Annotated in this window: 91 protein-coding genes, 2 tRNA genes, 6 pseudogenes and 1 other annotated feature (2 of these 100 cut by a window edge); of the genes and pseudogenes, 54 read left to right on the top strand and 45 right to left on the bottom strand. The window is 41.7% G+C overall.

The annotated features are described in order from the left end of the window. From QUD05_RS32630 to QUD05_RS32615, 4 genes and pseudogenes are all read right to left on the bottom strand, one after another. A protein-coding gene (locus tag QUD05_RS32630; RefSeq protein WP_289799665.1) for a tetratricopeptide repeat protein crosses the window boundary here: on the bottom strand, nt 1–892 show its 5' end (the start). Its footprint begins 2201 nt before the window's first position; the window shows 892 of its 3093 coding nt (coding positions 1–892); the start codon lies at nt 890–892; its stop codon lies beyond the left edge, outside the window. A gap of 1238 nt (nt 893–2130) precedes the next feature. Next, nucleotides 2131–2919 carry a peptidylprolyl isomerase gene (locus QUD05_RS32625; protein WP_289799664.1) on the bottom strand — a complete coding sequence of 263 codons (789 nt, stop codon included), beginning with the start codon at nt 2917–2919 and terminating at the stop codon, nt 2131–2133. A gap of 114 nt (nt 2920–3033) precedes the next feature. Then, nucleotides 3034–4581 (bottom strand): beta-barrel domain-containing protein, encoded by a 1548-nt coding sequence (locus QUD05_RS32620; protein ID WP_289799663.1) that lies wholly within the window; start codon nt 4579–4581, stop codon nt 3034–3036. Nucleotides 4582–4790: 209 nt separating this feature from the next. After that, nucleotides 4791–7869 (bottom strand): annotated as a pseudogene (locus tag QUD05_RS32615) (peptidase domain-containing ABC transporter). Nucleotides 7870–10127: 2258 nt separating this feature from the next. Here QUD05_RS32615 and QUD05_RS32610 point away from each other — a divergent pair. Beyond that, nucleotides 10128–11327, top strand: a complete 1200-nt coding sequence (locus tag QUD05_RS32610) for an acyl-CoA dehydrogenase family protein (protein ID WP_289799662.1) — start codon at nt 10128–10130, stop codon at nt 11325–11327. 118 nt (nt 11328–11445) lie between these two features. On the opposite strand, the gene QUD05_RS32605 is transcribed toward QUD05_RS32610, so the two are convergent. The 6 genes from QUD05_RS32605 to ssuD all read right to left on the bottom strand — a co-directional run bounded on the left by QUD05_RS32605 (nt 11446) and on the right by ssuD (nt 16695). Further along, nucleotides 11446–12396 (bottom strand): D-2-hydroxyacid dehydrogenase, encoded by a 951-nt coding sequence (locus QUD05_RS32605; RefSeq protein ID WP_289799661.1) that lies wholly within the window; start codon nt 12394–12396, stop codon nt 11446–11448. Nucleotides 12397–12399: 3 nt separating this feature from the next. After that, a complete protein-coding gene (locus tag QUD05_RS32600) occupies nt 12400–12543 on the bottom strand; it encodes a hypothetical protein (protein ID WP_289799660.1) in 144 nt (47 codons plus the stop codon). Nucleotides 12544–12939: 396 nt separating this feature from the next. Continuing rightward, nucleotides 12940–13443, bottom strand: coding sequence for a GNAT family N-acetyltransferase (locus QUD05_RS32595; protein WP_289799659.1), 504 nt, complete (start codon nt 13441–13443; stop codon nt 12940–12942). Between the two features lie 257 nt (nt 13444–13700). Beyond that, entirely contained in the window at nt 13701–14471 is a 771-nt protein-coding gene (locus QUD05_RS32590; RefSeq protein WP_289799658.1) for an ATP-binding cassette domain-containing protein, read from the bottom strand. Nucleotides 14472–14617: 146 nt separating this feature from the next. Beyond that, entirely contained in the window at nt 14618–15448 is an 831-nt protein-coding gene (gene ssuC, locus QUD05_RS32585) for an aliphatic sulfonate ABC transporter permease SsuC (RefSeq protein WP_289799657.1), read from the bottom strand. Between the two features lie 98 nt (nt 15449–15546). Further along, the gene (ssuD, locus tag QUD05_RS32580; protein WP_289799656.1) at nt 15547–16695 is read right to left on the bottom strand and encodes an FMNH2-dependent alkanesulfonate monooxygenase; all 1149 of its coding nucleotides are present in this window, start codon (nt 16693–16695) and stop codon (nt 15547–15549) included. A 966-nt stretch (nt 16696–17661) separates the two neighbouring features. Here ssuD and QUD05_RS32575 point away from each other — a divergent pair. Both QUD05_RS32575 and QUD05_RS32570 read left to right on the top strand, forming a co-directional pair. Then, nucleotides 17662–18420: a hypothetical protein gene (locus QUD05_RS32575; RefSeq protein WP_289799655.1), complete on the top strand. Its 759-nt coding sequence runs from the start codon at nt 17662–17664 to the stop codon at nt 18418–18420. 281 nt (nt 18421–18701) lie between these two features. Continuing rightward, nucleotides 18702–21752 carry a TIM-barrel domain-containing protein gene (locus QUD05_RS32570; RefSeq protein WP_289799654.1) on the top strand — a complete coding sequence of 1017 codons (3051 nt, stop codon included), beginning with the start codon at nt 18702–18704 and terminating at the stop codon, nt 21750–21752. Between the two features lie 117 nt (nt 21753–21869). Here QUD05_RS32570 and QUD05_RS32565 read toward each other — a convergent pair whose 3' ends face one another. Further along, nucleotides 21870–22028, bottom strand: coding sequence for a hypothetical protein (locus QUD05_RS32565; protein ID WP_289799653.1), 159 nt, complete (start codon nt 22026–22028; stop codon nt 21870–21872). Between the two features lie 1066 nt (nt 22029–23094). Between QUD05_RS32565 and QUD05_RS34575 the strand changes: the two are divergent. The 10 genes and pseudogenes from QUD05_RS34575 to QUD05_RS32520 form a co-directional block, all read left to right on the top strand. After that, a pseudogene (locus tag QUD05_RS34575) lies at nt 23095–23832 on the top strand (iron uptake porin); the annotation flags it as partial. After that, the gene (locus QUD05_RS34570; protein ID WP_502911444.1) at nt 23819–24613 is read left to right on the top strand and encodes an iron uptake porin; all 795 of its coding nucleotides are present in this window, start codon (nt 23819–23821) and stop codon (nt 24611–24613) included. The pseudogene QUD05_RS34575 and the gene QUD05_RS34570, both read left to right, overlap by 14 nt. Nucleotides 24614–25205: 592 nt before the next feature. After that, nucleotides 25206–26840: an FAD-dependent oxidoreductase gene (locus QUD05_RS32555; protein ID WP_289799652.1), complete on the top strand. Its 1635-nt coding sequence runs from the start codon at nt 25206–25208 to the stop codon at nt 26838–26840. After that, on the top strand, nt 26837–27166 hold the full coding sequence (locus QUD05_RS32550; protein ID WP_289799651.1) for a 4Fe-4S dicluster domain-containing protein: 330 nt from the start codon (nt 26837–26839) through the stop codon (nt 27164–27166). The genes QUD05_RS32555 and QUD05_RS32550 overlap by 4 nt, the downstream gene beginning before the upstream one ends. A 162-nt stretch (nt 27167–27328) precedes the next feature. Beyond that, nucleotides 27329–28387, top strand: a complete 1059-nt coding sequence (locus tag QUD05_RS32545) for an ABC transporter substrate-binding protein (RefSeq protein ID WP_289799650.1) — start codon at nt 27329–27331, stop codon at nt 28385–28387. Nucleotides 28388–28636: 249 nt separating this feature from the next. Continuing rightward, a complete protein-coding gene (locus QUD05_RS32540; protein WP_289799649.1) occupies nt 28637–30124 on the top strand; it encodes an amidohydrolase family protein in 1488 nt (495 codons plus the stop codon). Nucleotides 30125–30203: 79 nt separating this feature from the next. After that, nucleotides 30204–31682 carry an amidohydrolase family protein gene (locus QUD05_RS32535; RefSeq protein WP_289799648.1) on the top strand — a complete coding sequence of 493 codons (1479 nt, stop codon included), beginning with the start codon at nt 30204–30206 and terminating at the stop codon, nt 31680–31682. A 313-nt stretch (nt 31683–31995) separates the two neighbouring features. Beyond that, the gene (locus tag QUD05_RS32530; RefSeq protein ID WP_289799647.1) at nt 31996–32817 is read left to right on the top strand and encodes a class I SAM-dependent methyltransferase; all 822 of its coding nucleotides are present in this window, start codon (nt 31996–31998) and stop codon (nt 32815–32817) included. Between the two features lie 487 nt (nt 32818–33304). Beyond that, complete coding sequence (locus QUD05_RS32525) at nt 33305–34411, top strand: aliphatic sulfonate ABC transporter substrate-binding protein (protein ID WP_289799646.1); 1107 nt, start codon at nt 33305–33307, stop codon at nt 34409–34411. A gap of 38 nt (nt 34412–34449) precedes the next feature. Beyond that, nucleotides 34450–35340, top strand: a complete 891-nt coding sequence (locus QUD05_RS32520) for a TauD/TfdA dioxygenase family protein (protein WP_289799645.1) — start codon at nt 34450–34452, stop codon at nt 35338–35340. 50 nt (nt 35341–35390) lie between these two features. Here QUD05_RS32520 and QUD05_RS32515 read toward each other — a convergent pair whose 3' ends face one another. Beyond that, the gene (locus QUD05_RS32515; RefSeq protein ID WP_289799644.1) at nt 35391–36368 is read right to left on the bottom strand and encodes a threo-3-hydroxy-L-aspartate ammonia-lyase; all 978 of its coding nucleotides are present in this window, start codon (nt 36366–36368) and stop codon (nt 35391–35393) included. A 482-nt stretch (nt 36369–36850) separates the two neighbouring features. On the opposite strand from QUD05_RS32515, the gene QUD05_RS32510 reads away from it, so the two are divergent. Together QUD05_RS32510 and QUD05_RS32505 are read left to right on the top strand one after the other, a co-directional pair. Beyond that, nucleotides 36851–37663 carry an SDR family NAD(P)-dependent oxidoreductase gene (locus QUD05_RS32510; protein ID WP_289799643.1) on the top strand — a complete coding sequence of 271 codons (813 nt, stop codon included), beginning with the start codon at nt 36851–36853 and terminating at the stop codon, nt 37661–37663. A 755-nt stretch (nt 37664–38418) separates the two neighbouring features. Then, entirely contained in the window at nt 38419–38949 is a 531-nt protein-coding gene (locus QUD05_RS32505; RefSeq protein WP_289799642.1) for a calcium-binding protein, read from the top strand. A 414-nt stretch (nt 38950–39363) separates the two neighbouring features. On the opposite strand, the gene aroF is transcribed toward QUD05_RS32505, so the two are convergent. The 11 genes from aroF to scyF all read right to left on the bottom strand — a co-directional run bounded on the left by aroF (nt 39364) and on the right by scyF (nt 53361). Then, on the bottom strand, nt 39364–40467 hold the full coding sequence (gene aroF / locus QUD05_RS32500) for a 3-deoxy-7-phosphoheptulonate synthase (protein WP_289799641.1): 1104 nt from the start codon (nt 40465–40467) through the stop codon (nt 39364–39366). Between the two features lie 45 nt (nt 40468–40512). After that, nucleotides 40513–41622, bottom strand: coding sequence for an anthranilate phosphoribosyltransferase (gene trpD / locus QUD05_RS32495; protein ID WP_289799640.1), 1110 nt, complete (start codon nt 41620–41622; stop codon nt 40513–40515). A 59-nt stretch (nt 41623–41681) separates the two neighbouring features. Further along, the gene (gene trpB / locus QUD05_RS32490) at nt 41682–42911 is read right to left on the bottom strand and encodes a tryptophan synthase subunit beta (RefSeq protein WP_289799639.1); all 1230 of its coding nucleotides are present in this window, start codon (nt 42909–42911) and stop codon (nt 41682–41684) included. A gap of 94 nt (nt 42912–43005) precedes the next feature. Next, entirely contained in the window at nt 43006–44274 is a 1269-nt protein-coding gene (locus QUD05_RS32485; protein ID WP_289799638.1) for a tyrosinase family protein, read from the bottom strand. Between the two features lie 69 nt (nt 44275–44343). Then, nucleotides 44344–45177 carry a tryptophan synthase subunit alpha gene (gene trpA / locus QUD05_RS32480; protein ID WP_289799637.1) on the bottom strand — a complete coding sequence of 278 codons (834 nt, stop codon included), beginning with the start codon at nt 45175–45177 and terminating at the stop codon, nt 44344–44346. 165 nt (nt 45178–45342) lie between these two features. Further along, nucleotides 45343–46170, bottom strand: a complete 828-nt coding sequence (trpC, locus tag QUD05_RS32475) for an indole-3-glycerol phosphate synthase TrpC (protein ID WP_289799636.1) — start codon at nt 46168–46170, stop codon at nt 45343–45345. 248 nt (nt 46171–46418) lie between these two features. Continuing rightward, nucleotides 46419–48611: an anthranilate synthase gene (locus tag QUD05_RS32470; protein WP_289799635.1), complete on the bottom strand. Its 2193-nt coding sequence runs from the start codon at nt 48609–48611 to the stop codon at nt 46419–46421. A 472-nt stretch (nt 48612–49083) separates the two neighbouring features. Continuing rightward, nucleotides 49084–50280, bottom strand: coding sequence for a 3-dehydroquinate synthase (locus tag QUD05_RS32465; protein WP_289799634.1), 1197 nt, complete (start codon nt 50278–50280; stop codon nt 49084–49086). Beyond that, nucleotides 50277–50921, bottom strand: coding sequence for a DsbA family oxidoreductase (locus tag QUD05_RS32460; protein WP_289799633.1), 645 nt, complete (start codon nt 50919–50921; stop codon nt 50277–50279). Before QUD05_RS32460 ends, QUD05_RS32465 begins: the two co-directional genes overlap by 4 nt. Before the next feature lie 12 nt (nt 50922–50933). Next, nucleotides 50934–52025, bottom strand: a complete 1092-nt coding sequence (gene tyrA, locus QUD05_RS32455) for a bifunctional chorismate mutase/prephenate dehydrogenase (RefSeq protein WP_289799632.1) — start codon at nt 52023–52025, stop codon at nt 50934–50936. A gap of 154 nt (nt 52026–52179) precedes the next feature. After that, the gene (gene scyF / locus QUD05_RS32450; protein ID WP_289799631.1) at nt 52180–53361 is read right to left on the bottom strand and encodes a scytonemin biosynthesis PEP-CTERM protein ScyF; all 1182 of its coding nucleotides are present in this window, start codon (nt 53359–53361) and stop codon (nt 52180–52182) included. A gap of 248 nt (nt 53362–53609) precedes the next feature. Between scyF and QUD05_RS32445 the strand changes: the two genes are divergently transcribed. Then, a protein-coding gene (locus QUD05_RS32445; RefSeq protein WP_289794349.1) for an IS1 family transposase occupies nt 53610–54301 on the top strand; the annotation gives its coding sequence in 2 pieces (ribosomal slippage) (nt 53610–53934 and nt 53934–54301; 693 coding nt in all). 1 nt (nt 54302) lies between these two features. Here QUD05_RS32445 and QUD05_RS32440 read toward each other — a convergent pair. The 5 genes from QUD05_RS32440 to scyA all read right to left on the bottom strand — a co-directional run bounded on the left by QUD05_RS32440 (nt 54303) and on the right by scyA (nt 61562). Continuing rightward, nucleotides 54303–55679: a ScyD/ScyE family protein gene (locus QUD05_RS32440; RefSeq protein WP_289799630.1), complete on the bottom strand. Its 1377-nt coding sequence runs from the start codon at nt 55677–55679 to the stop codon at nt 54303–54305. 129 nt (nt 55680–55808) lie between these two features. Continuing rightward, on the bottom strand, nt 55809–57113 hold the full coding sequence (locus QUD05_RS32435; protein WP_289799629.1) for a ScyD/ScyE family protein: 1305 nt from the start codon (nt 57111–57113) through the stop codon (nt 55809–55811). Nucleotides 57114–57202: 89 nt separating this feature from the next. Beyond that, nucleotides 57203–58171, bottom strand: coding sequence for a scytonemin biosynthesis cyclase/decarboxylase ScyC (gene scyC / locus QUD05_RS32430; RefSeq protein WP_289799628.1), 969 nt, complete (start codon nt 58169–58171; stop codon nt 57203–57205). A gap of 25 nt (nt 58172–58196) precedes the next feature. After that, nucleotides 58197–59258 (bottom strand): tryptophan dehydrogenase ScyB, encoded by a 1062-nt coding sequence (gene scyB, locus QUD05_RS32425; RefSeq protein ID WP_289799627.1) that lies wholly within the window; start codon nt 59256–59258, stop codon nt 58197–58199. Between the two features lie 423 nt (nt 59259–59681). Continuing rightward, on the bottom strand, nt 59682–61562 hold the full coding sequence (gene scyA, locus QUD05_RS32420; protein ID WP_289799626.1) for a scytonemin biosynthesis protein ScyA: 1881 nt from the start codon (nt 61560–61562) through the stop codon (nt 59682–59684). 1799 nt (nt 61563–63361) lie between these two features. On the opposite strand from scyA, the gene QUD05_RS32415 reads away from it, so the two are divergent. The 3 genes from QUD05_RS32415 (at nt 63362) to QUD05_RS32405 (ending at nt 66359) form a co-directional block, all read left to right on the top strand. Next, nucleotides 63362–64615, top strand: coding sequence for a PAS domain S-box protein (locus tag QUD05_RS32415; protein WP_289799625.1), 1254 nt, complete (start codon nt 63362–63364; stop codon nt 64613–64615). Continuing rightward, the gene (locus QUD05_RS32410) at nt 64530–65345 is read left to right on the top strand and encodes a sensor histidine kinase (RefSeq protein ID WP_289799624.1); all 816 of its coding nucleotides are present in this window, start codon (nt 64530–64532) and stop codon (nt 65343–65345) included. Before QUD05_RS32415 ends, QUD05_RS32410 begins: the two co-directional genes overlap by 86 nt. Before the next feature lie 141 nt (nt 65346–65486). Beyond that, complete coding sequence (locus QUD05_RS32405; protein WP_289799623.1) at nt 65487–66359, top strand: response regulator transcription factor; 873 nt, start codon at nt 65487–65489, stop codon at nt 66357–66359. 184 nt (nt 66360–66543) lie between these two features. Here the strand turns inward: QUD05_RS32405 and QUD05_RS32400 are convergent, their stop codons facing one another. After that, a complete protein-coding gene (locus QUD05_RS32400) occupies nt 66544–67746 on the bottom strand; it encodes an AAA family ATPase (RefSeq protein ID WP_289799622.1) in 1203 nt (400 codons plus the stop codon). Between the two features lie 726 nt (nt 67747–68472). On the opposite strand from QUD05_RS32400, the gene QUD05_RS32395 reads away from it, so the two are divergent. From QUD05_RS32395 to QUD05_RS32370, 6 genes are all read left to right on the top strand, one after another. Continuing rightward, nucleotides 68473–69261, top strand: coding sequence for a GDSL-type esterase/lipase family protein (locus tag QUD05_RS32395; RefSeq protein WP_289799621.1), 789 nt, complete (start codon nt 68473–68475; stop codon nt 69259–69261). Between the two features lie 193 nt (nt 69262–69454). Beyond that, nucleotides 69455–69889, top strand: a complete 435-nt coding sequence (locus QUD05_RS32390; protein ID WP_289799620.1) for a hypothetical protein — start codon at nt 69455–69457, stop codon at nt 69887–69889. Between the two features lie 565 nt (nt 69890–70454). Further along, the gene (locus tag QUD05_RS32385) at nt 70455–71741 is read left to right on the top strand and encodes a cation:proton antiporter (RefSeq protein ID WP_289799619.1); all 1287 of its coding nucleotides are present in this window, start codon (nt 70455–70457) and stop codon (nt 71739–71741) included. A gap of 320 nt (nt 71742–72061) precedes the next feature. After that, nucleotides 72062–74251: a cation:proton antiporter gene (locus tag QUD05_RS32380; RefSeq protein ID WP_289799618.1), complete on the top strand. Its 2190-nt coding sequence runs from the start codon at nt 72062–72064 to the stop codon at nt 74249–74251. A gap of 4 nt (nt 74252–74255) precedes the next feature. Then, nucleotides 74256–74738 carry a hypothetical protein gene (locus tag QUD05_RS32375; RefSeq protein ID WP_289799617.1) on the top strand — a complete coding sequence of 161 codons (483 nt, stop codon included), beginning with the start codon at nt 74256–74258 and terminating at the stop codon, nt 74736–74738. Nucleotides 74739–74845: 107 nt separating this feature from the next. Continuing rightward, nucleotides 74846–75676, top strand: coding sequence for an AMIN domain-containing protein (locus tag QUD05_RS32370; RefSeq protein ID WP_289799616.1), 831 nt, complete (start codon nt 74846–74848; stop codon nt 75674–75676). Between the two features lie 330 nt (nt 75677–76006). Here QUD05_RS32370 and QUD05_RS32365 read toward each other — a convergent pair whose 3' ends face one another. Then, nucleotides 76007–77926 (bottom strand): thiamine pyrophosphate-binding protein, encoded by a 1920-nt coding sequence (locus tag QUD05_RS32365; protein WP_289799615.1) that lies wholly within the window; start codon nt 77924–77926, stop codon nt 76007–76009. A gap of 445 nt (nt 77927–78371) precedes the next feature. Between QUD05_RS32365 and QUD05_RS32360 the strand changes: the two genes are divergently transcribed. After that, entirely contained in the window at nt 78372–79136 is a 765-nt protein-coding gene (locus tag QUD05_RS32360) for a DeoR/GlpR family DNA-binding transcription regulator (protein WP_289799614.1), read from the top strand. Nucleotides 79137–79247: 111 nt separating this feature from the next. On the opposite strand, the gene QUD05_RS32355 is transcribed toward QUD05_RS32360, so the two are convergent. Further along, entirely contained in the window at nt 79248–79787 is a 540-nt protein-coding gene (locus QUD05_RS32355) for a DUF3172 domain-containing protein (protein WP_289799613.1), read from the bottom strand. Nucleotides 79788–80143: 356 nt separating this feature from the next. Here QUD05_RS32355 and QUD05_RS32350 point away from each other — a divergent pair, with 356 nt between their 5' ends. Next, complete coding sequence (locus tag QUD05_RS32350; protein ID WP_289799612.1) at nt 80144–80971, top strand: ABC transporter permease; 828 nt, start codon at nt 80144–80146, stop codon at nt 80969–80971. 346 nt (nt 80972–81317) lie between these two features. Next, the gene (locus QUD05_RS32345; RefSeq protein ID WP_289799611.1) at nt 81318–81977 is read left to right on the top strand and encodes a hypothetical protein; all 660 of its coding nucleotides are present in this window, start codon (nt 81318–81320) and stop codon (nt 81975–81977) included. A 122-nt stretch (nt 81978–82099) separates the two neighbouring features. On the opposite strand, the pseudogene QUD05_RS32340 reads toward QUD05_RS32345, so the two are convergent. Beyond that, nucleotides 82100–83159 (bottom strand): annotated as a pseudogene (locus QUD05_RS32340) (glycosyltransferase family 4 protein). 659 nt (nt 83160–83818) lie between these two features. Continuing rightward, nucleotides 83819–84877 carry a glycosyltransferase family 2 protein gene (locus QUD05_RS32335; protein WP_289799610.1) on the bottom strand — a complete coding sequence of 353 codons (1059 nt, stop codon included), beginning with the start codon at nt 84875–84877 and terminating at the stop codon, nt 83819–83821. A 153-nt stretch (nt 84878–85030) separates the two neighbouring features. Between QUD05_RS32335 and rplS the strand changes: the two genes are divergently transcribed. The 8 genes from rplS (at nt 85031) to rplL (ending at nt 89360) form a co-directional block, all read left to right on the top strand. Next, a complete protein-coding gene (gene rplS / locus QUD05_RS32330) occupies nt 85031–85393 on the top strand; it encodes a 50S ribosomal protein L19 (protein WP_094348921.1) in 363 nt (120 codons plus the stop codon). A 153-nt stretch (nt 85394–85546) separates the two neighbouring features. Beyond that, nucleotides 85547–85619, top strand: a tRNA-Trp gene (locus QUD05_RS32325). A 198-nt stretch (nt 85620–85817) separates the two neighbouring features. Then, nucleotides 85818–86039 carry a preprotein translocase subunit SecE gene (secE, locus tag QUD05_RS32320; protein ID WP_099102704.1) on the top strand — a complete coding sequence of 74 codons (222 nt, stop codon included), beginning with the start codon at nt 85818–85820 and terminating at the stop codon, nt 86037–86039. Continuing rightward, nucleotides 86039–86689: a transcription termination/antitermination protein NusG gene (nusG, locus tag QUD05_RS32315; protein ID WP_094348919.1), complete on the top strand. Its 651-nt coding sequence runs from the start codon at nt 86039–86041 to the stop codon at nt 86687–86689. The genes secE and nusG overlap by 1 nt, the downstream gene beginning before the upstream one ends. Nucleotides 86690–86695: 6 nt before the next feature. After that, entirely contained in the window at nt 86696–87121 is a 426-nt protein-coding gene (gene rplK, locus QUD05_RS32310) for a 50S ribosomal protein L11 (protein ID WP_099102703.1), read from the top strand. A 123-nt stretch (nt 87122–87244) separates the two neighbouring features. Further along, nucleotides 87245–87958 (top strand): 50S ribosomal protein L1, encoded by a 714-nt coding sequence (gene rplA / locus QUD05_RS32305; protein ID WP_289799609.1) that lies wholly within the window; start codon nt 87245–87247, stop codon nt 87956–87958. A 70-nt stretch (nt 87959–88028) separates the two neighbouring features. Further along, nucleotides 88029–88196 (top strand) — a sequence feature (ribosomal protein L10 leader region). A gap of 63 nt (nt 88197–88259) precedes the next feature. Then, nucleotides 88260–88874 carry a 50S ribosomal protein L10 gene (gene rplJ, locus QUD05_RS32300; RefSeq protein WP_289799608.1) on the top strand — a complete coding sequence of 205 codons (615 nt, stop codon included), beginning with the start codon at nt 88260–88262 and terminating at the stop codon, nt 88872–88874. A 93-nt stretch (nt 88875–88967) separates the two neighbouring features. Then, nucleotides 88968–89360, top strand: coding sequence for a 50S ribosomal protein L7/L12 (rplL, locus tag QUD05_RS32295; RefSeq protein ID WP_289799607.1), 393 nt, complete (start codon nt 88968–88970; stop codon nt 89358–89360). A 273-nt stretch (nt 89361–89633) separates the two neighbouring features. Here rplL and QUD05_RS32290 read toward each other — a convergent pair whose 3' ends face one another. Continuing rightward, nucleotides 89634–91397 (bottom strand): Rieske (2Fe-2S) protein, encoded by a 1764-nt coding sequence (locus QUD05_RS32290; protein ID WP_289799606.1) that lies wholly within the window; start codon nt 91395–91397, stop codon nt 89634–89636. A 481-nt stretch (nt 91398–91878) separates the two neighbouring features. Here QUD05_RS32290 and QUD05_RS32285 point away from each other — a divergent pair, with 481 nt between their 5' ends. Next, nucleotides 91879–93519: a purple acid phosphatase family protein gene (locus QUD05_RS32285; RefSeq protein WP_289799605.1), complete on the top strand. Its 1641-nt coding sequence runs from the start codon at nt 91879–91881 to the stop codon at nt 93517–93519. Between the two features lie 269 nt (nt 93520–93788). On the opposite strand, the gene QUD05_RS32280 is transcribed toward QUD05_RS32285, so the two are convergent. After that, nucleotides 93789–94721: a serine hydrolase gene (locus QUD05_RS32280; protein WP_289799604.1), complete on the bottom strand. Its 933-nt coding sequence runs from the start codon at nt 94719–94721 to the stop codon at nt 93789–93791. A gap of 9 nt (nt 94722–94730) precedes the next feature. Here QUD05_RS32280 and QUD05_RS32275 point away from each other — a divergent pair, with 9 nt between their 5' ends. Both QUD05_RS32275 and QUD05_RS32270 read left to right on the top strand, forming a co-directional pair. Beyond that, the gene (locus QUD05_RS32275) at nt 94731–95459 is read left to right on the top strand and encodes a C40 family peptidase (RefSeq protein ID WP_289799603.1); all 729 of its coding nucleotides are present in this window, start codon (nt 94731–94733) and stop codon (nt 95457–95459) included. Nucleotides 95460–95473: 14 nt separating this feature from the next. Then, complete coding sequence (locus QUD05_RS32270) at nt 95474–96487, top strand: glycosyltransferase family 2 protein (RefSeq protein ID WP_289799602.1); 1014 nt, start codon at nt 95474–95476, stop codon at nt 96485–96487. 28 nt (nt 96488–96515) lie between these two features. Here QUD05_RS32270 and QUD05_RS32265 read toward each other — a convergent pair whose 3' ends face one another. Further along, nucleotides 96516–96644 carry a hypothetical protein gene (locus QUD05_RS32265; protein ID WP_289799601.1) on the bottom strand — a complete coding sequence of 43 codons (129 nt, stop codon included), beginning with the start codon at nt 96642–96644 and terminating at the stop codon, nt 96516–96518. Nucleotides 96645–96780: 136 nt separating this feature from the next. Here QUD05_RS32265 and QUD05_RS32260 point away from each other — a divergent pair, with 136 nt between their 5' ends. The 3 genes and pseudogenes from QUD05_RS32260 to QUD05_RS32250 form a co-directional block, all read left to right on the top strand. Next, a complete protein-coding gene (locus QUD05_RS32260) occupies nt 96781–96996 on the top strand; it encodes a hypothetical protein (RefSeq protein WP_289799600.1) in 216 nt (71 codons plus the stop codon). Between the two features lie 368 nt (nt 96997–97364). After that, the gene (locus QUD05_RS32255; RefSeq protein WP_289799599.1) at nt 97365–97610 is read left to right on the top strand and encodes a hypothetical protein; all 246 of its coding nucleotides are present in this window, start codon (nt 97365–97367) and stop codon (nt 97608–97610) included. Between the two features lie 487 nt (nt 97611–98097). Next, nucleotides 98098–98370, top strand: a pseudogene (locus QUD05_RS32250) (MFS transporter); the annotation flags it as partial. Between the two features lie 17 nt (nt 98371–98387). Here QUD05_RS32250 and QUD05_RS32245 read toward each other — a convergent pair. Next, nucleotides 98388–99728 carry a transposase gene (locus tag QUD05_RS32245; protein ID WP_289794346.1) on the bottom strand — a complete coding sequence of 447 codons (1341 nt, stop codon included), beginning with the start codon at nt 99726–99728 and terminating at the stop codon, nt 98388–98390. A 91-nt stretch (nt 99729–99819) separates the two neighbouring features. Between QUD05_RS32245 and QUD05_RS32240 the strand changes: the two are divergent. Next, nucleotides 99820–100788: pseudogene (locus QUD05_RS32240) on the top strand (MFS transporter); the annotation flags it as partial. Between the two features lie 38 nt (nt 100789–100826). Here QUD05_RS32240 and QUD05_RS32235 read toward each other — a convergent pair. After that, nucleotides 100827–100900, bottom strand: a tRNA-Arg gene (locus QUD05_RS32235). Between the two features lie 34 nt (nt 100901–100934). On the opposite strand from QUD05_RS32235, the gene moaC reads away from it, so the two are divergent. Further along, nucleotides 100935–101444, top strand: a complete 510-nt coding sequence (gene moaC / locus QUD05_RS32230) for a cyclic pyranopterin monophosphate synthase MoaC (protein WP_289799598.1) — start codon at nt 100935–100937, stop codon at nt 101442–101444. A gap of 404 nt (nt 101445–101848) precedes the next feature. Here the strand turns inward: moaC and QUD05_RS32225 are convergent, their stop codons facing one another. Continuing rightward, entirely contained in the window at nt 101849–102520 is a 672-nt protein-coding gene (locus tag QUD05_RS32225) for a Uma2 family endonuclease (protein ID WP_289799597.1), read from the bottom strand. A 124-nt stretch (nt 102521–102644) separates the two neighbouring features. On the opposite strand from QUD05_RS32225, the gene QUD05_RS32220 reads away from it, so the two are divergent. The 3 genes from QUD05_RS32220 (at nt 102645) to QUD05_RS32210 (ending at nt 103825) form a co-directional block, all read left to right on the top strand. Then, the gene (locus QUD05_RS32220) at nt 102645–102902 is read left to right on the top strand and encodes a hypothetical protein (RefSeq protein WP_289799596.1); all 258 of its coding nucleotides are present in this window, start codon (nt 102645–102647) and stop codon (nt 102900–102902) included. 119 nt (nt 102903–103021) lie between these two features. Further along, the gene (locus QUD05_RS32215; RefSeq protein WP_289799595.1) at nt 103022–103330 is read left to right on the top strand and encodes a DUF3181 family protein; all 309 of its coding nucleotides are present in this window, start codon (nt 103022–103024) and stop codon (nt 103328–103330) included. A 279-nt stretch (nt 103331–103609) separates the two neighbouring features. Next, a complete protein-coding gene (locus QUD05_RS32210) occupies nt 103610–103825 on the top strand; it encodes an acetyltransferase (protein ID WP_289799594.1) in 216 nt (71 codons plus the stop codon). 67 nt (nt 103826–103892) lie between these two features. Here the strand turns inward: QUD05_RS32210 and QUD05_RS32205 are convergent, their stop codons facing one another. Further along, a complete protein-coding gene (locus QUD05_RS32205; protein ID WP_289799593.1) occupies nt 103893–104363 on the bottom strand; it encodes an ABA4-like family protein in 471 nt (156 codons plus the stop codon). 110 nt (nt 104364–104473) lie between these two features. After that, a complete protein-coding gene (gene cobW, locus QUD05_RS32200; RefSeq protein WP_289799592.1) occupies nt 104474–105535 on the bottom strand; it encodes a cobalamin biosynthesis protein CobW in 1062 nt (353 codons plus the stop codon). A 107-nt stretch (nt 105536–105642) separates the two neighbouring features. Between cobW and QUD05_RS32195 the strand changes: the two genes are divergently transcribed. Together QUD05_RS32195 and QUD05_RS32190 are read left to right on the top strand one after the other, a co-directional pair. Further along, nucleotides 105643–105927, top strand: a complete 285-nt coding sequence (locus tag QUD05_RS32195) for a tetratricopeptide repeat protein (RefSeq protein WP_289799591.1) — start codon at nt 105643–105645, stop codon at nt 105925–105927. A 29-nt stretch (nt 105928–105956) separates the two neighbouring features. Beyond that, nucleotides 105957–106553, top strand: coding sequence for a hypothetical protein (locus tag QUD05_RS32190; RefSeq protein WP_289799590.1), 597 nt, complete (start codon nt 105957–105959; stop codon nt 106551–106553). A 307-nt stretch (nt 106554–106860) separates the two neighbouring features. Here QUD05_RS32190 and QUD05_RS32185 read toward each other — a convergent pair whose 3' ends face one another. Further along, complete coding sequence (locus QUD05_RS32185) at nt 106861–107577, bottom strand: biliverdin-producing heme oxygenase (RefSeq protein WP_289799589.1); 717 nt, start codon at nt 107575–107577, stop codon at nt 106861–106863. 573 nt (nt 107578–108150) lie between these two features. Between QUD05_RS32185 and glmM the strand changes: the two genes are divergently transcribed. The 3 genes from glmM to pnuC all read left to right on the top strand — a co-directional run bounded on the left by glmM (nt 108151) and on the right by pnuC (nt 111616). Next, the gene (glmM, locus tag QUD05_RS32180; protein ID WP_289799588.1) at nt 108151–109623 is read left to right on the top strand and encodes a phosphoglucosamine mutase; all 1473 of its coding nucleotides are present in this window, start codon (nt 108151–108153) and stop codon (nt 109621–109623) included. A 305-nt stretch (nt 109624–109928) separates the two neighbouring features. After that, nucleotides 109929–110957 (top strand): AAA family ATPase, encoded by a 1029-nt coding sequence (locus tag QUD05_RS32175; RefSeq protein ID WP_289799587.1) that lies wholly within the window; start codon nt 109929–109931, stop codon nt 110955–110957. Nucleotides 110958–110968: 11 nt separating this feature from the next. Next, entirely contained in the window at nt 110969–111616 is a 648-nt protein-coding gene (gene pnuC, locus QUD05_RS32170) for a nicotinamide riboside transporter PnuC (protein ID WP_289799586.1), read from the top strand. Nucleotides 111617–111837: 221 nt separating this feature from the next. On the opposite strand, the gene fdhD is transcribed toward pnuC, so the two are convergent. After that, complete coding sequence (gene fdhD, locus QUD05_RS32165; protein WP_289799585.1) at nt 111838–112677, bottom strand: formate dehydrogenase accessory sulfurtransferase FdhD; 840 nt, start codon at nt 112675–112677, stop codon at nt 111838–111840. Between the two features lie 142 nt (nt 112678–112819). On the opposite strand from fdhD, the gene QUD05_RS32160 reads away from it, so the two are divergent. Both QUD05_RS32160 and QUD05_RS32155 read left to right on the top strand, forming a co-directional pair. Further along, on the top strand, nt 112820–113176 hold the full coding sequence (locus QUD05_RS32160; RefSeq protein WP_289799584.1) for a hypothetical protein: 357 nt from the start codon (nt 112820–112822) through the stop codon (nt 113174–113176). Continuing rightward, on the top strand, nt 113085–113555 hold the full coding sequence (locus tag QUD05_RS32155) for a serine hydrolase domain-containing protein (protein ID WP_289799583.1): 471 nt from the start codon (nt 113085–113087) through the stop codon (nt 113553–113555). Before QUD05_RS32160 ends, QUD05_RS32155 begins: the two co-directional genes overlap by 92 nt. Before the next feature lie 194 nt (nt 113556–113749). Here the strand turns inward: QUD05_RS32155 and QUD05_RS32150 are convergent, their stop codons facing one another. Together QUD05_RS32150 and QUD05_RS32145 are read right to left on the bottom strand one after the other, a co-directional pair. After that, on the bottom strand, nt 113750–114418 hold the full coding sequence (locus QUD05_RS32150; RefSeq protein WP_289799582.1) for a Uma2 family endonuclease: 669 nt from the start codon (nt 114416–114418) through the stop codon (nt 113750–113752). A 46-nt stretch (nt 114419–114464) separates the two neighbouring features. Next, nucleotides 114465–115343: pseudogene (locus tag QUD05_RS32145) on the bottom strand (FdhF/YdeP family oxidoreductase); it runs 1348 nt beyond the window's last position.

The raw sequence follows: 115343 nt of genomic DNA, 5'->3' as shown, positions 1-115343 counted from the left end.
GTGTTAGTTTGACTGCTTGCTCAAATGCCTGGATTGCCGCTTCTATTTGGTTATCATCTCTTAATGCTGTTCCCAAGTTGCAATATATGTAATCAATATCAGGTCGAATTTTAATCGCTTTTTGATAGGATTCTATGGCAGCATCAAATTTATTTTGCGCCCTGAGAATATTTCCCAAGTTGTTATAGGTGATTGCAAAATCAGGTTGAATGCTTAAAGTTTTTTCGTAAGCTTCTATTGCTTCTGCAAATTTTCCTTTTTCCTGGAAAAGATACCCTAAGTTGTGATAGGCGTAATGATAGTCTGGTTTAATTTTTAGTGCTTGTTGGTAAGAATCGATGGCATCATTGAATCGCCCTTGTTTTTGGAGTACTTCTCCTAAATTAGTATGAGATGATACCAAATCTGGCTGCAATGCAATAGCTTGGCGATAATATAATTCTGCGATCTTGAAATCACCTGCCTGTTGCCTAGCTAAAGCAAACTGCTCATTCAACTCTGCGTAGCGGATTTGTTCTTCTGGTGACAGCTTACCTTGAATGTGAAGAATATTTTTGATATTAATTTGTACTTCTATACTGTCAGGAAGAATTAAGAGTGCTTTTTCATAACAGGCGATCGCTTCTTCTAGTTTACCCTGTTGTTGCAGAGCAAACCCCAAACTGTTATGTATTGCCCCTACTTCTGGCTGTAATTGCAAGGCTGCTTGAAAAAATTGTTCTGCATTTTGATATTGTTCACGTTGCTGCACCAGCAGACCTAATCCATATAACGCCTCTGACTGCTGGGGATCTAAATCTATAATTTGACGATAAATCTCTTCGGCTTGGGTGAAACGCTTGGCTTGGTGATATTGACTTGCGAGTTGGAGAGCATCAGGAATTGTGGTCACGTCGCTTTGCTCCAAATTCAAAATTAACAATCCCCATAAATAAATTTAGGAGCTTGTATCCTTTTATTTATGAGCTATGATTTATACAATCTTTATTTATTTAATATGTCTGTTGTTCCTATATCTGCAAGGAACTCAAGTTTTTGAAACTTATAAATGATATCAATTGATATCATGTCTGCTTGATTACTTCTTAAATTTGATTAACAGGAATTTTACTCTTCTCTACCTTTGGGGGGTCTACGAGAAGCTTAAGGCTACGGTAAAGTGTTCCTCTTATGACTATTAGCCCAGAGTTTTAATTCAGGGCGGGCAAACAACATAGACTGCAAACTGGGTTGAGGATTAAATGTTGTCAGTTGTAAAATTTTATTGCGGAAACAGCTATTTTAGACCAAAAGATGTATTTTTGGTAAAAGCCGAAGGCTCAAATGAGCAAAGAGCCTTCGGCATTTATCAATATACTAAGCTTTCGAGCCTAACTCTACTTGCAGAAGTTAATACTTTTTGTAAGTAGAGTTTAATTATTACTACTTGTTACTACTTGTAAGAAGTAGAAGCATAGCTGGATGAGGAAGCAGTAGCACTATTAGGAGTGACGGTAGCGTTAGTAAAGGTTACAGCGATGTTGTTGACGCCATGCGTATTGCTGAAGCATCTGCATCTGCTTGTGCAATGCTTGTGTATTTTGGAGTGGGCTTGGGCTTGNGGCTTAACTATGATGATGATTGGCTTCTTATAGGTACCACCAATAATTTCTTCAGTGGTATTTTCCAAGTAGTTAAGATCAGAAATGATCATTTGAGTTCTCCTAAAATTTGTAACTGTTGTTGGGAATGTTTTGTCTAACCAACTTATTTCGTTTGGCTATATATCTAATATACTTTATTCCTCAAAAAAGTCAACACTTTTTTGAGGAATTTATGATTAAAAAAACTAATGTATTTATGTTTGAAATTCATTATATTTAGTCCTAATTGAAGTTATAAAAAACTGCATGGTAAATTTAAGCAGAAATTAAATTAATTGCTGCCCAGCAAGAGTTATAACGATTTAAATTAATTTTTAACCAACGCAGTAATAGCACTTTGTAGATATATTCACAAAACACTAAAAAAGAAAAGCTATTAAGTTTTAAAGCAAATAAAACCTGTATCTGCAACATTTTTGAAGGCTAGAGAAATATATCCTAAATTAGGGTAGATACTTAGCAACAAAAACATTTGAAAATTCATAAATTATTTAGTCTTGGTGAATAACATATCTATTAATTCCTCTTGTGAACCGTCTGAGTCTATTTGAGTAACTATTTTCATCGTGGTGATTTGTTGCTTTAACCAATCAGCAAAGGATTCTGTAATGATTTTTTGGCGCAACTGTTCATCTAATTGGGGTTGAATGACTTCTTCCACCCAAATTAAATACACTCCCTTGGGAGTTGTTATCGGTTTGAGAGCTTCTGGTGGTGCAGCAGCAAAGACAGCGGCTGCAATCTCTGGACGAAAATCTTTGCGGTACCGGAGTCCTTTGTATCCATAAGCACGACGGGCTTCTGGTTCTGAGATATATAGACGAGCAATATCTGGAAAATTGATTTCGCCTTCTTCTAGGGCATAAAAAAGCTCTAAAGCCAAGTCTCGATCCTCGAAGACAACTTCGTAGGTAACGGCAGCGATATAATCTAGCTGATGTTCGTAAAAATGCTTTTCCAGTTGATTGGAAAATAGATGATTTGCTAACTTCCGCGAAAGGATGTTGTTGTAGGCTAATTCTTCAAACTGATCCACAGAGAGGTGGTGTTTTTCTAGCCATGACCAGGTGTCTTTAGCTTTGACAAGCTTCTTGGCGAACCTTAAGTTATCTCCTTCTTGCTGTAGTTCTTCTGGCGTGACTGTAATTCCTGCCGCTTGAGCTGCTTCGGTAATAATACTTTGCGATGCGATCGCTTCCACAACAGCAGGTATCTGACAGGAGAGTTTCAGACTGTGAATGATATCTGAGGTGGAAATAGTCAGATTGTGGGGCATAACATGATATCTCCAATAATTAAGCGGATTAGGGATTGGGTATGGGGCACAGCATGGGGCATTAATTATTCCTCCAGTCTCCCTTGTCCTATTTCCTGATTCCTATACCTTTAACTACATCTCCAAACCGCCCTTTTTCAGTTTCTTGAACGGATCTAGAACAAAGTCAATTACTCGTCGTTGACGAATGATGACTTCAGCATTTGCTGTCTGACCAGCACCTAATGGAATACGTTTGTTCCCACTTTGGACATACTGCTGGTCTAAGGTGATTTCTAATTCATAGGTTTCGATGTTGCCTTGGGGTGTTTGGTTAACTTTCGAGTCAGGCGAGATCCAAGTAACTTTCCCTTGCACGATGCCATACTCTTGGAAGGGATAGGCATCAAACTTGACTTTTACTGGCATTCCTAACTTCAAGAAACCGCTATCCTGATTAGGCATATTTGCTCTGAGTACGAAGTCTGTTTTCGTGGGTGCAATTTGGGCAATCCTTTGACCGACTTGCACCACCGCTCCTGCCTTAGTGGTGGGTAATTCAAAAATCACCCCATTAATCGGCGATCGCACCACGCGCTGCTGAATTTGTACTCTTATAGATGTAAGCTGGCTTTTAGTCTGAGCGATTTCTGATTGCGTTGCTGTTATTTGTGACTGTATGTCTTTTAGCTGTTCCTGATTTTTCATTACAGCTAGTTGTCCGGCTTGCGTGGCACTTTTATAACTACTTTGTTCTTCTTGCAGTCGGAGTTTTGCTTGTTTGATATCAGACTCCAACGTTTTGATAGTTACTTGATAACTATTTAGCTCTTGGGCTAAACGCAATTCGGCTTGTTTAATATCTGATAGAGACTTGTTATAAAGTCGTTTGCTTTCTTCCTCTTGTTTTTTGATTTCATCAAATACGTTTGGAGCAACTATCTTGTCGTCAACGAGTTTGCTATAACGTTCAACGTTCCTAGAATCTATACGGAAACGAACTTCAGCCGATTTTCGGTCATCTTGATTGGTTGAAATTTGCTCCTCTGCTTGCTTAACTAATGATTGTTTTTCTAACTTTTGCAGGTTATAGCTACTCAGTTTGGCATCCAGGTTTTGCCGCACCTGGTTGAGTTGAGCCAATTTTTCTAATTCTTGAGATTTATTTTGTTGTTCTAAAAGACTTGTTGACATTAAGAGTTGATTTTTCAGCAGTTCCAGTTGGGATTGCCGATTTTGTAGCCCTTGCAATTTGCTCTGAACTTGTTGGAGTTCTGTTTGCAGTAAATCAGCATCCAGTTCCAGTAAAACCTGGCCGGCTCTAACTGTATCTCCTTCTTTGACTGTAACTGCTTTGACACTTCCAGCAGCTTGAGCGTCTAATTTTTGAGTTGCGCCTTTAGGTTCCATACGCCCTCTAGCGCTACCAGTTTCATCGACTTTCGAGAGAGTTGCCCAAGGCAAGAATAGCCCAGCAAAGGCAATGAGCGTATACAACAAACCACGAGTCCAAATTCGAGGTAAGGCATTGAGTAGTTTTTCTGTACCGTAGTACAAATCTTGACTTTCATTTTCTGCCTCTGTCTGCTCGTCAAACTCTACCGATTCCTCTTGCTGTTTGTAACCTTGATATTTATCTTGCTCATCTGGGGGAAGTGGGGAGGATCTATTGGGATGTGGCATGGTTTTTTTTCCGATAACAGTAGATGGGGAGTGGGGGAGAAATCAATTCAAAATTCAAAACTTGTACTGAGCTTGTCGTAAAGCCTGCGGCATAGCTACGCTTCGGGCGTAGCCTCTCCGCCAGGAGAAGTATTCAAAATTTTACCCTTACAGGGAAGCAAGCTACGCGCAGAGTCTCGTCAAGAAGAAAAAGACTGCCCAATACCCCATCAACTAACTTGAGACAGTTGTTGTTGATTCAGGTAGTAATAATGACCTTTTTTAGCGATTAATTCGTCGTGGGTACCGCTTTCTACCAAAATACCTTGATCTAAAACCAGGATTAAGTCCGCGTTACGGACTGTAGAGAGGCGATGGGCAATAATTACACTTGTGCGTCCTTGAAGAATTGTTTTGAGATTGTTTTGAATAATCCGTTCTGATTCTGAATCTAGGTGACTAGTGGCTTCATCAAACAGTAATAACCGAGGATTTCCGAGCAAAGCACGAGCAATTGCTAGGCGTTGGCGCTGTCCACCAGAGAGCATTCCGCCGCTTTCACCAATTTCGGATTCGTAAGCCATCGGTAATTTTTGAATAAATTCATCGGCTCCAGCATATTTTGCTGCTTGGATAATTTCTTCTGAAGAAGCATTTGGATAAGCGATCGCAATGTTTTCGCGAACAGTCCCACCAAACAAAAAAGTATCTTGGTCTACAACGCCGACTTGGGAACGGAGCGATCGCATAGATACACTGGTGATATCGTTACCATCAATGAGGATTTTGCCATCTGTCGGTGGGTATAGACCCAAAATCAATTTGCTGAGAGTTGTTTTTCCAGAACCGCTGCGTCCTACGACTGCAACCATCTGTTCCGGCTTAATTTCAAAGTTGAGATTTTCTAATACGTTAGTGTCACTTTCTGGGTGATAACGAAAGGTAACATTCTGAAAACAAATGTTGCCGCGGAGTTTACCCAACGACTTGCGGGGTTTAGTTTCTAAGTCTTCTTCTGGTTCCGCCTCCAACACATCATTAATACGTTCAGTGGAAATCACGATTTCCTGTAATTCATTCCACAGCAAAGCCAGTCGCTGGAAAGGACTCAAGACGTTACCCACCAACATATTGAAAGCAACTAATTGTCCAATAGTTAGTTCGCCATTAATTACCTGGGTCGCTCCATACCACAGCAATGAAGTATTTACAAAGGTGTGGATGACGCCACTGATAATTTGCAAGCGATTGTCAATTATTTGAGCATTAAAGTCTTTTTTGATTAAATCATTCAGCAGTTCCTCCCAACGCCAACGCACTGTCTGTTCAATTGCTAATGAGCGGACGGTACGAATTCCGCTTAGGGATTCTATGAGATAGCTTTGTTCTTTGGTAGCTGCATTAAAAATATCTCTGGAGATGCGGCGCAAAATACTTGTGCTGGCCAGCGCCAAGATAAAAAATGGCGGTACAGTACACAGCACGAATAATGCCATCCGCCAGCTATAGGAAAACATCAAAGCCAGATAAACCACTAATGTCAGCATATCCAACACAATGGAGAGTGTCTGACCAGTCAGGAAGTGCTGAATTTTCTGGTTTTCTTGGATGCGCGAGATTATATCTCCAACGAAACGCGACTCGAAATAAGCAAGGGGTAAACGGAAGGTATGTTTGATGAAGCCTACGAGTAAGGCGATGCTAATGCGGTTAGCAGTGTGAAATAACAGATATTGCCGTACACCGTTGACAGCAACACCAAACAACCCAAAAACAATCATTCCTAAACCAATGGCGTTTAAGGTTGGAACGCTGCGTTGCACAAGTACTCTATCGAGCAACAATTGGGTAAATACTGGCGTTACTAACCCAAATAATTGAATGACTATCGAAGCGATGAAAATTTCTAGCAGTGTTCGATAGTGAGGTTTGACTAACTCAAAAAATTTCCAGAAGCTTCTACTTTCGTCCTTAGCACTTTTTAGTAGAGCCTGTAGGTTGCAGTAACAATGCATAACCACTCCAACCCGCTTGAAATTCAGCTTTTGTCAGACTGCGTTGACCAAGGGCTGGGTCGCATACAATCACCCGCTTTTTGGTGATTTCATAGACAACAATAAAGTGTTTACCTTCCCAGTGAGCAATTGCAGGTAAAGGTTGTTCTGCTAATTTATCAAGAGTAGCTTTCACCGGACGGGTGGCAAAACCCAGGTATTCTGCTGTTGTTGCCATAGCCTTGAGGGATGCACCGTTGCGAGTGACATTGGTCATATCCCGTAGGCGATTGATACTAAAATGTTTGCCCCAATAGTTACCAATCATCACCAAACAAGCAGAGCCACAATCAGCTGCACTTTGTTGGGCATAGAAGGGATAGCTTTTGGTAATCCGCTTCCACCAATGCCCCATTTGTACTTTCGGGCTGGGAAAGTAAAAACGTGATTTTTTTGTTGGCTGTTGTTGTGACTGCTTCTCTCTTTGGGGAAAAGGAATAATTTTAGATTTTGGAGATTGAATTTTTTCTCTAGCACCCAGTCCCCAGTCCTCCAATCCCGTTCCGCTGACGCTCATGGCAAAAGCCCACTCCCCTAATTCTGGGAAGTATTCTCGTGCTGTTTGCATCTGGTCGTTTTTCAGAATGTAAGCAATCGTTGGTTGCGTTGTTTGCCAATCTCCTTGTTTTGGTTGAGCAAAGATTGTACCTGGTGTCAAAGAATCGCCTTCAGAATGCCCCAACTGACCTTTATACAATAGCCACAACTGTGAATCTTGGGATATTTGTGGACTTACAGAGCCAGTTTCTAACTGGTGTCGCTCAAACAAAGATAAGGCTTTGAGCATTCCTGAAACTTGTGATGTATGGCGTGGGAATTGTGATACTTGGCGACATAACAACAACAAATCCCAAAGTTCTGCACGGGCAAATAGGCGATCGCGAATGCTAGGATACTTGTCTATCAACCTTTGCAATGCTTCTTGCCTAAAATAGCCAAGTTTTAAGCTGGTCGAAGCTCTAGCTACATAAGGACTAAAGTTAGCTTCAGGAAACAAGGTCAATTCACCAAAAACAGACCATGCACCAAAGGTAGTAATTAAATTCTCAGAGCTATCTAATAGTCTGACTTTACCTGTAAGAATAATGTATATACCAGGATTCGTCTGTGCAGATTCCCAGAATTGCTTTGCTGATGGTGGCTCCACAATCTCCATTTCTGCCAAGAAGTTCTCTAATTCTTTTTCTGAAAGTTTTGTACCCAAGGTATACAAAATTCTTTCACCCACATGTTGCTCAGAAAGCACTGGTGGCATTTTTTAATCTCCACAAAAAAAATTTAGTTATCTATCAGTCGGAATCCAATTCAAAACTTCATTAAAAATATTATTTAATCCGGTATTTTCACCGAGGAAACTCTAAGCTTTACTAGAGTAGATTTTAGAGAGAAATAGTATGGCAGCAAAGCAGCTCTCTTTTACATACAAAGTATTTTTATTGAGTGGCCAATCTACTTGTTGCAGCCAGTTATTGATGTGGCAATAACTAGTGTAAATGCCAGAATATCTAGCTAGAGCTTTGTTTACCGACATTTAGCTTCAAGAGCAACTAACTGCATTGACAGACTCCACACAAATCAGGATTGCTCATTTTTGCAATCAGCAGTGGTTGGAAGTGATGATGAAGAGAAATTCTTTTTGGAGCATAATTTGCTATATCCAGCAATAGCTATGCAAAATATTTCATTTCTCAATCACAAACTCTCAAAGTTTTTTCTAGTTCGGAATAATGTTATGGCTGAAAGTTAGCTTTCATCCTCTTGAACAAGACCTGAATCGGAAGAATTCTTAAAAGAATGTTTTCAGACATTCCTAACTTGTTAACAGCCTTGTCTTGACTTAAATGGTGTGACATAATTGTAGTTAGAAATTGCATTGAGTCGTAAATTATGTGGAAACGTAATTCATTGCAGTTGTGTGATCAAAGCCTGACAGCAAAAAAACCACAACTACAAATCTGACTAACGCTGTAGTGTTAATCAGAAATTTACACAATGTGCAATTAGGTCCCGGCATATTCCCTAGTGCTTTGGCGAGTCTAGGGGATAGTCTCCGGGATAGCTTCATCCTTATCATGCAACCTGGAACAAAAGAGGATTTTGAGTAGGCTACAGGAAACAGAAGACTATAAAAACTATAAAGCTATAAAAGCACATCGTAATTTTTGTTTAAGTAGTATTTTACCAATTAAGCAAAACTCCACTTAAACAAATATTGCTTAAGTTTGCTTGGAGATTCCAGAGTGGATCTTTTTCCAGCACTGCTTAGTATTTTTAAGGAGCATCTAGCAAGTTATTTAACGTTTGTATTATACCTCCTATAGTGTAACAAATGCAAGTGACTAAAATAGACTTGCGAACATCATCATATTTACATACAAACATGATATTTACATAATTAGCTTACACTCCTTAGCACTTAAATTTAGATATTTTAGTAGTTTCTTAATGTAAATTTTCTGACAAGTCACCTAATAGATGATTTTTAACAAAAAAAATATATTTCACAACCATTTATACATTAAATCTTTAAATAGCTAGGCTGCATAACATGATGGTAGCCATAACGGCGACTATTGTTTGCTTAAAGGTGACAATTAAGTTGTTTAAATTAGCTGTGAGGTAAAACACATTAATGTTGTGATCCGGCACACACACTAGTTAACTACGGCAATCTTAGCATTTTTCCTATCAAGGGCATAGCAGCAATACATATTGCAGCTTGATAGAAGTTGAGAAATAAGCATAATTTTAAATGAGCCTATAGTTCAAAAAATGACAATAAATCGCAAATTCGTCTTTTAAAACCTAAGATTGCGATGCGATCAAGTCAAGTAGTAAATGGATAAATTGAATGGTGGTTATAAAGCTAGTGCTCTGATGAAATTGTGACACCATAGATTTGGTTAAATATAGGAAATCATCCATAGCGGTTCTCACTCAGATCGGGTACATCTTCAAAGTTAAAAAATTTATATATGAAGTCTAGTTATACCTCAGTAGCAGAGAAACCGCTATAAAAGCAACCAATATCACCTTGCTTGCGATCGCCAATGTTGTTGCTGTATATTTATCCATTAGAAAATCTACTTGATGAGAAAATTATCCCTGCATTATCTAGGGATCTTTATATTACTCTCAACAGAGAATATTTAAACGCTTGTTTCTCCGTGCTTCGTTCCAAATGCGGAGATTTAATTTGAATAATGATTAGCTTAAAAGACCAGTAGGGAATTCAGTTCCTAAGTTGTGGGGCGATCGCTGAATTTTCTACTTGGCTTGCTCTATGAAAGGAGTTTGTGTCATACTTAACTGAGATAATTAATTACTAAATCTCGGTCGATTTTAAGTAGTATTTCACAAGCGCTAGAAGTATACAGTCTGGGTAATGAGGATTGCAGATTGAGGGGAGACTGCCGTCATGGGAAAAATTTTGATGTTCCTGCAAACTTGAGATGCTTCCATATTGAAAAACATCTCTGATTTAGTAGTACAGTGAATTACGAAGGAGTATTTATGTCACAGTTGGAGCAAGCAGTGCCAGACACCTTTGTAGCCCAAGGCTTAGAAACTCTCTCCAATATTTTCGACCGAGTTGAGGCTCTGTCCAAAGATTTTGCCACCCGTGCAGGGGTACACGATAGAGATGCTTCCTTTCCCTTCGAGAATTTTACAGCTTTGCATGAGGCAGGATTGCTCAACCTCACCATTCCCCGTGAATTCGGTGGACAGGATTTGGGGTTGGCAACTATCTGCCGGGTGATTGAAGGGATAGCGCGTGGTGATGCTTCGACCGCATTAGTACTGACAATGCACTATCTTCAACATGCTCATGCAGCCCGTAGCCGTCGCTGGCATCCAGAAGTATATAGGCGGCTGTGTCGTGAATCAATTGAAGGTATTGCCCTGCTGAATGCTGCCCGTGTTGAACCAGAGTTAGGAACGCCAGCGAGAGGCGGATTACCTGCAACAATTGCCGAACGAACAGCAGATGGCTGGCGTTTAACAGGACATAAGCAATACACCACGGGCAGTCCTATCCTCAGCTATTTTGTTGTTTGGGCACGGACAACTGAAGATGAACCACAAGTTGGGAATTTTCTAGTTCCGCGCGATCTGCCAGGTTTGCGAATTGTCGAAACCTGGGATCACTTGGGAATGAGAGCTACAGGCAGCCACGATCTCATTTTAAAGAATGTATTAATTCCCTCAGAGTATGCTCTCAATATCAACCCCATATCTGCTGCGCCATCTTTTGATCCACTGATTTCCACTTGGGGCAGTTTGACAGTGAGTGCCTTATATCTCGGTGTTGCTAGTAGTGCGCGAGACTGGCTTGTTAAATATCTTTGGGAGCGATCGCCTTCTAATCTCCAAGAGCCACTGGCAACTCTGCCACGCTTCCAAACTGCCGTGGGTGAGATGGAAGCACTGCTGTTTGCTAATAATAGATTGATTTATAGTTTGGCTCAAGATATTGACAAGGGCAAATATGAGCCTAACCTAGGATTACAGGCACAGGCTGTTAAATACCTCACCACAACCAACTCAATTCGTGCTGTAGAAATTGCCTTAGAACTAACTGGTAATCCTGGTTTATTAAAAAGAAATCCTTTAGAGCGTCACTACCGTGACGTTTTGTGCAGCCGTATACATACGCCGCAGAATGATGTTATTTGCCAGTCATTAGGGAAGTCAGTGCTGAAAATTAAGTGATTGTGAGCAGGGGAGACAGGGAAGCAGAGGAGAAGTTACAGTAAATTTTATCCCCTCTGCCCCTCTGCTCCTCTGCCCCTCTGCTTCTTTCTTGTACCCCATGCCCAATACCCAATATTTAGTATCCTGCTTGCTTATCTACAACATTCCGCAAGGGCTGACCAGTTTGGTAGCGTTGAAGATTGTCGATAAATAGTTGTGCTATGCGTTCTCTGAGGCGTGGCGACAAGGCTGAACAATGGGGAGTGATAAAGGCATTCGGTAGCGACCATAAGGGACTTTCTGGCGGCAGAGGTTCGGTTGCAACAGTGTCTAATCCAGCACCCGCAATCCATCCCTCACGTAGTGCGGTAAGCAATGCAGCTTCATCTACGATCGCACCACGAGCAATATTAATTAGGTAAGCAGACTGACGCATAGAGCGCAATGCAGTTTCATCGATCAAGCCTTTAGTTTCTGGGGTTAGTGGTGTAGCAACAACTACATAGTCTACGTGTGGGAGGAGCGATCGCCACTCATCAGCACCCACAACTTTGTCAAAATTCGGTAGGGGTTCAGGATGGCGGCGACTACCCCACACTGTAACTCCAAAGGCTTTGGCACGAGAAGCGATCGCTTGACCGATATTTCCTGTGCCGAGAATTAATAAAGTCGCGTCTGCCAACTCTTCGAGAAACACTCCTCTTACCCAAGTGTGTTCATTCTGCAAAGTTTGCAATTTCCGCAGATTCTTGGCGTGATAGAGCATAAATGCGAGTACAAATTCCGAAATTGGAATTGCATGAACCCCTGCACCATTAGTGAGGATAATGTCCTTTTGCAAAAAAGTTGGTGTGAGGATGTGATTCACGCCAGCACTTGGTGACTGTTGCCAACGCAGCGCGGGTGCTGCTGTCAGTACTTTGTCAAGGGTAGAGGTTCTCAGGTAAAATCCATTGACATAAATCTCTGCATCACTGGCATCACCATCGAGATTACCTTCACTATCCACCTCTACTACATCTATATTAGATGGTAGGTATGGCTTTATATCTGCAATGAGATGATCGGGTAAAATTAGTTTCACCATTAGCTACTCCCTAATTCCATTTTTAGTTTTGGATTTTGGATTGTGCAACTCAATCGGCAGCACCTCATCTACTCGTACAATCTGTGTATTGGATGGTAGATGTGGCTCAATGTCAGTAACCAGATCGAGCGGCAAAATGAGCTTCATTGTAGATTACCTCTTCTTTATTGACAAGGCTATAGGAATCCGGTTTGATTCCTGAATTTGGTTGCGTAGACAGGGCACAGGGAATAGAGGACAGCGAACAGGAAAGAATGGATAGATCCGTACTGAGTCTTGTTCACAAATCAAATAGGAATTCTATATCTCTGGAAATTGCCTATGTTTGACAAAACTGAGTGCCATTTTTTATTGGCACAAATTATGATGATATTTAGTAATATTTCAAGGCTGATTATTTGTAAGAATTCAGGAGTCAGGTGGTCGCCGAGCGACTTGCCTTGAGCGTATCGCTAAAGCGAAAGCTCCGCTAACGCGTAGCGTCTCGTAGAGAAGTCGAAAGGAGTCGAGGTGAGTCAGAATTCAGAATGGAATTAGGAACGATTATTTAATCTGTAAATACATAAACTCTAGATCAAAATATTGGTTATTATATTGATACGCTCTTTTCTCTGTTCCATATATTTGAAAGCCCAATGATAAATAAAGTGGTTTTGCTAAAAAGTTGCTTTTAACAATATCAATTAATAAAATTTCCACCTCATTAATAGCTTTTGCTCTTTCAATTAATTCATTTAATAATAATTTACCTACACCCTTTCCCCGATATTCTTGTTGAACATACATGCTACTAATATATGCTTTATGCCTGAGTTTTATTCTTGATTCTTGATGAAATGCGACTATCCCAATTAAATTTTTATCCTCAAAATATCCCAAAATAAAATTATTGTTATCTGCTGGAATTCTATCCCGAAATTGTTCTATCGTCTTAATTACTTCTTCTTGATATGTTGTGCCAAATGAATCTGGATTTTTATCTAAAGCTTCTAGTCTGATCTGTCTATAATCTTCTGCATCATACTTTGTTAATTTTTTGACGATCATTAGATTCAATATAAATGATAGATATTTGTGTATTATTTATTTTCAATAAAGCAATATAGATTAAGATTATTATATTTTAGTTTGTCTAGATCGTGAATATATAAAAAATCCCCCAGACTGGCAGAGAGTAGAGTTAAGAGGTATTTTGAGTATTCATAAATATTCTTTATTGGTATAGGCAAGTTTTAATCTCGAAGTAGCATATTTACCGCAGCTACCTCAAGTTTAATATTGATTGACTACAAAAAGCTTAAATTTCAACTACTCAGCTGTAATAACTGGTTGTTTAGCCGAGTACTTTCATTGCTCATTACTTGCTCTAAAACTGCTTCTCTGATATTGATAAACACTTCGCTACTTCTATCTCGTGGGCGTGAAAGTCTCACAGGCAAATCCATAGAAATCTTTCCTTCATCAATCACTATCACTCGGTCTGCTAACGCCACAGCCTCTTCTACATCATGAGTAACCAAAAATGCAGTAAATCTTCGTTCTTGCCATAAGTTTTCAATCAAACCCTGCATCTCTAACCGAGTTAGAGCATCCAATGCTCCCAAAGGTTCATCTAGCAACAACAAACGGGGCTGACTAACTAACGCTCTGGCCAATGATACCCGTTGCCGTTGTCCTCCAGACAAAATATAAGGCCACTCATCAGCCCTATCTTTGAGTCCGACTTTATTGAGTGCCCACAAAGCTTTTTCACGCCAATTACCTTCTAAGCCCAACCCCACGTTCTGAACAACGCGCTTCCACGGCAGCAAGCGGGGATCTTGAAACATCACTGTTACGGAGCGGCTGAGTCTACGCAGTGGTTCTCCATCCAATAGTATTCCGCCTGAAGTTGCTCTATCTAATCCTGACACCAGACGCAATAAGGTACTCTTGCCACAACCACTTCGTCCAACAATAGCGACAAACTCACCTGCTTCAACTTCTAAATTCAGCGAGTTTAAAACAGTTTTATTACCAAAAGCTTTCGTCAAATCCAAAATACTTAATTGTGTACCCTGTACATTTGAACTCACTTGCAAAACCTCCTTTTCGAGAACAACTGGAATTATTATTTATTTGATTGATCAGACGTTGAAGAAAGCAAATCACAGTCAAAATTAATAGAATTCAAAAGTTAAAATCAGGAATTTTCAACCTTTGAGTCTGGTGAGTTTAGCTTTTATGACTTTTGGTAATTGGGGTTCCAAGCCAAGAATTTTGTTTCTAATCCTCTGGCGACAGCATCTGCTAATTTACCCAGCAGTGCATAGATTACAATACTTAAAACCACAACATCGGTTTGCATAAACTCACGGGCATTCATTGCCATATAACCAAGACCAGAATCTGCCGCGATCGTTTCTGCCACAATTAGTGTCAACCACATAATCCCCAAGGAAAAACGGACACCAACGAGAATCGAAGACAAAGCTCCTGGAAAAATTATTTGCCAGAGAAGTTGTGGTGTTTTTAATCCATAGACTTTTCCCATTTCAATCAGTCCAGGGTCAACACTGCGGATGCCATGAAATGTATTGAGATATAATGGGAAAAATACCCCCATAGACACTAGAAATAATCTAGCTTGATCGCCAATACCAAACCAGAGAATCACTAGCGGAATTAATGCCAAATTAGGGATAGTACGAAGCATTTGTAAGGAACTATCCAATAACTTTTCTGCTACACGGGAAAAGCCATTGAGCAATCCTAAACTAAAGCCAATACTGCCACCAACTATAAAACCAGATATCGCCCGCCCAGCACTAATTCCTATATGTTGGAACAGTTCTCCAGTCGATCCTAGTTTAATCGCTGTAGCAATTACACCACTTGGTGCTGGTAAAATCCTGCTGGAAAGTAGGCCAGTTCTGGAAGCAAATTCCCAAAGAACTAGTACGGTAACAGGTACAATCCAAGGAACTAATTTCTGGAATTGTTGGTTTTCCCACAAGCCGTTCAGAAATATTATATTGTTGTTGCTTTTGGTCTGTTTAAGAGAAATAGTCATGGGATTTGGGATTTTAGATTGTCCACAAGGATTAATCTAGAAGCATCGTTGGCATAATTCGCAACTTGCTCTTTAATTACGAATTACGAATTATTAAGTCATGAAGCACTTGTTAATTGTTTCGCAATTTTTTCATTGGCGAAATCTTTGCCAATAGGACTTAAGACTGGTGGCGTTAAAGGTGCAGGTTCATTCTGCAAAGGTAGACGTGGAAATAATAATTCAGCGGTGCGATACGCTTCTTCTAAATGGGGATACCCAGAGAAAACGAATGTTTCTATCCCCAAATTGCGATATTCCAGCATCCTAGCAGCAACGGTGTCGGGATCTCCAACTAAGGCTGTACCAGCACCACCCCGCACTAATCCAATTCCTGTCCAGAGGTTGGGGCTAATCTCTAAGGCTGCTCGACTACCACTATGTAGTTGACTCATGCGCCGCTGTCCTTCAGAATCAGATTGAGCTAAGTCTTTCTGAGCTTTAGCGATCGCATCCTCATCGACATACTTAATTAGCTCATTGGCTGCATCCCAAGCAGCTGACTCGGTTTCTCGCACAATTACATGCAAGCGAATCCCAAAACGGACTGTTCTGCCTTGTTCAGCCGCCAATTTCTTAACTTCGGCAATCTTTTGGCCCACTTGTTGTGGAGGTTCACCCCAAGTCAGGTAAACATCTATATGTTTAGCAGCAACCCGCTTGGCGGCAGCAGATGAGCCACCAAACCACAAGGGCGGATAGGGTTTTTGAACTGGTGGAAATAAGAGTTTACCGCCTTTAATATCCAGGTAGTTTCCTTTAAAATCGACTGTTTCTCCACTGACGATACCCCGCCAAACTCTGAGAAATTCATCGGTTAAATCATAGCGATCGTCATGACTAAGATGCAAGCCATCCCCAGCCAACTGCACCGGATCTCCACCTGTCACTACATTAATTAACAATCTTCCTTGAGAAATTCGGTCAAATGTTGCTGCCATCCGTGCAGCAACACTTGGGGAAGTAATTCCTGGACGAATTGCCACCAGAAATTTCATCTGCTTGGTGACAGAGATGAAAGCAGCGGCGGTTATCCAAGCGTCTTCGCAAGAACTTCCTGTGGGTAACAATGCGCCAGTGTAGCCTAAACTATCCACAGCTTGGGCAATTTGTTGTAAATAATCAGGTGTGACAACACGAGAACCAATATCTGTGCCTAAATAGCGTCCGTCATGAGATCCAGTAGGAATAAACCAAAGAATTTGCATTTGTGTCAGACAGGGTACAAGTACATGTGCTACGATAAATCGATCGATTTACCGGAGTTTATAGTCAGCATTTTACAGGAAATTATTTAAAATGCCAGTGATAGATTAACGATTCATAAAGAATAACTGCCCACAAGATTGACGTTCTCACGCACAATCCCGATAATCATTACACTTTTGTTGCAACAATAGCTGTCGTGAAGAATACAAGTTTTGTGTCAATTACCCACATTTTTGCGCCTTGTAAGTGTTTACTTCTGGTTTCATCGAGAGAAACCTTAATTTTACTTATTGGCAAAATTACCTGCGAAAACCAAATTTTTGAGTATGCTTATTGTTTCAGAATGTGAAATACATCATTCTATAGATAGATAATGTGTTCAAGATTACTGATTTTTTACGTTTTTTCTATAACAAAAAATCATTCAAAAATCATTGTATCAACATGCAATTAACTGTATTGTTGAATGTTAGATAAGATGTTGGCTAATAATAAATAAGTTCCACAATTTATGCAGGTACTTTCAGAGTCTTGATGTAGTGGTGAATTAAATAATTTGTAAAATTTTTTTACGAAACAAAATGGAAAGTCCGCACCTATGAGACGGATAAACACTGAAAAAAGCGCAAGTTGCACTAAGGATAAAAGCCAGAGTCAACGCAAAATAAAAGCTTGTTGTCTGCTCATATTTTCGGGCAAGTTTGAAAATACACGCTAATACATAGCAACTATACAGTTATTAAGAATTTATTAAATGTTTATTAACTGTCTTAACTGTCCTTGTATTTGCATTCAACTTTTAATAAAGTGTTGAAGAGAATTTTAAGTAATGCCCGCTGGGGCACGTGTCAATTAGCTTAGGTGGAGCAAGTGCCACCGACAGTTTGTATTCAAACAGTAAGTGAATGCTCTCAACTGCTTTGTTTGCTGTGAGTAGATTTTGTCGAGCAGAGGAAAAGTAAATTATGACAAGCACGCTGATACATAACGTGGAAAAGCAGTTAAACTTTTCCGGTTCGCACATAGATGCGAAATACGTTGTTGATGTAACCAATTATTACATCAACAACGAAACGATTGTAGTTAACCCACATATGTGGGATGTTTCAGTTGGTCAGCCCGTTAGAAATATCATTCCTGCTTTCTCCTCAACTATCCTCAAAGACATAACCATCGAGAAGGCTCAAGCACTGATATTGATCGAGGTAAAAGACACCACCAATATCGGAAATATTATTTTGGAAGAGGGTTGGGTTCTATTAGGCGATACTATGGCAGACTCTCCCAATGGTGGCGACACTAGCGAACTCCCCTATCCTAAGAATACACCTCTATGGAAATCGCCACAAGATGACGCGGGTATTGTAGAGATCGACCCGTATTACATGACGAGGCAAGCAAAGACGCCGAGTGAAAAGCAAAGCTTTGTCGTAAAACTCAACTTATGGTTTGCCCCCTCACACACCAATTGTTTCATACACAACAAGCATGACTTCATAGAAATCCATACAGAGATATTTGGTACTGGCAGAATGCAGAAGTTCAAAGCTCAAGATTATGGCACTCTCTATGAAGACATGTTAATGAGTCCAGGTTTTACAACTGCTGTGCCATTTTGTCAAGTTGAAGAAAACAGCAAATACATTTATCCGTGGCATCAATATTACGCAGATACAGATTGTATTTGGATGGCAATAGAATATCATCCGTTGGCTAAAGCTTAAACTAAGCAACTTTATTGAGGGAGATTGCCAACTAAATTATGACATGGCGATCGCTAATTACCAGTCACATCCTTTGTCCTTGGCTCCAACAGATTGCACTACTTAATCTTGAGAGTCTGGGGTAGGAAGTTAAGGTAGCTCTACCTCAGTCAGTCTCTCACACAATTTCCTTCAATAATAACAAGAATAGAATTTATTCGCTTTAGATTCAGATAAATCTGATGGTGAATGATTTTAATCACTGAGCGATTGAGACAATTTTGTACTACCAGAGCATAATCATGTCGAATATAATTTTTTCTGAAAAAAGAGCCTACAAATTTCTCAAAGTAGAAGAGTATTTTGGTAGGTATAAAGAATGGGAGAAGCTTCTAGAAGTCAAAAGTCATGCCTTCGATGCAGACTCAAAAACTTTGACGCTGAATTTTAGCAAGAGTGATGGCAATCCATGCAGTATACTCATACAGTTCCCGCAAAAAGATACTTTCCGGTTGCGCTTCAATCCTAAAAAAACTGCCAAGGACTATTCTTCAAAAAATAGTCCTTCAGTACTTTTGAACAACTTTGAAGATTTGACGAGACTGACCGAGAATCACGAACATTTTGACATTGAAGTAGTAAAAGATGTCAGCAACGGCATTGAACTGGTGACGAAGAATGTAGATAATAATCCAGAAATGAAAGTGGTTGTCAATCATCAGCCATTTTCAATTACGGTCTATATGTTTGCTCCCCATGAAGAGTATATTGTTTGGCAGACGGCAGATACTCCGATTTACTATACCCCTAACGGAAATAATGATTACGCCATTATCCAGGCAGTGAACAAGCCAGCCAATGCCAAATATGTTGGCTTTGGCGAACAAGGCGGGCAATCTCTAAGCAAAAATACCGCACAAGTCAACTATTTCAACTTCGATAATATGCGGTATCGGCAAGTTTACGATCGCGGTCCTTTAGATCCCCGAGAACCTCTTTACCACTCAGAACCGTTCTTTTACGAATTTCATGGCGTTCCCGAACACGATAGCGTCACTGGCGTTTTTATTGATAATACTGGTCAAGTCCTAGTGGATATCGGTTATATCAACTCCAGTCGCTATATGATTGGGACTCGCTTTGGGGATCTTGACTTTTATTTTTTTATCGGACATAACCCTGCCAACATCCTAGATAGTTATACCGAAATTGTGGGCAGACCGCGCTTGAAACCCCGCTACTGCTTGGGATATCAACAAGGTTGTTATGGCTACGAACGTCAAGATATCGTAGAATGGGCAGTCCGCAAGCATCGGGAATACCAAATTCCCCTTGATGGTATGCATGTCGATGTAGATATCCAGAAGAATTACCAAACCTTCACGATTGATACAGAGAAATTCCCCAACCCCTACGAAATGTTTCACAACTTGAAAGAACAGGGCGTGAAATGCAGCACCAATATCACCCCAGTGATTAGCCGCCTAGACCCCAATTATTCAACTTACGCTGAGGCTAAGGACAAAGGGTTTTTCGTCATAGACAGACGTTACGATCCCGGAAATCCTGATAGCAAAATTTACCAGCTTTACGGTAGCGGTCATCAATTCTCTCCCAATAATGGGTATGTTGAAGGTTTCAATAGTGGGGAACCCTATATTGGTGGGGTTTACTACGGCAACGATTCTAACGGTAATGAGCTAGGGGCTTCTGGTCATTACGCGGATTTAGGTCGGCAAGAGGTACGTGATTGGTGGGGAACCCAATATAAATACCTCTATTCGATGGGGCTAGAAATGGTTTGGCAGGATATGACAACACCTGCTATCCGCGATTATCGTGGGGATATGAAGGGCTTTCCTTTCCGTTTATTAGTGACGGATAATTCCCACTCTGATGCCGAGCCGACATTAACTCCAGCGATTAAGGTGTGGAATTTGTACTCTTACAATCTTCACAAAGCCACGTATCAGGGATTAAACCGTCTGCACGAAATCAAAGATTCCAGATACCCGAACTTAAGCGAAAGAAAAAACAAGCGGAACTTTATCATTGGACGCGGTAGCTTCAGCGGTGTCCATCGCTATGCAGGATTGTGGAATGGTGACAACTCTTCCGACTGGGATTTTCTGAAGATGAATGTCTCTCAAGTGCTGTCTCTTGGTTTGTGCGGATTAGCTATCAATGGGCAGGACATTGGCGGTTTTGAAGCTTCAGCGGTGGATGAAGGCAAATGGGCTAGTCCAGAATTGCTGATTCGCTGGACGGCGGCGGGTGCTTTCTTGCCCTGGTTTCGGAATCATTATGTCCGCAAAGGGCGTAAAGAGTTTCAAGAACCATTCATGTATGTAGAATGGTTTAACCAATATCAGGGTGGCAAGCTGCCCGAACCGCAAAATCTGTACCGGATGGTACTGCCGATTTGCAAGCATTACATTGAATTGCGCTATCGGCTGATGCAGTTGTTCTACGATGGGATGTTTGAAAACTCCCTGAGTGGACTACCGATATCCAGACCCCTGTTTATTAACGATCCCGGCGATCAATCCCTCTACAATGACAAAGAAGCTTTCCTAGACAATGAATTCTTTGTGGGCAAGGATCTGTTGATTGCTCCGGTTTTAGATCCCCAGGAACCTCAATCAATTGAGAAAAACTACGGCAAGCGGGATGTTTATGTTCCCTACGGCAGCGATTGGTACTGTTTTATGAACAATACTATGCCCCTTGGGAGTGTTGTTGAGGGTGGAACAACTATCCGAGATTTTGATGCTAGTCTTAATCTGGAAGGCGATCATATTAACTTCATTGTGCCGATGTATGTGCGTGCGGGTGCTATCATTCCGACGATTGAATTGGAACAATATGTAGGACAGCTGAATAAGGAAGGTAAGCCTAATCCGATTACTCTGAATGTCTATCCGGGTGTGAGTGGTAAGTATACCATGTTCTTAGATGATGGTGTGAGCCGTTCTTCTGCTTTTAAGATGCCACCGAACTCTGGATGGGATGAGGAAGCGAACGATGAATATCGTCGGACTGAGATTACCCATCGTTACCCTGATAAAAAGACTCGCGAAATTAATGTAAAGCGGGTTCATGATGGTTACACGCCAAAGCTTGAAACCTATTTCTTTGTGGCAGTATTGCACGATCCATCTGAAACTAAAGGTGCTTCAGGTTGTTTGAAGAGTGTGAAGATCGCCGGACAAAGTATTCCACAGGTGCAAGGGAGTTCTAATCTCAACTCTTCGCCTCAGAATGCTTGGTATTACAACGAAAGCATCAATATCAGCTTTGTGAAGGTGTTTGATAATAGCCCAGACATCACCATCACAGCAGACTATTTCTAATGGCTGATCTTACAAAACTTCAAGATTGTGAGGAAAAGTCTTTGATAACAGTCCGTCGATCAAAATACAGGCAAAATACAATGCCTAAATTTGCATAAAAACTTGGTTTTTGAGTTTTTATAAAAGCCGTGCAACAGCCGACAAAAACGACTGTTGCACGGCTTTCGTCTGAAGAAACAGGATGCAGCTAAAAGCGATCGCAATTACAAACAGAAAAGTCATACCTACAGAAACGCCTAGCAGCGGCAGCATCAGAAATTGGCAAGAATTCAGCACCCAGGTGGTCGCCGAGCCTGTCCTGAGCGTAGCCGTAACCCTCCGGGGAAGCAAGCTACGCGCAGCGTCTCCGGCAGGAGAGGTGAGTCAGAAGTCAGAATTTACGATTCTTTAACTATTCTGACTCCTGAATTCTTACAGAAATTGACTTAACCAAGAAATTTGACATATTTTCGCCTCATAGAAAATTACTAGGTCTTGCATTGTACCAAGCTCTATGCAAAGATAATTCTACTAAAGTACGGTAAGTCGATAGAACTATCGTACTTGTGTAACGATTGATGCTGTCAAAATATAGCTGATTACAAAATAGTGTTTTCAACTAATGTTAATTGGCAAATAATCACTTGAATCGAAATCAAGCTTTCGTCAATGTCAGTAGCCATTGATGAACTTTGTACAGCATAACTAAAAAATGGACTTTAGGATGTTTCAGAAGTATCAGTTCATATAGTGTGTGGTTGAGTTTACCTTAAAAATAAAGAAGTCTTTGCTAAGTCATTTATTGTCTAATCTCAGAGGGTTTTAGGCTTATTTAAAGCGTCACAATTCCTAGCTCACTGCGAATTTGGGATTTTACATTCAACTACTTAGTACTGGGTTCGATATTTATCAGAATTTTGCGCTTTTTTCAGCAGCTAAAGCTTTGGTAAATCGATGTTCCAACCATTAGCTATAAACATTAGAACAATGATTTATCTTGTCTTTTATGTCCAATAAAGGGCTAATTTATTCATCTTTAAGGTTGAGGAGTTAAGGAGTCATGTCGAAATTTCGCTGGAATTATAGATCCATAGTGTTCCTGCTTTCGGTGCTAGATATTCTAGCTATCCTGGTTTTTCATCCAGCCAAAAGTCAGGCTGAATTACCTAAATCTAATGTATCTACTATTGAAGTAGAAGAGAACAAAGCTCCAGAAGCAGTTGTCAATCAAACAGTAGACACTTTAATTGCACCAGTCACTCTTAAAAAAGCTCCAAGCGATCTCCAAGATCGAGTCATACCTGTATCACAATTGTTGCAAGCTACACCGCCAACTAAGCAAAAAGCTCCAAACAATGCAGCAGGGCAAGTTACATCCGTCTCGCAACTATCAGATATTAAGCCGACAGATTGGGCATTTCAAGCATTACAGTCTCTAGTTGAGCGCTACGGTGTAATTGCAGGATATACAGATGGTACATTTAAAGGCGATCGCTCCCTAACGCGCTATGAATTTGCCGCTGGGTTGAATGCAGCTTTAGATCGCCTCAATGAACTAATAGCGACTTCGACAACAGATTTAGTCAAACGCGAAGACTTGGATACCATCAAAAAACTACAAGAACAATTTTCTCCAGAACTCGCCCAACTTCGGGGACGCGTAGATAGCCTGGAAGCACGAAATGCGAAGTTAGAAGCAACTCAATTTACAACCACAACCAAACTTATAGGTCGTGCCCAGATTGTTCTTGGTTCACTTCTGGCTGGCAATAACGTCGTTACCAAGAGACAAGCACCTCGCAATGTCACACTTCAAGGCTCAACTTCTTTACGGCTAAACACCAGTTTTAACGGTAAAGATTCACTAAGCTTGTCACTATCAGGTGGAAATATTGAATCGTTGGGACAAACAAGAGTTGAATCCACATTATTAGGAACTTATGAGGGGAGGACTGCTGATAACTCCAGTATTACTTTTGCACGTAACACTATTACTCTCGGTGGTGTTCGCTATCGGTTTCTACCTAATCCAGATACCCAAGTCAACATTTATGCCCTGTCTGATGGAGCTAGTGAGATAGGTCTTTCTGAGCCCCGTTAACCCATATTTTGAATCGTCTTCTGCAACTGGTGCTAATGGGATTTCACGATTTTCACGGCGGTCTTTGGTCTATAACTATGGAGATAGCGGCCCAGGAATTGCCATACTCCAGCGATTAGGCAAACAGGTTCAATTCGGGATAGCGTACAGCGCACCAAACGGTGGTAATCCCACACCTAATAATGGCTTATTTACAGGCAGGTATTTAGCTTTAGCACAGTTAATATACTACTCCTCTAATCGGAATTTTCGGGTGGCTGCAACTTATGTCAATACTTATAGCCCAGCGAATACACGAGGTCTAAGTGGAACAAACTTCGGCCCAGCAGTCGGGAGTAACCTGGTAAACAGCACCGTGGCTGGAACCGGAACTGTGGGTAATCTTTATGGTCTACAGGCGTTCTATCAAATTAGTCCCAAGTTGGCAATCAATGGGTGGATAAGTTATGCAGCACACCGCTATTTGGGACGCGGAGATGGTAATGCTATGGATTGGGCGGTAGGACTAGCATTCCCGGATCTTTTTAGTGAAGGTGCGCTAGGTGGGGTTTTAGTTGGTATGGAGCCGAAACTCACCAGGCTTAGTAAAAATGTAGATTTGGGAGCAGGTGTGGGACAAGCAGACAAAGATACTTCCCTGCACGTTGAGGCATTTTACCAATATAAAATCGGAGATCATATTGAGGTTACGCCGGGTTTGATCTGGATTACTGCACCAGACTCTGATTCCAGCAATCCTGATAGTTTATATGCTTGGGTTCGTACTGTCTTTAGGTTTTAACCTTTGACACTCCCCGGACTGAATAAAAATTTTTACATTCGTTTAATCAAAAGTCCGGGGATTCTTGAGTCGTGAAGTACCCCTTTTTGCTTCGCTGAAAAATTTGCTCTCCAATTTCAACTACAACAATGACGGTCTTATTCGTCTCGAACTTAAGTATTTTGTGAACCAAAATTGGACAACTACACAAAAGACGTTATACCAATTTAATGTGAAGTTGCACATATCTTGATCCCCCTAAATCCCCCTTAAAAAGGGGGACTTTGATAGATGTTTTTCCAGTTCCCCCCTTAATAAGGGGGGCTAGAGGGGATCGAATTCTATGCAGCTTCATAAAAAATTGGTATTACAGAGCAAGCTATCGAGAAAGATAACTCAGTTGATTTTACATAAAGTTACGTTTGAAGTTGTTTGGTAAAATACTTGCTTTTTGCCGAAAACTGTGAAAGACTTTATTATGCTACAAACTACGGTTTATCGATCAAGATAATGTATTTATGCGATGTCAGAGCTAGTGAGAACCTGTATTAAGGGATGACAATTTCTAGATTTTTAAATATTTATCTTGCAGTATGGATGGGGTAAAGACTTGATGCTTAAGACGTTAACAAACGATTTTGAACTCGACTTAGAAGCAGATGTGCTTGTGATTGGAGGTGGGCTAGCTGGAACTTGGGCGGCTTGGAGTGCTGCATCAAATGGAGCTAGAGTGATCCTCGTAGATAAAGGGTATTGCGGCACAACTGGATGTGCTGCTGCATCTGGGAATGGTGTGTGGTACGTGCCACCAGATCCAGAAGCACGGGAAACAGCGAAGGCAAGTCGGGAATCGTTGGGTGGGTTTTTAGCCGATCGCAATTGGATGGATCGGGTACTGAATCAGACTTATATCAACATTAATCAGTTAGCAGAGTGGGGTTATCCCTTCCCTACCGATGATGAAGGCAAACCCTCTCGGCGATCGCTGCAAGGGCCAGAATATATGCGGCTGATGCGGCGACAAATTCAACGCGCTGGAGTCAAGATTTTAGACAACAGCCCCGCCTTAGAATTACTAGTTGATGACGATGGTGCTGTTGCTGGTGCAACAGGTGTGAACCGTCAAACTGGTGAGAAATGGATAGTGCGATCGCAGTCCACAATTATCGCCACAGGTGGCTGTGCATTTCTCAGTAAAGCGTTAGGATGCAACGTCCTGACGGGGGATGGTTATCTGATGGCGGCAGAAGCAGGGGCCGAGATGTCGGGTATGGAATTTTCTAATGCTTATGGCATCTCTCCCGCCTTTTCTTCAGTTACCAAAACCCTGTTTTATAATTGGGCAACCTTCACCTACGAAGACGGTACTGTAATTCCGGGTGCGAGTTCTCATAGACGGTCAATAATTGCTCAGACATTACTGCAACAGCCAGTTTACGCCATCATAGACAAAGCGGCAGAATCAATGCGGGCATCTATGCGTTTAGCACAGCCCAACTTCTTTTTACCCTTTGACCGTGCAGGTATCGATCCATTTACTCAACGGTTCCCTGTGACTCTGCGCCTAGAAGGAACTGTGCGCGGTACAGGGGGGATTCGGATTGTAGATGAGAGTTGTGCCAGTTCTGTGCGGGGACTTTACGCGGCTGGAGATGCCGCTACACGGGAACTAATTTGTGGCGGATTTACTGGCGGTGGTAGTCATAATGCGGCTTGGGCAATATCTTCTGGCTATTGGTCAGGAAAATCGGCTGCTGAATATAGCCGCAGTTTGGGAGAACAAAAAACTCAACGACAAGTTAAGGGTGTTGGAGAGGTAATATTAGAGAGTGGGAGCGTAGCTTGCCGCCGAAGGCATCGCACCTTAGCGACTGATGAAATTATTCAGGCAGTCCAAGCTGAAGTATTCCCTTACGAAAAGAACTATTTCCGTACAGAACAAGGCTTAACCGAGTCTTTGGGTAAGCTAAATCATCTTTGGCAAGAACTCCGCAGTAGCCAGGTAACATCAGAGAAAGAGCTAATCCGGGCGCGAGAAGCTGCGGCAATGGTAGCCACAGCACGATGGATGTACAGCAGTGCCATTGAACGTAAAGAAACTCGTGGTATGCACAAACATCAAGACTATCCAGAACAAGATGCTAACCAGCAACATCACCTAATTAGTGGCGGATTAGATCAAGTCTGGGTGAAGAGTCAGCCGCTAAGTACAGAAAAGTCTTTATCTAAAATAGGAGCAGCAGTGTGATTGAGTTGGTCAGCGAATCGCGGTGCATAAAATGTAATATCTGCGTGAATATTTGTCCAACTAACGTGTTTGACAGAGTACCTAATGCGCCGCCAACCATTGCCCGACAAAGTGACTGCCAAACCTGTTATATGTGCGAGTTGTATTGTCCAGTTGATGCTCTTTATGTTGCACCAGAGAGCGATGTGACGACTTCAGTTAACGAAGCAGAATTGGCAGAAGTTGGGCTACTGGGTAGTTATCGAGAAAACATTGGTTGGGGACATAAACGCACTTCAACAGCAAAAGCCGATCAAACATTCCAAATTCTGAAGCAGATGAAATAGTAACGTGATGTGCAACTTAGTTTTAGAACCCCTCTCCCAACCTCTCCCTCACAGGGAGAGAGGCTTTGATTCTTGCTCCCCTTCCCTAGTAGGGAAGAGGGGCTGGGGGTTAGGTCTGAGAAAAAGTTACACACAGCGTATATATAGGCGGAGAAAATAGTCATGCTGTCGTTACCAGTAGGAACAAGTTATATCAGTAAAAATAAATTTACTTTCAGATTCTCAATTTCAGTGGCTTGTATCCTACTGTTAGTAACTACAGGATGTAGCCAAGGCGAAAATAAATCTGCTCAATCCATTGAGGCTGTTAATGTCAATAACAATGTTGCTGCATCCAATAATATTCCTACACTACGTATAGGTTATGTAGGTAGTTCAGAACCTACAGGGCCACTTGGTTGGGCAAAGAAAAAAGGAATTTTAGATCGGGAGTTGCAAAAAGCAGGATTTAAAAACATTACTTTTGCAAGATTTCCTAATGGGCCGGATCTAAATGAGGCGCTTGTCGCCGGACAATTAGATGTTGGCTCTTTAGGCGATACACCAGCCATAGTTTTGAGAGCAAGGGGTCAGGAAACGCGACTGCTGCGGATTACTCAATTTAATACAACCGCTTGGTTAGTGGCGAAAAAGAATGGTGCGCGATCGCTTGCTGAACTGAAAGATCAAAAAATAGCTACCCAAAAAGGTTCTTATATGCATCGATACCTGCTGGGTCTATTAGCTGAAGCTAAAATTGCCAAGGATGTAAAAGTTGTTCACTTGATGACTACTGAGGCAAAAGCGGCTTTAGAACGTGGTGATATAGCAGCTTATGCAACTTCTAGCGATATGGGGCCTTTTCTGAAATCACAAGGGTTTCCAGTGATTGATTCTTCGGCAAATCATCAGGGTTTGTCAGGGACATCATTAGTTGTCGCAACCGAAAGCTTTTTGGCGAAACAACCTGACTTTCCCAAAAAATTTAACGGAATTCTGACAGAAGCAGCCAAGGATTTAAAAGCTAATTCTGAAGAATATTATCAGTATCACGCACAAACTACTAAATATCCCCTCGATATCATCAAAATATCGTACCCACTGAAACAAATCTCAGAAGAACCATTACCAGCTGAGGGTGTAAAACTTTTAGAGGGAACAAAGAAATTTTTAGTCTCGCAGGGTTTAGCAAAGTCAGACTTTAAATTAACAGATTGGGTTGTTAATGAACAGCCGCGTTAATTTTATTTATCTTGTTGATTAAAGTTTTTTTAACGAACCACAGAGGCGCAGAGAACGCAGAGAGAATTTATGGAGAAGGAAGTTATCAGTGAAACTGATTTTGGAGATTTTGTCTTTACTAAGCACGCCACATGATGTAAAGGAAAATTCCAACTTCTTCAAAAGAATTGCTGTTGAGAAGAAAGTAAACAAACTTCTGAATCAGCATTGACTATCTACCCAATCTAATTGAAAAATCAGGTAGAACCTATGACTATTGCATTAGAACGTCCTCAAAAAACCAAGTCTGCTCAAATTCGGGAAAAACTGGGTTATCCCATCATTGATACTGATGTACATACCCAAGAATTTCCCCCAGCATTCTTGGATTATTTAGAGCAAGTTGCTGGAACTGCGATCGCACAGCGTTTCCAAGAACACTTACCCGGTGCATCTCGCTCTAAATGGTTTAAGCAATCTTGGGATGAACGCCGCACTTACCGCACCGCCCGCCCTCCTTTCTGGACTCGTCCCACTAACGATCCCTTAAATTTAGCTACTGTTAGTTTACCGAAGTTGTTGCACGAACGCTTACAAGAAGCTGGTACAGACTTTGCCGTTGTGTACCCCAACTTGGCAACGATGGCCCCACACATCGGCAATGAAGAAATGCGGCGGGCTGTTTGCCGTGCGGCTAACACTTACCACGCTGATATTTTTCGTCCTTATAGCGATCGCTTAACGCCCATTGCGGCAATTCCCATGCATACGCCCGAAGAGGCGATCGCAGAATTGGAATACGCGGTGAAAGTACTGGGACTCAAAGCCATTCAAATCCCCGGACATATCCGCCGCCCCATTCCCGCCTTCGAGAAGTATGGCGAAGAAGTAGCCAACGAAGCCATCTGGATTGATACCTTTGGCTTGGATAGTAAATATGATTACGATCCCTTCTGGGCGAAATGTGTAGAACTGAAAGTTGTACCCACCACCCACTCTTCCGGTATGGGGTGGATCAATCGGCGTTCCATTAGCAATTACCAATATAACCATATTGGTCACTTTGCATCGGCTGGAGAAGCACTGTGTAAATCTCTGTTCTTTGGTGGTGTAACTCACCGCTTCCCCACACTCAAGTTTGCCTTCTTAGAAGGAGGTGCAGCTTGGGGTGCTAGTTTGTACGCTGATTTGATTTGGCATTGGGATACTCGCAATAAAGACCATTTGGTGGAAAATAACAATCCCGCCAATATCGATCGCGAAGAACTGTTAGAACTATATACCCGTTACGGCGGCGAATTAGTACATGGTCGTTTGGATCAACTAGGTAGTGGTTTAGGTTTCCACGCTGAGTTATTATCTCCCCTAGAACCAGGTGATTTAGATGAATTCGCTGTTGCCGGAGTTACCAAGCCAGAAGATATCCGCGATCGCTTCTTGAATCACTTTTACTTCGGTACAGAATCAGATGATACCCGTGTAGCTCAAGCTTTTAACCGCAAAGCTAACCCTTATGGCGATCGCGTTAAAGCCTTCTTAGGTTCCGATTCTGGTCATTGGGATGTACCTGATATTACTGCGATCGCAGCTAATACCTATTCAATGGTAGAACGCAAGATTATCACCGAAGAAGATTTGCAATATTTCCTGTCAATTCATCCCTTGGAGTTGTACACCAGCCTGAATCGTGACTTCTTCAAAGGTACAGCTGTGGAGAAAACCGCAGATGAATTTTTGGCTGGGAAAGAGACGCGATAAATCGCCGTCTCTACAAAGGATTGATTCTGCTTCTTTGCCAATACCCATAAACAATTTGAATAATTTAGGGTAAATTATCATGACGATCGCTTTAGACCGCCCGCAAAAAACCAGGTCTGCTCAAATTCGGGAAAAACTTGGTTATCCAATCATTGACACCGATGTACATACCCAAGAATTTGAACCAGCAGTCTTGGATTATTTAGAGCAAGTTGGTGGCACTGAAATTGTCGAACGTTTCAAAGAAAATTTACCAGGATCTTCCCGCTTTAAGTGGTATAAGCAAAGTTGGGAAGAACGTTTTGCTTATCGTACCAATCGCCCTAACTGGTGGGGTCGTCCCACAAAAAATACTTTGAATCTGGCTACCATTAGCTTACCCAAGTTGCTACACGAACGCTTGCAAGAAGCAGGTACAGACTTTGCCGTTGTGTACCCCAACTTGGCAACAATGGCCCCGAATATCGGCAACGAAGAAATGCGGCGGGCTGTTTGTCGGGCAGTTAACACCTACCATGCTGATATTTTCCGCCCTTATAGCGATCGCTTAACACCCATCGCCGCCATTCCCCTGCATACTCCCGAAGAAGGGATTGAAGAGTTGGAATATGCGGTAAATGTTCTGGGACTCAAAGCAATTCAAATCCCAGGTTATGTTCGTCGTCCAATTCCTGCCTTTGAAAAATACGGCAAAGAAGTCGCTAACGAAGTAGTTTGGATTGATAACTTTGGCTTAGATAGCCAATATGATTACGATCCATTCTGGGCTAAGTGCCAAGAACTGAAAGTTGTACCCACAACTCACGCTTCTAGCCAAGGTTGGACAACTCAGCGTTCTGTCACCAACGCCCAGTACAATCACATTAATCACTTTGCCTTTGCAGCAGAAGCATTATGCAAATCGCTGTTCTTTGGTGGAGTTACCCGCCGCTTCCCGCAATTAAAGTTTGCCTTCTTAGAAGGTGGTTCAGCTTGGGGTGCTAGTCTATACGCCGATATTATTTGGCACTGGGAAACCCGCAATAAACAACATTTGTTGTCAAATAACAATCCTGCCATTATCGATAAGGAAGCATTAGTAAAGTTATATACTCGCTACGGTGGCGAACTCGTAGATGGACGCTTAGATAAAATTGGTGACGGTTTAGGATTCCACCATCAACTATTAGCTCCAGAAGATCCAGGCGAACTCGACGAATTTGAACTAGCAGGAATTGAGAAGCCAGAAGATGTGCGCGATCGCTTCTTGAATCATTTCTACTTCGGTACGGAATCAGATGATACCCGTGTAAGCCAAGCCTTTAATCGTGCAGCTAATCCCTTTGGCGATCGCGTTAAAGCCTTCTTGGGTTCAGATTCCGGTCACTGGGATGTGCCTGATATCACCGCCGTTACAGCCAACGCCTACTCAATGGCAGAACGCGAAATCATTACCGAAGAAGACCTCCGTTACTTCCTCTCAATCCATCCCTTGGAGTTGTACACCAGTCTCAATCAAGACTTCTTCAAAGGTACAGGTGTTGAGAAAGCCGCAAACGAATATTTGGCTGGGAAATAGGGAATAGGGAATGGGGAATAGGAAAAGAATTACTATGCCCCATGCCCAATGACCAATGCCCATCTTTACAACGTTCCATGTTCCATTTCCTCTGTTCACTTGTAGCGTGGGCCTTGCCCACTCTACATTTCTCTTAAATAACGAACCGCAGAGGCGCAGAGGACACGGAGAAATGGAGTTTAAAAAATATATCCTAAAACCGACGCAAAGATCCTATCTATGTTCTCCTCCCTCTGCGTTCTCTGCGCCTCTGTGGTTCGTTTATTTGGATAATTTATTTCTTGGAAATCCCTTACCAAAATCCAAAATTGATATGACTCAACTAAAAACACTTCCCACCTACGACCCAAGTTTATTTGAGGGAGCTGCTGAAGGCTACGCTCAACATAGAACCAAATACCCACCGATTGTATTTGATAAACTAGCCGAAATATTTAATCTCAATGGTCAAGGACGACTCCTTGATTTAGGTACTGGCTCAGGATTAATTTCAATTCCTCTACGAACCAAATTTGAGGAAGTTGTTGCGATCGATCCCGATCCAGAAATGATTGCAGAAGCTAAACGGCAAGCAGCAGCAGTTGGAGCAAATAATATTACTTGGTTAGAACAAGGAGCAGAGTTAATCGACTCTAGTTTAGGGAAATTTAAGTTAACCACTATTGGTAGAGCCTTCCACTGGATGGAACGCGAATTAGTGCTTGAGCGCCTTTATGAATTGCTTACTGATGATGGTGCATTAGCACTGCTTAACACTGGTGATAACCCTTGGGAAAGTAATTTACTTTGGAAACAAGCTGCTGTTGGAGTAGTGAAAAAATGGTTAGGTGAAGAACGCCGAACTGGACAACGAGGACAAGGCACTCGTAAGCCAGTCGATCCTCCCCATGAAGTCGTAATTGGTAATTCGGCTTTTGCTCGTCAAGAAACCTATGAAGTGCCATTTGAAAAATCTTGGACTGTCGATAGCTATCTCGGCTATTTATACACTACAGCCTTCTCTCTGAAAATTTTCTATGGTGATAACGCCCCAGCATTTGAAAAGGATCTTAGAGAAGCACTACTAGCAGTTGAGCCGTCTGGACATTTTACAGAAGAACTCAAAGCTACAATTTTAGTCGCTTGGAAGCACTAGAAAAATTGAACATGATTGAAGAATAATTCAGAATCAAAACGCCACAAATTTCAATCTTCCACTAGCACGACCCTGGAGTGGGCCCTTCTCACTCCACTTCCTAAATTTTTCCCTCTCAACTCTTAAATTCTCAGTTCCTCGAGTCGTTATAGGGTGGGTAATACCCACTCTCTTTTCTATTTTAGACATTCCCAGAAATTATTTTTATTTATTACAGGACTTACGCACGGGTAACAGAAAATCGAACCACAGAGGACGCAGAGTTCACGGAGGAATGAGAGTTTCAGAGGTTTCTTGCGTAAGTCCTATATTAAAAAAGAAGTGAGAGTGGGCTACGCCCCGCTGCGCTAACAGAATTTAGGAGTAACTAAGCTCCCCTCTCTTCTTTTGAGAGGTATGAGGGGAAAGGAAGAGTTATTTGGATTCTTTGATTCGCAATTCATCATAATCGTTTTAACCACCGATCGAGAAATAAAAATAACAACCCATGCCAGCTTTAAAAGGAAAGTTTGAATTCAGGAAAAGCCAGAGAACAACACGCCGTTCCTTGTTATTTGCTCTGGGCTACTGCTTAATGCTATCGACAGTCTTATCGAGTTGTGGTGAAGCCAAAAATAACACTCAGCAGTCAACAACTTCCCCTGAGTCTACTGCTTCATCTGGCACTACAGAAAAGTCAACTGATAAGCAAGTAGTACGGATTGTACGTTCAAAACAACTTTCTGCTTTAGCAGTTTTAGAAAAGCAGGGTGCTTTGGAAAAGCGATTAGAGCCTCTGGGTTTTAAAGTACAGTGGGCTGAGTTTGCCGCTGGGCCACAACAGCTAGAAGCCTTGAATGCAAATGGACTAGATATTGCATCTACAGCCGAATCGCCTCCTGTATTTTCACAAGCAGCAGGAGCGCCTCTTGTTTATCTAGCTACTACACGCCCTAGTGGTAAAGCAATTTCACTTTTAGTTCCCGTAAACTCTCCGATTAAAAGTGTTACTGATTTGAAGGGAAAAAAAGTGGCTTTTCAGAAAGCCTCTATCGGTCACTATTTATTAGTTAAGGCTTTAGAAGACGCAGGACTAAAACTGAGCGATGTCCAATCAGTTTTTCTAGCGCCGCCAGATGCAAATGCGGCATTCAGTCAAAACAAGGTGGATGCTTGGTATATCTGGGAGCCATTCGCTACTAGAAATGTACAAAATAAAATCGCTCGTGTTTTAGCAGATGGTGGTAAGTTGCGGGATACTGGTAATTTTTACTCAACTTCGCGCCAATTTTATCAGGCTCATCCTGATGTAATCAAAGTGTTTTTAGAGGAACTAGAAAAGGCAGAAATATGGACGAAGGATCATCCCAAAGAAGTAGCACAACTGCTTGCTACTGTAACTCAGTTAGATCCACCGACTCTAGAAATAATGCATAAGAAATATGACTATGGGCTGCTACCAATCACTGATAAAACTATTACTAAGCAACAGGAAGTTGCAGATAAGTGGTACAGCTTAGGACTTATCCCCAAGAAAGTGAATGTTAGAGAAGGGTTTTTAACACCTGAAGAGTACGCCAAAATTACTCCCTCAGAGGTGTTAGCGAATAAGTAGTTAACACCTCTGAATAAACTAAAACACAGGAGAATATTATGCCAATCTCGACTTTGACAAAGGTTAAAGTTAGGTCTATTGATGCCCCTTTGGGAGCCATAGTTACCGATCTGGATGCTAGTCAACCGATCGCACCTGAAGTTATCTTACAACTTAAAGAAGCTTTGCGCGTAGACGCGAAGCGGCTTGTCGCCAGACATCGCCACATCTTAATCTTCAAAGACCAAAAGCTCTCCGATGAACAACTTTTAAACTTTTCTCTATACTTTGGCGCACTCTTTGTACCATCTGATGAAACTCCAGTATTGGCTTCTAAACCAGGAGAAACTCCGGTAGTAATTCCAATTTCCAATGTCGATGGTGGCTATACTGGTACTGGAGAATTAACTTTCCATTCCGATCACAAATGGACTCCGACCCCATCTAGTGGTTCGCTTCTTTATGCGTTGGAAATACCAACTCATGGTGGAGATACTTATTGGTTAAATACCAATTTAGCCTATGAGGCATTAGATGAAGCCACCAAAGAACGGATTGCAGATTTGCAGTTAATTACCTATAACCCATTTTTGCGAGATCGGAATGCACCCCGCTCTTTGTATCGTTTAGACAAAACTATTCCTTTAATCAGTCCAATCTTTCCCCATCCTTTAGTTAGGACACATCCAGAAAGTGGTAAGAAGCATCTTTACTTAGATGCTGCTACAGAAGTGGAAATTGTCGGGTTAGAACCGGAAGAAGGATCTAAATTGATTGAACAGTTGAGGCAACATCTAACTCAACCCAAGTTCTACTACCAACACAAATGGTCTGTAGGTGATATTGTCTACTGGGATAATCAAGCTACCTTGCATTACCGTCAAGCATTTGATCCAAATGAGCGACGAGTATTAAAGCGGGTTAGCCTTGCAGGTAGTCGTCCCTTTTAGGATTTATAGCTCAGAAGATCAATCTAATGGGCAATTGGGAATTTAACTTTTCAATTCAATCCCACAGAAAAGAATTTACCAACTTGCCCTAAATCTACATTCCCACCACTGATGATCACACCAATTCTCGCTTCTGGTGCTGTCACCACGCCTTCGAGTAAAGCAGCAGCAGCTAATACCCCAGTAGGTTCAACTACAATTTTCAAACGCTCCCACAAGAAAAACATAGTGCGAAGAATCGCCTCTTCCGATACCGTAACCATATCATCGACGTAATGCAGCACTAAGGGAAAAGTAATTTGACCAAGGCTAGGAGTCCGCGCACCATCAGCGATAGTATTAGGATTTTTGACTGTTTGTAAGGTTTTGGTGTGAAAGGAGCGGGTAGCATCATCGCCAAGGACTGGTTCTACCCCGATGACTTTACAATTGGGTAAAAGTGACTTGGCTGCGATCGCACATCCTGAAAGTAATCCGCCACCGCCACAACAGACTAATAATAAGTCCAACTCACCAACTTCTTGGATTAGTTCTAAAGCAGTTGTCCCTTGTCCGGCGACGACATGGGGATGATCGTAAGGAGGAATGAGTATGAGAGAGCGATTATCCGCTAAATTTTGGGCTAATTCTTCTCGGTTTGTTTCTTGGCAATTGTACAAAATTATCTCTGCACCATAACCACGAGTCGCAGTTTGTTTGACAATGGGTGCATCATCAGGCATGACAATAGTGATGGGAATATTTAGTAATTGTCCAGCTAAAGCGATTGCTTGGGCATGATTTCCTGATGAATAGGTGATAACGCCTGTTTGTTTTTGTGCTAGCGATAGTTGCGCTAAGGCATTGTACGCACCTCTAAATTTAAATGCCCCCGTGCGTTGAAAGTTTTCGCACTTAAAAAACACTTGGCTATTGGTGCGATCGTTAACGATTCTAGATGTTAGTACAGGTGTGTGGTGGGCAATCCCTAAAATTCGCTTTTGTGCTGCTTGCACGTCACTTATAGCAACGGAATTAGGTTGTGTCATTGATGATATTTAAGAATTCAGGAGTCAGAATGGGCTAAACGCCCCGCTACCGCTAACAGAAGTCAGAATAGTTAAAGAATCAGGAGAATATTTGATAATAAATATACTAAGTATACTAGATTCTTGCTAAATTATGACTCTTGGGTGCTGAATTCTAACGACGAGATTAAATATTCTTGCTCTTGTTTATATAGATACAGATTTTTATATTTGCGTTTAATATCCTGGATTGAAGCATACTCATTTCAGGTGGATAGCATCATTTTTTCACTATAAAAATAGCTACGGCAAACATTATATATTGCTGTAGCTAAATTTATAAACGTTAAATAAGAATCCAGAAGTCAGAATAAATTAGCGGGAAATTTAAACGAATTTAAATTAAATTCTGTTAGCAGTAGCGGGGCGTTTAGCCCTTTCTGGCTCCTGACTTCTGAATTCTTTTTGTTAAATTAATTAACTCCAATTCGCCATTTTTTAACATGAATCAAACATACGGAATTCGGCAAAAAAGAACTGCTTTAATTACAGGAGCGGCTAGTGGTATAGGCTATCAATTAACCCAGATTTTTGCCCGTCATAGTTATAATCTTGTATTAGTAGATAAGAATGAATCAAAACTTACTGAAATTATAGATGAATTTCCCCAAAAGTTTGGCATTTCCGTCAAAATTTTTGTTAAGGATTTATCTATCCCAACATCCCCAGAAGAAATTTTCACAGAATTACAGCAAGCATCCATCAAGATTGATGTGCTAGTTAACAATGCTGGCTTTGGTACTTATGGAGCCTTTAGCGAAACAGACCTCAGCACTGAATTAAAAATGCTTCAGGTAAATATGGTCAGCCTGACTCATTTAACGAAGTTGTTCCTCAAAGATATGGTTGAGCAAAACTATGGAAAAATATTAAATGTGGCTTCAGCAGCAGCTTTTCAACCAGGTCCTTTAATGGCAGTTTATTTTGCTACTAAAGCTTATGTTTTATCATTTTCAGAAGCGATCGCGAATGAATTAGAGGGTACAGGTGTCAGCGTGACTGTTCTTTGTCCAGGGCCAACAGCATCGGAATTCCAACACAATGCTGCAATGGAAGATTCCAAGATTGCTAATGTTAACAGAATGATGGATACAGAAACCGTCGCTAGGATTGGTTATCGGGGCTTAATGAAAAACAAAACTGTTGTTATTCCTGGGATGAGAAATAAGATATTAACTGAAAGCGTCAGATTTACGCCCAGAAATTTAGTCACAAAGGTTGTTAGAAGTATGCACGAACTTCAAAAAAAGAGGTAGTTCGATATCGCACCATAACTATACTCAGTTTGGTGTCGGGATATAAGACGATTAATTAAGAAACGCCCTTAGCTCGACTTTATCCAAAATTAAGAGCTTGGTTCTCTTGATACGGCAAAAATTCTAGCTTTTTGGCAAAAGCTTTTTCGATGTTACTGATTCTCGGTGAAATCAAAAAAGTAAAACTACTGCCCCACAAAGGTTTCAGCGTCAGCTTGAGTGTTGCCAAAAAATGGATAAAGTCGAGTTTAGAGGATGTTTGAAAAACTTTTTACTGTTTTTATGTTGTTAATGAATTTGGGTAGTTCTGTTTGGAGCGTCTATTGAAATAGGAGATGCAGATGGTCACACTTTAAAAGAAATTATTGAAGTATTTCGCTTAACCTATCAATCATTTCGCCCCGTAAAGTTTCCTGAAGCCTAGCAGTAAATTTCTGTTGCGTTTTGCTCAACTGCATTTTTTTTCACTATACTTTTTAACAAATAAAGCTAATCTGCCTTCAAATTGTACTAACTGTGCGCTAAACCCTAAGAGGATGTCTGAAAAGTATCAAATATTTCTTGATCCCTCCTAACTCCCCTTAAAAAAGGGGGAATAAGAGTCTTAAAGTCCCCCTTTTTAAGGGGGATTTAGGGGGATCTCCAAGGGCTAGATGTATACAAAAAAACTTTTCAGACATCCTCTAATCCTATGGCACTCAAGCCGGAATTTTGAATCACGATTAGCTTAGTCCCTTTTGTTGAAGAGGTGTAAAATGGCTAACTATCGAATTCCTGGTTCTGATGGCAATGATCCTCTAGCAGTCTTTCAATACGATACTGTCATAAACGGCACACAGTTCAATAATCGTCTGCAAGGTACGAATTCTAGAGACCTTATCATAGCAGGTGCGGGAAACGACACGCTTCTTGGTGGTAATGGAAATGATATCCTAATAGGCATAGGTAATTATAATGAAACAGGCAGAGATGTTTTAACAGGAGGCGGAGGAGTTGATATATATGTGGCTGGCAACGGTTACGACAACTTCTACAACAATCCTGCTGGAGATGCCATAATAACAGACTACAACTCGTCGGAAACTATTGTCATAAATGGTGATATAGAGTTAAAGTTCGAGGCTAAATCTGTTGCAAATGTTGGAACCTCATCTCCTGAACTGATAATATATGCGGGCAATTTGTCTCAAGTTATTATTCAAGACTTTGGAAGTAGCAATAACCTAAATTTCTTTAATACAGACTACGCAGGGGAGAACGATCTTGGTGGTGTCTTTTTAGTGTAGATAAACTTCTTCCTCCCTGCATACGTGCAGGGTTAGACTCAGTTCATTTGCAAAGAGGAAGATTCCCACGTGATATCATGTCCGCTTGATTGCTTATTAAACCCGAAGAACCCCACCCCGCCCCTCCCCGCAGGCGGGGAGGGGGTTGGGGGTGGGGTTATTTTATTATGGGTAATTTGGCAGACATGATATGAGGCGAAAATTTAGTCGCGATCGCCTATACTCTTTTTAAGAAAAACTGATTAGCAGATTCTTTATTCTAAAAAATCTGCTAATCAGGTTTAGCCATTTGCAAAGATCAGTCAAGATTACGTCTAAGTAGGTGGGCGGGAAAATTTACAAGTATGTCATTGCGAGTGAAACGGAGTGTAACAAAGCAATCGCAAAAACTTTGACGATTTTACCTTTTGTGACCTACTTATTTAAGAGTTCTGGCGTGGAGAGAATGCGGCTTTCACCAATCTTATCAAATGCAGGTGTAGACCAGCGATCGACTACTTTACCTAGAATTGACATTTCTTGAACCAAGCGGTCAAATTTCTCAGGGGTGAGAGATTGAGGCCCATCAGATAAAGCTTTTGCGGGATTGGGGTGAACTTCAATCATTAAGGCATCTGTACCAGCTGCGATCGCAGCCATTGCCATCGATGGCACATATTCAGACCTACCAGTACCATGACTGGGATCAATCATAATTGGTAAATGGGTCAGCGATCGCAACACTGGCAGCACTGATAAATCTAAAGTATTCCGCGCATATTTACCATCAAAGGTTCTAATTCCTCGCTCACAAAGAATCACATTGGGATTTCCAGATGCCAAAATATATTCTGCCGCCATCAACCACTCGTCAATTGTTGCAGACATACCCCGCTTCAGCAGCACAGGTTTATCTTGAGCGCCTACCTTTTTTAGCAGCGAAAAGTTGTGCATATTTCGCGCTCCGATTTGGATTATGTCAGCTACCCTCGCCACTGCTGATAAATCGGCAGCATCCATCAGTTCTGTGACAATACCCAAACCAGTAGCTTCCCGCGCTGCTGCTAATAAATCTAAAGCGCTTTCACCATAACCTTGAAACGCATAGGGTGAAGTACGGGGTTTGTAGGCTCCGCCACGCAAAAACTGTGCCCCAGCTGCCTTCACGCGCTTTGCTGTTTCGACAATCATCACTTCGTTTTCAACAGAACAAGGCCCGGCTACCACTACAATCGGATGATGTTCGCCGAAATAGACACGACCGTTAGGTGTCGGTACAACAACCTCGCTGGCTTCTCCATGTCGGAATTCTCGACTTACCCGCTTGAAAGGTTGTTGCACTCGTAATACTTGCTCAATCCAAGGGCTGAACTCCTGAACCTGTAATTTATCGATGCTAGTGGTATCACCAATTAGCCCCAGTACAACTTTATGAGTGCCAACGCTTTTTTCTACGGTGACTTTCCAAGTGTCACTCAGTTCTTGGCTAATGCGAGTAATTTCCTCAACAGGTGTACCGCTTTTAAGTATGATAATCATCTATTCTTCCTTCCGTATAGTTTTTGGGTGTAATACAGTCCGTTCTTACCTTGGCGAATCGTGTAAAAATTCCGCAAGTTGTTCTAATTTTGTCCAAGCCGCGCCGCTTTGCAGAATTTCTTTGGCAAGGACAATACCTTTAACACAACCTGCTAAAACATCAGTTTCCCCATGAATGGCTTCACCAACTTGCAGGGCTAAGGCTGTATTTAAAGCGACTACATCTTGTTGCGCTTGAGTGCCTTTACCTTGCAAAACTGCTTTCAAGATTTCGGCATTTTCTTGGACATCTCCACCGTGCAACGCCGCAGTGGGTGCAAAACTTAAACCCAGTTCTTGAGGATTGAGCGTCAAAGAGCGGACTTTTTTATCTTGGAGTACAGCTAAATCAGTGACATCTGCCAAACCAGCTTCATCTAAACGTTCCCGTCCGTGGAGGGCGATCGCTTGCTGACATCCCAGTTGGGATAAGGCTTGCACAATCTCTTCCAGTAAAAGCGGGTCGTTGACACCAATAATTTGCCCCGTCGGTCGCATGGGATTTACTAGCGGGCCGAGCAAGTTAAAAACAGTCCGCACCTTCAAAGTTTTTCGCAAAGTAGCGATCGCCTTTAGTGCAGGATGCCAGCCGGGAGCAAACAAAAAGGTGATTCCGATTTCACCCACTGCGGCTTGCACTTTTTCAGGAGTGGCGTTGAGATTTATACCCAAAGCTTCCAGCACATCCGCCGAACCAGTCTTACTAGATGCCGAACGATTGCCATGTTTGGCAACCTTTACCCCGGCGGCGGCGGCAACAAAGGCGACAGCAGTCGAGATATTAAAAGTTGAAGCACCATCTCCACCAGTTCCACAGGTGTCAATTAAGGGAGTATGTAGAGACGCGATTAATGGCGTCTGAGAAGATTGCGATTGCAATACGCTAGCCATACCAACTAATTCTTCAGCGGAGACGCCTTTGGCTTGAATTGCGGCTAAAATCGCTCCTGATAGAACATCGGGAATGGTATCTGTGAGCCAACCTTGCATCAAATCCGCAGCTTGGGGAACCGTCAACGATTGCCGATTTAACAACTGTTGTAATAAAGCTGGCCAGTTGTAGAATTCAGGAGTGGCGGGGATGTTGTCAAGTGGAGTTTTAGTTACAGCTATCATATTTATTGGGCATGGGGCATTAGTGATTCACGAAGGACAAATGACAAATGACAAAAAAATTAAGGAATTAGGACTTTGGCAACAGTTTGTACATCTTTATCACCTCTACCGGAGCAATTAATGACGATGCGAGGACTGCCTTTTAATTGAGGACAAAGGGTTTCTAAATATGCGATCGCATGAGCAGTTTCTAAGGCTGGAATAATCCCTTCTAGTTGCGAAAGCCTTTGAAATGCGTCTAATGCCTGTTTATCGGTAACACTGTAATATTCGGCGCGGCCAAGATCCTTTAAATAACTATGCTCAGGGCCAACGCCAGGATAATCTAATCCGGCACTAATTGAATGGGCTTCGATGACTTGACCATCATCATCTTGCAGTAAATAGCTCATTGCACCATGCAATACACCTATTCTTCCTTTTGTCAAGGTAGCGGCGTGTTTTTCTGTATCTACACCTTCACCCGCAGCTTCCACTCCAATTAAACGCACTGAAGGTTCATGCATAAACTCATTGAATAAGCCGATCGCGTTGGAACCTCCACCCACGCAAGCCAGTAGAATATCTGGTAATCCTCCCCATTTCTCTTGGGCTTGAGCGCGAGTTTCGATACCAATGACTGCGTGGAAGTCACGGACAATCATCGGGTAGGGATGAGGCCCGGCAACGGAACCGAGGATGTAATGAGTTGTTTCTACATTCGTCACCCAATCTCGAATTGCTTCCGAAGTTGCATCCTTGAGAGTTCCCGTACCTGCCTCCACTGGACTAACTTCTGCCCCCATTAATTTCATCCGAAACACGTTCAGGGCTTGGCGTTCCATATCGTGAACGCCCATGTAAATCACACATTTCAAACCAAACCTAGCACATACGGTTGCAGTCGCTACGCCGTGTTGTCCTGCACCTGTCTCGGCAATCACCCGTTGCTTACCCATACGTTTAGCGAGTAACACTTGAGCCAACGCATTATTAATTTTGTGAGCGCCTGTATGATTTAAATCTTCGCGCTTTAAATAAATTTGCGGCCCCGTGCCATCTGGTCTAGCGTAGTTTGTTGTGAGGCGTTCCGCAAAATATAATGGGCTGGGTCGTCCTACATAATCTCGCAGTAAGTTTTGCAATTCTGCTTGGAAACTTGGATCGTTGCGATATTGATGAAATGCTGCTTCTAATTCACTTAATGCAGGCATTAAGGTTTCTGGGACGTATTTACCGCCAAATCTGCCAAATCTACCCAAAGAATCTGGTTGTTGAGTTGCAATCTTGATGTCTTGTATGCTTACCACTGCTTAAAATCCTTTTACGTTTAAATATTTTTTACTTTGGTAACAGAGCGGCTGGTGAGCAGAGTCGAACCATGCCGAAGTGTCGGACTCAAATTCATCCTGAATTCTGACTCCTGAGTTCTGAATTCTTCTGATAAAATTCTCTTCGCGTTTCCTTTTCAGGGGTTTTGTAGATATAGCCCAGATTTCTGTGATTCAAAACGTCTATGGGGCGCACCAAATCGCTAGAGTCAAAATTTGGTAATAGGGATAATAAATCTCCTAACGGCGTAGCTTTGGGGGTAGACATACCGCCATCCCAAGGCCACATTAGGTCTTTAAGATTGTGTCCGTAAGCCTGACCATTAGCAGGATAGAAATCGCTACCTTGATGACCGTTTTCTTGCCATTCAGCCCAGAGGCGGTCTGCGTTTGCATGATGCAACCAAAACACTGGGTCATAAGGCGAACTTGGGATATTGCTCATAGTACCCAAGCCCTTAAACTTTACGGGTCTTGTGCTTGCATCTATCTGCACCCCACCAACTAAACCATGAATGTAGTTGTGTATAAATCCTCCTGGGGTGACTTTACCTCGCTCATCTACAGAGATAAATCCTTCCAAAGCGGGGCGAAATAGAGAATAGTTATTAAGACTCAGGACACGCTCAACATCTTTTTTGGGCACTGGATAATCACTGGCTGGAGGTAATCTTAGAAAACGTACAAGTGATGTACCTAATGAGGTTTGGGTTTCTGGGTCAATATTTAATGTCGGATTCATAACCCAGCCATTTGCAGCTGAAAAAGCCCCAGGTACCGCGCCGCCTGTAAAGTTTCCCTGATTTGGAACTTTAATGGTTACTCCTTGACCGTTAGAACCAAGAAAGTCATCATTAAAAATTACATCAAGTGCTTTGGCATCTGTCCAATCCCAGTATGGCAGAGTAACAGTTGGGTCTACTGTTTGCAAAGCTTGTTCAAATCTGCGGATATATTCTCGATGCCAAGGGAAAAATGCGGCATTTTCATGAGCAAGTTCTTGGACGGAACCATCGGAATGTCCTTTATGGTTATGAATTAAGCGTGTTGCCCCTATGTGTATGGCAACGAATTGGTCGTAAATACTGAGCTTGCTACCTGCGGGTATGACAGTTTTTAAGGTTTTGATAGCCTTGACGAAGGCTGTTTTCTCTGCTGGTGTCAGGTCAGTTACGTTCTTTCTGACAGCTAGATGAGTGTATTGCCCTGGAAGATTATGATTCCAATGGTATTTGTATTGTCTGTGGTCAAGGCGATCGTGGGCAAAGACTGTAAGCGCAGAGGTGGTAACTAAAAGTACGCTATAAATTAGTATTTTGACAGATTTCAGCAGGGATTTCATTATCTTAATCGAAGCAGAGGGGCAGGGGGGCAGAGGGGCGCGTGTATACCCCTAAGTCTGCGGATGGATTTATCTCACCTCTTGAAGAGATGGACTTTTGCGCTGATTTTCTGTGATGGCTGTTTTAAGTTCTCGACAAAATTCTTCCACGGCTTGCAATCCTTCTGTTGGGCTACCTTCAGCTAACCGTTTCACAAAGGCGCTACCAACAATCACTGCGTCTGCTCCCCATTCCATGACTTGATGTGCCTGTTCTGGTGCGGAGATGCCAAAACCAACGCCGATGGGTTTATCGGTGACGCTTCGCAACTCGGTAATTAAATGCTCTACGCGGTTTTGGATTTGAGCGCGGATACCTGTAACGCCTGTAACACTAACTAGATAGATAAAACCCTGAGATTGACGAGCGATCGCAACAATTCTATCTTGAGAACTGGTAGGAGCTACGAGTAAAATTACCTCAATTCCAAAAGAGGCAGCAGTTTGGATTAATTCTTCTGCTTCTTCTAAGGGTAAGTCTGGTACTACCAACCCTTGCACCCCAGCAACGGCAATTTGCGCCAAAAACGACTTAATACCCCGGTGCAAAATGGGATTGTAGTAAGTAAATAAAATTATCGGCGCTTTTAGGCTAGGAATGACTACGTGTAACATCTCTAGCACTTGCTCTAATTTCGTGCCTTTTTGTAAAGCGCGGGTTGCTGCTGCTTGAATCACAGGCCCATCTGCGAGAGGATCGGAGTAGGGTATGCCTAACTCGATAAAGTCAGCACCGTTGCGATCTAAGATGCGTAAAGCTTCGGCAGTAGTTTCTAAGTTAGGATCGCCTGCTGTGATAAAAGGGATTAAAGCACACTGTTGGCGATCGCGTAAAGTTTGAAAGGAATCGGAGATAGAAGTCATGCTGAAAAATAGTTAATGATTGTTTAATAGTTTTAGAATAATTTACACTTCTTGTGGGGTGGGCATCTTGCCCGCCATACAAACTGGGCGCTCATGTTGCCCACTCCACAATCAATAATTGAATATTTTTTTATTTGGAAGTCCCTTAGTAATTAGGTAACAGATTTAAGAAAAGCTCAAAATATCACGTACAGCTTGTTCTACATCGCTTTGTTTAACTAAAGACTCTCCAATCAAAACCGCACGCGCACCAGCCTCAGCGACAAGAGATAAATTAGCAGGTGTATACAGTCCAGATTCGCTGACGACGGTGATATCTAAGCTTTGTAATTGTTGTTGACGCTCTGCTAAAAGTTGCTGTGTTGTTCCTAAATCAAGGGTAAAATCTGCTAAATTGCGATTGTTGATTCCTACTAAACTTAGATTATCAAGCTTTAGCACTCGATCTAGTTCAGCCAAGGTATGGACTTCTACTAGCGCAGTCATGCCCAAATCGTGAATTACTTGCAAAAAATCTTGGAGTTCTCGATCTGATAAAATAGCTGCAATCAACAATACTGCATCTGCACCTGCTGTCCGTGCTAAATAAATTTGATAGCGGTCAATGATGAACTCCTTGCACAGTAAAGGTAATGCAACTTGTTGACGCACCTTTCGCAGATTATCAAAACTGCCCTGAAAAAACTTACAATCGGTGAGGACTGATAAACAAGCTGCACCACCTCGTTCATAAGCTTGAGCAATAGCAACTGGGTCAAAATCTGCGCGGATAATCCCACGGCTAGGTGATGCCTTTTTTACTTCAGCAATTAAGCTAGGTTGGTTGGGGTTTTCTTGCAAAGCAGTCAAGAAATTTCGCACAGTCGGGGCTGCATTTAACTGTTGTCGCAATGAGCCTAAAGGCAATTCTTGCTGCATTTGTGCAACTTCTTGCCTTTTATGCGACACAATTTCTTCAAGAATATGGCGGGAAGGAGCAACTTGGTTAGTCATAAAATGCTAGGGGGAGTGGGGAGGTTAGAAGTTAGAAGTTAGAAGTTAGGAGTTAAGAGTTAGAAGTTATATTTCAATACGGTTCAGTTAAGCATTGTTTTCCTCTCTCTGTTCCCTCTGTGCCTCTGCGGTTCGTTAAAAAAAATTGACTTTGATAAAGAGTTTTAGCCTTAACTGAACCGTATTGAGTTATATATGAGTTTTTGAGTTAAGAAGTTTCAGTTCTCCAAATTCCATATTCTCAACTCCTAACTCCTAACTAATGATTGCGTATATGCACGCACCACATTTTTAATTATTTCCAAACCGACTTTTCCACTTAAAGTCATGATTGATTCTGGATGAAACTGAACGGCGGCGATGGGAAGTGTTTGATGTTCAATGCCCATAATTACGTCGTCATCAGAAATCGCTGTTACTTTGAGTTCTTTTGGCAAACTTTGCGGTAGGGCAAACAATGAGTGATATCTACCGACTGCAAAGGATTCCGGTAAGTTTTTGAAGGTGACAGAATTGGAATCAGTGACGAAAATCCGTGAAGATTTACCATGTTGAGGATAGTTGAGAACTCCCAACTCGCCATCAAAAGCTTCAACGATGCCTTGCAATCCCAGACAAACTCCGAAAATCGGAATTTGGCGATGCAGAAGGGCGCCAACAGTCTGTGAAACCCCAAAATCACTGGGTCTACCAGGGCCAGGAGATAATACAACTAAGTCAGGGCGTTCTGTATCGAATAGCGATTCTGAGAAACCATGACGCAGTGTAGTAACGCTTGCACCAGTTTGGCGAATGTAATTGGCTAGGGTATGAACAAATGAGTCTTCGTAGTCTATTAATAAGATACGTTTGCTAGCTGCCGCACTTGGGAGGAGTTTCGTTAATTTTAGAGAACTGGACTCATCAATTTTCTGACTCGTTTGCTTTACACGGCGAATCGTTTCAAATAAAGCAGCAGCTTTAGTAATTGTTTCTTGTTCTTCTAACTGTGGTATGGAATCATAAAGGACAGTAGCCCCGACTCGCACTTCAGCGATGCAATCTTTTAATCGAATTGTCCGCAGAATTAAGCCAGTATTTAAATTCCCATTGAAATTTAAATAGCCGACTGCTCCACCATACCAACGTCGGGCGCTCTTTTCGTGCTGTTCAATAAAATTTATTGCCGCTCTTTTGGGTGCGCTAGTGACTGTAACTGCCCATGTATGCGAAAGAAAGGCATCCAAAGCATCGAATTGCGATCGCAGTGTCCCTTCAACATGATCTACTGTATGTATCAGATGGCTGTATAATTCAATTTGGCGACGACCAATCACTTGTACTGAACCAGGTTCGCAGATTCGGGATTTGTCATTGCGATCGACATCAGTACACATGGTCAACTCAGCTTCATCTTTGTGAGAGTTGAGTAACTGACGAATTTGCACCGCATCGTCAAGAGCATCTTGTCCCCGGCTAATAGTGCCACTAATGGGACAAGTTTCTACCCGCCTACCTTCAACCCGCACAAACATTTCTGGAGATGCACCAATCAGATATTCGCCACCTAAATTAAAAATAAACCCATAAGGACTAGGATTTATATCTTTTAAAGTTTCAAATAATTTGCTGGGTTCGTCTTCATAGCCTTCAAAAAAGTTTTGACTAGGAACAACTTCAAATAAATCGCCTCTGCGGAAATAATCGAGTGCAACCTCAACTTTTTTGGCATATTCGCCTACTTTATGGTCAGCCGTTTGATTCGGTAAAAGATGTTTGCCACGATAATCTACAGACTCACCTGTTCTAGGAAGATTCTTTGTATTGCCGCGCGCTGTTTTAAAATCATATTGTAGACGAAATGCACGTTGCTGATAATAGTCAACAACAATCAATTCATCTGGCAGATAAAGCACCAAATCGCGCTGATCTGTAGGACGTTTTAGATGTTGGGTAATTGGTTCAAACTGAAAAACTAAGTCATAACCAAACGCCCCATACAAGCCTAAATGCTCGTCTTCTTGACTAGAGAAAGTATATAGAATTTCCCTAACAACTGTAAATGAGGAAGGCTGTTTACTACGTTCTTCTTCAGTAAATAATTTTTCTGAAGGTTTAATAAAGCCTAGAACAATGTTATTTTCTTGGGTGACATTCTCAAGTTGTTCTGACAGAGATAGTCTCTCTAAAAGGAATGGCAAAAGTACTTGACCGCGTTCATTCAACGCTATCAAAGTGAAAGCATTACCCTGTGTAGTCAACTCCAACGGTGGATTGACAAATCCGATTGCCCATCTTTTATATCTGCCAGGATATTCATAGCTACTCCTTAGCAACCCTCCGCGCTGAGAATTTAAATGGAACAGAATATCATCGAGAGCAGTGTCCATCTTAACTTCAGTAATGGAGCGAGAAACACTTACACCGCCAAGGGTTTTGTAAGAACGTGAATCAAAAACCATGATTAATTTCTCTAGAATATTTGTTAATCAACCATTAATCATTATTAGTAATTATTTTCAAACCTAGAACAGACTTAGATAACTTTCTATCAATCTAAGCCAACATACAATACTTGTCGGTTAAGGGGAAAGGGGAAAGAAAAAACCTTTAACCTTTACCCTTTAACCTTTACCCTTTTCCCCAAACCCAATTCCGAGTTAAAAATCCTTAACCGAGCAGTATTGAGCCAACATATTATTTTTAAAAGATGTAATCAAAAACCTTTCGTCTCTCATTTAATAATACTAGATATCAAGCAGATAAGACATTGAATAATTTTTCGATTTAGTGTCAATTTATTCGCTTTTTATACTGCTTTTCTACTATATTCACTAACAACCCAATTTAAAAATCTCCGCCTCCCCCAAAAGTAGTAAATAACCTCATAAAACCTCAGCGTTCCTTCGCGCTTCCCTCAGCGTTCCTCTGCGTTTAAAATTCCCCCCTCACTTCCCCCAACAGCGATATTGCTTGCCCATACAAAAACAAATCCACCTCATGAACCTCAATTCTTTTTCCAATCCCTTTCAACAGCGTCAAAGTCAACTCCCCCCCNAAATGTTCGCGGAATTCAGTCAAACCCCGAAACAAACAATCAGGATCTTCCAATTGTGATAACTTCTGAGCTAGTTCAGGCACATACAACGTAAAACCCAACGCCGATAAAGTATTTAATATCCGTTGCCACTCCGAACAATCCAGCAATCCTGCTAAATAAGAATAAGTACTATCCAAAGCAATACCGATCGCAACAGCTTCGCCATGACGCAAGCGATAATTTGTCAGATGCTCCAGCTTATGAGCCGCCCAATGTCCAAAATCCAAGGGACGAGACGAACCCATCTCAAAAGGATCGCCGCCATTGGCAATATGTTCTAAATGCAACTCGGCGCAACGATAGATAACCTGTTGCATACTATCCATATCTCGCCGCCTCAAAGCTGCGGTGTGAGAGTGGATAAAATCAAAAAAGCTAGCATCCTTAATTAGCGCAACTTTGACTGCTTCTGCAATTCCAGAACGCCAATCGCGATCGTCTAGAGTTGTCAAGAACGCAGAATCATTTATAACTGCATAAGGTGGCGCAAATGTCCCCAAAAAGTTCTTTTTACCAAAGGCATTGATGCCGTTTTTGACGCCAACCCCAGAATCATTTTGCGCCAACACCGTCGTTGGCACTCGAATGAGACGAATACCCCGGTGAGCAGTTGCGGCTGCATATCCTACCAAATCCAACATCGCCCCACCCCCGATCGCTAACACATAAGAATGGCGACATAATCCGGCAGCTTCAATCTGTTGCTGGATTTGCTCTAATAAAGTGCGATCGTTTTTAGCAGCTTCTCCTCCAGAAATTATCATTGGTTCAGCTGCGATCGCTAGTACCTCTGCATAAAACTTGGTATACGCGACTAATTGCTTCACCAATTCCGGTTGATACTTTAATATTCCTGCATCTATGACTGCAACTAATTTCTTTGGCTTTGTCTCTTCATCCGCACCAACCACTTGGGCTAATGTAGGATTTTTCAACTCAAATAAATTTTGGGTGAAGTAAACTTCGTAGTTAAAAGTAACCGAAACACGCTGATGAATTAATCTACTTTTTTGCTTGATGTCAACTATCATATTTTTGCAGGTATATCTAAAAGTGCAGCACGATTCAAAGTTTCTAGGAACACCTCTACCGAGTGAGAACCATTTACCTTAACTTTGTCATTGATGACGAAGAATGGCACGCTGTTGATGCCATTTAACCGAGCAAATGTTGATTCAGCAATAACTGTATCACTCACTGCGCGATCGTTTAATTGCAACTTTAATTCGCTAGCATTCATCTGATACGCTGTACCGATGGCAACAAGAACGTCAAGATTTCCAATGTTAAAACCGTCTTCAAAATAAGCTTGATAAATAGCTTCGACAACATCGTTTTTTATGTTTGTGGGTGCAAGTGCAATTAATTGATGAGAAAGCTTAGTATTGACAGCTAAACGGATTTTTTCAAAATCTAGCTTAACTCCAGCCGCCTCACCTGCGCGTTGCGTACTATCAAATAGCTGTTGTATTTCTTCCGCTTTCATCCCTTTTCTATTTTGCATAAAACTGCGAAATTCGTATCCCTCCGCAGGAACAGTATTGTCTAAAAGAAAAGGATGCCAGCGGATATGTAGTTCTTGTTCTTGCTGTTGTGCCAGTGCATCAAACAGATGTTTTTTCCCAATTCTGCACCAAGGACAAACGGTATCGTGAAAGATGTCTATCAGCATATTTATATTGATTTAAATGCTAATATTTGTGTGCATTTTTGGTTGGAAATCACGTTGGATAGCCATTGTATTTAAAGGCTGCATAAAACTGTTGATTTTCTCTTCAAAAAAGCTTTGAGCCTTTTCAAACTCCTGAATTAATGCGTCTCTATCTTTCATCGCTACTAGTTTTGCCAAACGACTGTAAGTATCAGCTAAAAAGCTAATTGCATCACATCTTTCTTCTGTAGCTAGCATAATATCCACACATAAGTGAGGGCTTTGGGAAAACAAACGTTTAACAATGTCAATTTCTTGACGATAGTTAGAAGTTGACATGGTTAAAGTCTGTTGTATATCGATTTTTGCTTGTGCTAAGAAAACACCAAGACTAAATCTACAGAAATGTTGCGTTGCTTGAACGATCACCATCATGCGATCGTGTTCTTCAGGCGTACAAACAATTAACTCTCCACCTTGACTTTTAATCAAGTCTAAAAACCATTGAAAGGAATCATCGTTTCGACCTGGGCAGACCACTACTTTTTGTCCAAAAAACGATTTTACATCTGGCCCAAACATTGGGTGTAAACCCATGACTGGGCCAGAATGGTGTTCGAGCATTGCTTGAGTTGGCTGTGTTTTAATACTCGTAATATCACACAAAGCGGTAGTTGGCGCAAGGTATTTCGCTACACGCTTGATAACATCAACTGTATGTTCAATAGGAACGCTGACTAAAACTAATTCTGCCTGACTTAATAGTTGATCTGCATATTCCCAATCATCAGATTCGAGGACGCTAACATTATTACCTACTAGCGAAAGTTGCTCTTTAAATAATTTTCCCATCCTGCCGCATCCACCGATGATGGTAATTTGTCGGGGAGTGACATGATTTGTTGCATATTTAGGAATCAGAGTAGTATGACAACTATTTAGCACACTTGCCCAAACAGACTCAGGAATACCAGCTTCAGCAAGTAGGGTAGCGACATCAGCCAGTTGCTCATCTAAAGAAGGTTGTTCTGATGCTGCTAATAATGATATGCGATCGCTCAATAAAGCGATCAACCTCTGGTCAGTTTTTTTCAGCCGATCTGAATAAGAGGATTTCAAAGACATTTTTCTTCCAATTTTCAAATATCAACAAGTTATTCTTGACAACTCAATTTAGGCAAAATATCCCAAGTTATTTGTCCTGAAGGTTTGTAGTAAGTACTTCAGTGCTTAAAAAATAAAGACTAAAGTCCTTACTACGAACTTGCTTACCTGACTACTAGCACTGTTTTTGCAATTCTTTCTGTAGTTGTCCGCGTTTCCGCAATGTGACGGTAACAGCCCCAAATCCAAGCAATGCTAAACCCAATGCTGAACTAGATTCCGGTACTTGCCTTCTGCCCTCTACGTTTAACACCTGAACGCGACCTTGAAAGAAATCGCCCACATAAAGCTTGCCATCTTTGAGGCTTGTACCACCAGTCCAGTTAAATCTGCCTGGTGTGAGGTCGAGTGGATTACCAAAAGGAGGACCAGTTAATGCTGGAGGCGGGACTAAGTTGCCTGATGCATCTAGGGCTGGTTGGCCGTAGGAAGTCAAGAAGTTACCGTTTTTATCAAATACCTGAACGCGGCTGTTGATAGAATCAGCTACATAAACGTTCTCTTGGTCGTCCACTTCGATGCCAATTGGCTGAAGAAGCTGTCCAGGTTCGCTACCTGCTGAACCAAATGCCAACAGAGGATTACCATTTGGATCGAGTACTTGAACGCGGTTGTTATACTGGTCAGCTACAAAGATATTTCCACTAACTGGGGAAATTCTTACACCTGCTACACCTTGGAATTGCCCAGGTGCAGAGCCATTGGCGCCACCAATCACACCAATTTGCTGTCCCTCTGATGTGAATTTAAGAATCCTTTCGCCGTTAAAATCACCTACGTAAACGTTGCCAGTTTTGTCAAAAGTTACACCAGATGGCCCAAAGAAAAACCTACCTGGTACGAGAGGGGTAAATTCTCCATTTGCAAAGGATCTAATAAAGTTACCCTGAGAATCGAATTGATTGATGCGGTTGTTGTAAACATCACCTGCATACAAATCCCCTGTTACGGGATTAAAGTCTACAGTTGTTGGCTCGTCGAACTGTCCGGGTCCTGTGCCGCCGGAGCCAATTGCTCCAATATACTGACCGCTTGGACTAAATTTTTCAATTTTGTTACCGAGGTTGTAGTTAGGAGTACCATCGGCCGGGTTAATACCGCGTCCGTTAGCTATGAGGGTATTCCCTTGGCTATCCACCGCTATACCTTGGGGAACAAACAGTTCTCCAGGGCCGAAACCAGGACTACCGATACTTCTGTCGTAAGTTAATGTTACAGCATTGGCTGGGGCTGCTGTTGCCAACACCATGAATCCAGTACCGAGAATTCCGATTGAGAAATTTTTGACTAATCCCATGAGTTTGAAGTCCTGGTTGTATGAGTGTATACTCGTTCCTAGACTAATTTCGTTCCCCGTCCCAGTTTGGGAACCCTAATATTCGGGCTGCTGCCTCTTGTTTGAAATGCAACTTTCTATGTAAGGCAGCAGCCTATTTTCTAACCATTACCTGACACCAGGTAATGAGGAATTAGACTATCTCTGCTTTGGGTAGCAATTCACCCAGCGGCGTTGCATAATGGCGGTATGAATTGAGGTAAAACTGGATGGAATGTCCGCGTTGTGGGTCGTCTCATATCCGTAAGAACGGAAATAAAAGAGGTAAACAGAATCACATTTGCTGTAATTGCGATCGCCAATTTATTGATCGGTACGAACCACCTCAAGGATACAGTGATGAAGTGAAACGGGAATGCCTGAAAATGTACGTTAATGGTATGGGATTTCGTGGCATTGAACGGGTCAAAGGTGTGCATCACACGACATTGATTACTTGGGTAAAACTTGTAGGAGAACTGCTACCTGATGTTTATGATCCAGAGACAATTCCAGAAGTTGGCGAACTCGATGAACTAGAAACGTTCGTCGGCTCAAAAAAAACAAAGTTTGGCTTTGGACAGCAGTGAACCACTTCACACAAGGTATTTTAGCGTGGGTTTTGGGCGACCATAGCGCCGAAACTTTTCGACCGTTATGGGATATTGTAGGTACTTGGCAATGCTATTTCTATGTCACGGATGGATGGTTGGTCTATCCAGGCTTTATTCCAGAGGGCGACCAGATTGTGAGCAAGACTTACATGACACGAGTTGAGGGGGAAAACACCCGGTTGCGCCACTATCTCGCTCGATTGCATCGAAAAACGCTATGTTATTCCAAATCAGCACAAATGCTGAAATACTCGATTCGATTGCTACTTCACTATCTCAAGTTTTGGGATGTTCCAGTTTCAGTATGATTCATACCGCCATTATGCAACGCCCACCCAGCTTGTCTTGGCGTTTGCGCTTGGCGATCGCACCAGTTGCGCCTACACTAGCAAGTGCTAATAAGCTAAGTATTGAAGTAGGTTCAGGGACTTTTTCGGCAACGATACCATCTACCCGAACAACCGATCCTAGTTCTGGGCCAACTCCGCGTTTGGTGATGTATATTTGCCCGTCAGGGCCAATATCGATTCCAGCAGACGATTCCAGCCCTTCACCAGCAGCAACCAAGGTTGTACGAGTTAGATCGGGAGCAACTTTAATCAGAGAACCGGGAAGGAACCGCAAGTCACCCTTCAACTGAGACTCATCACCGAACTGCAACACTAGCAAGTTGCCTTGATCATCAAAGGTTAAGTCAGTGATTTGCGTAAACCCATCTAGGAAAACCTCTGGGTTGCCATCGTCGCCGATGCGGAAGATCCGCGATTCATTTTCTGGATATGGAAAACCTGAGTATTCGGCAACGTATAAGGCTCCATCGGGGCCAATCGTGCCACCTGTAGGTACTGCTTGAATTGCGATGTTTCCTCCTGGAAGTATTTCTACTAAACCTGGAGGTAGTTCTTGTCCTGGTGGAAGGGGTGGCAATGTTGAAGCACTAAGGACTTTCTTGGGAATTGCAATTGCCTCAGACTCACTTCCGTCAAGTTTGATTTTGTAAGCGGTGTTTCCACCACCGTCAACTACATAAGCAGTATCACCATTAACGGTCAAATCAAAGGGATTGGTAACTACATCCCCACCGTCTGGGTTATTAGTGATTTCATACTTGCCGAAGTCGAAAATACTTTCCAGCTTTCCGGTATTCAAGTCAGCTTTGAAAAGTTGTGCTAAAAGCGGAGTATTCAGTACTTTATCGGGTGTGGATGGCGGGAAAGTAGCAAGTTGCTGTGGTGGGATAGTGAATTGAGAACCAAGGTTAAGTGATTCTAGATCACGATTTCCTGGATAACCAGCAAACCCAGTTAGAAGATAAGCATTCCCCAGAGAGTCGAATTGTATATCTTGAATACCAGCGCCTTGGTTGCCACTGGGTTGCTCTGCTATAGATTCAAAGTTATTGAATAGACGCTGTTTGGTGCCATCTGATGCAACTTTGACCAGCGAACCACTATTACCAGCACAGATCGGCTGAAACAAGGTACTTGGAGATGGTTGGCAATTTCCGTTTCCTCCGATACCTGGCTCTGCTACGTAAAGACTGCCGTCTAGGCCAAAGCTAACACCCCGTGCATTACTGATTCCATCGACAATTGTCGTTAGTGTTGCAGCTTGTACAGATGGTGTTCCGCAAATAGCAGCAAAACAAAATGTCAGAGATGTAAGAGCAAATGATTTGAGTTTCATACCTTTCAAGGGAGATTAAGAGTTACTAATTTTGGGAAAGTTTTATGGTTTTAAAGAGAAGGAATTCTAAGTCCCTGAAGAATGCAGGGTAAATGTCCTTGAGAGGCACTGATATTGGTTTGAAACTTTTTACTTGAGCGCCACAACTCTATCTGTGAGAGGTTTAGAGTTTCTTTTCTTGTGCAACCAAGCAACGCCAAAAGCACCGATCGCTAATACGCCGAAAGCAGAACTCGGTTCAGGGACAGATTTGATATTTTCAATTCTGAGAACTTGTCCAAGTCCAGGGCGATCGCCTCGGTTGGTGACGTATACTGCACCATCAGCACCAATAGTCAAGGCGCTAGGCGACTCTAATCCATTGCCACTCAGCAGAGTTGTGCGTGTGCCATTGGGAGCTATTTTGATGACAGAACCATCAAAATTACCCTTCCAAGCTGACTGATTGGCGTACTGCAAAGCATATAAATTGCCTTCAGTATCAAATTCCAAGTCGGTGAGTTGGGTAAAACCATCGGCGAAGACTGATGATTTACCATCAGCAGCGACTCGATAGATTTTTGCCCCACCTTCAGGGAAGGGGAAACCAGTAAACTGGCTGACATAATAAGCACCATCGGGGCCTTTTGCCACCCCTGAAGGTACTGGTTGAGTTGCAAACTGCGATGGGCGAAGCCCCGCCTTCGGCGTTCGCACCACTTCACCTTGAGATGGCACTTGGGCTGGTTCATTAGATGGTGTACCGGAGGGTGGAAAAACTGGATTAGTTAATATGTCTTGGGGAAACGCAACTATGGCCTGCAAATTACTGCTATCAGTATTCACACTGAGTAAGTCGTTTGCACCTGCATCAACTGCAACTAACTTATTGCCATCTATGACAAAACCCAAAGGATTGCTACCGACATCACCACCATCGGGATTATTGGCGAGTTCATAGTTACCTATATCAGCAACACTCGTCCAGGAATTGGTATTAAAATCGGGAGCAATGATTTTACCGAGGTCAGTGTAACCTAAATTGCGATCGCGAAAGGTCGGATTCGCTCCATATCCAATCAGAACATAAGGTTTACCTGTAGCATCAAATTTAATATCACGAGGACCACTAGCTCCAGTCCCATCTGGTAATGCTATGGAAGGAAGTCCTGTAAGTATGCGTTCGGTTTTACCATTCTCAATTTTGGTAACTGCCCCACTTGTGCCATAGCATAAAGAGTCACCTTGACCGCTTGCTGGTGGAACACAACCGCCACTTCCCCCGATTCCCGCCTCTGTAACATAGAGATTACCATCAGGACTAAAGCTTAGTCCTCCGGCATTATATAGACCGTCGGCGATTACTGAAAAGGATGCAGCTGAGGCAGCTTTCATTCCTGAAAAAGCGGCAACACAAAAAGTGAGGAAAGTAATAGTAAGTGGCTTCAGTTTCATGTGTTGCAATAAGGCTAATCGTGGGGAGTTGAGAGGTGAATTTTAAACGCAGAGGGACGCAGAGGGAAGCGCAGAGTAGCGCTGAGGTTTTAATTAGTTAGTAGTGATTCTTGAATTTTTGGTAGATAGCTCATTCCTCGGTCAAATGATTTGAGGTTGCCAGCTTTGGCTTCGAGTAAACGTTTGATGTTCATGCTCTCAGCACCATAGTCTTCAATCTGAAGTTTGCCGTGGGTGACAGTTCCATCTGTTTTCCAGAATGTAATTCGATGTAGGATAAAACCAGAGGCTTCTGGGTCAGCGAAAGAGTATGCAGTTGGAATAAGTAAAGCTACAGAACGCTGATAATATTCGTAATCTGGATAAAAATGTTCTTGTTCAAGTAAGTAGTATTTACTCAAAGAATGAACTCGCACAGAAACTTTTACTTTTTGGTCATATTCATCTTTGAATTCACCTGATTCAGCAGTGATCTCACCATTGGGTCGCAGTAAATGCGCCCACTCATCTACATTTTTTAAGTCTTTTAAGTATTCAATGCCGATCTCAATTGGGGCATCAACATAAATAGTGTCTGTATCGATAAAGTGGCTTCCTTTGGCTGCTGAGGTTAGACCAGCTTTGCGTTCCAAATTACCTTTGAGAGAACGACATTCAGAAGTGTGTACTGTATGAATTCCCTGCATAATCATCTGAGTCTGCCGTTTGGGATCGACAAAGCTCAACCAGTGAAAATACACACCTTTTTCATCTGTTCCAGGCTCGATATAATCTGTAGGAAATAGCAAGACAGGATAAACCTGAAAATATTTCTGATACTCTAATCCACAGTGCCACTCAATGCCGTAGAAAAGCGGATTTTCTAGTTTTTTAACATGATAGTAAAGATTTTTGTGATAACCAGACGCAGTTCCGAGCCAGGTATCTTCGTCAATTTGCTCTTTCATCCGGCTATAAAGCGTCCATTCATCTAAGTTCTTCAAGCTGCAAAGATACTCAAAAGCGCTCTCTGGTGAAGTTGCAATATAAGCTGATGTCGCAAAGGTATTTTTTTCCATTTCTCACCCCTGAAGATAATAATAATTAGGCTGCGATCGCTGTACTCTGATTTTGCTTACCGTTCTTGATCCGGTCTTCTGCTAATCGTCTAGCAGCATCGTTAGTAGTAACTCCTTGCTCTTTCGCAATTTCAAAAATTGCTAATAGCGTGTCATAAATGTTATGCACTTGCTTGAAAGCTTTTTCTTCGTCATAACCAATCATTTCGTTGTAAACATTGATTAGTCCTCCAGCATTAATTACATAATCAGGGCTGTAAAGAATTCCTTTTTTAGCAAGCATTTGACTATGTAGTTGCTCATTTTCTAATTGATTATTAGCTGCACCAGCAATAATCGAAGCTTGCAGGAAAGGAATTGTATGACTATTCAGAATTCCTCCTAAAGCACAAGGAGCAAATATATCTACATCCAGTGAGTAAATTTCGGTTGGTTCTACAACGGTTGCGCCAAAAAGCTGTTTCACTTCTTCCGCTTTTACTGGATCTACATCACTCACAAAAAGCTGGACATCATGCTCATGTAAGTGACGACAGAGATTTTTACCAACATTTCCTAAGCCTTGAACTGCAACCTTCATGCCATCAAGTCTTTTACTCTGCCAATGAGATTCTACAGCGGCTTTAATTCCGAGAAAAACTCCTAGTGATGTTATGGGAGCAGGCCCGCCAGATTTTTCTGATACCCCAACAACATATTTAGTTTCTTGACTAATTGTCCGCACATCATCAGGAGTAATATTGACATCTTGTCCAGTAATAAAACGCCCATTCAAGCTATCAACAAAACGTCCATAAGCTCTCAATAGATCGTCTGTTTTATTTTCAGGATTAGCGATAATGACTGCTTTTCCACCACCAGCCGGAATATTGGCACAGGCTGCTTTATATGTCATTCCACGGCTTAGACGAAGTGCATCTTTTAAAGCAGCTTCTTCGTTGACATAAGGTAAGATTCTTGTAGCTCCCATCGCGGGGCCCAAGGTTGTGTCATGGATAGCAATAATTGCTTTAATTTCGGGATTTTTACCATGACAGAAAAGAACTTGTTCGTGACCCATTTCTCTAACAGTTTCAAATAGTAGCATCTTGACCTCTCGATATTGTTTGGGATTGGTTAGAGAAAGTAATTAACATTACAAAATGTAAATGGATAGACACAAAAGTCCTCTGGAAGATTAGGATTGGATGAAGTAAGAAAGATTTTTGTGTTCAAATAAACATTTAAAATTCCAGTTTGGTGAGTGTAGTTATTAGCTGGAATAAGAGAATAAGGAAACGAACCGCAAAGGGCGCAGAGAACGCAAAGTTAAGAAAGCTTTAAAGGGTTTTTGCATCAGTGTTGTGAATTTTTGAAAGATTGGGATGCTCCCGTGTTTTACTCTCTTCCTTCGCGTCCTTTGTGTCCTTCTCTAACGAGACGCTGCGCGAATGCGGTTCGTTAAAAAAAATCTTTGAGCCGGAAGAGAGTAATATCTACAACAATCGAATAAGATTGCCAGCTTTTAAAATCAAACCATTGGAAAAGAAACTTGTTTGGCTGCATTTTTCGCGGCACTTGATTTAACTCCTTGTGCTGCCAAACTCTTATTACGTCCACCAGAAGGTGCTGGGCGATCGGCATCAATCACTACATCGATTAAAAAGGGAACAGTTGATGCGATCGCTTGTTCTAATGCGGCTTCAATATCTGACTCTCTGACTACGACGATCGCTTCCGCTCCCATCCCACGAGCAATCATGGCAAAGTTCGTCGGTGGAAGTGTGGCATCTGCACCCTTTAACCCCAAGATTTTCATCCCTTGATGGCACATGTTGTAACGCGCATCGTTAAGTACAATCCAGATTGCGGGAATTTTGTATTTCACAGCTGTGCTGATTTCGTTATTCATCAGCATTGCTCCATCGCCGACAATACCCACAGCCTTACTATTGTTCGCCAACGCTGCACCCAATACTCCGGTGACGGCGTGACCCATTGCTCCGACTCCGGTGCTGACTCGGTAACGATTGGCTTCGGCAAATTGTAGTAAATGAGTTGACCAAGTAAAGGAGTTACCGCACTCTGCCATTACTATCGCATCGCTACCCTCAACAACGATCTTTTGAATTGCTGCCATCAATACTTCTGGACGTACTGGATAGTCTACGTCTGATGCAGGTTCAATTGCTTTGTGTTCTGGGCGAGGTAACAGCATTGTGGAATCAGGAGCATCTGGCAATTGCTGCAACAACTCTTTCACAAAAGCTTTGATGTCAGACCGAACTCCGAAAGTTTCAACGTGGGGATAGGCTACACCTGGAACTTCCGGGTCAATATCAACATGGATAAAACCTCTTTTTGGAACTAGCGCCGAACTCCAGAAGGAAGTCGGTTCGCCAAGACGGGTTCCTAATACGAGTGTGCGTAGTGGAGGCTGTTCTTCCATATAAGTTAAGACGGAAGCATGGCCGCCTAAACCTGTGACACCCACAAATTGGCGATGATCTTCAGGGAAAATACCTTTACCACGGGGTGAGCAGATAACGGCGGCTCCGGTTCTTTCAGCGAGTTCAAGGATTTCAGCTGCTGCGTCACGCGCACCGAAACCAACCCAGATAGCAAAGGGGCCAGATGATAATAACTCTACCGATTTAGCGATCGCTTCTTTGGAAGCAGTCATTGGAAAGGGAGAAATATCTAGCTGAGGTAAGGCTATATCCTCAACTAAACTTGTCTGCACAGCAGTAGGAATGCTCAAATGGGCGACAAATCCGCCTGGTTGCGCCATAGCTAAAGCCAATTTACGAAAAATCTGCGGTAGTTGAGCCGCAGATTCAATCGTGATTGCATAATTGAATAACGCTCCTGGGGTAAAAATTCCCCCACTTGGCAATGTATAAGTACTGGTTTCTTGAATTGCCCAACGTCCACGCTGCGGTGCTGAGGTGCAAGCTGACAACAAAATTACCTTTGCACCTTCACCACGAGCCGAGAACAATCCGGTCAGAGCGTTGGTGATCCCCGGCCCTGCTGTGGTAAAAACTACAGTGGGGCGATTATTCGCAAAGTAAGCTTCGGTGGCTGCAAATGCGGCTCCGGCTTCATGGCGGAAGTTCAACACCTCTATACTGCTATTGGATAATGCACCCCAAAGGCTGGCCATTGCACCACCAGCGACACCAAAAGCGTAGCCTACTCCCAAATTTTCCAACATTTGAGCGATCGCATCGGCAACTGAGAGCGTTGGAGCAATATTATCGTTTAAAAAAGGCTGAATTCCCCCATTCTTCTCTAATGCATCAAGCTGACGGGAGTCAGACACAGATTCTACATATCTGTTCTCTGGAAGTTCTTTGTATGGCTCAGTGGTGATGAGAGGAGAGTTTGAACCAGTATAATTTTGACTCATTAGTTTCACGTAATTACAGAAAGTTACACAAAGGCTTTTTAGTTTACAATCACAGCGCTAGAAATATTTAATACAAACAACTCTGTTGTTTCTCACAGCTATAATCTAGCTTTGTCAAGAATAGAAATGGCTGATCGCTGCTGATTGATGCTTGTGAGCGCAGTACCAAAAAATTTTTACCGAAAGCATACAACAGTTGAGGCTGTGCTTCTTGTCACCAGAATAAAGGAGATGAAGATTGTCGTGCAATCAAAAATCTTTTGATGGGGGTGTCAAATTTTTCGCTTCTATGGTGGTGATTACAGTATTTAAGTAGATTAGCGGGAAAAAACTAAATGGTGTAAAGATATATAAACTAGCAATTAACCCGAAGTTAAGCGTGTCTCAGAATCTTTACAAAACTTCATATAGCTAGCTTTAATAGCACCGATCTAGTTAATAAACCCCTGATTAGGTTCTTATCCACTACAAGAAAAACCTAATTTACAATGAAAAATCTTTTGGTGTAGGTGTCAATTCTTTCGCTTTAATTGTAATTGTGACATTTGCAACTTAGTCACCTGAAAGATTGATATTCTGCGTAGGCGTAGCCCGCCGTAGGCATCGCACAAACGGTACATTGATAGATTTACAATAGGAAATCTTGTGATGTAGGTGTCAATTCTTTCGCTTTAGAACTTACACAACTTTTTATCCGAATTTAAGTACGAGGCGATTTAGCGGTCTTTATATTGCCAGCAAAAACTTTTTGAGTCAATTACTTGTAACGATAAAGACATCATTTTTCAACTTTTTATAGTTCCTTTGAGGGATGACAAAGTATTAAGTATGTAAATATCTTAAAAAATGTGTTTTGTAATACATAAGTAGGCGGTAATAATTAAATATAAGACCTATGTAGACCTATGTAGGTTGGGTTGAGGTACGAAACCCAACATCAGCATGGGTTATGCTATCGCTAACCCATCCTACGTTTGATTCCACCCACCTACTTAGACAATGGACATATTATATTTAGTATACGAATGCAGTGTTTCTTTAAGATAAAACGAACACAATCCTATACGTAAAAATACAAGCATGATATTAATACAAATGTACTCCTTGCGACGGATGACTAAGCATATTCTTCTATAGTTAAATCCCTGAGAGAGTAAGTTAAGATAAATTAAGAAAATGAGTTGAAGTTTATTTATTTAAGCCAGGTTCAGCACTGCAAATTCATTTATGTTGAAAATCAAACGACTCTACACAAGTAGTTCGCCAAAGTCCTTGGTACGGAAAATGTTAAAGGATAAAAATTTTTATCCTTTAACCTTTCCCCAGTGGAAACCCAGGAATTTTAGGTTGATGAACTCTTGTAGAGACGTAGTATTGCTACGTCTCTACAAGAGTTATTGATAACGCATAATTAATTTGTGGAGATGTCTATGAATTAGTTCTGGTGCAGAACGAGTTTAAATTGAAAATATCTTTTCTACTTATAGATTAAGAGTTTTGAACTCTTATCTAATAAGCTTGATTGGCTAATCTAGATTTGATTTGTCCAGATTTAGTGTTGCCATAAAAAGCTATTTAAGTCAATAAGATTTTTTTAAATATTTAGTTTTTTTAGGAATATTTGGTTCAACAATTTACATTTTATTGGTATGATAAGTTTTATTAAGGTAATTAGTAATGTTTTTAATATACTAACTAATTTTATTTTTTCACAGCCGAACAGTACACCAAAGATTTTAGTAAGTTATGACTATTAACTCATTAATGGGCATGGTGCTGATTGATTACCAGGAGGAAGTATGAATATGAATTCTGGCGAATATACACTAGCTAGATCAAACAATCAATGGGCACTACAACCAGAAATAGAGATGAAGTTTGCTCACTTTCTAATAAATCACGCTGTGGATGCTGCCTTCTGTTTAGGAGCAAATGCGCAGTTTCTTTACGTTAACGATGCCACTTGTCTGATGACTGAGTATTCCCGTGAGGAATTACTTTCTATGCGGCTGCATGATATAGATGTAGATTTTTCGCTGCATAATTGGTCAGATATTAGCTCACAGGGTTCCCTTACCTTTAAATCTCGCTATCGGACAAAAGGAGGTCGGATATTTCTGGTAGAAATATCTATGAACTATGTAAAACACCAAGATATGGAATTTGGCTGTGCCTTTGCTCGTGAAAAAACTGATGAAATAGTAGAATTGAGCGTGCAAAAGTGGACTGATGAATTAAAAGATGCCAAAGACAATTTGCAACAAGAATTTTCTCAACTCAAGTCCAAAGAAGTAGAACTAGAAACATCTCTTTGTTTACTTCGTTCTACTCTTGAGTCTACTGCCATTGGTATTGTTGCAGTTAACTTTGAGGGAGATATTCTAAGCTTGAATCAGAAATTTGTGGATATGTGGCAAATCCCGGAATCCCTAATATTATCTAAAAAATGTCCTCGATGCAAAGCATTTTTTGAGAACCAACTTAAAGATCCACAAGCCTTTAGTCGGCTGATTTGGGAAGTATCTAGCCAATCTGATTTCGAGAGCTACGATATTCTGGAGTTGAAAGATGGAAGAGTTTTTGCACATTACTCTAAACCTCAGTTGCTTGAGGGTAAAATTATTGGGAGAGTGTGGAGTATTTGGGACATTACTGAATCGAAACAGACTGAAGAAGCATTACGTCTGAACGCAACTAGATTTCGGACTTTAGCAGAAACGACAGATGCTAGCACTTTTCTGATTCAAGGTACGCGGCTTTGCTATGTAAATCCGGCAGTAGAACAACTCACTGGCTATACAAAAGAAGAACTACTAACAGGTTTCGATCTTCGCCGACTGATTAAGAGCAAAAAACGCAGGCAAGTACGTAACCCGGATGAAGCTGGTAATTTTGAATACCAGGAGATGAATATTTTAACAAAAAAAGGCACGGAGCGCTGGCTAGCCTGTGCAGTTGCCAAGCTTGATGGAGCCTGGATTTTGGGGAAACCCAGTCGAACTGATTGCAGGTATCGATATTACCGATTACAAATATGCAGAATTAGGTCTTAACCAAGCTTTAGAACAAGCCAAACAACTTAGCGAACTTAGAGCGCGTTTTCTTTCTATGGTTTGCCATCAATTCCGAACTCCATTGAATATTGTTTCATTTTCTAATAGTTTACTTAAAGAAGAAGTAGACAAACGTACACAGAAGAAAATCCAGCCATTACTCGATCACATTCAAAAAGCTACCGAACAACTGAGTCTGATGTTGGATGATATTTTGCTCTTCTCTAAAGCAGAATCAGCAAAATTAAACTTTGAGCCAAAACCGCTTGAATTAGTTCAATTTTGTCAGGATTTAGTTGCACAAATGCAGATGATTGTTAGCCAAAAATCAATCAATTTTGTAAGTCAAGATAGCTCTTTAACAGCCTATATAGATAAAAAATTACTAGAGCCGATTTTGAAGAATTTACTTGATAACGCAATTAAGTATTCTCCCTCAAATCAGGAAATTAGCTTAGAACTATCTTGCCAAAATGAAAAATTAATTTTCCAAGTCAAAGATAGAGGGATCGGGATTTTAGTAGAAGATCAACAGCGAATATTTGAGCCATTTTACCGTGGTAGTAATATCGATCGTATACCTGGTACTGGACTAGGACTATCGATTCTTAAAACCCTTGTAGATTTACATCATGGTCAAGTTTCTGTAGAAAGTGAAGTTGATGCTGGCACTATGTTTACTGTAATTCTGCCATTAATCAAATCAGAGTTTACCTGTTCCGAGTTATGAGTGTTTAAATGAAGATAGTTGTTAATTAAAAACTTAACAATCATAACTCTCGGAACGAGTTAATTAATTTCATTCCTATTTAGATACTCACCAAATAGTCTAGTAATTAGCTTCTGCAAAAATTGATTGTAATAGAAAATTATGTACGAATCGTCAAAGAAAATTCTCGTCATTGAAGATGATAGCGTTACCCGCAATCTTTATTTAAAGGGTCTTGAAGCTAAAGGTTTTGATATGATAGGCGCTCAAAACGGTCGTGTTGGTATTCAACAAGCACAAAAGGATGTACCCGACTTAGTTATTTGCGATATCACGATGCCTGATATGGATGGTTATAGCGTTTTAAATACACTACGCCAAGATCCTCTGACAGCAATTATTCCTTTCATTTTTCTGACTGGCAGTAATACTAAAGCAGATGTTCGCAAAGCTATGGAGTTGGGAGCAGATGATTATCTTACCAAACCCTCGACATTAGATGAATTGCTTAGAGCGATCGCTATTCGCTTGGAAAAGCAAGCGAATCTTCAGTACTGGTGTGCGATGAAATTCGAGAAAGCTCCAAAATCATCAGCATTTACAGATGATACTACAGCGATCGCTTCCGGTGTTGCCGTCGTCTCTGATAAAGAAGTCAAAATTTCTTCTCAGTCAATCTTTCCCTGCATTCCGCAATTAAAAGAAGTTTTCGACTTTATCGAAGCCCATTATCATGAAGGAATTACTTTGTGTGATGTGGCTGTTGCTGTTGGTTACTCATCAGCTTACTTAACTAACCGAGTAAAGGAGACAAGTGGAGAGACTGTAAACTGCTGGATTGTCAAACGCCGGATGGCAGAAGCTTGTTTTTTACTCCAAAATAATAATGAGACAGTCGAGAAGATAGCGAAAACATTGGGCTATCAGGATGTGTCTCATTTCTCCCGCCAGTTTCGCCAACATCACGGTTTACCTCCCCAAGCTTGGCGCAAAGAGCATCAACTTGTATCGCAAAAACAGGTGAAACTGTGGTGAAAGTAGATTTTATCAGAAAAATGGGTTTAAAACCCCGTGTTTCCAGCACGGCTTTAAAGTAATGAGTAATGAGTGCATGAAAAATGGGTATTTACTTATTACTTATTACTCATTACTCCAGAATCACCGTGCGTACCCTTCTCTACGAGAGGCTGCGCCAACGGCGAACACGGCGGTGAAAATGTCAAACAAATAATTGTGTAAACTCATACATTAAATCCACCCTACCTTTACGTAACATGGCTGGATCTAATCTTTCAGTAGTATTACAAGTCATCAAAATAACTAACCGTTGCTGCATCTGAATACCAGAGTCATCAATTACACTCTGATACAAAGTGCCATCCAGCAAGCTCAAAATGTGTTCGGTTTTGTTATTGTATTGCGCTACCTCCGAAGCACGATTTTGCGCTAGATTATCAGCTTCGTTAATAACGATACAAATACGCTCTATGTAAGTCGGGGGGACAAAATTAGCGATCGCATCATGATCTAAAATAAAAATTACATACCCTAAAGGCACAAGAATTTCTTTTGCTACTGCCTGTGTCCAGACTGTTTTGCCAGTACCCGGTTCTCCATGTACAACAACTGCTAACTGGTTTTGATTTAAAATCGCTTGCTGTACAGAATCAGTAAAGTTTTGGATATCTGCGGGAAATGTCCGAATGTTAAATTGACTATGAACTTTGCCTACCCGACTTTGATATCCACTCAACATTACTGCTAAGTCGTAAGTTGCTTTGTTAATTAGTGGCGCAAGATTTTGCGCCATTAAAGTATATTGTCGTCGCCCGCGATCGTAGGGATCAATTTGCAACCAAACGTCATATTTAGACCAGTAAGCATAAACAGTATTAATAACGTCTAAGCGTTCCCAACTAACGAATTTATCTATAGGAAAGTAAAAATCTCTCTCTGAGAAATACTGGGTAATAATATCAGGATTACCCAATACACCTAAAACTCGCATTACAGTAATTTCTTGCAGTCGATTAAGAACATAATCAATAGGAATATTACTACGACTGACAAATTGGACAATAGGTGTTTCCGTACTCAAAACATCTTTGTAGCGATGATCTGGTGATTGAGGATCTGGTGTGATGTAATTCCAAAACTTTTCAACTTCGTAACGGGTATTATCAGATACCACACTTAATAAATTAGCCCACCAAGCATAATTATTTCGTCCTAAAACATCAGCAACATTACTCGCTAAATTCAAACTTTTTTGACTTAATTCGCGGGAATCACTGTACAACAGTTGCCATAAAAATCCCCAGTCTAACTCTCGATTAAACGGTCGCCAACCGCAAGCAATTAAGCTTTGCCGAGTATTATTTGTAGGAGTGCCTTCGTTGCTTCTAAAATAGTCAAAAACCATATTTATCGGTTATGCAGCGTTAATTAAGTTATTTTGTGTTAAATAGGAAGTTTTGAAAAATTTTTCTCGTAATATCAACTAATTGCATAGAAATGGTAATTGTATTTCCACTGTAGTGGCGAGGAAGTCTTTTTAATTTAACTCATTACTCTTGTAATATACTGTATTACAAAGTGACTACTTGTGTCAACTTTTTTGACAAACCAATTGGTAAGTGAGTGTTTACTTTTAGCGATTGATGTACCTGCACTACTTATCCGTCTGTAGATGAGGACTAACAGCGCATTTCAAGTTGATGAAGTACATAAGCTAGTCTCNAAAGCCAGGTACAAAGCTTGTTTTACTTCTGTTAGCGCAGCGGGGTAGCCCATTCTGAATTCTGACTCCTGAATTCTGCTGTATATCATGCCCGTGGAATTGCCCAGCAGAATTCCCGACATCTCAAAAATCAAATTTTCGCCCATTTTAATNNNTGACACAAAGGCGAAAATTCTGAGGGAATCTCGCTCTTTTCTCTTCTTCAGCGTCCTCAAAGGCTCTGCGGTNNNATTTTCATGCTGATTGTTAAAGTACGGTAGCCCATCGTACAGAGGATCAACTGCGGCAATATTAACCTTAAAACTATATCAACAAGTAAAAACTCCATCGATGCTTGAACACTAAAGATAGCCATCTATGGTATAGAAATGTATAGAATCTTGTAAAGATATAAAATATAGTTGTTAAATGCACACATTTCTCGCTTCTTCCTCAATGCAGCTGTCTGTACCACCAAATCACTTTCAGCCTATGAAGATTGTCGCACTGGGGGACAGCTTAATTTATGGATTCGGCGACCCAGAAAAAGGAGGCTGGATTGAGCAACTACGGCGATGGTGGATGTTGCCGGATAGTGTAGGTCATATTCTTTATAATTTAGGGGTAAGAGGCGATCGCACGCAACAAGTAGCACAAAGGCTAGAAGTTGAATTTCGCCACCGGGGTGAACTGCGAAATCGTGTTCCTGATTTGATTATTTTATCCGTAGGCGTAAATGACTCAGCCCGGTTGGCGCGTCCCGATGGTAAAAGTTACACAGATTTTACATTGTTTGAAAAGGAAATTGCGTCTCTGCTAGATTTAGCACAGCAACTCTGTCCTGTGTTATTCGTGGGCATGGTGCCAGTGGATGAAGCCAAAATGCCATTTTTAGATTGTTTTTACTATAATCATGCCGACCAGTACCGCTACAAAGAAGCAACTCGAATTGCTTGCAGCAAAAGGCAGATTCCCTATTTGGATATTTTTGAGCAATGGATGGAACGCGGTGAAAGTTGGCGACTCAAACGCTTGAGTGAAGATGGACTCCATCCCAATACACTAGGTTATCAAGCTTTGTTAGAAGATGTAATCAATTGGGATGCCATACCTTCTCTACGTTCGCGCAGCGTGTCGCAGACAGACGCCACGCGAACAATGGACTTTGCCAATGCAGCTTACCATTCCAAATTTGATTATCACCTTAAACCATCCTAAATAATATAGATGTGTTGGTGCTTTGGGGATAGCCGATATTCTCGTATTTGCCATCCTCGCAAAAAGCACCACAATCTTCCTAAATTTTTAATGAAGCGAGTCAAAATCTATCTATAAAAACTCTAATTTCCCTATATTATTCATAACTCCTAACTCCTAACTCCTAACTCCTAACTCCTAACTCAGCACTCCTATGACACCAACTTTATTTGGTCGCTGGCAAACTCGATTATTATTACTGGCAACTATCGGCGTACTTGTATCTTTGCCATTTGGCATGGGTTGGATTGGCCCTGGTGCTAATTCGGTTTATTTTTGGATACTTGCTTATGTCGCCATCTTTGGCTTAGGTTGGGATGTACTTTATGACTATCTACAAAAATCCCGTTGGGATAGAGATTGGCCCGCAGCTTATCAACTCTTAGCTGGTATATGGGAATTGGTGTTTGTGTTCTGTGGAGTCAAACTATTTGGCTTCTTGCCAATACCTTTACCGAAAGAAGAATTGTCACCAGGAGCTTTTTTATTGCACTATAGCATCGTGTGGCTAGCAGTTTTTATTAGTTCCCAAAGCTTGATGCGAATTATCTTCCTTCGTTGGCGTTTTCGGGGTGGGGAGTGGTTGTAAAATTTAAAATTCTCAGAAACTAGTTTAATTAAAAATAATAGCAATTTTCAGGTAATTCAACTGTAGGTTAGGGACGCACAAATGTACGTCTTTAGAGTATGTCTGAGAAGTATCAAATATTTATAGATCCCCCCTAACCCCCCTTAAAAAAGGGGGGAATAAGAGTCTTAAAGTCCCCCTTTTTAAGGGGGATTTAGGGGGATCTCCAAGGGTTAGATGTATATAAAAGAACTTTTCAGACATCCTCTTATAGTCGATTGTGCCTCAAATAGATGAAAAAGGTTATAAATCGCAAATTAACAAATCATAAAAAATCATATATGGCGGTTTTAGTTTGGATGCAATATGTTGTATTGACGTACAGTTGTGTGCGTTCTTAAGAATAAGATGACTTTGGAAACAAAGCAACGCATTGCCTGTTGTATCTCATCAAGTTACAAACAGCTATCTTATGTTTACAAAATTGGCATTTGTGCTGATGTAGTAGTCATATATGAGTAAAACAGGACAAACTTTAGAGTCTGGAGAGATTCTTCAATGCAGAGACGTAAATTAAGGAAGTGCAATGTCAAATTTTGATCTGGTTATTCAGCTATTTCTGCAACTCACAGTTATTTTAGCAACTTGTCGCATTGTCACGATTATAGGACGCCGCTATCTTGGTCAAACCGATGTTGTTTGCGAAATGATCGCAGGTGTAATGCTAGGCCCATCACTTCTAGGATTGATTGCACCAGATTTTCAGCAATGGCTATTTCCTAAGCTTCCCATCATTACTGCTGTCGGACTCAAGATACCCAATCCATCGATGTCGATTTTATATGCTATCAGCCAGATTGGGTTGGCAATTTATATGTTTTTGATTGGTTTAGAGTTTAACACCAAACTCTTAAAACATCATATCAAAAGTGCAAGTTTGTTATCTGCGGCTGGAATTATCACTCCCTTTATTTTAGGAGCGATCGCATCTTTTTGGTTTTATCACAATGGCGATTTTTTTCAACCAAAAGTTATGCCTTGGTCAGCTGCTTTGTATCTGGGTGCATCAATGACAATTACGGCTTTTCCGATGTTAGCTCGTATTCTTTACGAACGCGGTCTTGCACAAACTCGCTTCGGTACTTTGGCTTTAGGTGCAGCATCAGTAGATGATGCAGTTGCTTGGTGTTTATTGGCGATTGTGCTGGCTAGCGTGAAAAATTCTTTAAGCATTGCCATATTAGCAATTGGTGGTGGCATTTGCTATGTGCTATTTGCGATTTTTCTCGGTCAACCTCTACTGAAAGCGTTCACACGCATGACAAAACGCGAAGGTGTGAACAGACAAACCCTGACTTTAATGTTGATAATTTTGATGTTTTGTGCATGGTTTACCGATGTTACAGGTATCTATGCAATATTCGGGGCTTTTGTGTTGGGAGCAGTGACACCACGGGGAGAATTCGCTCAACAAATTCGCCAATATACGGAATTTTTAACTACTTCTTTTTTGTTACCGATCTTTTTTGTCTTCTCTGGATTAAACACTCAAATTGGATTGGTAAACACACCTATTTTGTGGGGAGTGACGCTATTAATTATTGCGATCGCAATTCTCGGTAAAGGTGTTGCTTGTATGTTGGCTGCAAAATTAGCGGGGGAAAATTGGCGCGAATCTGCAACTATTGGCGCTCTGATGAATGCTCGTGGTTTGATGGAGTTAATCATCCTCAATATTGGTCTGGAACAAGGTATAATTACCCCAACTTTATTCACTATAATGGTTATTATGGCAGTCATTACTACTCTGATGGCATCACCACTGATTGCCTTTTTATTGCACGGTACAAGCTATGAGAAATCTTCTACTTAAGCAAGTTAAATATAAAATTAATTACCTAGTAATTGGGTAAAATTCTCTGTTTTGACTTTGGCTATAGCAATCCTAAATAAGTTATGAACAAAAAGATCCCCGACTTCTTCAAGAAGTCGGGGATCTGAGCCTCTCGGTTATTTAAGATGTAGCTCCTAAAATCATCAAAATTTATGTTTCACGACTGCAACTGCATCGTAACAATAATTCATATAACAACGAAGCACAAATTACTCTTGGTTGTATTTAACAAGCTTGACATTTTCTAGTCTTTTAAAGAATTATCTTAGGGAAACCAGATAGTTAATTTTGAGGAAACCATGCACATAGTTATTCTCGTTCTGGTTGAGGTGCTGATTGTTATTGGACTTTCACGGGTAGTAGGTCTAGCATTTCGTTCTATTAAGCAACCGCTAGTAATTGGTGAGATTGTCGCCGGAATTATGCTCGGCCCATCTTTATTTGGTTTAGTTGCTCCCCATCTAGCAGTTACCTTGTTTCCACCAGAAACTTTTCCTTTTCTGAATGTTTTGTCTCAGGTGGGACTAATATTTTTCATGTTTCTGATTGGGTTAGAACTAAATCCCAAATACCTCGGCGGCCAATTAGAAGTAGCAATTTTAACTTCTCATGTCAGCATTTTGGTGCCGTTTTCTCTAGGAACATTGCTAGCGGTGATACTTTATCCCCTAGTTTCTAATGCAAGTGTATCATTCACCGCCTTTGCTTTATTTTTAGGGGCGGCGATGTCGATTACTGCCTTTCCTGTGTTGGCGCGAATCATTACTGAAAACAATTTACAAGGAACGCGTTTAGGAACGTTGGCGTTAACTTGTGCAGCAGTGGATGATGTGACAGCTTGGTGTCTCTTGGCAGTTGCGATCGCAGTTGCGCGAACTGGTGACTTTGCTGGTGCTGTACCGACAATTATCGCCAGTATAGTTTACATCGGCTTGATGTTGACCGCAGGTCGTTGGTTCCTGCAACGCCTTGCCAAACACTACCTCCGTGCGGGACGACTCAGCCAATTACTGCTAGCTGGGATTTATATGGCAGTAGTTGCGTCAGCGCTAATCACTGAATTAATTGGGATTCACTTAATTTTTGGAGCATTTTTGCTGGGAGCAGCCATGCCCAAAAATGAAGATTTAGTCCGAGAATTGGCAATAAAAACGGAAGATTTTGTCCTAATATTCTTGCTACCTATATTTTTTGCCTACAGTGGCTTACGAACGCAGATTGGCTTGCTCAACCGTCCCGAATTGTGGCTTTTATGTGGGTTGGTTTTAGCTGTGGCGATCGCAGGTAAGTATGTTGGTACTTATGTAGCAGCGCGTGTCAGTGGCGTTAGTAAACGCGAAGCCTCAGCACTCGGTTGGTTAATGAATACGCGCGGTTTAACCGAACTGATAGTGCTAAACATTGGTTTAGAGTTAGGAGTAATTTCTCCCTTAATATTTACCATGCTGGTAATTATGGCATTGGTAACTACCTTCATGACCTCGCCACTGCTGGAATGGACATATCCGAAGAGACTGATCAGGTTAGATGTGGTGGAACCGGAGTTAGAAGCACAAACGGCTACCAGCGCTACTGATGCCGAAACTTTTATTCGTCCCTACCGAATTTTGGTGCCAGTGGCGAATCCGAGTACCCAAAAAGGCTTGGTACAGTTAGCAGCAAACATTGCCCTCAACTCCCGATATCCCGCCGTTGTTAACCCTCTGAGCCTCATTGAATTTGAAGAAGATTATGCCTTTGAAAGTACGCCAGTTGAAGCAGACCGATTAATTGCCCAGCGCCGCCAGCAGCTAGAAGAATTGATTAATACTCTCGAACCAGTAGAAACACGCTCTCATGTGCATCCCATTATTCGCATATCTAGTAATGTTGCACGGGAAACTGCACAGATTGCCGCACTCAAACAAGTTGATTTAATTCTTGTGGGATGGCATCGCCCAGCTTTTAGTAGCAACCGCTTAGGTGGAAGAGTTGGTCAAATGCTCACTACTGCGCCAGTCGATGTTGCAGTGTTTGTGGATAGGGGAAGTGAGCAATTAGAAAGCTTGTTAGTGCCTTATTCGGCAAATATTCATGATGATTTGGCATTAACACTAGCTCTGAGACTGCTAATTAACCGTGAAACTTCTATATTACAGGTTTTGCAGGTTGTACCCGAAAATCACCTCAAAGATGAATTGAGTTACGAGTTAAATACGATGATGGAGCAATTACCCAGTAGTGTACGCGATCGCATCGAAATCAAAATTGTCCAAGCTCCAGATCCAATCCAAGCTGTAGTCGAAGCCTCAAAAAATGTAGACCTAACAATTGCAGGTACTAGCCGCACTTGGGGTATCGAGCGTCAAACATTAGGAAGATATACAGATCAACTAGCCATTGAATGTTCTTCTTCCCTGCTGATTGCTCGCCGTTACAGTCAAGTCACCGCTCATCTGGCTTCTATGCTTCCTGATGTTAGCAGTCAAGAGCCAACACTGAGGAGTTGAGAATATGAATCATTTCAACTTGAAATCTTTGGCTTTTTACGGAGTAGCAATAACTTCAGTGCTACTGTTGTTTAAAACTGTCAGTGTTTACGGAGAAAACAATCTCAAGGCTCCTTTGCCAGTTAACGGTCGCTATCGTCTAACCCTAGCGGAGAATTTGCCTAACTGTGAAAAATCGGATACTCTGACGTTAAACATTGAGCAGTCAGGTATTTACTTAAATGCCTCTGTATTATCGGCAAACGCTAACGCCGACACTGACGAAAAGCACTCTCTGGCAGGCATCTTCAGAAATCAACAATTAAATTTATCTGGAAAAGTTGGTAAATCAATCTTTTGTAATATTCCTCGCCCCCAAAATGATCCTCTAACCTCAGTCACAATTCAAATGCAACTTGTGGATAAAGGTAACATGACAGGTCAATTAACCGTAAATGGTATTCCACAAACTCTGAAATTTACTGCTGTGCCTCAAAAAGCTAATTGAATTGGGGGATTGGTAGAGACGCGATTCATCGCGTCTACAGGATTGGAAGCGCGAAGTAAACAGCAATGTAAGTGCATTGTATGGGTTTTATGGAGCAAATAAACAGAATGGATCAGGGACTAAAGACTAAGCAATTTCATCAATGGGGCAAGCAGTTATTTAGCATCAGTATATTAAGTTTTTATGCAGCGATCGCCCTCGAAACTTTCACTACTGCTGCTACACCAGGGGCAAAGCTAAATAATTGGCGTTTTTCTCCCAAGACACAGCAACTCGAAATCACTCTCTCAGCAGCCACAACCCCTCGTTATTTCTATTTAGCTCAACCCTCTCGTTTGGTTGTAGATTTACCGAATACTAAGTTGGGCAAAGTTACCACGCAACAAAATTATTCTGGAGCAATCAAAAGCATTCGCATTTCTCAACTCAACGCAAACGATACACGTATTGTCTTAGATTTAGCAGCAGGGGCTGTTTTTAATCCCAAAAAGGTACAACTGCAACCCGTTTCCCGAAAAAATTCCACTCGCTGGGTATTACGTCCGGTTATTTCTGGTAAAACTACAGCCGTAAAGTCAGGAAGTTCCCCTCCTTCAGCCAAAAAACAACCTCAAACGCTCCAAAAGCCGCCTAATAACCTACCGGTAACTACTAACCCACAATCCCCCTTACTCACAGTTCCGCCTCCATCCAATGAACTGCCCTCAACAATTACTACTAACTCAGGGCAGCCTTTTGTGACTGTGCCTCCTTTAACTCCAAATACATCCTCTCAACAACCTGCTTTGAGTCTTCCCCCTCCTTCTTTCCCAAATCAACCCGGCAATTTAAATAACATTCCTCCTTTCGGGATGTCGGAATTTCCAGTTCCAACAATCCCCAATGATCCCGAACCCCAGGTAATCGAGTTTGGTCAACCTCTACCCAAAACTAAATAAAAATTGAGAATTGAGCATGGAGAAGAGGCAGGGAAGCAGAGAGGCAGAGGGGCAGAGGGGCAGAGAGGAAAAATTTACTGCCACTTCTCCCCTGCTCCCCTGCTCTTTCAAGGGCAGGCTTTTAGGCTTTCGATAAATAGTTGAGAATGTTCTCAATTATTGAACGTAGTTTTAAGTTCTCAGACAATGGTTTTGGTTTTAAAATCCCAAAAATTTGTCTAATCAAAAAAAACCTGCCCCAGAAAGGCTCCCCTGCTCCCCTGCTCCTCGAGTCACTGAGCGTAGCCGAAGTGCTGCCCCCCTGCTATGCGCTATGCCCTAATAAATGAATTACCTTTTTCCAACTAACTCCTTCACCTTGTTGATGATGCTAGCTGGATCAATACCTTGATATGGGTACTGTTCCCACAAACCGCCGCAACCTTCTTTATGAGTTCCGAGATGGGCATATTTGGGAGTCAACCCCCGCTCTAGTAGCCAAGAACCAAAACGACTACCTAAGCCTGTCCGACGGTTGAAGGCTTCTACTACAAGCACAAAAGGAGCGTTACCAACTTTGGTAATTATTTCTTCATCAATGGTGTTTAAAGTTGCTTTGTTAATCAAACCAACATCCAACCCTTCTTGCTTCAGACGTTCTACAGCATCTAGAGAACGGTAGAGAGCATCACCAAAACTGATGATGTAGCCTTGCGTCCCTTCTCTTATAACTTCATCTTTACCGGGAACAAATTTGTAACCATTTCCAAAGAAGTCATTACCATTGCTGTCTTTAATATTGGGCACTTTGGAACGGGTTGAGAAAATAAACCGCAGTCCAGGCTCAAAGAATATGGCTTCTACACAAGCTGTCATTTGATTAATATCTGCTGGGAAGTACAACTGTGTTTGGTAGCCATCATCCAAGCCATTGTCGGCAAACATATTGTTCAAACCGAAGTGGCAGGTATTATCTGCCATATCATCTATACCCGCATGGGAAAAGTGACACAGAACATTGGAATAGTTCAGCCGTGCCATTGTAATTTCTGAGATACACATTTCTAAGAAGGCGCTGAAAGTCGCAAAAATACCTTGCTTACCTTTCTCCATCCCGAATCCAGCCGCAGCAGAGAAATTGCTCCGTTCCATGATGCCGGAAGGAATAAATATTTCTGGGTATGTATCGTGAATTTTCTTCAAACCGCAGGAGCCTTCTAAGTCACTATCAATGACCTTGACTTTTTCTTTACGCTCCGCCTCACTCATGCGACTGAGGACACCCACCACGGCTTCACCAAATACATTGCGGTTAGCGCCCCATTTGTCACTGGAACCCAGAAATGTATATGTTTGCTTGGGTTTCTCAATACTTTTAAGGTATTCGACAGCCGCAGTTTGTCCACGAGATTCTAGATATTTAAGTGCTAAATCTACAGAAATGACATCATGACCATGAGTGGAACCTTCTAAACCTTCAATACCAGGACACATCGGGCGTTTATTGATAATAGCGATCGCTCCGGGAGTATTCACGGCTTCACAAATGCGATGGTATAAATCGTCTAAGTCTTCTCCGTCTCCTTGAAGTACTTTTAAACCGTGACCTTCTAAGGTTTTGGCGACAGTGAAACCAGGTAAATATTTAGAAGGATGTCCAGCGATCGTTACATCATTATCATCAATTATCAGCTTGACGTTGAGATGTTGAGCAACCGCCAAGCGAGCAGCTTCAGCATCGTTTCCTTCTTGCTGCGATCCATCAGAACCGAGACAGAAAACAGCCTTGCCTGGATTCGCCATTGCCACACCATTGATGTAAGGCCAAACATAGCTCAGGCGGCCAGAACTAAATTTTACACCAGGAGTTAGCCCTAATTCGGGGTGTCCTGGTAAATGGGAATGTGCTTGGCGATAACGTAAAAGTTGCTCGGCAGGTAAGTCACCATGCAACGTTGCCATTAAATATTGGGTGGCGACTCGATGTCCTGCTTCATCAAAGAAAATCGGCACAAATTGCTCCGATGCCCCTCGAAAAAAGGCATCGAGGATCATTACCTCTGGCACTGTATCATAAGGCCCACCAGTATGGCCACCCACCCCGCTAGCAGCGCCAGTCGCCGTAAAAAAGACGATCGCATCCCGGCAGAGTTGAATATTCGCTTTTAGAGCCTCTCGCTGTTGAGCGGTAAGGCTGGAATTTGCTGGATTAAGCGCTAAAAATTGGTAAGCACCGAGATCGATTGGAAATTGGGTATTAATAATAGTCATGGTTTATTGATTGAATAAAAAACAATTTGAACAAGCAGAAGGCGCGATCGCACTAAAAAAACGTGAGTTCGACAAGTCTTATTTGACCTCTCCCCCAGCCCCTCTCCGACGCGGAGAGGGGAGCAAAAAGCTTAATTTTGCGTTTCTCCTCCCTTTCCGTTTCGGAGAGGGAGGCTGGGAGGGAGAGGTTCATCGAACTCACGTTAAAAAAAATTGTTAAAACCCCCATTGGGCAACAATTATCCAATCTCAAGCCAACCACTCGGAACCATTGTGGAAACGTGTGATTTCATCAAATGCCAAAATCAATAAATTCAATTGTGCATGAATGTGCTTGAATTCAATTGAAGTTACGGATTAACGTACAAAAACTTGCATATCAATAAGTATAAAATCACAAACACGCAATTTCAAGCCCAAAAACGCAATTTCAGGAAAATTAATTATGCTAACTGCTGAACGACGACAATTCATCTTAGAAATTCTGCGTCGTGATAAAAAGGTACTTTCGACAGAACTTAGTGCTGTTCTCAAAGTTTCTGAGGATACGATTCGCCGGGACTTGCGAGAACTGGCAGAAACGGGACTATTGCAACGCGTTCATGGGGGAGCGCTCCTCAAATCTCCAGCCACCGCTAGTTATGCCGATCGCCAAAAGCAAGCGCCAAAAGAAAAGGAAGCGATCGCTCGGACAGCAGCAAAATTAGTTTGTACGGGACAGGTGGTGATTTTAGACGGAGGTACAACAACTCTCCAAGTAAGCCGTCATTTGCCTCTAGATTTGCACGCAACAGTGATCACAAATAGTCCACCAATAGCAGTTGCTTTAGCAGAACATCCCTATATAGAAGTTGTGATGTTAGGTGGACAACTTTATAAAAAAGCCTTGGTGAATGTCGGAAGTGTCACAATTGAGACATTGCGGATGATTCGTGCAGATTTGTGCATGTTGGGAGTTTGCAGTTTACATCCAGAGGTTGGGATTAGTGTACCTAACCTAGACGAAGCCCACGTCAAACGAGCGATGATTGCTGGATCGGCTGAGGTAGTAGGATTAGTGACAGCAGAAAAATTAGACACCGCTGCTCCTTATCTAGTGGAGTCTATTCATGCCCTGACTTACCTAGTAACAGCACCCACGGTATCTAATAATATGCTGAGTGCCTACAAAGCTTTAGGTTTGACCATTATACGTGATGAGTACGAATGATCTGATTTTGAAGATGCGATCGCAGGGGAGCAGGGGAGCAAGGGAGAAGTGGCAGTAAGTTTTTCCCCTCTACCCCTCTGCTCCTCTGCCTCTCATACCCAATACCCAAATCTAAAATCTATCCGTTTCTTGAGGTGTTCCAACTGCTCCCGGTTGAGCGTTGAAGAAGTTTTGAGCAGCTTCATTCTGATATATACATCTAATATCAGGTTTGTCACTATCCAAGTTACCTGTAAAACCAAAAGTGTTCAGGCGATTTTTGCAATCTCTAACCTGATCGGATGTCACCAGTTTACGGTTCTCTAAAAGCGCCCAGTTATTTTGTCGGATCACACATCCAGGACGCATATTCGGCTGGGCAACATAAACATTAAAGGGGTTGAGAGTAACAAACAGTCTAGCGTCCATCACCATCGCACTAGCTCCATACTGCACACAAATTTCAGGGTTTGGTGCTTTGGTGTCAATGAAGTCACGGGAAGCCACATTTGATGAGGACAACGTGGCTGTAGAACTAAAAGCAATCCCAATCCCAATTCCCAAAATCAACACCCCTCCCATAATTGCGATGGTGGTGAAGTTAAATAGAGGGGATTGGAAAATAGAGGGTTTAGAAGTAGTAGCCGATCTACCAGTAGATTTACGTCTCATTGTTGCTTAATCACCTTCACGCCGATTTGGGAGGGAGTAGTCTAAAATTTTTTCTCCCTCTTTCAGTATGCCTATTCTTGACTGTAATTGCCTGTGATTTTCTCTGTGATATTCTTGTTCAATGAAAAGAATACTAGTTTGTCTAGATATTGGGACAAAATTTTCATACTTTTAATTGTTATCAGATATAGCTAATTTAGTTTTCACAATTGATCTAGTCAGAATGCTTAAAATATCTAACTTTTGTTGTTAATTTCCAATTTTTCGGATGAGATATTTTTGCTCCCCCTAGTAATTGATCTGTAAAACAATGTAAATTAAGATTTCATGAAATTTTAATAACTAATTGAAAGCAAGTGACATCTCAAAGAGCGCTACCTTCGGGCAAGAGGTTCAAAAATTCACAACTTCAAATCTTCCTGGCTGATAGTCTGACTATTTTTTGGGGAGATTGGCTAGATTTACGCGTGAGAATTCTACCAGTTGCTGCATCAGGTTTAATATCGCCACTCATATATATTTTAGCTTTTGGCTTGGGTTTGGGTAGTTCCATCAAACCAGGTTCGGGAATTAGTGGTAACTATGACAACTATTTGGAATTTATATTACCGGGAATGGTGGCGCTGTCGTCGATGACAGTTAGCTTTGCTGGAACGACATTTTCAATTTGTGGAGACAGACTATTTACCAAAACCTTTGAGGAATTGTTGTTAACTCCCATAAATCCTTTAGCGTTGTACATCGGTAAAATGCTGGTGGGAGTCGTGCGGGGTTTGATGACTTCCGGTTCCGTGATTTTGGTAGCGCTGCTGTTTAGTGGAAACTGGAATTTTCTCAACCCACTGTTTTTACTGTTAGTGGTGCTGAATTGTGCGGTATTTGCTGGATTAGGGGTGATTGTAGGGTTGAGTGTGCGATCGCTCGAATCAGTTGGACTCTACAATAACTTTATCATTATCCCCATGTCGTTTTTAGGAGCGACTTTTTTTGACCCTGCTACACTACCAGCGGCTCTCAAAGTTTTAGTTTACCTGCTGCCACTAACCTACGCCAGCATCGGACTGCGTGCAGTTGCTCATTTACCCTTGTCTCAGTTTCCTTGGTACAGCATACCGATTTTGTTGGCGATCGCGATCGCTCTTTCTCTCTGGGGTGGTTATAAATTTGCTCATCAACAAGATTAAAGCCTTGATTACAACTTGTGCTTTAACTGTTGAATTTTCTGTAAAACTTTTTCCCGATTAGCAGTCAGAGTAATTACTTATGACTCACATATTGTCTAATCTGTCAATGTATAAGTTATAATTTGGATTTTTTATAAAGATTGCGTGAAATTACTAGTTATCATGATAAAGCATTACAAGAATTGCTTTATAAATCAACCTATGAGTAGATATCAACTCAGTGAGCAAAAACACATTAACCACTATTTATCTAGCAGATAGATAGCAGTTTCAAAGTGAGTTTTTGCTGTTTGATTTAGACCATCCGGTATAGCATTCTGCGAATCAATATCCAAAGGACACAAATATGACTAGAATTGCCACAAAAATAGCCTTGTCTGTTCTCGGAGCAGCAGGAATTAGTTTTTTGTCTTCGACACCAGCAAGAGCCGTCATCTTTGTAGAACCCATTGTGACGACTAAAAATCAAGATGTACTCTACGCAAAAAAACCAAGAACCCTTACAGGATTTTTACCAGGGGAAGTAATAGAATATGGTGTCCCAGATGTAGCTAATAACTTTCTAAATGCTACCGGATACGATATAAAAAGCTTGGTCTTTGATTTAAAAACGCTGTCCTATAGTAATCCGAATTCTACTCCACCATTTGATCATGAAACAGTGGAGTGGGGAGATGTTAATGGAGATGGGAAGATTGGTAACTCTGCTAACCCCGATCTAAAGGATATTTTTACAGACATTACCATTGCTGGTAGTACTATCACTTTTAGTGGTGGCGTCATCCCAAACGGAAGCCTGTTTTACAATCCATTCGCTTCCCTGCCTAATCTAGCGCCAGGTGCTGGAATCATTCCACCAATTCCAGCAGACCAAGAAGATAAAGATGGGCCGATCAGAGTGGCTTCTTATTACACAGCATCTGTTCCTGAATCAGCTAATGTTTTGGGTGTACTAGTTTTTGGCGCTTTAGGCGTAGCTTTAAAATTAAAGCGATCGCTCTGTTAAAGGGAGTAGGGAGCAGGGAGATGAGGGGACAAAGGGACAAGGAGATAAACAAAACTCCTAACTCCTAACTCCTAACTCCTAACTCTTAACTCCTAACTCCTAACTCCTAACTCCTAACGCCCTCATTCTGTAATTAACTCACGATACACTGTCATTGTTTCCTGATGGACGCGGGCAACACTCAGCCTCTCTAGGTTTTTCTTTGCCCGCTGTTTCCACTCTTGCAGCATCTCGGCATTACTCAGTAGTTGCACTAAAACCTCAGCTAAAGCATGACTATCTTTTGCTGGCACTAAAAGACCTGCTCGCCCGTTGTCTAAAGCTTCAGGAATCCCGTCTACCTGAGTTCCGACGATCGCAGTTCCAGTTTCTCTCGCTTCCGAAAGTACCAAAGGGCAAGGGTCACGGTGGGAAGCCAGCACAAATATGTCACAAGATATTAGATAGCGTTGAGGTTCCGGTTGAAAGCCTTCAAAATGAATGCGTTCTTTTACAGAAGTTGCTTCTGCCTGTGCTTCAAATAGCTGTTTATCAGGGCCATTTCCTACCAAATAAAGATGGGCTTGGGGAAAATCTGAGGCAATTTGTTCAAAGGCAGCAATTAACTCAGCAATTCCCTTGCGTTGATACATCCCGGCTACAGTGGCGATCGCTGGATGCTGTAATGGTAAAGGTTGATAATCTTGTATATGTCGGGTGCGGGGACTACCTAAAGTGCCATTACATACTACCCGCAACTTATGTTCTGGAATACCACGCCTAATCATAGAATCACATACAGCTTTACTGACAGCAATTACTCTGTCAGCTAAACCCATTAGTAGGCTGGCACGCTGAAATTCGTTGTGGACTGTAGAAACTAAAGCATATTTGTTTCCTTTAAAAATACGTGCTAATATTACCCCCGTCATCATGTGGGCATGAACAATATCCGGCTGAAATTCAGCTCGCGATCGCTCGATAACGTATAGCTGCTTTAATCGTATTTAGCGGTTTTCTGCTTTGGTTCAAGTGGTAATGTTTGACACCACAAAGCTCTAGCAAAGCCTCGTATTCTCCACCAGCAGAAACAACCGCTACCTCATAACCAGATTTTGCCTGTAGACAAGCCAGATCCACAGCCACATTCACAATACCGTTACCTATTTCTTGAACGTGGTTCAAAATATGTATGATTCGCATAATCTTTGAGATGTATATAAAAAATAAAGATAAGTAACCGAGTATAAATCAACCAACATAATTATTGAGGTCTTCAGCGACAACTCAAAAGTAGTCAGTAGTGCGTAAAATTAACCACTTTCTACTGATTAAGAGCGCTTATTACCAGTTACTTAGCTTAAAGACTTATTCAGTAACGGCTCGATAAATCGGGGTAAAACTTCAAAATTCTGAAGACTGAATCTGTTATCTCAAATTTTATATTTCCCAATACTTAGTATCGAAACTCTAGTACAGCACACCAGCCAAAACACAGAATAAAAGCTTTTTTAAAATACTGCTTTATAACAACAGCATTGTGCTTGATGATAAAGAAAAAAATTAATGGTAACAAATAATTCATTATTACTGTTAATAATTGTGTGAAAGCCCAGTAATGATAAAGCTTCAGTCAGTTTTAGTTGAACTCATAACCTTAATTTGAGGTGAGAAAATGGCAACGTTACATCCTCCACACTTCTAATCAAATTCCACAATTCCCACCTCATATACAAATAACATGGTCTGATGGCAAAATATAATTTTTGCAATCGGGTACTTCTTTATTATTATTTTTACACCTTGGCGACTTTGGATAATTTCACTGCGACAAATTTCGTAGTTGGTAGTAACGTCCTCGTTTAGCGTTCAGAGTTTGACTGAGCGCTGACAGGCAAGTTCACCAGTGGCACAGAATCTAATTCTAAATTCTGAAGACTGGCGCTTTGATTTTGGGCATTTTGCCAGACATCATAGTAAAACTCAATCAATACAAGTTTACGAACCTGAGAATTGTTTCCCTGAGAGCGGCGTGATGAAATAGCATTTAGCAAAAATTTCCAAGACCGAGGAGAAAGTATTGATGGATCTATGATTGAAAGAAAACTTTTGAGATTTTTTTGTTTCAGTGCGACTAAAAGCCAATGGAGTTTCAGGTAATTTTTTATATCCTGAAAGACGGGAATCTTTGAGCGATGTTGCTCATTTACCAAGGCGTAAATTTTCTCCTTCATCAAAATATTTGTCGTCAACCGCCGAGACAAAGAAAACTTTTGATTATACGCACCCGGCCAGATAGTGCGGTAAGCAAGACACTGGTTGAAGAAAATAGCATCCCCAAACTGAGCAATCCGAATCCAGGAATCGATGTCATCACAGTTAGCATCGAGTGTGGAGTCCCAACCACCACTTTGCAGGAAAGCATCACGTCGACAAGCTACTTGTACAGGTGTGCCAAAGGGTACAAGCTCTAGAAGCATCCCGTAGTGAATATCGGCTTGGGGGATGTAAAAAGCTAAACCGGGGCCAACTTGAGGGGTGCGAGAGAGTTCAACTTCATTGCCATCCACCTGAGCCGCCACACAAGAGCAGATTACAGCATCGGGACGAAGTGCGATCGCCTTGGCCATCTCTTCTATGCAGTTAGGTGCTAAATAGTCGTCATCATCTAAAAACTTAATCCAGTCGCCGCTAGCTTTAGCAACTCCAGCATTTACCGTTGCTGCATGACCTTGGTTAATTTCGTTACGATGGTAAACAACCTTGTCCCCTAAGCTTTTGAGATAGGCTTGGGTGTCATCTGAAGAACAATCGTCAGCAACAACCACCTCGCACTCGATTGTTTGGTTACGAGCCGAATCAATTGCTCTTTTAAGCAAATTCAAGCGATTATATGTACTGATGACAATACTAAATTTCATAAATTTTTCCTTTGTAGTACGGCATTCTGCAATATAGCTTCGATCTTTAAGCTGTTGTATCAGTACAATTATCAATCCTAACAAGTAGACTGAAATAGGATTATCGATTTATCATTGATGATCGTGAGTTTTTTTTAAGCAGACAGAAAGACTATGAACGCTCAAGAGATTATCCGCTCCATTGAAGCGGAACAGATAAAATCGAATCTGCCCGACATTTATGTGGGCGACACTGTAAAAGTGGGAGTGAAAATCAAGGAAGGCGAAAAATACCGCGTGCAACCCTACGAGGGAGTTGTGATTGCCAAGCGCAATGGCGGCATCAACGAAACTATTACAGTTCGTAAGGTTTTTCAAGGCGTGGGCGTTGAGCGGGTATTTCTGTTGCATTCTCCCCGGATTGACAGCATTAAAGTGTTACGTCGCGGTAAGGTACGCCGTGCTAAACTCTATTATCTCCGCGATCGCGTAGGTAAGGCAACCCGAATCAAGCAACGGTTTGACCGCCCTTTGTGATTCGTCCTGCAATCATTATGGGAGAAATCTCAAGCTGCAAGCGGCATCTGCCGCTGACTTGTTTTCCCAACAAAATTAAAGTATGATATAAATCGCATATTGCGTTAAACTGAAATTTAGTTCAGCGCAATCACTGAATCAAAAACAGCTTGTGCGCTCTTAGTTCAGTTGGTAGAACGCAGGTCTCCAAAACCTGATGTCGGGGGTTCAAGTCCTCCAGGGCGCGCTCAAGAGCAAAAAACCAAAGCCCGAAATAATTACGCAACTGCTAACATAGCAGTTAGCGCTAATAATTTCGGGTAAACTTATTGTATTTGCAGTTGTTTTGCTTCCAGTACTTCCAGTAAGTGAAATAAAGTCGAAACTGCAAAACCTAGATGACAATTAAACAGGATCTAGTATAAGAAACGGGGGATAAACGGTCGTGGCCAAAAAAAGTGAAGCAGAATTGCCAGAAACCACAAATGGGTTTAGCTTTGGCAACTTCATACAGGGAACCAAAGAAGAACTTGAAAAAGTAGTTTGGCCCAGTCGGAAACAGATAGTGAGCGAATCCGCCGCTGTGTTGTTAATGGTGGCACTCTCCGCATCTTTGATATACTTGGTCGATGGATTGTTTGCTTGGGCAGCAAAACAGGTGTTCTAATGAGTTTTGCAACGGATGAACCACGCAACTCAATGTTGCAGTCAGAAGAAACAGCAGAAGCAGCAGAAGCAGCAGAAGCAGCGTCAAAAGAAGCACGCTGGTATGCAGTACAAGTAGCTTCAGGCTGTGAAAAGCGTGTAAAGACTAACTTAGAGCAACGCATTCAAACTTTTGATGTAGCTGACAAAATTATCCAGGTAGAAATTCCGCAGACGCCAGCGGTGAAAATCCGTAAAGATGGCAGTCGCCAGCATACAGAAGAAAAAGTTTTCCCTGGTTATGTGCTAGTGCGGATGATGATGGATGATGATACTTGGCAGGTGGTACGCAACACCTCTCATGTAATTAACTTTGTCGGTTCAGAACAAAAACGTGGTAGCAGCAAGGGTCGCGGTCATGTCAACCCCATACCACTGAGTTCTTCAGAAGTTGAACGTATATTCAAACAAACCAGCGAACAAGAAGCTGTTGTCAAAATTGACATGGCTACTGGTGATAAGATAATGGTGCTTTCTGGTCCATTTAAAGACTTTGAAGGCGAGGTGATTGAAGTCTCTCCAGAACGGAGTAAACTTAAAGCCTTGCTCTCAATTTTCGGCAGGGATACACCAGTAGAATTGGAATTTAATCAGGTAGAGAAACAGAGTTAAATACAAATGGCGAAGAAAGTAGTGGCGGTCATTAAACTGGCCCTGAATGCTGGAAAAGCCAACCCAGCACCGCCAGTTGGTCCCGCATTGGGTCAACATGGTGTCAACATCATGATGTTTTGTAAAGAGTACAACGCCAAAACAGCAGACCAAGCTGGAATGGTGATACCTGTAGAAATTTCGGTTTTTGAAGACCGGAGTTTTACATTCGTACTCAAAACCCCACCCGCATCAGTACTGATTCGGAAGGCGGCGAAAGTTGAAAAAGGCTCAAATGAACCCAACAAAAAGAAGGTTGGGTCAATAACCAAAGCACAATTGCAAGAGATAGCCCAAACCAAACTCCCCGACCTCAATGCCAATGATATCGAAGCGGCAATGAAGATTGTGGCAGGAACGGCTAAAAATATGGGTGTAACAGTCACAGACTAAGAAAGTTATGAGTTATGAGTTATGAGTTTTAAATTAGTAACTCCTCATTCCTAACTTCCTAATCTAAAATCCAAAATTTTATCGGGGGAGAGGCTAGGCTTCGGAATTACCCCAGGAGAAAAAATGCCAAAAATATCGCGTCGTTTGCAGGGTCTGCAAGCAAAAGTAGAAGATAAGGACTATCATCCCCTAGAGGCTTTAGCCCTTCTTAAAGACACAGCAACAGCTAAATTTACCGAAGCTGCGGAAGCGCATATCCGGTTGGGAATTGACCCCAAGTATACAGACCAACAGTTGCGGACAACGGTAGCACTACCCAAAGGTACAGGACAAATCGTCCGCGTGGCAGTGATTGCCAGAGGCGAAAAGGTAAACGAAGCCAGCAGCGCTGGTGCTGATTTAGTTGGGTCAGAAGAACTGATTGACGAAATCCAAAAAGGTAGAATGGATTTTGACAAGCTGATTGCCACACCCGATGTGATGCCACAGGTGGCAAAGCTGGGTAAGTTGCTTGGGCCGCGTGGTTTGATGCCGTCGCCCAAGGGTGGAACCGTAACATTTGACTTAGCAGGTGCGATCGCAGAATTCAAAGCAGGTAAATTAGAATTCCGGGCCGATCGAACTGGTATTGTCCATGTTATGTTTGGTAAGACAACCTTCTCGCCTGAAGATTTGTTAGTCAACCTGAAGGCATTGCAGGAGACGATTGACCGTAACCGTCCTTCAGGAGCTAAAGGTCGTTATTGGCGCACATTTTATGTGTCAGCCACTATGGGGCCATCAATTAAAGTTGATATCAGTGCCCTACGAGATTTGAAACTGAGCCAAGCAAGTTAATAAGAGTTATGAGTTATAAGTTAGAAGTTAAGAATAAAACTTCTAACTCCTAACTACTCACTCCTAACTTTAAATTAAATAGGCAAAGCCGGAGACAGCAGGTGCTAATAACTTAATATCCTGCCGAGGTTAAAACTCTAATTGTCAGAATTACCACCCATAAAGGTGTGATAACTATGGCATCACGAGTCTTACTACTCAACCCCGGCTAACTTAGCTGGGGTTTGTTGTTTGGGTTCAGGTTGAGAAGAAACACACAACTAGGGCACTTCCCCGATTGTTTTAAGGAGGTGAGATTGGAATGGGTAGAACACTAGAAAATAAAAAAGAAATAGTAGCTGACCTCAAAGAAACTTTGAGTGAGTCAACTCTGGCACTGGTAATAGAGTATCAGGGACTAACTGTTGCTGAAATTAGCGATTTACGGCGGCGGCTGCGTCCCACTGGTACTGTTTGTAAGGTTACGAAGAACACCCTAATGGGCATTGCCATTAAAGATGATGAAAAATGGCAACCTATGTCGGAATTGCTCAATGGTTCTTCCGCCTTTTTGCTGGTAAAAGAAGATTTTTCATCGGCAATTAAGGCATACCAAGAATTCCAAAAAGTCACCAAGAAGACAGAACTTCGCGGTGGTGTACTGGAAGGTCGCCTACTCAAAGAACCTGATGTCAAGGTACTAGGAGACTTGCCATCTAAGGAACAACTCATTGCACAAATTGCTGGGGCTATCAACGCTTTGGCTACCAAGATTGCTGTGGGTATCAACGAAGTTCCTGGTTCGCTGGCTCGCGCTTTGCAGGCTGTGGCCGACCAAGAGCAAAGTGGTGGTAGCACCGAAACCGTTGCTGTCCAAGATAGCAGCACCGAAAGCACTGCTGAAGGTGATAGTAGCACTGAAACTGCTGCTGAATAGACTTCGTGGTTCATCAGTCAAAAGTCAACAGTCTATAGTCAAAGACTAATGACCCATGACAAATAAATAATCAAAATTACAGGAGTTATATCAATGTCTGCTGCAACCGATCAAATTTTAGAACAACTAAAAACTCTTTCTTTGCTGGAAGCTTCTGAGTTAGTCAAGCAAATTGAAGAAGCTTTTGGTGTAAGTGCTGCTGCACCTGTTGGTGGCATGATGATGATGCCTGGTGCTGGTGGTGCTGCTCCTGCTGAAGAAGCTGTTGAGCAAACCGAGTTTGAAGTGATTCTCGAATCAGTTCCAGCTGATAAGAAGATTGCCGTGCTGAAGATTGTCCGGGAATTGATCGGTTTGGGTCTGAAAGAAGCTAAAGACTTGGTGGAAGCTGCACCCAAGGCAGTTAAAGAAGGTGTTGCTAAGGATGCCGCTGAAGATGCTAAGAAGCGGATCGAAGAAGCTGGCGGTAAGGTGACTGTTAAGTAGTCACAATTCTTTTACCACTTTTTTATTAAGGAGCCTAAGTTAGGCTCCTTTTTTTCTAGAACCGCAAAGTTTTCTGTTGCATATAAAAATACTATTAAGTAAGTAGGCGGGACTAATTAACATATAAGACATATGTAGGTTGGGTTGAGGCATGAAACCCAACATCTGCATGGGTTACGCTATCGCTAACCCATCCTAATACAGTTCAGAATGAGTAACAAAACCCTCATGTAGAGACGCGATTTATCCCGTCTTAAAAGTGTAATGCTTAGGTCACGATTCTTCAAATAAGCGAGCGCCCTGATGTAAACGTTCCGCAATTTGATAAGTTTGTCCTTGAGATCGCATTGTCGGAGAATGAGCGGCTAAATATCGAGATGCAGCCACTAGTATATGAATTCCAGCCGAAGTTTGACCGAGCAAAGAATACTGACGAAAAGCGGCTTCTATTTCTTGAATGACATGAAAATCACGGTTTTCTCGCAGCATCAATTTCCCCAGTTTTGCCATCAGTCTTTCAGCACTACCACCACTGTATAAATAATTAGCAACTAATTGCCCTGTCTGGTTTACTTGCTGCTGACGGTTTAATAAATCCGGTAGCTGCTGGAGTAATTGTTCGGGATTTTCCCCGATGTCTTTGGGTTCTGGCAGGCGTGCTGGTGGAACATTCAAAAAACGATTTAAATATACACTCATCGCCGCATCAAACACACCTCTGAGTAGTTCGACTGTTGGTACTCTTTGTAAAGCTTGATGTACGGCATTTGCAAACGTGAATGGATGGTGGGCTGAATTCCAATCTCCAAAGTCATTATTAGTGTGGAAACGAGCTACTCGTAATGCTGCTGTATAAGTAACTACGCCAGCTAATTGTTCTTCAGTACAACCTGCTTTCAGTGCATTCAATAGTGAGTCTGCGATCGCTTGTGGGTCTTCACCTAATAAAATTGGTATTAGTTCCTCTGGTTGTGACCAACTTCCTTGTTGAGATTTTCCCACACTTAATACAGTTGGTAATTGCTCAAAAGCCGCCTCTAATATTGCCACCAAATCTACAGGGTAGCGCCAGGAGTTGGATTCTTCCATCCGAGAAGCATTGGCTAAACCCGAAACTAGGCTAGCCAGAATTGATTCTGCTGCTTGCCAATTTATAGTATCAAGGGCTTCTAATGCTTTATTGATAAAATCAAGCGTATGCCCAATATCAAGATAGCGCCGATCCGTGGCAGCACAGAACAACATATCTGCTATTTGCTTTGAATTAGCTCCCGAACGAACAGCAGATACTAAACATCTTTGAGCCGCTTCCGCATCCCGTACTTGAATAAATTGGCGAAACCAGCTTTTGAGAGTCGCAAAATCTACTTTCGAGTTGGGTAATGGGTGAACGACAAACTCTGGTGGTGCCCCCGCACTATCATTAGCTACTGCCGATAGCCCGTGGAATAAAGCACGAGGTTTGTCTTCTACATCGAGATAAGGTAGTAGATTCATCATACAGGTGTGGATAGTCAAACCTTTACTCCAACCCGCTTTGTTATAACGAGTGCCAAATTCTAGCCCCATGAGAAATGGTTCTGTCGGGTTCACTCCTATATCTAAAAGTGCCAGCGTTGATTTTGCAATCACTAAAGAAATATTTTGCTCTAAACCGTCTTGCAGACGTTGGCGGTGGTGAGCATGAGGATTAACTGGTGGTGCTAAATTTACCCAAACTTCACCATCACGGATTTCTACCGGGAAACAAGGAACATCATCTGCCCACGAGTCAAAGGTTCCACCACTAGCAAGGTCAAAGCGGGCATAATGCCAAGGACAGGTAACAATACCATCTTTGCAAGTGCTTCCTTGTAAGGGAAAGCCCATGTGAGGACAACGGTTATCAATTGCGTAAACTGTATTATTTGAGTAAAACAAAGCAATCGTATGCTTTTCCTTATGGACTAACAAACTGCCTGCTGTCTGAACTTCTGCAAGTTGAGCAACACGGATATAATTGTCTGTTTTCGTCGCACCTTCAAATATTTGAGTCATTTAATTGCACATAGGTAAATGTCAAAACCCTTATTTCTACTCTGGCAAAGTTTTTCAAGTTTGAGCATTTATGCATTCTAATTTTTGTTAACTTATACCAATTCAAAAAATAAACATTTTTTGCGGGATGATTTTACTATTTTTGTGGGATGGGCAACATGAGCGTCCCTTATATTTCCGGGCGGACAGGATGCTCACCCCACAAGAATCATTAGACCTCTTGCAAAAGTAATTTTTGCAAGAGGCGGGAAAAGGGGAAAGGTTAAAGGGAAAAGGTTTTTATTGTTCCTTTCCCCTTTCCCCCTTACCCTTTTACCGACTTATGCAAGAAGTCTATTCCTTAATTCAGCAACGCCGCCTAAAATTTGGTGTATTACTCATGCTCAGACGCAAAAGCCGCCGTAAAATTTTCTCAGTAGTTATGCTTGTGGTTGTTATATGCTTTACTCTGGTAAGCGTGCGTTCATTTGGGCAAACAATTATGACATCAGCACCCCAACTACTCACCGACCCCTTTTTGCAATTGCCAACAGCAACTTCAGTGCAAGTAGTTTGGTTTACTGAATTTGCTGGTGTTAATCACACAGTAACCTACGGCGAAAATCTTAAACAAACTGCTAGGGCAAGTACTACCAAACTCAGTCGCACACGTGAAGACCAACAATCAAGAGTTGCAAACCAAACCCAAGACGGACAAGTTTATCAAAAACCCGTTCAGCGGGACATTTGGCGACATGAGGCTGAGGTAACTGGGTTAACTCCTGGTGTGCGGGTTAACTATCGTGTCACGAGTGTGCAAGAAGATGGCAAAAGTGTTGACAGTGATGTTTTCAGCCTTGCAGCTACTCCCAAATCAGATACACCACTAAAAATTCTACTGACCTCAGATCATCAATTAAAGCCGATGACAGCGGCAAATCTGCAAAAGGTGGTAGAAACAGTTGGACGAGTTGATGGCGTGTGGTTTGTAGGTGATTTGGTCAATGTTAGCGATCGCGCCTCAGAATGGTTTGATGATAATGTTGGTGGTGCTTTGTTTCCTGGCTTACAAGGTCGTGCTAAATATGAAATAACCCACGATGGTGTTAAAACAACCTACACTGGTGGACAAATAATTCAACACGCACCCATGTTTACTTGCATTGGCAATCATGAGGTGATGGGGCGCTTTGCCAGAACGGGAAGTTTAAATGATGAATTTGATGATACAATTCCTCGTGTCGTCGCTCAAAAAATTTATCCAGATAAATCTTTAATCGATAATTCTTTTAATACTAATACCTATGAAGAGATTTTCTCTTTACCAAAAAGTAAAGAGGGTGGAAAAAGGTATTATGCAGTTAGTTTTGGTGATACGCGTTTGGTAGTACTTTACATTACGAATATGTGGCGAACTCCCAAATTAGATGGAAAGTTTAAGGGTAGATATCGAGAAGCTGAAAAGGATTTAAATAATCCTGAAAATTGGGGTTATGGACAGGTGATTTATGAGCCAATTGCTAAAGGCAGCAAGCAATATAATTGGCTAGAGTCGGAACTTAACAGCCCTGAGTTTCAACAAGCAAAATACAAAGTTGTGATGTTCCACCATCCGCCCCATACTTTGGGTGATAATATAGTTCCTGCTTATACAGAACCAGTACAGATAATTAAACGCGATAGTGGCAATATCAAAGCAGTGCGTTACGAGTATCCCAAAGACGCAGATTATATCATTCGTGATGTTATTCCTTTATTAGATGCGGCTAATGTGCAATTGGTCTTCTATGGGCATTCCCATTTATGGAACCGCTTTGTTAGTTCCAGTGGAATGCACTTTTTGGAAACATCTAATGTAGGTAATACTTACGGTGCTGCTTGGGGTGATAGAAAGCGAGAAGTGCCAATTGGATATCAAGAGGATTATGTTAAGCTTGGCGATCCCAATGGGTTAGAACCGATAGTACCAACAATTGCCCCTTTGTTAGGTGAAGATGGAAAGCCGATACCTTATATTGCGAGTAATGATATTACGGTTTTTAGTATCTTTGATACTGGGACGGGTACGATAAGCAGTTATCGTTTTGATACTCGCAAGCCTGACTCGGAAGTCTTGAAGTTTGACGAATTTAAGTTGAAATAATGGGGTAATACATCTGTAATTGGTGTCAACTTAACGTAAAAGTCATCCTANNNCCAGCTTTTAAATTGTCTCGTTCCCAGTCTGCAACTGGGAATGCCGTCCTAGAGGCTCCGCCTCTCTTGCTGGCGGTTCTNGCCGCCAGGAGCAGCATTTCCAGCGCAAAGGCTGGCAACGAGGTTTTAAAGGGATTTGGGCTTAAGTTGATACCAAGTACATCTGTGTGTCCCTACCGCATTTTATATCCAAAAAAGATGGATAAGGAGAGTAAATCATAGACTAGCGATCGCTTCGGCAACTCGCCCAGAAACAAAAGGCAAAATATCCCGACTCTTAGCTTGGGCTTTCCCTTCAGTAAATACCACTAAAAGGTAAGGGCGCTGTTCTGGTAACTCAATATACGCAGCATCATGGCGAACTTGACTTGTCCAACCTGCTTTTGACCAAATTTGAGCATTTTCAGTCAGTCCACCGCCTAAGAAACCTGTCACTTGATTTTCCTCGGTGTCAGTGGGCAAATCGTTGAGAGGACGTTTCAGTAAAGCCATCATTGCTTGCGATCGCGCACTTGAAACCGCCACTCCACCTACAATACTATGCAGTAACCTAGCGATCGCATTTGTGGTCAACATATTACGATTTTCTAGTAACTCTCCCACAAACGCCCGTTCCCGTCCATAAGGGCCATCACCCCAAGTTTTTTGACAGACGTTTATTGTCTCCATTTCTTCCCAACCCAAAGATTGGTAATAGCGGTTAACAATATTACGCTGATATTTCCAGGTTTCAAAGGGGCCGATTGGTAATTCTGGCCCTGATGTAGTACCACTCAAAATATCCACAACCAAGCTGGTAGCATCGTTACTAGAATCGACAATCATATCCCGCAAAGCTCGCTCCAACTCCTTGGAGGTTTGACTCATGCCTTTTTCTAGCCATTCGTTTACCGCCACCAAGTAAAATAGCTTGACTACACTGGCAGGATAAATCCGCTCAACACCCCGATAAGTGAAACCACGAACTGGGTGATCCCAAAAAGCGTTGGGAGTCAGCGCCCCACCAGTATTTACTCGCACTGGTGGATCGTAAACAACCCAAGTCAAGGCAATTTGGTTACGTGCTAAGGTCGGAAATGCTGCCCAAGTTGCATCTAAAATGCCATTACCAAGATTTTCGAGTTGTTCGTCTTTATTAAAAAAAATCATTCTCTAATAATGTCCTTTAATCTAAAATCCAAAATGGTTCGACTGAGCGAAGCCGAAGTCCAAAATCCACAATCAGGGGAGTATCAGTGTTTAGCTGACCTGAATTTATATGATTCTCCTGAATGTACGCGTTTAGCAACTCAAGCTGCATCTGGGAGACATTTGTGGGTAACATCAAATCATCAAAATTCGGCGGTTGAGGTGTATTTATGTGAAGATGACTATCCGGGATGGGTATCTCTTTCAGATTTTGATTCATTACAATCTGCTACTGTAGCTTATCAGGCTGCAACATTTTCTGAATCGGAGATTAAAAAACTCCTAGCAGAGATTATCGCCTTTACCCAAAAAGCGATGCAACAATCAAATTACTACCTTTGGGGTGGTACGGTTGGGCCAAATTATGACTGTTCTGGGTTAATGCAAGCGGCGTTTGCTTCGGTGGGTATTTGGCTACCTAGAGATGCCTATCAACAGGAAGGATTCACTCAACCAATTACGATTACAGAATTAGCAGCCGGGGATCTGGTATTTTTTGGAACTAGCCAAAAAGCCACCCATGTCGGGCTTTATTTGGCGGATGGTTATTATATCCATAGTTCTGGGAAAGAACAGGGACGGAATGGGATCGGCATTGATATTCTCTCGGAACAGGGAGATGCGGTTAGTCAGTCGTACTATCAGCAGCTGCGAGGTGCTGGTAGAGTTTTTAAGAGTTACGAACCACAGAGACGCTGAGGGCGCTGAAACTTATGAGGAGTGGGTTGATTTCCGAAAGGAGTAGTGAGGAAAATGGGGCGATTTCAGCAATTGTCCCAGATGTTTCGGTGGTAGTACCAATACATGACGAGGTGGAGAGTTTACCACTTTTACTAGAAGCGATCGCATCTACTTTATCTTCTAGTCAGGTAAATTATGAAATCATTTGTGTAGATGATGGTTCTACAGATGGTTCTGGGGATTTTCTGAAAAAAGAGGCGCAAATCCGCACTGATTTAAAGGCGGTAATTTTGCGTCGCAACTACGGACAAACTGCGGCGATGGCTGCTGGATTTTATTATGCAGTAGGGAAAGCGATCGTTACTTTAGATGCCGATCTCCAGAACGATCCGGCTGATATCCCCATGTTATTAGCAAAGCTGGATGATGGTTACGATTTGGTGAGTGGCTGGCGGCAAAAACGCCAAGATGGTGCTGTAAATCGATTACTTCCTTCCAAAATTGCCAATTGGCTAATTCGCCGCACCACTAGCGTGAATATTCATGACTATGGTTGTTCGCTGAAAGCCTATCGTGCAGAACTTTTGGCAGATATGAATCTCTACGGAGAATTACACCGATTTTTACCCGCTTTGGCGTACATCGAAGGAGCTAGAATTACCGAAATACCTGTACGTCATCACGCCCGCCGCTTCGGTCGTAGTAAATATGGAATTTGGCGGACATTCCGGGTATTGATGGATTTGTTAACCATTCTGTTTATGAAAAAATTCCTCACCCGTCCGATGCACGTTTTTGGGCTGTTGGGCTTGATTTCAATGTTTTCGGGAACTGCGATCGGAATTTACTTGACTTTCGTCAAATTAGCTTTAGGTGAGATGATTGGCAATCGCCCTCTGCTGATTTTGGCAGTTCTGCTGCTACTAACGGGAGTGCAGCTGTTTTGCTTCGGACTTTTGGCAGAATTACTCATGCGTACATACCACGAATCCCAAGGACGGCCTATCTATCGCGTGCGAGAGGTGGTAGCAAAAAATGTTAAGTAAGGTAACAATAGTAGTCATTAGTCATTGGTCATTGGGCATTGGGCATTGGGTATTGGGTATTGGGCATTGGGCATTGGGCATTGGGCATTGGGTATTGGTTATCAGTCACTTGTACTGAGAGAATGCGAACAGCCTCTCCAAGAGTTGTATTGGTCATTGGTCATTTACGAAGGACAAATGACAAAGGATAAATGACAAAAAACTAGTTAAATTGCATCTACCTTGAAAGTATTTAATACCTTTGACACCGAACTGCGGCGTAACCTGCTGAATTGAAGTCTAACGAGGTAATAGTGCGTCAACAAATTAAAACGCTTGAGAATGAATTGTCTGATAAAAAGCGTGAGTTACAAAACATCCAGCAAGAGCTATTCGTCGAAGCCAAGGCTGTATTTGATGCTAACTCTGATCTAGCAAAGCAAGTACTTGATGCCAAGGAAATAATAGAACGGTTGGCGGGAGTCACAGTGTACACAGGGCTTGTATTCACTAGAACACCGATTCAGTAATAAAAAACGAGACAGAGACATCCTATTTTTACGTCTTTTAAAACCAAATTTTCCTTGTTGCAACCCAAAGAAACTGAGCTTTTTCGTCATAACTTTGAATACTGAATCGGTGTTCTAGGTGCGGTATTGAGTACACCGTGGGCGACCGCAAGGGAAGGTCTGAGTACTTAGGGCAAATATGGTCACTCAAGGGTGACACTTCACGGATATAGGGTGTGAAAGATATTACTAATGATTGAGAGACGTTGGTAAGATTAGCGGGAGTTGTAAAAGGTGGGAAAAGTAGGAAAGGTAGGATGTTTGAAAAAAGCAGCTTACAAGTGTTTAATAAGCAGTTATTCTATGTGTGTATAGTTGAGGAATGAGTCATGCGAACAGAAAAAAACGCCGCAAAGCTTTTAATCACGGATCTAAGCGAAGAAGTGTTTTACGAGCTTTCAGATGAAGAAGCTTTAGCTCTTTCAGGAGGAATTGCGGCTGATATACAATTGTCGGCGGCTGATATACAATTGGCGGTGGATTATGACGGAGATCCATATTCAGGACAACCGGGTGGGGAATCAGAAGTGAATTTGGGAGCGAAAAATAATGAGGTAATAATTGTTAAATTTTGATTGACCGTGATTCGTTGACGTATCATACCTCACTTTTCATACAACTTACGTCAAACGCTCTATTAACCCAAGTTGCGGGTTATCGACTGATATGCACTTGTTATATATCACTCAATTCATGCGATCGCCCATAAGAGTAACTAGCAACTTGGGTTATTAGCTAGAACAAACTCTTTAAAACTTCTGCCACTTATAGGCATTCCGATACCTGGCGCTGAGATTTCGACAATAGAAAGTCCTGTAATTAATTACAGGACTTACACAAAGGATGAGCATCTGTTGAGCATCAGTGAAGGAACTGTGGGAACATGGGATAGAGGTAAATTTACCTCTCTTCCCTCAAAGGATGAGCATCTATTGAGCATCAATGCTGAGTATGGAAATATATCAATTCTTAATGCTCAAATACTGAGAATAAGGTAAATGAGCATCAGTTGAGCATTTTTAATGGACTAGAGGCTGAAAGTATTGATTTTCCATACTCCTAATGCTGATTTTATTTACAGCAGGTTTATTATTCTGGTCAAGCATATCTTCGCTCTTACCAACCCTACCGCTTTACATCGATGATGTGGGCGCAAGCAAGCAAGAAATTGGGATTGTTATGGGCAGTTTTGCCATTGGGTTATTGCTATCTCGCCCGATGCTGGGACGGTTAGCCGATGAACGCGATCGCAAAATTGTCTTGTTGATTGGTACGATCGTAGCTGCGATCGCACCCTTTGGTTACTTGTCAACCAAATCAATTGGGTTATTAATCCCAATACCTCTGCCAATTTACGAGGGTTCAACGCCAGTGGAAACGGGATGAATACGTCCTAAAGAAGTAAGCTTGGCAAAAATCTGGGTTAATAAAATAGGCTCAGGGATTTCGGGAAGCATTTTTAACATTTCACGAACATATCGAAAACCACGATGGTAAGCCTTAAGGTCAATAATGCCAGAACCGGGATTGAGTTGCTGGAAATCAGCGAGAAGATGGTGGGATAAATTGACCATAAAAAATGCTAAATTAGAAGCATTAGTCACGGCAGTTTGGCTCAGGTTCATAAAATCTTCCAATCCCCAAAACTGCTTGGCATCCCTAAAATTAAACTCGATTTGGAAACGGAGTTTGTAATAGTCGATAATTTTTTCAAATGACAGAGTTAGGTCGCTAGAAAAAATAATTACATGGCTGCAAGCATTAGTTTTAAGATTGGTTTTGACCAAAATCACTACATTGAGAGCTTGGGCAAATTCTTTGTGAATAAGAGTGGCTTGATAAATATCAGTTTGAATATCATCCTCAATAGCACTTTTACATAAGTATTTGTCAGGTATATTACGATAGTCTAGCTTATCACCGTATTTACGACGAGAGCGCTTACTGGAGTCAGGATTTTCATAAGGGAAGTATAATGCTGAATCATGGCGCAATTTGGAAATTATCTGCAAGTTGACAAGACGTGCCATCTGCAAAGCATTGTTGTTACCAAAATGACCATCTACTACCAAGTAGGTGAGGGAAATAGAGTTAGCTAATAACTTGAATAGTGAACCAATCATTTTCTGAATTAGTATTAATTCAGATGTTAATATCACTTCCTTTTTATTTTTGTTTTTACTTCCTTTTGGTCGTCCACGCCCACGCTTTTCTTTTTTGTTTGGTTTTTCGATTGTCGAGGTACTTTTTGTTTGAGTATCTTTCTTTATTACCTGTTCTATCTGAATCGGAAACGAGTGCCTCTGTTCAACACTCACTAATGATAATACAAAGAAAGATAATCCTGATATCGGTTTATTGGCTAGGCTAGAAAAGAATCTATCTAATCCATAAGTCTTTTTACCCGATTTACTGACTACAACTTCATCTCCTGCAAGCAAATATACCTCATTCGCACGGAACAAATGCTTGCGGAAAAATAGCCAAAACAATGTAGCCCAAGGTATTACTGTATGAAAAAACCGCAACATCGTCCGATAACTACCACCAATGCCTGCCCAACGGGAAATTCCCAACATCGTGACTCGTCCGCTCATCGCTAACATAGCCAGGATTATCTGGTTCAATTGCCGCATCGTCGTAGCGTTTATCTGCGGTAGCAAGCATTGTAGCAGTGATAAGATATCGGACATGGGCTGATTGTAGTTTTTGAGTTGTCGTTGTGAGAGACAATAACTCTACTACATCGGCCCTCTCTCCTCATCCTCTTATTTTGGCTAAGGTATTGTAATCCTAGTGCGGATTTTTCACGGCATTAGTGTTGCGGCTTTTACCACTGGCTACAGTGCCTTAGTCGCAGATTTAGCGCCTGCCCAAACTCGTGGCGAAATTATTGGGTACATGACCCTAGCAACTCCCCTTGGTTTAGCAATTGGCCCAGCCTTGGGAGGGTATTTAGAAGCTACAAGTGGTTACGGAATATTATTTTTGTTATCTGCCGAATTGGGTTTTGTCGCTTTCTTAGGGATTTTACAAGTTACGAATCCGCCAGTGCAAACGCAGGAGCAGACAGAGGGAGAAGATGTCTACGACGGGCTACACCTACGCAAATTTTGGCAAATTTTGGCCAGTCCACGGGTGAGAGTTCCAACTATAGTTATGTTGCTGGTTGGTTTGTCTCTTGGTGCTGTACATACCTTTGTGTCGTTGTTCCTCAAATCCACTGAAGTGGACTTCAATGGCGGACTGTTTTTTACAGCTGCGGCAATTTCTAGTTTTAGTATCAGGATATTTGCTGGTAAAGCAAGCGATCGCTTCGGGCGGGGTTTGTTTATTACCTTTGGGATTTTTTGCTACGTTTTGGCGTTAATACTGCTGTGGCAGGCTTACAGCCCGATCGTTTTCTTACTGGCTGCGATCGCTGAAGGTGCTGGTGGTGGTACACTGATCTCGATGATGATTACCATGATGGCAGACCGCTCACTGCCGCAAGAACGGGGGAAAATTTTTGCTATATGTATAGCTGGACTTGATTTGGGAATTGCGATCGCTGCTCCTCTTTTGGGTATCATCGCAGAACTTGTAGGCTACCGCGATATGTTTGGCTACGGTGCTGCGATCACTTCTCTAGCACTTGCCCTCTTTCTCACCCATTCAAGCAAAAACCTATCCAACTCACTGCGCTTTGCACTAGGTCTAGCTCCAGATGCCTACGCCTTGAAAAACTTAAAAGTTAGGAGCGATGAAATTTAACTCATCACTCCTAACTTTCAACTCTTAACTTTTTAAAACGGGCGAGGAGGGATTCGAACCCCCGACACCGTGGTTCGTAGCCACGTGCTCTAATCCACTGAGCTACACGCCCTCACCGACAATCTATATTAACACGTTCTAACCAAATGGCGCAAGATAATTTTCCAGCTAATTTTGCCAACTTAACTCATTTAGATCCCCAAGGACAGGCACAGATGGTTGATGTGTCTGATAAAGCACCCACCATTCGCCAAGCAGTAGCAGCTGCTCAAGTGCGAATGCTGCCAGCCACCTTCGCTGCCATTCAAGCCGGAAATGTCGCAAAAGGCGATGTGTTGGCAACTGCAAGATTGGCTGGGATTATGGCAGCCAAGCAAACAGCCACTTTAATTCCTCTGTGTCATCCGTTGCCTTTACAAAAAATCGCAGTCGAAATCATACCCGATCCCCAACTACCGGGTTATCAAATTCAAGCTACAGTCAAAACCAAAGCAGAAACTGGTGTAGAGATGGAAGCCTTAACTGCCGTTTCTGTCGCTGCCCTGACTTTATACGATATGGCAAAAGCTTTAGAAAAGTCGATTCAAATTGAATCAATTCGTTTAATAAGTAAGAGTGGCGGGAAATCAGGAGATTATTCGTCGGCAAAGCAATAAGCTATTGGGCATTGGGTATTGGGTATTGAGCATTGAGCATTGGGAATTGGGTATGCAGAAGAGACAAAGGTAGACAAGGAAGAGGGGGAAGACTTGGGAGAGACTTGTTCAATAATTCCTCCTTGTCCCCCTGCTCCAACTCATTACTCATTACTCATTACTCATTACTCATTACTCATTACTCATTACTCATTACTCATTACTCATTACTCATTACTCATTACTCATTACTCATTACTCATTACTCATTACTCATTACTCATTACTCATTACTCATTACTCATTACTCATTACTCATTACTCATTACTCATTACTCATTACTCATTACTCATTACTCATTACTCATTACTCCCCTGCTCCCCTGCTCCTCTGCCCCTCTGCTTCCTACTCCCCTGCTCCCCAGTCACGGCAGATTATCAGGATCAATGCCGAGATTACGCAAATATGCTGCTAACTGTTCAGTGCGCTGACGTTCTTGTTCTAGCAATAACTCAGCCTGTTCAGCCCGTTGATTGAGTTCCAGGGAATTCAAAAATCTCTGTCCATCTAGACGGTAAATTACTAATTCTCCCTGCCCCGTTTGAAATCTAATTCCCAAACGGGGACTGAGCCAACCATCCATTTGCCATAGCTTATTCAAATGGTTGTTTTGCCGCAACCAGCCATCTAGTTGAAAACTTTCAGGATCGTATAAATAGTATTCTTCAACACCATAGGTATCGTAAAACTCCAGCTTACGCTCCATCTCCTTGGTATCATTACTATAAGAAAGAATCTCAAAGACTACTTGCGGTGGAATATTGTCTTCTTGCCACTGACGATAGGAACGACGTTTTCCCTTTGGTCTACCGAAGACAACCATCACATCAGGTGCAGTCGGTGTAATCAGCCGAGAACGAACGGGATACCAGAGCAAATCTCCTGCAATCAAAACATTGTCATTATTAGCAAACAGAATCTCTAAATTCTCCTTAATCAGGACAATCCAACGATATTGCTCCGTATTGTCTGCCATTGGTTTGCCGTCACTATCTGGATAGAGGAGATCGGGGTCTATTTGCTCAAAGATTGTCATCGGATTTAACCCACAGGCTCTTGACTTGCAATTCAATTATGACTGCTTCTAGAAGTCTAATAGCAACGACTGCACCAAAAACCTTAGAATGAGTAGGGTGTATTTAAATCTGTAACAAATATTTATGCCTCCTCGTTGGCCTCGCAAACCCGATCGCAAAGACCCTGATTACCGCAAGATTGATGACCGGATGAATTTTGCTGTCCATGTAGCGATCGCTGCTACGATTAATTCTGGCTTATGGTTTTTTCACATCTTGAAAAACACTACCTGGGACTGGCTGCCCTTGTTTACTGCAAGTTGGACAGGCATAGTATTAGTGCATTTGATCTATATTAGTGCGATCGCTAATTACAGCGAAACTCCACCTAAATCCACCTGAAGACGGACTGCTGATGCTGGGGCGATTGTAACCTGTGGTAGTAGAATCAGCCTATTAATTGAGCGATAATGTAAAAAAGCCTGAGATTTCGCACTCTTTCTTAACGTAGGGTTATTTTTATGGCAAAGACTAACACCACAGAACTACTGGAAGCCCTAGCAGCTGAAATTGGCGAAAATGTCTACATAGACATTGCCAAATGGCATCTTTATTTATCTAATGCCAAACTGCACACCCTTGTTGCGGAACAGTTGTATCCCTTAATTACTTCCAACAATGTAAGTGAAGATCAAGTTTTAAAAGTCTTGAAATCAATTACAGTCAAAATTGGCGGCGGTAGAAGTGAACTTCCTTTAAGTGATTTATTGCCACTGCAATGCCAAGTAACATTAGTTGATATTTTAGAAAAATATCAACGTGAAATCTAATCTTTACAACCAAGATTATTTGAATTAGACAATTTTCTCAGTCAGCATTTTCTGATTTGATTTGAAATGCTGGATTGAGGATTAATTTGTCTTGTCAATTTTATAAAGATAAAACCACAGATACACATAGATAAGTTTTGTGTAATTTATTTATGCATATCTGGTAAAAATTTCCTTTAAAAATTAAGGAATCTCGACCTTCTAAATTGGTTGAGACGCGAGTGAGTATATCTTGAGACTCACTCCTAACTTTCATGGAAACTTATTGAGGCAATTTCTATGCTTTTACAAATCAAAGATTCTGGCGAATTGGTGAAAATTCTGGAAATTCAAGAACTGCTTGACCCGAATAATGATGTGGTTCACGCAAGAGAACAAGAAGGTGAAGAAGAACAGCCACCTGATACCTTCAAAAAAGAAAATCTTGTTTTTCCTTCTGGTGAAGTTCTACCACGCTGTTGGTTAGATGCTAACTATAGACATGACAACAGTTAATGATTTTAAAATCAGGTAATTGGTAATAATAGGGTAGCACAGCGGTGTTACCCTATTATGCGCCATATTATGACGCAGCTTTTTCTCCTACCGTCACCCCTTCATTCTGCTGAAACTTCGGGAAAAATGTCTTAGTAATCCAGTCAGTCAAGATGTGAGACAGCAATCCCAACGGCCCAGCGAATAAAGATAAAGCCAGAGAGTGAATTGTCCAAACACCTGTTTTCTGCCCTTCCCAATAAATCCACCGACCGACAAATAAATCCATCACTAAAAAATGAATCCAACCTGTTGCCGCCGCGGTTTCATCTGCAAAAAACCGTGCAATATCAGCTAATTGAGGATTCGATAAAGCTTGAGCATTTTCTGGAGTAATGCTGTTAATAAACAAATATAAATATGTTCCTGCTAACAGCACAAAGGGTAGATATGATGACATTACCCATCGTGTGACTTTCCAGTTCGGCAATAAAATCATCAACGCCCAAAATGGTAATACGAAAACATTAGCAACGTTAAATAGTTGAGATATTGTCATGTTTTTGCAAAGTGAAGAATTTTTGTTTTGAATTAACTAATTATTCATAAATAGTAACTCTCAGGAGAAAGATCCCCGACTTCTTAAAGAAGTCGGGGATATGGATATACTTATAAAGCTACAAGTTGTGATTCAATTTCTGAAGAATTCAAATCACGCCCGATGAAAACTAAGCGCGTTTGCCTAGCTTCTTCTGGTTTCCAGGGGCGATCGTAAAATTTATCAAATCGGTTTCCCACACCCTGCATCACTAAGCGCATAGATTTATTTGGTACTGCAACAAAGCCTTTAATCCGGTAAATTTCTTGTTGTTGTACCAATGTTTGCAACTGCTGTTGCAGCTTTTCGGGATCAAAGGTACGATCCAAAATTAAATTAGCTGAAGTAATTTCTTCATCGTGATTGTGGTCTTCTTCAGTATCATGATGACTAGGACGAGAATCTAAATTGTCTTCGACTGCGGCTTGGAATCCTAATAATATAGATGCGTCTAGTTGAGAACGTAGGCGTAGCCCGCCGGAGGCATCGCTCTCGACAATTTTCACCACTCTGGGCAACTCTTGCTTAATCAATTCCTCAACTTTGGCTTTTGTCTCGGCATCTACTAAATCAATCTTATTTAACACCACCAAGTCTGCACAAGCAAGTTGGTCTTCAAACAGTTCTTGCAAGGGTGTTTCGTGTTCTAGATTATCATCTGCTTGTCGCTGGGCTGCGATCGCATCTGGATCGCTAGCAAATGTCCCCGCTGCAACCGCCGCACAATCTACCACGGTAATCACCGCATCCACAGTGGCGGCGTTGCGAATTTCTTGCCAGCGAAAAGCCTTTACCAGTGGTTTTGGCAAGGCTAAACCAGAGGTTTCAATCAAAATGCAATCGATGCTATCTCGCCGCTTGATTAACTCTTGCATCGTCGGGTAAAACTCTTCCTGCACGGTGCAGCATAAGCAGCCGTTGGTTAATTCAAAGATATTAGTGTCGCCCTCACCATCTTCGGGGCAAATTTGACAAGATTTTAACAATTCGCCATCAATACCGAGTTCGCCAAATTCATTGACTAAAACGGCAATACGCCGTCCTTCGTTGTTTTGTAGCAGGTGGCGAATTAGGCTGGTTTTTCCACTACCCAAGAAGCCTGTGATTACTGTGACAGGAATTTTCGTAGCCATATTTTTGCCTGATTGACTCAGTATGGTAAGTTTTACGGGTTACAAACTTAAATACTGAGATTAAGCTTGGTTTGAAGATTGACTTAGTTATTTTAAGCTTAAAGTCTATGGTAAACCTGAAAATATTGCCGTTATTGTTGAGTTTAGGTTTGGCTTTAATTCCTCAAATAACTGTGGCACAAACGGTAGAGGAGTTGGAACAAAAAGCAACATCTGCCGAAGAAGTAAAAAATTATGAAGAAGCCGCTAATATTTGGCGGAGTTTCATTGAGCGCGATGTCTACGACGGGCTACGCCTACGCAAAAACAGTTATGCTTACGTCAAGCTAGCGGACATTCTATTTTCTCAAGGCAAGATTGCAGAGGCGATAGCTACCTATCGCCAAGCTTAAGCTGATAGTACGCGAGAGTGTACAAGTGTATGAATTTAGCTATCCGAAAGTCTGTAGTTAGACAATTTTACTCAACAGAACTTAACAAACTTTACGATTTATCAGACTCGTTCTGTAATTTCTTTCCTGAGTGTCGAATTGCAAGTGTTCAACTATTAACGCTATCTACTGATATGGCTTTCAATTGTGTAGAGATTGAAAGAATTGAGCAAGATATTCCTCAGTCTGTAGTTAAAACTTATAATCGCCATCTTTGGTACTCTCAATACAGCCTCAGCAATCTGTACTTGGTAAAAATTCCTGTTGAATCTGAGAATTCGTTTGCTCTTCTAATACAGGGATATGTTGATGATGGATGGGACAATAGCGGTCGGTTTATAGAACTTTTCGATAGACAAGGTGATTTTCTAGGAGCAGGTCGTTGTCGCTATGAAGGTGTAGAGTGGCTTTCTAGACAACTTAACGGTAAGGACTTTTATACTCCGGCTCCTCCTTGGGTTGGTGATGAGCCTGGAGTTCAGTGTGCGTCCGAGCCGATGTGGTCAGAGGAACTTCTCTCACAGTACGCTGTGAATATTGAGCATAAAGGTTCAGTTACCTGCTATATGCTTCCTAGCGAAGATTAGCAAACCCTATGTAAGCTCAACACGATCCATAATCAGTAGAGCGATCGCAGCCAATACCGCGCAATAGAGATGCTCAAGATGCTCTCAAGAACTTAATTGCTTCTTAAACATAATTGAGGGGCAATCTCCCCATGCTTGCTTTCACATCTCAAAAGCAGTCACAAGGCTATTGCCCCTAAATATTTTGAGCAGCGATCGCTCTTTCGCCAGAAACACCTATGAATTATCCTTCATCAGGCTATCTGGACTTATAATTCCACACACCATACTCCGCACTCATTACTCATTACTCATTACTCATCACTTATTACTCAGCAGTGACGAGTTCAGTACTACCACGTGTACGACGCCGTGTAAGACTATTATACAGCATCACACCGATCGACTTGATCAAATTACCTTCCAATTCCTGGAACAGCTTCATGTTCGTGCCAAAGGCGGCGTTAGCTTCATCAACGATGCGATCGGTTGCCGCCTCGTCAAGGGGTAATTCATCCAAAGTTTGCCGATATTTGGTTTTGAATGCCTTTTCATCAGGAATTTCTGGAAACTCATAAAAGGCTGTTCCCTGTCCATCAGACAAATTCATCGCTGTTACAGCAATATTTTTGAGAATTTGTCCCCCGGATAAGTCACCTATGTAACGAGTGTATGAATGGGCGATTAACAATTCCGGTTCTGTAGCAGATATTTCTCGGATGCGTTGTACATAAGCTTGACCTGCGGGAGATAGTTTGATTTGCTCTCTCCAGTTTGCGCCAAAATAATAACTCAGGTCTTGCTCTAAGCTATGCTTGCGGTTTAGCTGAGGAAAGTTAATTTTAGAAACTATTGGGTGCTGGCGGTGCTTTTCTATTTCCTCTTCCATCGCTGAGTAGACGAAGTAGAAGTTAGCAACAAGTTTCCGGTAAGAGTTTTTTTCCACTACTCCTTTTAAAAAGCACTTGACAAAACCTACATTTTCTGCCATTGTGTGGGCTTTCTTAGTGCCTACACGTAATTTGGTTGCTAAATTGCTGCTCATGCTAAATTTCTCAACTTTAAAAAGTTAACTGCCGGAGTTTTGATTCACTAACGGCTAAAAAAGCCATTAAAACGTTACCTTAAAACTATTTGATGAGAATTTATATTAAAATTTTTTAAGCTGCGATGATTCTGTCGTTTTTTACACAGCAACAAGGCTAAGAGAACAGAATTTTAGATTTCAGTATTTTGATTTTTTGTTGTTATTAGCTGAATTTTGCTTTCATTTTCAGCTTGGTTGAAAATCTTTGTGATGCGCCAAAAGTAATATTTATTACATTATTACTTAGTATGTAGCATTATAAAGTGTGAACTAATACAGATAAAAATCAAAACGAAATTTGTCGGCATAAAAGGAATAATTAGCTAAGATGTGGAGACTTTACTAATAACGTAAAAACCAATACTGACTTTATCAAAGATTTACAATCCAAGAAAGAAAAATTCAGTATTATTACGTAAATACATCTCGATCTAGAATGAATTTCTAAAGAGAAAAAGCATGTCAAAATTGCTGAATAAAGTCTTAAGTGCTATTTATTTTTCAGTGTAATTGTGTGGAGTGTTTAAAAATATGGTTTCATCTATAACTCGGACATCGGGCATTTCTGGGGGTTCTACTTCTGAAGTTGAGGGATTGGGCAAAGGGATTGAGAGCAGTTTTGGACTGAATTTAATCCCATTACCAGCAAATCCCTTATTTGGCACAGATGGGATTCGCGGACGAGTGGGAGAATTACTGAATGCGCCTCTAGCATTGCAAGTTGGTTTTTGGACGGGGATTGTTTTACGTAACCATACTACTCAAGTAGGGCCAGTCATTCTCGGACAGGATTCTAGAAACTCCAGCGATATGCTGGCAATGGCTTTGAGTGCAGGGTTAACAGCAGCGGGGTTAGAGGTTTGGTATTTGGGATTATGCCCCACTCCTTGCGTTGCCTATCTCACCAGTATCAGTGATGCCATTGGCGGAGTGATGATTTCTGCCAGCCACAATCCTCCAGAAGACAATGGGATTAAGGTTTTTGGTGGCAATGGTGGGAAGTTACCGCAAATATTGCAGACAGAAATTGAAGCGGGACTGCGTGGCAAGATATCACCGATCGCGAGAGTCAGTAATTGCGGACGGCATTACTCACGTTTCGAGTTAGTGAAAGATTATAGCTCGGCGTTGAAAAAACCCTTGAATGGTGCCCTAAATCTTCAGGGAATGAAGATTGTTTTAGACTTGGCGTGGGGTGCAGCAGTTGGGTTAGCACCATCAGTATTTACAGAAATGGGGGCAGAGGTAATCTGCTTGCATAACGAGGCAGATGGCGATCGCATTAATGTTAACTGTGGTTCTACGCACCTAGACATTCTGGCAGCAACGGTACAAGAACACAACGCCGACATCGGCTTTGGCTTCGATGGCGATGCCGATCGCGTCTTAGCAGTAGACAATACAGGCAGGCAAGTTAACGGCGATTACATTCTCTACCTGTGGGGACGGCACTTACAACAAAACCAACAATTGCCAGACAACTTGATTGTATCTACAGTCATGGCCAACTTAGGCTTTGAGAAAGCTTGGCAGCAAATTGGTGGTAACTTAATTCGTACCGCAGTCGGCGACCAATACGTGCAAGCCGAAATGCAGCGCACTGGGGGAATGCTAGGTGGCGAACAATCAGGGCATATTCTTTGCCGTCACTATGCCGTAACTGGAGATGGCTTGTTAACAGCATTACACATAGCATCTTTGGTGAGAGAGGCGGGTGTTCCCTTGAGCGAATTAGTAGATCGAAGCTTCCAAACCTATCCACAATTGTTGCGCAACGTGCGCGTTGTCGATCGCGATCGCCGTTTGGGATGGCAAGATTGTCAACCTGTACAAAAAGCGATCGCTCTTGCTGAAGCTGCAATGGGCGATTCCGGCAGAATTTTGGTTCGCGCCTCTGGCACAGAACCAGTCATTAGAGTAATGGTGGAAGCAGCCAATGCCGAACTCGCCAACTACTGGACAAATGAACTAGTTTCCCAAGTACAGCAGCATCTAATGGACTAAATTAGCTAATATCTCATCTGAATTCTAGTATCGCTAAAGATGCGATAAATCATCACAAAGACGCGATAAATCGCCGTCTCTACAAAAGACTAATTATTGTAGAGACGATGTTTTTATCGCGTTTCTTGCTTTAACTAAGATTTAGCTAGTATAGCAGTCGCCAAAGCCGTTAGGACAGTTTGCGGGAAACGCGTCTTCAACAGCGTACTTTGTGATTTTATTGCTGTCCTAAGCTCCCTGTCCGTTGCTATACAACACGGCGACTTCTTTTTTAGAGTAATAGGTATCTATGAAAAGTCAAAATTATGACTGGTAAATGCGGACTCACACTAGGTAAATACGCGCCTCTCCATAAAGGGCATCAATTGGTGATTGAAACAGCCTTAGCAGAGATGGATGAGGTACTTGTGATGATTTATGAGTGTCCAGAAGTGACTGCTATTCCTTTAACAGTTCGAGCGAATTGGCTGCGTCAAATTTATCCACAAATTCAGGTGATTGAAGCGTGGGATGGTCCAACTGAGGTTGGTGATACTCCTGAGATTAAGCAAAAGCACGAAGATTACATTCTGAAACAATTAAAATCCAAAAAAATTACCCACTTTTACTGTAGTGAATTTTACGGTGAACACGTAAGTCAGGCGCTGGGGGCAGTTAATCGGCTGGTAGATTGCGATCGCCAAACTTTTCCAATTTCTGGAACGCAAGTAAGAAGAGACGCTTACGCATTTCGGGAGTATTTACATCCTGATGTGTACCGCGATCTGATCGTTAATATTGTTTTTCTGGGCGCTCCTTCGACTGGTAAAACCACTATTGCATCACAATTAGCTAAAGAGTTTAACACAGTATGGATGCCAGAGTATGGGCGCGAGTATTGGGAAAAATATCAAATTAATAGGCAACTTTCGCTCTCGCAACTTGTGGAGATTGCCAAAGGGCATTTAGAACGTGAAGAAGCCTTATTATTGCAAGCAAACCAGTATTTATTTACAGATACTAATGCATTGACAACCTATCAATTCTCCTTGTATTACCACAAAACTGTTGCCCCAGAGTTAGCAGAACTTGCCCATCAAGCCATGTCACGCTATGATTTAATATTTCTTTGTGATTTAGATATCCCTTACGATGATACCTGGGATCGTTCTGGAGAGGCAAATCGTAGTATATTTCAAAAACAGATTCAGAGCGACTTAATTATTAAAAAAGTTCCATTTTTTCGTATTTATGGCGATATAGATGCACGTATTAGTCTGGTTAAAAAAGTAGTCTTATCTTACCACAAGTATAGCAATTTAGGAGATTTGTTTTTCAAAAAAATTATTTTATAAAGTGTATTCAAATGATTGAATTTTGGAGTATCAATACTATCGCCTTCAATCTTATGGGATATCCCATGAGTTATGTAGAATTCTTGGGAACGATTTTTTCTGTATGGTCGGTGTGGCTAATTTCTCAGAGAAAGATTCTGACNTTGGCTGTTGGGATAGTCAGCGTCTTGCTATACATGGTACTTTTTTATCAAATCCGTTTGTATGCGGATATGTTAGAACAAGTATATTACTTAGTTATTAGTGTGTATGGTTGGTGGAGATGGATTACACCTGAACCTGATACTGGTAAAGTTTTACAGGTTCGATATAGTCCACCGCGTAAAATTGTTTTGATTGCAGCAATTACAATAGCAATTTCATTTGCAACGGGAGCTTTGATGAGTAAAATTCACCTGTTACTCCCTGCAATATTTATAGAGAAAGCTTCTTTTCCTTATTTAGATGCACTCACAACAATCATGAGTTTTACTGCTATGTGGCTCATGGTACAAAAAAGGATTGAAAGTTGGTATTACTGGATTATTGTTGATGTTATTGGTATTTGGTTGTATTACGTTAAAGAAGTTAAATTTGTTGCTTTTCTTTATGTAATTTTTTTGTTCATCGCAATTAACGGCTCAATATCTTGGCTCAAGACAGCTAAAATACAGGATTGAAAACCCCTGTATATCTTTTCTATTTCGTAGTAGCGTGGTACAGTTAAAATAGTGCATTAGATGTAGTAGCGCGACAGGCTTAAAATGTTGGGTTTTAAAAACTCATGAAAACCAAAATCTACTCATGAACAAAATTACTCAACCCAATAAATTAAGCTTGCCACGCCACTACAAATTTGTTTGGAACAATTTAGCCTCTCGACGCCACTACGAAAGTGTTCTTAAACAGCATTTATTCTTTGTAAACCAGTGTAAATATTGAACCGTTCTCCGCGCAGGAATCCAATTAAGGTAATCCCAAATTCTTTGGCAACAGACACCGCCAAACTACTAGGAGCAGAAACAGAACAAACAATAGGAACCCCAGCAGTTGTAGACTTTTGCAAAATCTCAAAACTAGAGCGCCCGCTAACTAAAATAATACAATTATTTAAAGGCAACTGATCACTGAGCAAAGCTGTACCAATCAATTTATCCAAAGCATTGTGTCGCCCAACATCCTCCCACAGATTTAATAGTTTTCCTTGAGTATCGAAGATAGCCGCAGCGTGTAAACCCCCTGTAGCAGTAAATATACCTTGAGCAGCCTGGAGTTTATCTGGTAGGGTGTATACGATCGCAGGTGTTACCATTAGGCCAGAAGAAATCACTGGACATCCCCGCAGACGTAAAGCTTCAAGGCTAGCTTTACCACACACCCCACAGGCGCTACTAGTGTAGAAATGACGCTCCAAAGGCTGTAAGTCTGGAATCAAGCCATCCCGCAGTTCTACATTTACAATGTTATGGCGCTGCTCACCATCTACCAATTCATCTACGCAGTAACTAATACGTCGGATATCTTCTCTGCGGCTAACGACTCCTTCACTGTAGAGGAAACCAGCAGCTAGTTCAAAATCTGCTCCTGGTGTTCGCATTGTTACAGCTACCGTCTTCTGGAGAGGGACGAGGCGAATTTCTAAAGGTTCTTCGGTGGTGAGTTGGTCTAAACGCGATCGCATTTTACCATTTTCCACAACCCAGACAGTGGCTTTGGTCTTGCTTTTAGTTGGCATTTTCATATTTATGAGAGTTGGTGACTTTAAATTTTGATCCTAATCTGGAAACAAAGTAATGCTATTTGTATATCAGATGTCAGGTTGATGCTCACCAACTACTTTATGCAGTTGAGCTAGATGGCTCGGCTTCTGTTGAGTAAGTAAAATGAACCTAAAACTTTTGGCTTTCAGCAAAATTTTATTTGCAATAGTCTTTGTGGTTTCCCTTGGTTTTACAGGACATTTAGTAGCTAATAACATTAGTCAGAGAGTAATTGAAAAATCTCTTGCTAAACAAGTGATATCTACCTCCACCGTAGGAAAAAGTTCTCAACTACAGAAACTTTTAAATGAGATAGTTGCAGAAGAGAAAATCCCTGGTGCGGTAATGTATATTACTACACCTAAAGGTTCTTGGCTGGGAGCATCTGGTGTCAATAACTTTGGGATTAAAACATACCTTTACAGAATTGCGCGAACCGACAATTGGCGAAGTCGCTACAGGTTATGGCGATCGCAATAAAGATGGTAAGCTAGATAGCTATGCCCAAGTCAATGATGGCAATAGTTTGGGTGATGGTGGATTGGTTTCAACAGCAGAGGATTTAGCCAAGTTCGCCAAAGCGTTATTTGTCAAAAAAACTTTACTTTCGTCAAAGATGATGAAAGAAATGCTGAAATTTAAAGATAATGGCGCAGACTATAGCTATGGCTTGGGTGTAGAAAGGTTTTCATCTCCTTTAGCAAAAGCAATTGGGCATAGTGGTATAGCTTATGGCTTCGCAACATTGCTTGCATATTTACCCAATGAAAATACCACTATAGTAGTGTTGCTAAACAATCAGAATGTTGATCTTAAATCAGTAGCTAGAACAGGTCTAGAGGTTGTTGAAAATAAATGATATCATGTCCGCCAAATTACCCATAATAAAATAACCCAACCCCCTCCCCGCCTGCGGGGAGGGGAGAGAAAGCACAGCTTTGGCGGGGTGGGGTTCTTCGGGTTTAATAAGCAATCAAGCGGACATGATATGATATTTAATTACTATAATTAATCACAAAAAATCAGTTAAATTTGCTTTTCTCTCCCATTGAGTTAAATCGTATCTGGGTCAATGTTCAGTTCTCGCAATTTGGCTGCTAGGCGTTCAGCACGTTGTCTTTCTTGTTCTGCGACTTCTTCGGGTGTGGGAATTAGATTTCCTTCCGCAGTGAAATAGCGCAATTTATTTTCATAAATACCCAAGTACAAATTTAACTGCTGACTCCACATCCATCCTTGAAAATTAGGTTCTATCGGTTCATAAGTACCGCCAATCAAGATAAAGCCAGCAAATTCTAAATTATTGGGATCGAACCAAAAATATTCTGGTGTGCGAAAGATATCTTGAAAAATTTGTTTTTTCAAACCTTTGTCAGTTGCGGTTGTAGAATTAGAGAGAAGTTCTACAATTATGTTGGGATATTTCCCGTCTTCTTCCCAAACAACCCAACTTTTACGAATTTTGCGTTCACATCCCAGCACGACAAAAAAATCTGGCCCCCGGAATTCTTCTGATCTCTTCTGGCGTTGACTGTAGTAAATTGTTAGATTACCCGCAGCGTAAAAGTCATTGCGATTTCGCCAGCACAATTCCAAAGATTGCAATAGCAAAATTATTTGGCGTAGATGTAATTCGCTTTCCAATGGTGGTTCGTCACTATCTAAATCCCCAAGAGGAAATATTACATCATTTGGGAATTCAAAATCTTTGGCGGCGGACATGGCTGCAAATTTTGGCGTGAGATAGGTTATATAAACTTACCGTAATCTAGGTTTGTTTTTCCAGACGCACGATCGCATTATAATCGGGTACACCTTCAAGCGATCGCTTAGTTTTATCTAGTAGCACATTCCCTTCTGGCCAATGTACTTGCAAGTTTCCTGACTGAATTGGCGCAATATAGACTTGACATAATAACTCGCCTAAATCATTCTTAAGAATGACGCGATCGCGATCTTTTAAACCCAACTGTACAGCATCAGCAGCATTCATTAGTACCGCCTCTCGCATCGCCCCAGTAATTGCATCCTTGCGTTCCTGCACCATACTATTAAATTGTTTACCTCGGCGCGTTGCTAATAAAAAATAACCTTCAGGTAATTCTCTTTGGCGTGGCAATAATACGCCAAAGTGTGCCTTTCCATCCGCCGTTGGGAAATTCCAACCAAAGCACAAATGTGAGCCACCATATTGAAATTGATCGCCAGCTTGCTGTAAGTGTTGAATACCGGCATATTGGGGGACAACTTGAGCAATTTCTTGACGGATAGCAGCTGTGTCAGCAAAAGCTAGCTTATCTGCCAAATCTGGTTTTACCCGCCTTGCTAATTCTAAAAACACTTCCCACTCTGGACGCGCTTCTCCAATGCGCGGCCCCGGAATTTCTGGACTGAAAATTACCCGGCGTTCGGTGTTAGTTTCTGTGACTCCTCCTGGTATTTCGTAGCGAGTCGTCGCAGGTAACAGCACCACAGTATCAGCAGGTTCCACTAACATTTGGCTGGAGAGAACAATATCCATATGTACCCGTAGGGGTATTTGCTTCAGCGCCGCTTCCACATAATCTGGTTCTGGCAGTACTTCTAAAAAATTTCCACCCACAGAAACCAACACTTCTATTTCTCCTTGATGTGCGGCGTTAATCAT

The organism is Nostoc sp. GT001 (assembly GCF_030382115.1).
Lineage (GTDB): Bacteria > Cyanobacteriota > Cyanobacteriia > Cyanobacteriales > Nostocaceae > Nostoc.
The sequence above is the reverse complement of the archived record's forward strand: the minus strand, read 5'-3'. Positions and strand labels throughout refer to the sequence as shown.

Excerpts from the sequence above, each read along its gene's own strand:
- rplL (WP_289799607.1), top strand. The coding sequence starts at position 88,968 with ATGTCTGCTGCAACCGATCAAATTTTAGAACAACTAAAAACTCTTTCT.
- QUD05_RS32345 (WP_289799611.1), top strand. The coding sequence starts at position 81,318 with ATGACTAGAATTGCCACAAAAATAGCCTTGTCTGTTCTCGGAGCAGCA.
- scyB (WP_289799627.1), bottom strand. The coding sequence starts at position 59,258 with ATGCTACTATTTGAAACTGTTAGAGAAATGGGTCACGAACAAGTTCTT.
- trpC (WP_289799636.1), bottom strand. The coding sequence starts at position 46,170 with ATGACTAACCAAGTTGCTCCTTCCCGCCATATTCTTGAAGAAATTGTG.
- QUD05_RS32355 (WP_289799613.1), bottom strand. The coding sequence starts at position 79,787 with ATGAGACGTAAATCTACTGGTAGATCGGCTACTACTTCTAAACCCTCT.
- QUD05_RS32375 (WP_289799617.1), top strand. The coding sequence starts at position 74,256 with ATGAATCATTTCAACTTGAAATCTTTGGCTTTTTACGGAGTAGCAATA.
- rplA (WP_289799609.1), top strand. The coding sequence starts at position 87,245 with ATGCCAAAAATATCGCGTCGTTTGCAGGGTCTGCAAGCAAAAGTAGAA.
- nusG (WP_094348919.1), top strand. The coding sequence starts at position 86,039 with ATGAGTTTTGCAACGGATGAACCACGCAACTCAATGTTGCAGTCAGAA.
- QUD05_RS32540 (WP_289799649.1), top strand. The coding sequence starts at position 28,637 with ATGACTATTGCATTAGAACGTCCTCAAAAAACCAAGTCTGCTCAAATT.
- QUD05_RS32190 (WP_289799590.1), top strand. The coding sequence starts at position 105,957 with ATGAATTTAGCTATCCGAAAGTCTGTAGTTAGACAATTTTACTCAACA.
- QUD05_RS32400 (WP_289799622.1), bottom strand. The coding sequence starts at position 67,746 with ATGGTTTTTGACTATTTTAGAAGCAACGAAGGCACTCCTACAAATAAT.
- QUD05_RS32245 (WP_289794346.1), bottom strand. The coding sequence starts at position 99,728 with ATGTCCGATATCTTATCACTGCTACAATGCTTGCTACCGCAGATAAAC.
- QUD05_RS32610 (WP_289799662.1), top strand. The coding sequence starts at position 10,128 with ATGTCACAGTTGGAGCAAGCAGTGCCAGACACCTTTGTAGCCCAAGGC.
- QUD05_RS32570 (WP_289799654.1), top strand. The coding sequence starts at position 18,702 with ATGTCGAATATAATTTTTTCTGAAAAAAGAGCCTACAAATTTCTCAAA.
- QUD05_RS32210 (WP_289799594.1), top strand. The coding sequence starts at position 103,610 with ATGCTTTTACAAATCAAAGATTCTGGCGAATTGGTGAAAATTCTGGAA.
- glmM (WP_289799588.1), top strand. The coding sequence starts at position 108,151 with ATGGTTTCATCTATAACTCGGACATCGGGCATTTCTGGGGGTTCTACT.
- QUD05_RS32405 (WP_289799623.1), top strand. The coding sequence starts at position 65,487 with ATGTACGAATCGTCAAAGAAAATTCTCGTCATTGAAGATGATAGCGTT.
- QUD05_RS32410 (WP_289799624.1), top strand. The coding sequence starts at position 64,530 with ATGGAGCCTGGATTTTGGGGAAACCCAGTCGAACTGATTGCAGGTATC.
- QUD05_RS32185 (WP_289799589.1), bottom strand. The coding sequence starts at position 107,577 with ATGAGCAGCAATTTAGCAACCAAATTACGTGTAGGCACTAAGAAAGCC.
- QUD05_RS32600 (WP_289799660.1), bottom strand. The coding sequence starts at position 12,543 with ATGAAGCTCATTTTGCCGCTCGATCTGGTTACTGACATTGAGCCACAT.
- QUD05_RS32370 (WP_289799616.1), top strand. The coding sequence starts at position 74,846 with ATGGATCAGGGACTAAAGACTAAGCAATTTCATCAATGGGGCAAGCAG.
- QUD05_RS32510 (WP_289799643.1), top strand. The coding sequence starts at position 36,851 with ATGAATCAAACATACGGAATTCGGCAAAAAAGAACTGCTTTAATTACA.
- QUD05_RS32150 (WP_289799582.1), bottom strand. The coding sequence starts at position 114,418 with ATGTCCGCCGCCAAAGATTTTGAATTCCCAAATGATGTAATATTTCCT.
- QUD05_RS32595 (WP_289799659.1), bottom strand. The coding sequence starts at position 13,443 with ATGATCGTCAAAAAATTAACAAAGTATGATGCAGAAGATTATAGACAG.
- QUD05_RS32255 (WP_289799599.1), top strand. The coding sequence starts at position 97,365 with ATGCGAACAGAAAAAAACGCCGCAAAGCTTTTAATCACGGATCTAAGC.
- ssuD (WP_289799656.1), bottom strand. The coding sequence starts at position 16,695 with ATGCAAATTCTTTGGTTTATTCCTACTGGATCTCATGACGGACGCTAT.
- QUD05_RS32505 (WP_289799642.1), top strand. The coding sequence starts at position 38,419 with ATGGCTAACTATCGAATTCCTGGTTCTGATGGCAATGATCCTCTAGCA.
- QUD05_RS32520 (WP_289799645.1), top strand. The coding sequence starts at position 34,450 with ATGCCAATCTCGACTTTGACAAAGGTTAAAGTTAGGTCTATTGATGCC.
- QUD05_RS32390 (WP_289799620.1), top strand. The coding sequence starts at position 69,455 with ATGACACCAACTTTATTTGGTCGCTGGCAAACTCGATTATTATTACTG.
- QUD05_RS32605 (WP_289799661.1), bottom strand. The coding sequence starts at position 12,396 with ATGGTGAAACTAATTTTACCCGATCATCTCATTGCAGATATAAAGCCA.
- QUD05_RS32435 (WP_289799629.1), bottom strand. The coding sequence starts at position 57,113 with ATGAAACTGAAGCCACTTACTATTACTTTCCTCACTTTTTGTGTTGCC.
- QUD05_RS32205 (WP_289799593.1), bottom strand. The coding sequence starts at position 104,363 with ATGACAATATCTCAACTATTTAACGTTGCTAATGTTTTCGTATTACCA.
- QUD05_RS32290 (WP_289799606.1), bottom strand. The coding sequence starts at position 91,397 with ATGACTCAAATATTTGAAGGTGCGACGAAAACAGACAATTATATCCGT.
- QUD05_RS32535 (WP_289799648.1), top strand. The coding sequence starts at position 30,204 with ATGACGATCGCTTTAGACCGCCCGCAAAAAACCAGGTCTGCTCAAATT.
- QUD05_RS32555 (WP_289799652.1), top strand. The coding sequence starts at position 25,206 with ATGCTTAAGACGTTAACAAACGATTTTGAACTCGACTTAGAAGCAGAT.
- QUD05_RS32195 (WP_289799591.1), top strand. The coding sequence starts at position 105,643 with ATGGTAAACCTGAAAATATTGCCGTTATTGTTGAGTTTAGGTTTGGCT.
- QUD05_RS32460 (WP_289799633.1), bottom strand. The coding sequence starts at position 50,921 with ATGCTGATAGACATCTTTCACGATACCGTTTGTCCTTGGTGCAGAATT.
- QUD05_RS32625 (WP_289799664.1), bottom strand. The coding sequence starts at position 2,919 with ATGCCCCACAATCTGACTATTTCCACCTCAGATATCATTCACAGTCTG.
- QUD05_RS32525 (WP_289799646.1), top strand. The coding sequence starts at position 33,305 with ATGCCAGCTTTAAAAGGAAAGTTTGAATTCAGGAAAAGCCAGAGAACA.
- QUD05_RS32620 (WP_289799663.1), bottom strand. The coding sequence starts at position 4,581 with ATGCCACATCCCAATAGATCCTCCCCACTTCCCCCAGATGAGCAAGAT.
- aroF (WP_289799641.1), bottom strand. The coding sequence starts at position 40,467 with ATGATTATCATACTTAAAAGCGGTACACCTGTTGAGGAAATTACTCGC.
- QUD05_RS32365 (WP_289799615.1), bottom strand. The coding sequence starts at position 77,926 with ATGACTATTATTAATACCCAATTTCCAATCGATCTCGGTGCTTACCAA.
- QUD05_RS32225 (WP_289799597.1), bottom strand. The coding sequence starts at position 102,520 with ATGACAATCTTTGAGCAAATAGACCCCGATCTCCTCTATCCAGATAGT.
- QUD05_RS32220 (WP_289799596.1), top strand. The coding sequence starts at position 102,645 with ATGCCTCCTCGTTGGCCTCGCAAACCCGATCGCAAAGACCCTGATTAC.
- trpD (WP_289799640.1), bottom strand. The coding sequence starts at position 41,622 with ATGATAGCTGTAACTAAAACTCCACTTGACAACATCCCCGCCACTCCT.
- rplS (WP_094348921.1), top strand. The coding sequence starts at position 85,031 with ATGAACGCTCAAGAGATTATCCGCTCCATTGAAGCGGAACAGATAAAA.
- QUD05_RS32575 (WP_289799655.1), top strand. The coding sequence starts at position 17,662 with ATGACAAGCACGCTGATACATAACGTGGAAAAGCAGTTAAACTTTTCC.
- moaC (WP_289799598.1), top strand. The coding sequence starts at position 100,935 with ATGGCGCAAGATAATTTTCCAGCTAATTTTGCCAACTTAACTCATTTA.
- QUD05_RS32415 (WP_289799625.1), top strand. The coding sequence starts at position 63,362 with ATGAATATGAATTCTGGCGAATATACACTAGCTAGATCAAACAATCAA.
- trpA (WP_289799637.1), bottom strand. The coding sequence starts at position 45,177 with ATGACTTCTATCTCCGATTCCTTTCAAACTTTACGCGATCGCCAACAG.
- scyC (WP_289799628.1), bottom strand. The coding sequence starts at position 58,171 with ATGGAAAAAAATACCTTTGCGACATCAGCTTATATTGCAACTTCACCA.
- QUD05_RS32440 (WP_289799630.1), bottom strand. The coding sequence starts at position 55,679 with ATGAAACTCAAATCATTTGCTCTTACATCTCTGACATTTTGTTTTGCT.
- QUD05_RS32470 (WP_289799635.1), bottom strand. The coding sequence starts at position 48,611 with ATGGTTTTTGATTCACGTTCTTACAAAACCCTTGGCGGTGTAAGTGTT.
- QUD05_RS32395 (WP_289799621.1), top strand. The coding sequence starts at position 68,473 with ATGCACACATTTCTCGCTTCTTCCTCAATGCAGCTGTCTGTACCACCA.
- ssuC (WP_289799657.1), bottom strand. The coding sequence starts at position 15,448 with ATGACTATTTCTCTTAAACAGACCAAAAGCAACAACAATATAATATTT.
- QUD05_RS32280 (WP_289799604.1), bottom strand. The coding sequence starts at position 94,721 with ATGATTTTTTTTAATAAAGACGAACAACTCGAAAATCTTGGTAATGGC.
- QUD05_RS32530 (WP_289799647.1), top strand. The coding sequence starts at position 31,996 with ATGACTCAACTAAAAACACTTCCCACCTACGACCCAAGTTTATTTGAG.
- tyrA (WP_289799632.1), bottom strand. The coding sequence starts at position 52,025 with ATGTCTTTGAAATCCTCTTATTCAGATCGGCTGAAAAAAACTGACCAG.
- QUD05_RS32485 (WP_289799638.1), bottom strand. The coding sequence starts at position 44,274 with ATGAAATCCCTGCTGAAATCTGTCAAAATACTAATTTATAGCGTACTT.
- QUD05_RS32275 (WP_289799603.1), top strand. The coding sequence starts at position 94,731 with ATGTCCTTTAATCTAAAATCCAAAATGGTTCGACTGAGCGAAGCCGAA.
- scyA (WP_289799626.1), bottom strand. The coding sequence starts at position 61,562 with ATGAGTCAAAATTATACTGGTTCAAACTCTCCTCTCATCACCACTGAG.
- rplK (WP_099102703.1), top strand. The coding sequence starts at position 86,696 with ATGGCGAAGAAAGTAGTGGCGGTCATTAAACTGGCCCTGAATGCTGGA.
- cobW (WP_289799592.1), bottom strand. The coding sequence starts at position 105,535 with ATGGCTACGAAAATTCCTGTCACAGTAATCACAGGCTTCTTGGGTAGT.
- QUD05_RS32380 (WP_289799618.1), top strand. The coding sequence starts at position 72,062 with ATGCACATAGTTATTCTCGTTCTGGTTGAGGTGCTGATTGTTATTGGA.
- QUD05_RS32265 (WP_289799601.1), bottom strand. The coding sequence starts at position 96,644 with ATGACCAATACAACTCTTGGAGAGGCTGTTCGCATTCTCTCAGTACAA.
- QUD05_RS32175 (WP_289799587.1), top strand. The coding sequence starts at position 109,929 with ATGACTGGTAAATGCGGACTCACACTAGGTAAATACGCGCCTCTCCAT.
- QUD05_RS32545 (WP_289799650.1), top strand. The coding sequence starts at position 27,329 with ATGCTGTCGTTACCAGTAGGAACAAGTTATATCAGTAAAAATAAATTT.
- fdhD (WP_289799585.1), bottom strand. The coding sequence starts at position 112,677 with ATGAAAATGCCAACTAAAAGCAAGACCAAAGCCACTGTCTGGGTTGTG.
- QUD05_RS32385 (WP_289799619.1), top strand. The coding sequence starts at position 70,455 with ATGTCAAATTTTGATCTGGTTATTCAGCTATTTCTGCAACTCACAGTT.
- QUD05_RS32270 (WP_289799602.1), top strand. The coding sequence starts at position 95,474 with ATGAGGAGTGGGTTGATTTCCGAAAGGAGTAGTGAGGAAAATGGGGCG.
- QUD05_RS32335 (WP_289799610.1), bottom strand. The coding sequence starts at position 84,877 with ATGAAATTTAGTATTGTCATCAGTACATATAATCGCTTGAATTTGCTT.
- QUD05_RS32360 (WP_289799614.1), top strand. The coding sequence starts at position 78,372 with ATGCTAACTGCTGAACGACGACAATTCATCTTAGAAATTCTGCGTCGT.
- scyF (WP_289799631.1), bottom strand. The coding sequence starts at position 53,361 with ATGGGATTAGTCAAAAATTTCTCAATCGGAATTCTCGGTACTGGATTC.
- QUD05_RS32285 (WP_289799605.1), top strand. The coding sequence starts at position 91,879 with ATGACATCAGCACCCCAACTACTCACCGACCCCTTTTTGCAATTGCCA.
- rplJ (WP_289799608.1), top strand. The coding sequence starts at position 88,260 with ATGGGTAGAACACTAGAAAATAAAAAAGAAATAGTAGCTGACCTCAAA.
- QUD05_RS32215 (WP_289799595.1), top strand. The coding sequence starts at position 103,022 with ATGGCAAAGACTAACACCACAGAACTACTGGAAGCCCTAGCAGCTGAA.
- QUD05_RS32515 (WP_289799644.1), bottom strand. The coding sequence starts at position 36,368 with ATGACACAACCTAATTCCGTTGCTATAAGTGACGTGCAAGCAGCACAA.
- QUD05_RS32160 (WP_289799584.1), top strand. The coding sequence starts at position 112,820 with ATGAACCTAAAACTTTTGGCTTTCAGCAAAATTTTATTTGCAATAGTC.